Origin of the sequence: Nonomuraea sp. NPDC000554 (genome assembly GCF_040300065.1) — a bacterium.
Lineage (GTDB): Bacteria > Actinomycetota > Actinomycetes > Streptosporangiales > Streptosporangiaceae > Nonomuraea.
Genome location: NZ_JBEPDC010000016.1, coordinates 169258 through 250291, shown reverse-complemented (window position 1 = coordinate 250291; position 81034 = coordinate 169258). Strand labels below are relative to the sequence as shown.

Genomic DNA, 81034 nt, shown 5'->3' with positions numbered 1-81034 from the left:
CCGTCCCCCCCCTACTGGTTGGCCCCCGGGTGCGCCGGCCCCCCCTTGCGGGGGGGGGGTGCGGGTGGCCTGCGGCCACCGGAACCCCCGGCCGTCGCGCGTCCGCGCGGGCCTGTGCCGCGTACGGCCGATAGTCGCCGCTGGTCGGGTGGCCGTTGCCGCGGACTTCTCTGCTGATCGTGGACGGACTCCGTCCAAGCGCGGCGGCGATCGACCGGATCGATCCGCCCTCGCGCACCAGATCAGCGATGGTCAGGCGCTCCTCCTGAGATGAGTACCGAGAACGCGAAGAAGCCTCGGCCACCGACGCACGACTCGCCGGCGGCCGAGGCTTCTTCTTGCGTCCCTGAGGAGATCGAATCTCCCGGATCTCGAATTCCATCGCATTGCCCAAGCTGGGGTGTTGCGACGACCTCTAGAACTTGCGGGCACCGGGTGGGGCCCTCCAGTTCAGACGTTTCGCGGATCTGGTTGTTCGGCGGGGAGATAGATTGTCTGCTGGTTCTTGCGGGCGGTGCGGGCAGCTGGGATGCGGGCGGCGGTGGCGGCAGGGAGTTTGGTGGCCGCCTCTTCCCACGGCCAGAACTGGACGGCATCGAGTTCGTCGGTTTGCAGCCGAATGCGGGAGGGATCGGCGACGGTGCCGCCGTCGAAGATGAAGTTCAGCATCGGGCGCAGCCGGTCACCGGCCGGTGCCACCCAGTCCACCACAAGGAGCGGGCCGAGCCGGACGTCGAGGCCGAGTTCTTCGGCGACCTCTCGGACGGCGCACGTGTGCGGCGGCTCGCTGTCCTCGACCATGCCGCCGGGGACCGCCCAGTAGGGCCGATAGTTGGGTTTGACCAGCATGACACGGTCGGCGTCGTCGGTGAGCAGCATGCACGCCGACACGTGCACGGTCGGCAGGCTCGCATACCACTCGTGCGGCGGCAGGTAAGACTGGCTCATCTCGTCCACGCTACCCCTGCGCAGCGTCGCCACTCGCTTGGCGGGCCTGCGCTGGGAGCTGCTCCAGGAACGTGCTCACCTCAGCGACGGGCCGGTATGGGGCGAGCACGCCCGCCAGCAGGGTGATGCGCGCGGTGACGCGACGGGAGCGGATCCGCCGGGCCAGCTGCAGGGCTTCCAACGCCAGCAGCGCGGCCTGGTCGATGCGGCCCGCGCAGGCGTGCGCGGTCGCGGTCAACGCGGTGTGCAGGGCGCGGGTACGCACGTTGCCGGCGCTGAGGTCGAGAGCCTGCTGGTGGAAGGCCAGCGCCTCGCTGGGACGGTCAAGGTCGAGCAGGGAGCGCATCGCGGTGCCCGCCAGGTGAGCGGGAGTGAAGTAACGGGCCCAGGCCGGGGAGTCGGCGTCGGCTCGATCCAGCGCATGCTGGGCGCGAGCGATCGCCGCCCGGAAGGAATACAAGTCGCCGGCAAGGGCGTGAGCGTTGGCCTCCGTCGTCTTCAGCCGCGCGGCGACCGCCCAGCCTGGGCGGCGGCCGGCACCCTGGACAGCCGCCCGTGCCAGTCGTACGGCCTCGTCGGGCAGACCGAGGAAGATCGCCTGAGTGGCCAGGTTGGCGAGGATGTGCGCTCCGTGCACGCGGTCACCCGCCGCCTTCGACAACCGCAGCGCCTGGATGAAGGCGCGCTCGGCCGCGCCCTGGTCGCCGATGTCGTAGGACATGAAGGCGGCCATGCCGGTCAACTCTGCCGCTGCCGCGAACAGCTCCCGCCCGATCGGGTCGGAGTAGGAGCCGCGTAGCAGCGGCGCCACATCGCGGGTGAGAAAGTCGCCGAGGAACGCCCGCGCATGTCCGCCGCCGTGCTGGCGGTCGAGTGCTTGGAACTGCTCGGCGCAGGAGCGCAACATCTCCACGTCCACGGCATCGACGGCCCGGCCGGCCGAGCGGGCCACGCTGGAATCGGGCGGGTCGAAGTGCCAACGCCACCCAGCCTCGGCAGCCGCGGAGGTCACGAAGGGGGCCGGCGTCCCTGCCGAAGCGCTGCGGCCGAGCCGACGCCACAGCCCGGCTGCCGTGTCGATCGCCGCGGGCAGCGTGGCGGGAAACAGCAGCGCCTCCGCGTCACGGTCAGCCGCCAAGCGGGCGAAGCCGAGGTCGCTGGTACGGACGACACGGCCGAGCCGCTCCGTGAGCAGCTCGGCGATGAGCTCGGGGGCTGGTTGCTCGGGGCAGCGGCCACGCAGCCACCAATACACCGACGCGCCGTCGTACTGGAGCACCAGGCCGTACTGCCGGTCCGCGGCCCGGTTGACCTGGCGGGCGAACGCGGCCAGCGAATGGTGATAGGACGCCTCGGCGAGCAGGATCTCCAGCTCGTGATTGGTGACCGGCCGTGTCATCAGACGCCTTTCGGTGGCCTGGATCCGCTCTCACGGTAGGCGCTGACGGCCTCGCCGTCTCCCAGACACGCAAGAACGCGCAAGCCCGCAGGCCACCCCGCAGCGGCGCGCAGGCCGCTCCATCTGCCCTCCCACGGCGTTGTGCCGCACCGTGAGGCACCGGCAACAGCGCGACCGACACGAGAGGCTCGCCGATGACCCTGCGTACCGATCTGTCCATGCCTCAGATGTTCTCCGGCGGCGCCGGGGACTTCGCCCGCCGCGGTGGGCAGCTAAGAGTGTCCCTCACCCCCAGGTGCCAGCTTGGGTGCTGGTTCTGCCACAACGAAGGGGAGATCCCGCCTCGGATCACCCATCATGACCGGGCCATCCAGCCCCGCCGGCGGGCGATGGACGCCGCCGACTTCCTGACCGCGATCAATGCGATGACGGGCGCGGGTATCCGCCGCGTCTTCTTCACGGGCGGCGAGCCGCTGCTGTCGCCCCTGGCCCGGCCGATCCTGGAAGGGCTTCCCGCCCACCGGGCGAGCGAGTACACCACGACTTTGATCACCAACGGGCTCACGCTCACGAAGGACCTCGACTGGCTGGCCGACACCGCGCTGGACCGGATCAAGGTGTCGCTGCACTACTTCTCCGATGCCTCCATCGTCGCGATAGCCGAGGGCAAGCCGGGCGACATCGTCAAGATCAAAGCAGGTATCGAGGCGGCCATCGAACGCATCCCCGTCGTCGAGCTGAACCTGCTGCTGCAGGAGCAGAACGCCCACGAGGTCATGGACATCATCGCCTACGCCCGCGACCTCGGCACCGGGTTGCAGATCATCGAACTGGTCGACACCGACCACAACCAGGGGCTGGGCGGCGGGAAGATCCCCTCCGCCGACATCAGCGCCCATCTGCGCTCCATCGCCAGCGCCGAAGAAGTCGTCACGTCCGGCACCGGGCAGGGCCGGCGCGTGTTCACCGTCGTCGGCCACAGCGGCGCGATGACCATCGAGGTCATCGACGCCTCCCTCGGCCGCCACCACGTCGGCCAGTGCGGAACCTGCCCTGCCCGGCCCCACTGCATCGAGGGGTTTTGGGCGCTGCGCCTGGACTCGGCAGGCACGCTGGCCCCCTGCCTGCTCCGCACCGACTTGCGCATGGACATCACCAGGTACGCCCACGACCCCGCCGCGCTGCTGGCCGCCGTATCCACGCACCTGGACGCCTTCACGGAAGGGACACTGTCGTGATCATCCCGCCGCGCAACATGGCCCACCGCCCGCTCCCTGCCGCCTACCAGCCAGCCGACACTCCGCGATCCGGGATCTTCCTCGTCCTGGAAGGGATCAGCGGATCCGGCAAATCCACACTCGCCGCCCGACTGGCCGACCGGCTGGACTGCCAGAGCTTCCACACCGTCCCAGCCCCTGTGTCAGATCTGCAGCCGTACATCAACGCCCACGCCCGCGCCTTCCCTCAGCTGGCGTTCTACCTGTCCGGGGCGTTGCACGCCGCCGACCTGGCCCGCCACGCGCTACAGACAGGGCACGCGGTAGCCGACCGATACATCAAGTCCGTTATCGCCAACCACGCCGCCGTCCACGGCCTGGACAACGACACCGTCGCCGCGACCATCGCCCCGTTCACCGAGTACCTGACCCAACCCGACCTGACGGTCTACCTGCACACCGACCTCGACGAGCTCGCCGCCCGGATGACCGCCAAGTCTGACCAGAGCGCCGCCGATCGCGACCTCATCGCCAACCGCGAACTCCTGGAGCGGCTTCAGGACCACTACGACCGCATCGCCCGCGCCGACCCGACCGCCTACCACCTCGTAACCGACTCCCGCACACCGGCAGAGCTCACCGACCACATCGCCAACCTGGTCCATGCGATGTGTGTGCCACAGATGCCTGCCACCCGCGCCTGACGTCGACCAAGGCCGATGTCGGGGGCGTCGCAGCCCGCCCCCGGCATCCTGAAACACACGGTGAGAGGATGAGGATGCGGTAGCGTGACCGCTCCAGACGCAGCGTCACAGCGGGGAGCACGGCCATGGCCGCACCAGCCGACACCTTCCGGCCCCACGTGGGCGTGCACCTGATCCTCATCCACCAGGGCCAAGTGCTGCTACTGCTCCGAGCGAACACCGGCTTCGCCGACGGATCCTGGTCAGTCCCCGGCGGCTGCCTGGACGCCGGCGAATCCTTGCCCGAGGGTGCCGCCCGCGAGGCCCGCGAAGAACTCGGCATCGCCATCGCCCCCGACGACCTGACTTTCGTCCACCTGTGCCACCACGCCGACCCCGACGGCCAGGCCCGCATCGGCGTTTTCTTCACCGCCACCCGCTGGGTCGGGGAGCCCGTCAACGTCGAACCCGGCAAATGCGGGAAGATCGACTGGTTCAACCTCGACGACCTGCCTGACGACGTCGTCACCTACATCCGGACCGGCCTCGACGCCTACCGCCGCAGCCAGACCTTCAGCCTCGACGGCTGGCAGGCAGACCACAGTTCATAGCCCACGGCACAGCCCGCCAGTACAACGCGAAAACGGCACCGCCCGACCCGCGAGGGGAGCCGGGCGGCGCTTCGTCATGCTGGGGCGCGCGTCTACAGGCCGATTCGGCGAGACGACTGTTGGTGGACCGCTCGAACCGGTCCAAGGTTCGGGCGACCTCGCCGATCGTGGCGTCTCCGGGCATGGTCACCCGCGCCGCCCGCGGAGGACCCTCACGCGGCGGGGCGGCACGACAACGTGTCCGAATGTGGACAGGAATTCCCTGTCAACCAGCGGCATGTTTGGAACGTCCCACAGCGTCCCGCCCCAACGTCTCAGGAGCAGCTCTATGGGCTACCCGTCCCAGCCGCACGATCCGTACGGTCAGCAGCAGCCCCAACAGCCGTATGGCTACAGCGGCCCCCAACCGACGCACGGGTACGGGTACCAGCCGCCTGCCAGCCCGCCACCCCCGCCGCCGCGCCGCAACAATGTCGGCCTGATCGTCCTCCTCGCGGTTGGCATCCCCCTGCTGTTGTTAGGAGGATGTGCCGCCGTTGGGCTGGTCCTCATCGACACCAGCAAGGACCGGGTGGTGACCGAGGCGGACACCGACGCGCCGAAGATGGTCATGCCGTCCAAACAGCCAGAGGCGGACCAGCCACCTGCAACGGAACCCGCTCAGCAGCAGCCGCAGGAGCAGCCCAAACAACAGTCATCCACGGCTTCGGTCGGCGGGGCGATCACCCTTCAGGGTAGAGACCCGGGGTTGCAGGTGTCAGTCACGGTGAACCAGCTGGTGAACCCCGCCAATCCTGCTCAGGACTTCCTGAAGCCGAAGACCGGCAACAAGCTCGTCGCGGTGCAGGTGACGCTCGCGAACGTGGGCCAGGCGGTCTACAGCGATGCTCCGACGAACGGCGCTCTGCTGATTGATGGCGAGGGTCAGCAGTATCGTCCGTCGCTCCATGACGTGCGTGAGGGGCAGTCCCTTGACGGCATGGTGACTATCAACATGGGGGATTCCCGCAAGGGAATGATTGTGTTCGAGGTGCCTGAGGGCGCGAAGTCGGCCAAGCTCCAGTTCGCGTTGAACAGCGGATTCGCCAATCAGAAGGGCGAGTGGACGCTCTCGTGACGATCGGCCAGTGAGCCCCGATGTGCCGCCCGTCCGCACCTTCGGCTGCGCGCGGCACGTCAACGAGGCGGAGCGCGGACTCCACGAAGCTCAGCTCGTCTGCCGCAGCCACAAGTTGGCGTAGACGGTGGTCGCCGTGGCTTGGCTGTTTGCCTGGTACCAGCGGAACCGGAACGTACCGGCCGTGCTGGAGACTCTCAGCAGCCCCTTGGGCATGGCGACCGCCCTCACAGAGATGTTCACGACATGGGCGAAGCCGACGTTGGAGATGCCGAGCCCAGTGCGCTCCACGGGACCGACCGAGCTGCCGCCGGTAACGCCGTCCGACGTCCAGCCGGACGTGGCCCCGGACGGTCCGCTCCAGCCCATGTGGAGGTAGCCCGTCGACACGCCCGTGAAGATCAAGAACCCCTCGACGAGATTCATTCGATCCATCTCGCCGGCCAACGAGCCGCAGCCTCGATGTAAGAGATTCTAGACACGATGTCAAAGTCTTGCTACGTTCGCGATGTCAAGAATTCTGTACATCGAAGGGCTGGTCATGACACACGAAGAGAAACGTGCGTGGATCATGCTGGTCGTCTCCGTGGCCGCGTACGCCGCGTACGTGGTCATCGTCGTGAGCCGCGCGGGCGGAGGCCCCCTGCCCGAGGTGCCCTACGCTGCCACCCTGCTGTGGACCGTCGGCGCGGGCATCGTCGCGTCGATCGTGGCCGAGATCGGGATCGCCGTCCTGAACCCGAGGGCGTCCCGCGTCAAGGACGTGCGCGACAGGGAGATCGGGCGGCTCGGCGAGTACACGGGGCAGTCGTTCGTCATCATCGGCGCGGTCGCGGCGATGCTCATGGCGATGGCCGGGTGGGACCGGTTCTGGATCGCCAACGTGATCTACCTCTGCTTCGTCCTGTCGGCGGTCGTCGGCTCGGTCACGAAGATCGTCGCGTACCGCAGGAGCCTGCCGCAGTGGTGAAGCCGACGCGTGTCACGAACCGCATCCGTGCGCTGCGCTTCGCGCACGACGAGATGACGCAGGCCGAGCTCGCCGAGCGCATCGGCGTGACCCGGCAGACCGTCATCGCCATCGAGCAGGGACGGTACTCGCCGTCGCTGGAGATGGCCTTCCGGATCGCCCGGGTGTTCGGCGTTCCGCTCGACGACGTGTTCCAGTATCCCGACCCCTCCGGGGAGACGACATGAAGGCGATCGTTCAGGACGTGTACGGCTCGGCCGACGTGCTCGAGCTGCGGGACGTCGAGCAGCCCTCGGCCGGTGACGACGAGGTGCTCGTCCAGGTGCGTGCCGCCGGCGTGGATCCGGGCGTGTGGGTCCTCATGACCGGCCGGCCGTACCTCATGCGCGCCATGGGGTTCGGCCTGCGCAGGCCCAAGGTGGCGGTGCGCGGCCGTGACGTCGCCGGGGTGGTGGCGGCGGTCGGCGCCCGCGTGACCCGGTTCCGCCCCGGCGACGAGGTGTTCGGCACCTGCGAGAGCGGCTCGTTCGCCGAGTACACGACCGCGCCCCAGCAGCGCCTGGCGCCGAAGCCGGCCGGCCTGTCCTTCGAGCAGGCCGCGGCGGTGCCCGTCTCCGGGATGACGGCGCTGCAGGGCGTCCGCGACAGCGCCCGCGTGCGGCCAGGACAGCAGGTGATGGTCATCGGCGCGGCGGGCGGCGTGGGGTCGTTCGCCGTGCAGCTCGCCAGGGCGTCCGGCGCGAGCGTGACCGGCGTGTGCGGCGCGGCCAAGGCCGACCTGGTGCGCTCCCTCGGCGCCGACGACGTCATCGACTACACCCGTCACGAGATCGACCGCGACGGAGCGCGGTACGACGTCGTCATCGACACCGCCGGGAACCGCCCGCTGTCACTGCTCCGGCGGGCCATGACGGCGCGCGGGACTCTGGTGCTGGTCGGCAGCGGGCACGGCGGGGGTCCGCTGTTCGGCGGCTACGACCGTCAGCTCCGGGCGCCGCTGGTGTCGCCGTTCGTGAGCCAGCGGCTGCGCAGCCTGGCCGTCAGGGAGCGCGCCGAGGACCTCGCGGAACTGGGACGGCTCATCGAGTCCGGCGCCGTGACGCCGGTCCTCGACCGCACGTACGCCCTCACCGACGCGCCCGACGCGATCCGCCACCTCGCCGAGGGCCACGCGGCGGGAAAGATCGTCGTCACCGTGTGAAAGCGAGGGGGAGGTCGTCGCCACCGTGTGGGGGCGCCCCCACCGTGAGGGGCACGCGGTGGCGAAGCGCGCGAGCCGCGCCGTCCTACAGCCAGCCCATGCGCTGGGCCGTACGGATGGCTTCCAGCCGGTTCTGGGCGTTCAGCTTGGTCATCGCGCTCGACAGGTAGTTGCGGACCGTGCCCTCCGTGAGGTGGAGTTCGGCGGCGATCCTGGCCACCGTCGCGCCGTCGCCCGCCAGGCGCAGGGCGTCGCGTTCCCGCTCCGTGAGGGGGCTGTCGCCCGCCGCCATCGCCGCCGCCGCCAGTTCGGCGTCGAGGTAGCGGCCCCCCGCCTGCACCTTGCGGATCGCCATCGCCAGTTCCTCGGCGGAGGCGTCCTTGCCGAGGAAGCCGCTGACGCCGGCGGCCATCGCCCTGCGCAGGTAGCCGGGACGGCCGAGGCTCGTCAGGATGACGATCTTGCACTGGGAGCTGATCTGCTCGGCGGCGCTCAGCCCGTCCATGCCGGGCATCTCGATGTCGAGGACGGCGACGTCCGGGTGGTGCTCGGCCACCGCGGCGAGGACCTCGTCGCCCCTGCCGACCTGCGCCACCACCTCGATGCCCGCCTCCAGGTCGAGCAGGGCGGCGATCGCGCCGCGGATCAGGTGCTCGTCGTCGGCCAGCAGCACACGGGTCGTCATGCCGGCACCTCGGCCTTGAGCAGGTACGCCCCGTCAGGTGTCGGCGCGGCGGAGAGCGTGCCGCCCGCGGCGGTGACGCGCTGCGACAAACCGCCGAGCCCGTTCGGCGCGTGCTCGCCCACCGGACCTCCCACCCCGTCGTTGGACATCTCCAGCACTCCATCCTTGATCGTGATAGTGCAGTGTCCTGCCTTGCTGTGCTTGAGGACGTTGGTCGCGCCCTCGCGCACCACCGTGGCGAGCAGCGTGCGCGTCTCGGCGGGCAGCGAGCCGGTCTCGGCGCGGACGGTGCAGCGCACGTCCGCCGCTTCCAGTACCGCCCGCACGCTGGCGAGCACCTCGTCCAGGTCGAGCGCCCGGTAGTTCTGGACGACGGCGCGCACCTCCCGCAACGACTGCCTGGTCAGGTCGCGCACCTCGAACATCTCCGCCGCGGCCGCCGCCGGGTCGAGCCGCAGCGCGTTCTCGGCGACCGCCGTCCTGGCCGAGATGTCGGCCAGGCTGTGGCCGAGCAGGTCGTTCAGGTCGCGGGCGAAGCGCAGCCGCTCCTCCGAGACGGCCAGCCTGGCCTTGATCTCCTGCCCCTCGTGCGCCTCCTTGGTGACCCGCCAGAGCCACAGGTTGGCGTGCACGGCGCAGACGGCCATCGCCGTGAGCACGGCCTGGATCAGGATCACCGGCCAGGCGACGACGCCGGCCTCGGCGGTGATACGCAGGTTGACGCCCACGACCGACGCGATCGACAGCAGGGTGATCGTGCGCCTGCGGACGAACGGCGCCAGTATCGCCAGCCACACCGGCATCGGCCAGATGATCGGAAAGGCCGCCAGCACGACCGCGATCGCCCCGGAAACGGCCAGGATCGCGGTCGGCCGGGGCCCGTCCCTGACGGCGATCCTGAACGGCCGGGTGGACAGGGCCACGAAGACGAGCAGCAGCGCCGACGCCCCCACCAGCAGCGGCAGCGACAGCCCGGCCTGCCGGCGGAGGTACAGGTCGACGAACCCGATCAGCGGGATCAGGTGGATGATGTCGGTGGAGTAGACGATGAGCCAGCGGACCTTGTCGAGCCTCGAGGCGTGCCTCATGCCGGCACCGCCGCGCGCAGCAGGAACTCCCCGCCGGGGGTGGGCTGCGCGGAGAACGAGCCGCCCGCGGTGACCAGCCGTTCGGACAGGCCGCGCAGCCCGCTGCCGGAGCCGGTCGCCGGCTCGACGACGCCGTCGTTGCGCATCTCCAGCACCCCGCCGTCGATCGTGATCGCGCAGCACGTGGCGGCGCTGTGCTTGAGGACGTTGGTGGCGCCCTCGCGCACCACCCAGGCGAGCAGCGCGCGGGCGCTGGGCGACAGGTCCTCGGCCCTGGCGTCGATCAGGCACCGGGTGCCCGCGGCCTCCAGCGCGGCGCGCACGCCCGCGAGCTCCTGGTCCAGGTCGAGCTCCCGGTAGCCGTCGACGGCGAGCTGGACCTCGGCCAGCGACTCGCCGGCCAGGCGGCGCACCTCGGCCATCTCGGCCGCCGCCCTGCCCGCGTCCTTGGTGGCGAGCTTGGCGGCCAGCTCGCTCTTCAGCGTGATGACGGACAGGCTGTGGCCGAGCAGGTCGTGCAGGTCGCGGGCGAAGCGCAGCCGCTCCTCCGAGACGGCCAGCCTGGCCTTGGCCTCCTGGCCCTCATGAGCTTCCTTGATCGTCCGCCACAGCCAGCGCCACAGCCACATGGCCACGGGCAGCAGGACCGAGCTGATCGTCTGCGAGATCAGCACCAGCTGCCACGGCTGCCCGGTGATCACGGCGACGACGGTGGTGACAGCCCCCGCGGTCACGACGATCGCGAACACCGCCCACCACAGCGGCAGGAACAGGACGACGGTCGACAACCAGAGGGTGGCGACCATCTCCCACGTCCCGCTCGGGCTGACGGGCCCCGGCGGCAGCAGCGCGAGCGCGCCCGCCGCGAACAGCCCGCTGGCGACCAGCTTGACCGTGGGGCGCGGCCGGTTGTCGTAGGCCGCCCGGAGAACGAAGGGGACCAGCGCGGACGAGCCCAGCAGGCAGAGCACGGCGGCGACGGCGTGCGGGACGGAGATCCGCGCGGGAGGGATGAGGGCCGTGACCACCAGCAGGCTCATCACGACCGCCAACAGGCCGATCATGCCGTCCATCCAGTACAGCAGGATCTTCCGCGCGGTCTCGGGACGGGTAGCCAATCACCCTCCCCTCGCCGGCAAAGACCCTGTTGTACGAAAATCCTATAAGTCAATCGGCGGTACGCCACAGAAGACGTTCGACGGCGGGCGGCGGAGCGGGGCCGCGCAGCGACAGCCAGGCGAGTTCGTGACGGTCCGCGTAGGCGACCAGCTCCCGGGCGGCGGACTCACTCAGATCGGACGGTCTCGCCAGCACGGCGGTGAGCGCGAGCCGCTTCCACGCCTCGTCGTCCGTCAGCCCCAGCGCGTGCCCCACCTCGCTCCTCGCGGCCCGCACCGCCTCGCCCAGCCGGTGCAGCCGCCCGGCGGGCGCGCTCCGCGGCTCGATCGGGGCGAGCAGGTTGACGGTGGCCAGGTCCGCGCCGGCCTCACGGGTCAGGCGCAGCATGGCGATGTCGCCGCCCGACAGCCCGGACGGACGCAGCCGCAGCGTGAAGCCCACCCGCAGCCGCCGCTCCCGCTGCAGGACGTGGATCGCCCGCGCCCGGCGCAGCACGGTGGCGGTGTCGGCGCTGTCGCGGACCTCGATCTCCAGGTAGGACGCGTGGAACGTGTCGGCCACCTTCCGGTAGGCGGTGACCAGGGCGCCCGGCCTGGTGCAGGTGGCGGCCGGCTCCCGACCGGCGGGACCGCCGAGGACCGGGCCCACGTCGCCGCCCATGTCGCGCAGCAACTCGATCCCGTCGGCCGTCGAGCCGGGCTTGGCCCAGACTGGCGAGCAGCCGTCGCCTCCCGCGACCAGGTGGCCGAGGGCGTACCAGCGCACGCCCGTGCGGCGCGAGTCGGCGGGCAGGTCGAAGCCGGGGGCGCGGGCGGTGTCGATGAAGCCGACGAACCCCGAGGGGCCGTCGGGCACCACCTGCTGGACGGCGGGGACGGGAGGTCGCACCACCGGCGACGGCGACGGGGGCCGCTCCTGGGTGACACGCGCGGGCAGCAGCGAGATCGCCATCACGGTCGCCCCCGCCAGCGTCAGCGTGGCAAGGAACGAGACAGGAGGCGGGAGCGTGCCTGGCTCCCTCTTCCGGCGCGACATGGGACACCCTCCGTGTTACTCCGGCTACAGAGAGCGCTGGATGGTGAACGTTAGCAAGCGTTCGCGGTGTCGCGGGGGCATTCTCCGGATGACGTCCGTTGTGTGCGGATAATGTGGGCATGAAGTTGCGGATCTTCACCGAGCCCCAGCAGGGATACGCGTACGACGACCTGCTCAGAGCCGCCCAGACCGCGGAGCGGCTGGGCTTCGACGCGTTCTTCCGGTCCGACCATTACCAGCGCATCGGCCCCGGCGACCCGGGGGTGGGCTCGACCGACGCGTGGATCACGCTGGCCGGGCTGGCCAGGGAGACGTCCACCATCAGGCTGGGGACACTGGTGAGCCCCGCCACCTTCCGGCTGCCCGGCCCGCTGGCGATCAGCGTCGCGCAGGTGGACCAGATGAGCGGCGGGCGGGTCGAGCTGGGGCTGGGCACCGGCTGGTTCGACGGCGAGCACGCCGCGTACGGCATCCCGTTCCCGCCGGCCAGGGAGCGCTTCGGCCGGTTCGAGGAGCAGCTCGAGATCGTCAAGGGGCTCTGGACGTCCGAGAAGCCCTACGCGTTCGAGGGGAGCTACTACCGGCTCGTCGACTCGCCCGCGCTGCCCAAGCCGGTGCAGCGGCCGCACCCGCCGATCATCATCGGCGGCTTCGGCGCCAAGCGCACCCCGCGCCTGGCGGCCACCTACGCCGACGAGTACAACGTGCCGTTCCGGACGCCCGCCGAGACCGGCGCGGCCTTCGGCCGGATGCGGGAGGCGTGCGAGGAGACGGGCCGCACGCTCGTGCTGTCGGTGGCGCAGACCGTGTGCGTCGGACGCGACCAGGCCGAGCTCGACCGGCGGGCCGCCGCGATCGGCCAGGACGTGGCGTCCCTGAGGGAGGGCGGGCTGGCGGGGACCCCTGCCGAGGTTCTGGAGAAGATCGGCGAGTTCGCGAAGCTGGGCGCCGAGCGCCTCTACCTGCAGGTGCTGGACCTGTCGGACCTGGAGCACGTGGAGCTGATCGCGGCCGAGGTCCTGCCGCACGTGTGACCCGCCGCGGGGAGCGCCCTCCGCGCTCTCCGCGACCGGCTGACGGGTGATCGGCATAACGGTTGGCGCGGGTTTGGCTGGTTACGTCATGCTGGGAACGTGCTGTTGACGATCTCGACCACCGCCAGGCCCGCCACCGACCTGGGCTTCCTCCTGCACAAGCATCCCGACCGGGTGCAGGAGTTCGGCCAGTCGTTCGGCACGGCCACGGTGTTCTACCCGGAGGCTGGCGAGGACCGCTGCACGGCGGCGCTGCTGCTGGACGTCGACCCGATCGCGCTGGTCAGGTCGCGCGGCAAGGGCTCGCCCGACTTCAGCCTGTCGCAGTACGTCAACGACCGTCCCTACGCGGCCTCGTCACTGCTGGCCGTCGCCCTGGCGGACGTCTTCCGCACCGCGCGGGCGGGACGGTGCAAGGCCCGGCCCGAGCTGCCCGGCACCGCGCTGCCGCTGGAGATCCGGCTGCCCGCGCTGCCCTGCCGCGGCGGGCCCGACCTGGCGCGGCGGCTGTTCGAGCCGCTGGGGTGGGAGGTGTCGGCGCAGACCGTCCCGCTCGACGAGGGGTTCCCCGAGTGGGGCGATTCCCGCTACGTCCGGCTCGCGCTGAGCGGGACCGTCCGGCTGGCCGACGCGCTCAACCACCTGTACGTGCTGCTGCCCGTCCTCGACGACGGCAAGCACTACTGGATCGCCCCCGACGAGGTCGACAAGCTGATCAGGGCGGGGGAGGGGTGGCTCGCCGAGCACCCCGAGCGCGGCCTGATCGCGCGCCGCTACCTCGGCCGCCGCCGTGCGCTCGCCCGCACCGCGCTCTCCAGGCTGGCGGAGCTGGGGGACGAGACCGAGGAGCACCTGGAGCCCGCCCTCGCCGAGGAACCGGCCCCCGGCGAAACCGCCGCGGACGAAGCCCTGGCGGCCGAGTCGCAGGACACCACGTCCACAGCCGCCGAAGCCGGCCCGCAGGAGGTCACCCCCACCGAAGCCGACCCGCAGGAGGCCACCCCTGCCGACGCCGAGATGGGCGGTGCCGCGGCTGTGGCGGAGGCGGCGGGTGGCGCGTCCGAGGGGGTGGTGCCGAAGGCGCTCAACGTGCGCCGGCGGGAGGCCGTGCTGCGGACGCTGGAGGAGCTCGGCGCGACGAGCGTGATCGACCTGGGCTGCGGCCAGGGCGAGCTGGTCGGCGCCCTGCTGGCCAGGCCGAGGTTCGCCAGGGTCGCCGGCGCGGACGTCTCGGCGATGGCCCTCACCATCGCCGCCCGCAAGCTCAAACTCGACCGGATGCCCGACAGCAAGCGCGCCAGGCTCACCCTGTTCCAGGGCGCGCTCACCTACACCGACAAGCGGTTCGCCGGCTACGACGCCGCCGTCCTGATGGAGGTGATCGAGCACGTGGACCCGCCGCGCCTGGCCGCGCTGGAGCGGGTCGTGTTCGGGCACGCCAGGCCGGCCCACGTCGTGGTCACCACGCCGAACGTCGAGTACAACGTCCGCTACGAGTTCCTGACCGGCCTGCGCCACCCCGACCACCGCTTTGAGTGGACCCGCGCCGAGTTCGCCGCCTGGACGTCGCGGGTGGCCGAGCGGTACGGCTACCGCGTCGCCGTCAAGCCCGTGGGCGAGGACGACCCCGAGGTCGGCCCGCCCACCCAGATGGGAGTGTTCACCCGTGATTAGCGTGCCCGAGCTGTCCCTGGTGGTGCTTGTCGGCGTCTCGGGCAGCGGGAAGTCGACGTTCGCCGCCAGGCACTTCAAGCCGTCGCAGGTGATCTCGTCCGACTTCTGCCGCGGGCTGGTCGCCGACGACGAGAACGACCAGTCGGCCACGCCCGCCGCGTTCGACCTGCTGCACCACATCGTCGGCGTGCGGCTGGCCAGGGGCCTGTTCACGGTCGTGGACGCGACGAACGTCCAGTACCCCGCCCGCAAGAGCCTGATCGACCTGGCCAGGAAGCATGACGTGATGGCCGACGCGATCGTCCTCGACGCTCCCGAGGAGGTCGCGATCGAGCGGAACGCCGCCCGTCCCGACCGCGACTTCGGGCCGGGGGTGGTGATCCGCCAGCGCAAGGACCTGCGGCGCTCGCTGGGGAAGATCTCCCGCGACGGGTTCAGGAAGGTCCACGTGCTGCGCGGCCTGGACGAGATCGAGAACGCCACCGTCACCTACGAGAAGTCGTGGAGCGACAAGCGCGAGCTGACCGGCCCGTTCGACGTCATCGGCGACGTCCACGGCTGCCGCTCCGAGCTGGTGTCGCTGCTGGAGCGGCTCGGCTGGGAGGTCACCGCCACCGGCGCGCGGCATCCGGAGGGCCGCACCGCCGTGTTCGTCGGCGACCTGGTCGACCGCGGCCCCGACACGCCGGGCGTGCTGCGCCTGGTCATGGGCATGGTGGAGGCGGGCACGGCGATCTGCGTCGCCGGAAACCACGAGCAGAAGCTGGTCAGGGCGCTCAACGGGCGCAAGGTCACGGTCGCGCACGGCCTGCGGGAGTCGCTGGACCAGCTCGCGGCCGAGCCGCCCGAGTTCACCGAGCGGGCCCGCGCGTTCATGGACGGCCTGCTCAGCCACTACCGCCTCGACGGCGGCGGGCTCGTCGTCGCGCACGCCGGGCTCAAGGAGGCCTACCACGGCCGCGCCTCCGGCAGGGTGCGCGCGTTCGCCCTGTACGGCGACACGACCGGCGAGACCGACGAGTACGGCCTGCCGGTCCGCTACCCGTGGGCGGAGGAGTACCGGGGTCGCGCGATGGTCGTCTACGGGCACACGCCGACGGTCGCGCCCGAGTGGGTCAACAACACGATCTGCCTCGACACGGGCTGCGTCTTCGGCGGCGAGCTGACCGCGCTGCGCTACCCCGAGCGGGAGCTGGTCTCGGTCCCGGCCGAGAAGGTCTGGTACGAGCCGGCCAAGCCGCTCGCCGGGTCCGTCCGCGACCCGGCCATGCTGGACATCAACGACGTCCAGGGCACCCGGCACGTCGAGACCCGTTTCGGGGCGCGCGTCAAGGTGATGGAGGAGAACGCCGCCGCCGCGCTGGAGGTCATGAGCAGGTTCGCGGTGGACCCCCGCTGGCTGGTCTACCTGCCGCCGACCATGGCGCCGCCGGAGACGTCGTCCCTCGACGGCTACCTGGAGCACCCGGACGAGGCGTTCGAGGAGTTCGCCGCCCACGGGGTGGCCGAGGTCGTGTGCGAGGAGAAGCACATGGGCTCGCGGGCCGTTGCCGTCCTCGCCAGGACGCCCGAGGTGGCGGCGGCGCGGTTCGGCGTCACCGACGGCAGCGCGGGCGCGGTCTACACCCGCACCGGCCGCCCGTTCTTCGACGACGTGACGCCGCTGGTGGATGGGCTGCGCACGGCCTGCGAGCCGCTGTGGGACGCGCTCGGCTCCGACTGGGTGGTGCTCGACTGCGAGCTGCTGCCCTGGTCGGCGAAGGCGGGTGAGCTGATCAGGAGCCAGTACGCCAGTGTCGGCGCCGCCGCGCGGGCGGCGCTGCCGGACGCTGTCGCCGCGCTTGAGGCGGCGGCCGGGCGAGGGCTGGATGTGGGCACGATGCTCACCCGCGCCCGGCGCCGCACCGAGAACGCTGCCCTGTTCCGCGACGCGTATGCGCGTTACTGCTGGCCGGTCGACGGCCTGGACGGGATTCGGCTCGCGCCGTTCCAGATCCTGGCCTGCGAAGGACGGGCCACGGCCCTGGAGCCGCACGCCTGGCACCTGTCGACGCTGGCCCTGCTCGACTCGCCCCTCATCGCGCAGACCAGGCACGTGTTCGTCTCCCTGGACTCGCCGCGGTCGCGCGCCGAGGCGGTGGCCTGGTGGGACTCGCTCACGGCCGCCGGAGGGGAGGGCATGGTCGTCAAGCCCGCCGTCCACACGCCGGGCCGGGTCCAGCCGGGCGTCAAGGTCCGCGGCAGGGAGTACCTGCGCATCATCTACGGCCCGGACTACACCGAGTCGCTGGACGTGCTGCGCAGGCGCTTCCTCGGCAAGAAGCGCTCCCTGGCGCTGCGCGAGTACGCGCTGGGGCTGGAAGCGCTGTCCCGGCTGGCCGACGGCGAGGCGGGCTGGCGCGTCCACGAGCCGGTGTTCGCCGTCCTGGCGCTGGAGTCGGAGCCCGTGGACCCGCGCCTGTAGCAGCCGAAGTTCGCCAAGCGCGCCTACCGCGGGGGACCCGGGGTACTTCCCGAGCCAGGGAGGGGGCCCGGATGGCTACTCAACACCACCAGGAGAACCTCGGGCACGTCGTCTTCATCACGGCAGCGGCCGCCATCGGCGGGTTCCTGTTCGGCTACGACAGTTCCGTGATCAACGGCGCGGTGACCGGAATCCAGCGGTACTTCCACGTCGGCCCCGTCGAGATCGGTGTGGTGGTGGCCATCGCGCTGCTCGGCTCCGCGGTCGGCGCGTGGGTGGGAGGCGGGCTGGCCGACCGCTGGGGACGTACCAGGACGATGCAGGCGGCGGCCGTGCTGTTCGCCGTCAGCTCGATCGGGCAGATGCTGCCGTTCGCCCTCTGGGACCTGGCCTTCTGGCGGGTCCTGGCCGGCATCGCGATCGGCATGGCCTCGGTGCTCGGCCCGACCTACATCGCGGAGGTCGCGCCGCCCGCCTACCGGGGCAGGCTCGGGTCGTTCCAGCAGCTCGCGATCGTGCTCGGCATCGCCGCGTCGCAGCTGGTCAACTACGTCCTGGTGCGGCTGGCCCGGGGGGACGTCAACAACGTGGTGTGGGTGGTGCAGGCCTGGCAGTGGATGCTCGGCGCCTGCGTCGTGCCCGCGCTGCTCTACCTGCTGTTCGCCTCGGCCATCCCCGAGTCGCCCAGGTATCTGATCGCGTCCGGACGTCTCGCCGAGGCCCGCGGGGTCCTGGCCGAGGTCGAGGGCGCGGACGTCGACCTGGACGCCAGGGTGGCCGAGATCCATCACGTGCTGAGGACCGAGCGCGTCCCGACGATGAAGGATCTGCGGGGGCCGGCCTTCGGGCTGCTGCCGATCGTCTGGGTCGGCATCACCCTGTCGGTCTTCCAGCAGTTCGTCGGCATCAACGTGATCTTCTACTACTCGTCGGTGCTCTGGCAGTCGGTCGGCGTCACCCAGAGCACCTCGCTGCTGATCAGCTTCTCCAGCTCGGTCATCAACATCATCGGCACCTTCATCGCGATCTCGCTGGTCGACCGGATCGGCCGCAGGCCGCTGCTGCTCATCGGGTCCGCCGGGATGGCGATCTCGCTGGGCACCGCGGCCTGGGCGTTCAGCGCCGCCCGGCGGGTGCTGGGCGTCGTGAGCCTGCCGGAACCGCAGGGGCTGATCGCGCTGGTCGCCGCCAACGTGTTCGTGCTGTTCTTCGCCATGTCCTGGGGCGTGGTCGTCTGGGTGCTGCTGGGCGAGATGTTCCCGAACCGGATCCGTGCCGCCGCCCTGGGCGTCGCCGCGGCCGCCCAGTGGGTCGCCAACTGGGCGATCACCGTGTCGTTCCCCGCCCTGGCGGCGTGGAACCTGCCGTTCACGTACGCCATGTACGCGTTCTTCGCCGTGCTGTCGTTCGTCTTCGTCGCCAGGCGGGTCAGGGAGACCAAGGGCCGCCCGCTGGAGGACATGGGCTAGCTGACGCTGCGTCGTCACGCTGTAGGCGAACCAGGGGGACGCGGGCGCAGGCCGTTGAGGGCGGTCTCCACCACGGTGTCGGCGAACGCGGCCGTGAGCGGGCCCTCCCGGTGCAGCCAGCGGCCGCGCAGCGTCCCCCAGATCAGGTCGATGGCCACGTCGAGGTCCACGTCGGGGGAGAGCTGGCCGGCGCGCTGGGCGCTGCGGAGCCGGCGCTTCTTGAGTTCCTTCACGGGCTCGTCGAGCCGTTCGGCGAAGTCGGCGGCGAGGGCCGGGTCGAGGAGCGTCTCGACGGCGAGCGCGCGCATCGGCTCGCTGTAGCGGGGGTCGTTCAGCTCGGTGACGGTGGCGCGGAGCACCGTCTTCAGGTCGGCTTCGAGGTCGCCGGTGTCGGGCAGCTCGGCGGCCTGTTCGTCGTCCCCTTCCGTGCCGTCCCCTTGGGAGAGCATCAGCAGCGCGTCGAACAGGACCGCGCCCTTGGACGGCCACCAGCGGTAGATCGTCTGCTTGCCCGCCCCCGCCCTGGCGGCGATGCCCTCGATGCTCAGCCGGGCGTATCCGACCTCTCCGGCGAGGTCCAGCGCGGCGGTGAGGATGGCCCGGCGGGTGGCCTGGCTGCGCCGGGCGGCGTCGGGGGCTCTGCGCTGCGTCGTCATGGGGCCAGCATACGACAGAGGTGAGACGAGACGGACCGTCTTGCAATCTCGTTGGAGGTGTGCGTAGAGTGTGGCGAGCCGAGACGGTCCGTCTCGGTTCGTCCGAGCAAAGGAGTAACCCCCATGACCACCGCACCGACCGGCCGAGTTTGGTTCATCACCGGAGCGAGCCGGGGCCTGGGCCGCGCCTTCACCGAAGCCGCGCTCGGCGCCGGCGACCGCGTGGTCGCCGTGGCCCGCACCCTCACCTCCCTGGAGCCGCTCGCCGCGGAGCACGGCGACCGCCTGCTCACCCTGCCCCTCGACGTCACCGACCGCGCGGCCGTCCACGCCACCGTCGAGGAGGCGGTACGGCACTTCGGCCGCCTGGACGTCGTCGTCAACAACGCCGGCTTCCTCGCCATGGGCATGATCGAGGAGTTCACCGAGGCCCAGGCGCGCGCCCAGATGGAGACCAACTTCTTCGGCGCCCTCTGGGTCAGCCAGGCGGTGCTGCCCCACCTGCGCGCCCAGCGATCCGGGCACCTGGTGCAGATCTCCAGCATCGGCGCGCTCGGCGGGTTCCCCCTGACCGGGATGTACAGCGCCAGCAAGTTCGCCCTCGAAGGGATGAGCGAGGCCCTGGCCGCCGAGGCCGCGGCCTTCGGCGTCAAGCTCACCATCGTCGAGCCCGGCGGGTACTGGACCGACCTGTACACCACCGGGCTGACCACCACCGACCCACTCGACGCCTACGCGCCGCTCCGGGCCGACCTGGAGAAGCGCTTCGCCGAGGGGTCCGTGGACAGCATGCCGCACCTGGCCGCGGAGGCGGTCATGAAGCTCGTGGACAGCCCCGAGCCGCCGCTGCGGCTGCTGCTCGGCAGCCTCGTGTACGACCTGGCCTTCGACGTCTCGCGGCAGCGGATGGAGACCTGGGCGGCGTGGGAGGAGACCAGCCGGGCCGCCGAGCAGGCCACCGAGGCGCCCGAGGGGTACGGCTCGTGAGGGCCCGCGCCCCGGTCAGTCCTCGGCGAGGACGACCACCAGGTCGCGAGGGGTGAACGTCACCGGGTCGGACTTGCCGGGATTGAGCACCACCCCGTACGCCGGAGGCGAGCCGGCCTCCGCCTGGAGGCGGTAGCCGATGGCGGTCTCGCCGCGCAGCCTCGCGGAGTGGATCACGGTCGCGAAGCTGACCTCCAAGCCCGGATGGACGTAGTCCGTCGCCGGCTTGAGGTAGATCTCGGACCCTTCGGGGTCGAACAGGCACCGGAACACCTGCCCGAGGTGCGGGTTCTCCGAGAGCTGGGTCATCAGGAGGCTGATCAGCTTGTCGCTGACGACGAAGTCGTCGGCCTTGGTGATCTGCGCCAGCCGGCGGTTGCGGTCGTCGTTCATCTCGCTGACGATCGCGTACCGCTCGCCGGACCGGGACGCCATGTCGCGCAGGTGCAGCAGCGTCACCAGCGTGCGCGAGTCGGCGTGCTGGGGGTCGAGGGCATTGTCGGCCAGGACGATGATGTGGTCGAACGTGCCCACGCCGAGCGACTCCAAGGTGATCCTGTCGGTGGTCTCGCACTCCTTGACGTTCACGGCCAGGTTGCGCAGGCCCACCTTCAGCCGGTCGAGGTGCTCGCCGTCCTCGACGGAGGCGGCGGCCACGTGCACGGCCGAGTTCGGCGACACGTAGTGGTCCAGTTGCCCGACGATCTTCGTGGCGCGGTTGTTCCAGCCGAGGATGAGGGTCCGCTCCGGAGGCGTCGCACGCCGGGCGGGGCGGGTGATCGCGGCCTCCATGACGGGCGGGAAGCTCCGCACGAGCCTGATGGACGAGTCGTCCTCCGCGACCACGATCACGTGGTCGCCCTGCGCGATCTCGGTGTTCATCGGCGGGTTCAGCACCACGGACCCGTCGCCGCGCCGCAGGCCGATGAGCGACGCGGTCTCGTACGCCATCAGCGCCTCGCCGTAGGGGAAGCCGATCAACTTGCGCTCCGGGCGCATGTAGATCTCGTCGCCGCCGAAGTCCAGCAGGTCCGTGCAGACCACGGACAGGCCCGACTGGCGGCAGGACTGCACGACGAGCCGGGAGGCGATGTCGTCCGTGTCGACCACCTGCGCGTAGCTGCCTCCGGCCAGCTCGGCCGCCACCAGGTTGGTCGAGTCGACGACGGAGGCGATGATGGGCGGCCGGCGACGGCGCCAGGTCCGGTTGTTCAGGCCCAGCAGCGTCTTGATGACGTGCGCGTCCGGGTCGTCGTCGGGCGGCGACAGCACGATGATCGAGCGCGCGGTGTCGAGGCTCATGAGGTCGAGGTCGGTCGGCTCGGTCGGGCTGCCGGTGCGGCAGACGATCCGGGTCTTGCCGGTGCCGCCCAGCCGCGCGCGCAGCTCCTCCTCCATCTCCAGCTTGTCCTTGTCGCCGAGGATCGCGACGCAGGACTGCGCCTCGCTCGCGTTGGCCTCGACCAGCTCAGGGATGATCGTGAAGATCTGGTCGGACCAGCCGATGATCGCCGTGTGCCCCGTCTCCACGATCATCGACCGGCCCTTGCGCAGGTCCTGCAGCTTGTTGTCCAGGCCGGTGGTGAGCACACCGACGAGCGAGCTGACGATCAGCAGCCCGCCGATGGTGACGGCGAACCCGAGGATCGTGAAGAGCGGGCTGCCCGCCTCGTTGTCGCCCGCGACGGTGCCGGCGTCCATCGCGCGCATGAGGCTGCCCCACAACGCCTCGCCCCACGTCTTGTCCCCCGGCAGGTCGTCGTGCGCGAGGGTGAAGATGAGCACGCCGAAGACCACGACCAGCACGGCGGACAGCAGCGCGAGCCAGCCGATCAGTGCCGGCGTGCCTTTCGCCATGGTGTTGTCGAACCAGTAACGCAGACGTGCTCGCCGCGTGGCCATGATCTTCCTGCCTCCGTGGATCACTGCATGGGGACGGGCGGCTCCGCCCTCACCCCCATGACGGGCAGAACGCCGTTGGCGTGCCGATCCCTGGGCGGTTCCGTCCGCGAAAGCAGTGGTAGCCGAGTCACCAAAGGGAGCAATGGGGCACGCGGACGCTAACAATAGCGACGATCGCCCCTGTACCCCGGCGAAACCGGGGAAAGTGCCCTCTCTGGGGGAGTTGCTCGGCCTCTGGCGTTACCTCCGGCCGCTGCTCACCGCGTGGTACTGCAGGTCCTGCACGGAGAACTCCTGCTTGACCTCCCACGGCGAGGAGACCGTGACGGACCCCACCGACGCCTTGTTCACCCCGTACGCCAGGGGGAACAGCTGCGCCTGGACTCCGGCCTTGGCAGCGTAGCTCTGCGAGGCGCCGCCGATGGTCGCCTTCACCGTCGCGTCCCGGGTGAGGAAGGAGAGCACCTCGACCTTGTCGCGCGGGGTGCTGGTGGCCGAGCGCGGGGCCATGAACCTGGTCTGCGTCCCCAAGCTCGGCCGGGTGGCGACCTTCTGCGTGCGGTGCGTCAGATAGAGCGTGTCGCGGGTGATCGCCGGCGCCTTGCCGGTCTTCAACCAGGTCAGGTAGTAGGACGAGATGTCCAGGTAGGCGTGGCCGTTGTGCACCGACGGGACGAACTGGGTCCCCTCGGAGAAGTCGTTCCAGGTGGCCAGCTGGATCCAGTCCGCGCCGCCGGAGATGGACTTCGCCCAGGTGAGGCGGAGGTTCTCGGTGTTGTTCGCCTCGTCGTAGATGCTCTGGTTGGGACGCTCGTCCTGGACCGAGACCGGCTGCATCCAGATCTTGTTCAGGCTGTGCGCCTTGGCGATGTTGGACTCGATACCGCTCTGCTGCGCCGGGCTGCGGTTGCCCCAGTTCGAGAAGCCGTAGCTGATCGGCGCGAAGGCCGAGGCGTTGGCGGAGAAGTTCAGGAACACCGGAACCAGGGCGACCGTGATGCCGTACTTGTCCTTCATGATCTTGATGAAGCTCTGCCACCACGCGACCGGCTTGTTCTCCGCCTTGAACGGCGAGATCACCAGCCGCTTGTCGGGCAGGCGGTAGACGGACCTGGAGGCGGCGAGCTCGGCCATCGAGGCGGCCAGCGTGGCGGCGTCGGCCGACAGCGAGGTCATGTCCGGCATCGGCACGATCCTGAAGCCGGGGTCCACCGCCTCCGCGGCCTTGACCAGCACCTTGAGCCGGTCCCAGTTGGCGCTGTTGAGCGACAGCACGTCCACGGTGAAGCCGTCGAGGCCGGCCGCGACGGCGGTCCGCACCTCCGTCTTCATGTCCGCGAGCTGCCAGTCGCCGCTCAGCACGCCCCGCGGCAGCGGGCGGTCTCTCAGCAGGCCGCCGTACGCCGCGTGCTTGCCGCCCTCGCCCGCCGGGTTGAGGTAGTTCTTCGTGTAGTAGTCGTCGGCGCCGGCCTTGTTGTTCAGCGAGACGGGATACGGCGTGAAGTAGTGCGCGAAGACCTTGCGCGACGACGCGCGCAGCGTCGAGGTCGAGGGCAGGTCGAAGGGCAGCGGGCCGGGTGCGGCCGTCTGCGTGTCGTAGCCGACCGTCAGCGTCGGCCCCTCGCCGGCCGTGGCGCGCGAGGAGTGCAGCACGCCCTGGGCGCCCTTCGCGGACGTGATCGCGAAGGAGTACGTGCCGTTGCCGGCGAAGGCGCTCGAGACGTCCAGCTTCACCGTCTCGCCGCTGGTCAGGCCCGTGCGGGTGGCCAGCGGTGAGCCGGTCGCGGGGCGGTTGTCCCAGGTGAGCGCGGCCGCGGTCCAGGTTCCGGTCACGGGCCGGACCTCGATGGTGGTGTCGGTGGTCCTGGCGGGCCGCAGGTTCAGCGTCATCGTGACGTTGGCGGCGTTGGCGGGGAGGTCCTTCACCGTGAAGCGGACGTACGCGAGGCGCTCGGACCCCGCCGCGCCGTCGCACGTGGCCGCGCAGGCGGACAGCCAGGTCTGGGTGTCGTGCGGCTTCGCCGGACTGGCCTGGCTGGCGTAGGTGTCGTCGGTCGCCTCGATGGTGACCGGGCTGGCGGCGGCGGTGTCGCGGACGGTCGCGACGGCGGGGGTGGTCGGCGCGATCGCCCCGCCCGCTCCTACCAGGGTGATCATCGCCAGCGTCATCGCGCGTAAGCGAGTTCGCACAGTGCCTCCAAAGGCAGGTCTATGAAAACAGGGATATTTCCTGACATGTCGCCAGAACGGCGATGATCATAGACAACACCTGCCACAGAGATCCCAGGAATCGCGTTAATGGTGGTCTGTGCGGGGTACAGGCGAGCGCTCCCACCTCGGGCGTGAAGCGCTGGGCGTGTTTCGGCTCGGGGCGAGCTGCCGGGAACGGCCCGCACCAGGGCCAGGCGACCCGATCGCGCAGGCCGCGCCGCCGCGCCTCGCGGAAACAGGGGGGCGGTGGGCGGCGCAGGCACCAGCGGCCCCGGCTCCGACGGGTGCCCGATCACCACGGTTGGCAGGCCGAGGGCGGCCGTCTCGGCCACCCGCGGGTCGGCGAAGCGGAGGTCCAGCGCCGCCTCGGTGCCGGGAACGCGTCGGCAACCCGGCGCTCGGCTCACCAGTGCCGGGAGGCCGCCAGTTCCTGCGCGGGATCGGTGACCACCTGGAGCGTCAGCGCGTACGAGACCGCCCCGGCAGTGGAGGGATCAGGTGCGGCGGTGGTGCGAGTGGCGGTGGATGAACCCGAAGATCATGGCGACGATCCACACCCCGAACAGCACCTTGAAGATCCCGAACCCGCCGAAGATCAGCCCGAGGATCAGGAACACGAACAGGATCGGCAGGAACGGGCCGGGCCCGCGCCGGTGCCGCCACGGGTGACCCGCGTGGGCCCACGCGCGCCGCGCCTGCCTGTGCGCGTGGCGCATCGACTGCATCTGCTGCCGCTGCGCCCGCATCGACTCACGGAAGGCGTCCATGTCGAAGCCCTGCGGCGGGCCCTGCTGGGGGTACGCCTCGTGATACCCGGCCGCGGGGTAGCCGCGCCCCTGCATGGGCAGGTCCCCGGTCACCTGGGCGAGGTCGCGGGCCGTACGGGCGGCCAGCGCCTGGTCCAGGCGCTGGTCCAGCTCCTCGTGGGTCAGGCGTCCCTGCGCGAAGTGCTCGCGCAGGTCGGCCATCGTCTGCTCCCGTTCGGCGTCGCCGATGCGGAGATCGTTGGGGTCCATGGCTGGTTCCTCGCTCTCCCCGAACCGGCCATCCGGTGCGGAGCCGGTCATACGGTCACTCCTCGCCCGGGTCGCCGTCGGCCAGGATCTGGTACAGCTTGCGCCGGGTCTCAACAAGAGTCTTACGCGCTTCGCGGATTTGTGCGTCGCTCCCGGTCTGCAGAATCTGCATCATCGCGAACGCCGACTGCCGGCCGATGTCCCAGAGGTCCGCGGTGTTGTCGTCGATGTCGGGACGCATCTCGTCCCAGGGGGCGCGCACCTCGTCCGCGTGCGCGTCGATGTAGGCGCGGCCCTCGTCGGTGAGATGGAAGGACTTGCGCCCGTCGGTCTCCTCCGAGATGACCAGGCCCTCGTCGGTGAGTTGCTGGAGCGCCGGGTAGACGGCTCCGGGGCTGGGCTTCCAGCCGCCCTCGCTGCGCTCGGCGATCTCCTGGATGATCTGGTAGCCGTTGCGCGGCTGCTCGGACAGCAGCGCCAGGATCGCGGCGCGGACGTCGCCCCGCTTGGCCTTGCGGCCCCTGCCGCCCCAGCCGCGGCCTCCGCCGAACGGCCCGCCACCCCAGGGCCCGCGGCCGAAGTCGAACGGGCCCGGCCCTCTGCGGCCGCGCTGCCTGCCCTCGTGCGGGCCGCCGCGGTGGTCGTGGTGACGATGGTGGTGGCCGGCCTGCTCCCAGGCTTCGGCCACGGTGCGGAACGCCTCGCGGGCGGCTCGCTTGATCTCGCGCGGGTCGGGCCACTGCCCTCCTGCTGCTTGTGCGGAAGTCATGATGGACTCCTTCTTCTAAGACTGTTCTCGATGCTTCAAAGATATATCGATAGTATGTCGTTGGCAAGGTAAAGGAGAGAGTGAGCCAGATCACGAAAAAGTTGCGGAATCCGGGAACAGGATCGGGGAGGGGCTCGTTATCTAGAGCAGACGAGGTCGTTTCGCGTCGGCAGGGCTGGGGGGTGCTGTCGCCGCGGAGACGACCTCGTCTGCGTTTCCCGCCAAATTCCCCGCGGTCAGGCCTCCGGGGGGCGGCCCCAGGTTCCGAGGGTTCGGGACGCCTGGCGGCTCCGGACGGCGGCCGCAGGCTCCCGGGGCGTTCGGGACGGCTGCCTCGGGCGCTCGGACAACTCCCGCCGCACAATCCGGGACCTTCGCCGGTGCGGCCCGCTGGGGCGCCGCCACCGTGCTGCCGGCGGGCAGCGTGCTGCGGCTCGCAGAATTCCTCCTCGAGTCGAGCCCCGCCACCGACGCCGCCACCGACGCCGCCACCGCCACCACCGCCGACCGGGTCGCCTGCTGGGTCACCGCCCCACGCAGGTCGGCCTGTCGGCCGCGGCGAAGGCCCTGACGTCGGCCCGACCGGTGTCCAGGGCCTTCGCCTTCGCCAAGCTCCGCGTGGCAGACAGGGGTCAGGCGATCGTGAAGGCGCGCGAGGCGGGGCCCGGCGGATAGGCAGGCGAGAGGCAGGGCGATCGTGAGGCGTGAGGGGCGGGTGAAGGCCGGGCGATCGTGAGGGGCGGGCGAAGGGCTGGGCGATCGTGAAGGAGGCAGGAGCGGCCGGAGTCCTGGGGGCGTAAAGGGGGGTGGGAGTCGGCGCGCAGGGCGGCGCTTTGCCGTACAGTCCGGATCATGATGGGGCACACGCACGCGATGACGGGGGCCATCGCCTGGCTGGGGCTGGCGCCGGGGCTCGCCGCCTTACCGTTGATCACCGAGTCGAGCCGTTTCATGGAGACCGGCATCATGGTCAACGCGCTCACCCCGGCCGAGTTCATCGCCGGGGCGCTCGTCTGCGCGGGTGCGGCCATGCTGCCCGACCTCGACCATCCGAGCGCGACGATCGCGCACACCTTCGGTCCCGTCACCTGGGCGCTGAGCAAGGCGGTGGCCTGGGTGAGCGGCGGGCACAGGGGCGCCACCCACTCGCTGGTGTTCGCCGCCGCCATGGGGTTCGGCGCGCACTGGCTGGCCAACACCTATCCCATCGGACGCGACATCATGGTCGTCCTGCTCATCGGGCTGGCGTTACGCGCGATCGGCATCGGCATCCCGGGCAACAAGCTGGGCTCGGCGGCGATCAACATCGGGCTGACCGCCGGGCTCTACGCGGTGTTCCTCTCGCTTTCGGTGGGTTACGCCTGGTTAGGGTTGGCCGTGGCGGTCGGCTGCCTGATCCACGTGGTGGGCGACTGCATGACCGAGCGGGGCTGCCCCGTGCTCTGGCCGCTGTCGGTCAAGTTCGTGCTGCCGTGGAAGATCGGCATCAAGACCGGCAAGAAGTTCGAGCAGAAGATCCTGGCCCCCGTGCTCTCCGTCGCCATCGTCGGGCTGCTGTTCTGGCGGCTGGTCCCCGGTTAACTTGATGTCGAGATACTTGGCGGGATATCTTGACGTCGAGACATCCGCTGCAACCTGCGGGGTAAGGGTCACCTAACGTACGGTGCGGTCCCGAGGTGCGGCAGGATTCAACTGAGAATTGTCTATCGAGGAGGCGAATCACCGTGTCCGCGAACAGCTTCGGCAGCCGTGACACGCTACGCGTCGGCGACGCGTCATATGAGATCTTCCGGCTGGATGCCGTCGAGGGCGCAGCTCGCCTCCCGTACAGCCTGAAGATCCTGCTGGAGAACCTCCTCCGTACCGAGGACGGCGCCAACATCACCGCCGACCACATCCGGGCCCTGGGTGAGTGGGACCCGAAGGCGGCGCCGAGCGTGGAGATCCAGTTCACCCCCGCCCGCGTGATCATGCAGGACTTCACCGGTGTCCCGTGCGTGGTCGACCTGGCCACGATGCGCGAGGCCGTCCGCGACCTGGGCGGCGACCCTGCGCGCATCAACCCGCTGGCCCCCGCCGAGATGGTCATCGACCACTCGGTCATCGTCGACTACTTCGGCCACCCCGACGCCTTCCAGCGCAACGTCGAGCGCGAGTACGAGCGCAACCGCGAGCGCTACCAGTTCCTGCGCTGGGGCCAGACCGCCTTCGACGAGTTCAAGGTCGTCCCGCCCGGCACCGGCATCGTCCACCAGGTGAACATCGAGCACCTGGCCCGCGTCGTGATGGTCCGCGACGGCAAGGCCTACCCCGACACCTGCGTCGGCACCGACTCCCACACCACCATGGAGAACGGCATCGGCGTGCTCGGCTGGGGCGTCGGAGGCATCGAGGCCGAGGCCGCGATGCTCGGCCAGCCGATCTCCATGCTGATCCCGCGCGTGGTCGGCTTCAAGTTGAGCGGCAAGCTGCCCGCCGGGGCCACCGCCACCGACCTGGTGCTGACCATCACCGAGATCCTGCGCAAGCACGGCGTGGTCGGCAAGTTCGTCGAGTTCTTCGGTGAGGGCGTCACCTCCGTGCCGCTGGCCGACCGGGCCACGATCGGCAACATGAGCCCCGAGTTCGGCTCCACCTGCGCCATCTTCCCGATCGACGGCCAGACCGTCGACTACCTGCGCCTGACGGGCCGCTCCGAGGAGCAGATCGCGCTCGTCGAGGCGTACGCCAAGGCCCAGGGCCTCTGGCTCGACCCGTCCGCGCCCGAGCCGGTCTTCTCCGAGTACATCGAGCTCGACCTCGGCACCGTGGTCCCGTCCATCGCCGGGCCGAAGCGCCCGCAGGACCGCATCGCGCTGTCGGCGGCCAAGGACACCTGGCGCCGCGACGTGCGCGTCTACGTCTCCGAGGACGACGGCGTCGACGAGGCCAGCGAGGAGAGTTTCCCGGCCTCCGACGCGCCCGCCTCCAACGCCAGGGCCAACGGCGACCGTCCGCACAAGCCGGTGCCGGTCACCCTGGCCGACGGCACGTCCTTCGAGATCGACCACGGCATCGTCTCGATCGCCGCGATCACCTCGTGCACCAACACCTCCAACCCGTACGTCATGCTCGGCGCGGCCCTGCTGGCGCGCAACGCGGTGGAGAAGGGCCTGACCCGCAAGCCGTGGGTGAAGACGTCGCTGGCCCCCGGCTCGCAGGTCGTCACCGGGTACTTCGAGCGCTCCGGCCTCCAGCCGTACCTCGACAAGATCGGCTTCAACCTCGTCGGTTACGGCTGCACCACCTGCATCGGCAACTCCGGGCCGCTGCCCGCCGAGATCTCCGAGGCCGTGCAGGCCAACGACCTCGCGGTCACCGCCGTGCTGTCCGGCAACCGCAACTTCGAGGGCCGGATCAATCCCGACGTCAAGATGAACTACCTGGCGTCCCCGCCGCTCGTGGTGGCGTACGCGCTCGCCGGCACCATGGACCTCGACCTCGACACCGAGCCGCTCGGCGTGGGCGCCGACGGTCAGCCGGTGTTCCTGCGTGACATCTGGCCGTCGCCCGAGGAGGTCGCGGCCGTGGTCAACTCCTCGATCGGGCGCGACATGTTCGAGCGTGACTACGCCGACGTGTTCAAGGGCGACGACCACTGGCGGTCGCTGCCGATCCCGACGGGCGACACCTTCGAGTGGGACCCGGCCTCCACCTACGTCCGCAAGGCCCCGTACTTCGACGGCATGCCGTCGACGCCGGAGCCCGTGTCCGACATCTCCGGCGCCCGCGTGCTGGTCAAGGTCGGCGACTCCGTCACCACCGACCACATCTCGCCCGCCGGGTCCATCAAGGTCGGCACGCCCGCCGCGCAGTACCTGCAGGCCAACGGCGTCGAGGTGAAGGACTTCAACTCGTACGGCTCGCGCCGCGGCAACCACGAGGTGATGATCCGGGGCACGTTCGCCAACATCCGCCTGCGCAACCAGATCGCGCCGGGCACCGAGGGCGGCTACACCCGCGACTTCACCCAGCCCGACGCGCCCGTGTCGTTCATCTACGACGCCTCGGTCAACTACGCCGCGGCGGGCACGCCGCTGGTGGTGCTGGCGGGCAAGGAGTACGGCTCCGGCTCGTCGCGTGACTGGGCGGCCAAGGGCACGGCGCTGCTCGGCGTCCGCGCCGCCATCGCCGAGTCGTACGAGCGCATCCACCGCTCGAACCTGATCGGCATGGGCGTGCTGCCGCTGCAGTTCCCCGACGGGGCCACGGCCGAGTCGCTGGGGCTGACCGGCGAGGAGACGTTCGACATCACCGGGGTCGAAGAGCTCAACAAGGGCGTGATCCCGCAGACGGTGCACGTCAAGGCCGGTGACGTGGAGTTCGACGCGGTCGTCCGCATCGACACGCCCGGCGAGGCCGACTACTACCGGCACGGCGGCATCATGCAGTACGTTCTTCGTTCGCTGCTCGCCAAGAGCTGAGGCCACAGCTTCCCGCGCCGCCGCCAGGCCATCAGCCGCGCGGCGGCGGCGGGGGCCCGGTCGCGTACGCGGCCGGGAGGGCGCGATCCTCACGCGCCGACATCGGGGGACCACCCGAACCACCAGAGAGCCGTCCGGCGGGACATCCACCGCCGGGCGGCTCTCTGCTCTTGACAACCACCTATTTGTTAGTAAGCCTTCCTAACAACTGAACTCCCAGCGTGCCCGGCGCGCCGATCGGGGCGGCTCTGCCTGGCGGAAAGGCAAGAGCCCGTGCGCAGGATCACCCCCCTTCTCGCCGCCCTCGCCCTGCTGATCGCAGGCGCCGTGCCGGCGTCCGCGGACAGCAGCCGGTACGAGGCCGAGAACGCCGCCATCAGCCAGGGCGTGGTCGAGTCCAACCACACCGGCTACTCGGGCGCCGGCTTCGTCAACTACGACAACGTCACCGGCAGCTCGCTCCAGTGGACGGTCAACGCCCCGCGGGCCGGGACCGCCACGCTGGCGCTGCGTTACGCCAACGGGACCACCGTCAACCGTCCGATGGACCTCGCCGTCAACGGCGTGACCACCCACCGCGACTTCGACGGCACCGGCAGCTGGGACACCTGGGCCACCGCCACCCTGACCGTCGCGCTCCAGGCCGGGCCCAACACCGTCAAGGTCACCGCGACCACCGCCAACGGCGGCCCCAACGTCGACTACCTGGACGTGACCGTCACCGAGGCCGGCGACGACTACCAGGCCGAGGACGCGACGCTCAGCCAGGCCGCCGTCGCCACGAACCACACCGGCTACACCGGCACCGGGTTCGTCGACTACGTGAACACGGCGGGCGGCTACGTCGAGTGGAGCGTCCAGAGCCAGGGCGGCCCCGCGGTGCTGGTCTTCAGGTACGCCAACGGCACCACCGGCAACAGGCCACTGGACATCGCGGTCAACGGCGCCGTGATCGCCGCGAACACCGCGTTCCAGCCCACCGCCACCTGGGACACCTGGGCCACCGTCCAGGTGCCCGCCACGCTCGCCGCGGGCGTCAACACGGTCAGAGCCACCGCGACCGGAGCCACCGGCGGCCCCAACCTCGACAGGCTCACCGTCACCGCTCCCGACACCCGGCCGCCCACCGCGCCAGGCAACCCGCGGGTGACCGCGACCACCAGCAGCAGCATCTCGCTGGCCTGGGACGCCTCGACCGACGACACCGGCGTGACCGGCTACCAGGTGCGCGAGGGCGGCACGGTCGTCGCCGGCCCCTCGGGCACCAGCGCGACCGTCGGCGGGCTCGCCGCCGCCAGCAGCCACACGTACACGATCGTCGTCGTCGACGCGGCCGGCAACCTCTCGCCGGCCAGCGCCCAGGTCACCGGCACCGCCCAGCCCGCGCCGACCGGGCCGGGCATGGCGGTCGCGCCGTACAAGTACGGGGGGTGGGGCAGCGCGGGCTCGCCCGCGGGCGTGATGAGCGCGACGGGCGTGAAGTGGTTCACGCTGGCGTTCATCCTCTCGGACGGCACCTGCACCCCCAAGTGGGACGGCACCCGCGCCCTCACCGGCGGCTCCGACGAGGCCACCATCAACGCCATCCGCGCCAACGGCGGCGACGTGATCGTCTCGGTGGGCGGCTGGAGCGGCACCAAGCTGGGTGAGAAGTGCACGTCGGCCTCGGCCCTGGCGGCCGCCTACCAGAAGGTCGTCTCCGCCTACCACCTCAAGGCCCTGGACATCGACATCGAGAACACCGAATGGGCCAGCGCCACGGTCAGGCAGCGGGTCATCGACGCGCTCAAGACCGTCAAGGCCGACAACCCCGGCCTCAAGACCGTCATCACCTTCGGCACCACCCCGACGGGGCCCGACGCGACGGGCGTGGACATGATCAACCGAGGCGCCGCGTCCGGACTGCAGAACGACATCTGGACCATCATGCCGTTCGACTTCGGTGGCCACTCGGGCTCCATGGGCTCGGCCACGGTCAGCGCCATGGAGGGGCTCAAGGCCAAGGTGAAGGCCGCGTACGGGTACAGCGACAGCGTCACGTACGCGCACCTGGGCCTGTCGTCCATGAACGGCAAGACGGATGAGGCGGACGAGACGGTCTCGCTGGCGGACTTCCAGACCATGCTCGGTTACGCGCAGCAGCACCACATCGCCAGGCTCACGTTCTGGGAGCTCAACCGCGACCGCGCGTGCGGCTCGGGCGGGGACCTCAACGCGTGCAGCGGCGTCTCCCAGCAGCCGTACGACTACACCAGGATCATCGCCCAGTACACCGGCTGACCTTCTTCCGTGAGCCCGCCCTGACCCGAGGTCTGTCTTGGTGTCAGGGCGGGCTTGTTTTCGGTGCCGGGACACTTTTCCGACATTCTTCTCATCGGGGCGATATTTCGGAGAAGTCCTCCCAGGTTCGATGGTTAACGCTTTTTCACCGGTCCTTTCCCCTGCTGGGAACTTCATCCCGGCGTGGCACCGTGGGGAGGCTTGCGGCAAGTGTAAGCATCTATACCGTCGGGCTGGATCGTCCAATGGACCATTTCGGCCGATGGGTCAGCCGCGGCTGAGGGCCGCATTCCGAAAGGAATGGTACGTCGATGTTCACGTCCAGTCCCCGAAAGAACGCCGCGCACCCGCGCGCGCACCGGTCGGTCAAGGGGCTGGCGAGACTGGGCATGGCCGGGGCTCTGTCCATGGCCGCCGCCGTCACCGTGGCCGCGCCGGCCCTCGCCGCTCCGCTCGACGACGATCCCAGCGCCAGAACCAACAGCACCAGGGACCACCACAACAACAACAGCAGCAGCACCACCACCAGTAACTACAACAACGACCACGACCAGGAACTGCACGCGCCGCCCGGGCAGGGCCTCAGCCGCTGCGGACCGACGACCTTCTTCAGGGTCCAGTTCCTCAAGCCGAGGAACTTCTTCGTGCCCCGCACCCGCTACATCGACGGCCCCGGTGGCGAGATGGCGGCGCACGTCACGCGGGAACACGAGATCCGGGCGTTCACCGAACTCGAAAGAGAGAAGCAGAACGAGCTCACCATCAAGGATCTGGTCCGCCATCTGCGCAAGCAGGTGACTCCCCACCTCGAACTGCGGCACATGGTCTTCACGGGGCACGACTACACGCGAAAGATCAGCGATGGAATGTACGGCAATATGTGGTTCCGCGTTTTCGGCTACCGCGTCGGCTGGTCGCAGTGGTCGCAGCTCGGCAGCTGCCGCATAGTCAGAGTCACCAGCGGAATATCCAGCGTTCCCGCGCGCATAGAAGGCTGGAGATACTGGGAGACCAAGCACCCGATGTTCAGAGGGCGCATTCTCTCCAAGAAGTGACGGGCGAAGCCGAGCTCCTTCCGCCGGGCCGTCTACGAGGCACCTTCTGCTCTCGTGGCCATTCCGACTCGACGATCGTCGAAACACGTCGAGCGTCACGCGCGGAGACGGCTTGATCGAGGAGAGGTCGGGGCGGAACGGTCAGCGGGTGCTCGTTCTGTAGCGGTGGACGGCCAGCGGGGCGAAGACGACGATGATGGCGGCCGACCAGACGAGACTGGTCGTGATCGGGTGCTGGAGGGGCCAGGCCGTCGAGTGTGACGTCGGGTTGCCGAAGAGCTCGCGGGCCGCGGCGACCGTGGCGCTCATCGGGTTCCAGTCGGCGATCGGCTTGAGCCAGGCGGGCAGGCCCTCGGTGGGGACGAACGTGTTGGCCAGGAAGGTCATCGGGAAGAGCCAGCCGAAGGTGGCCGCGTCCGCCTGGGAGCCGCTCTTGACGAACAGGCCGATGTAGGTGCCGACCCAGATCATGGCGAAGCCGAACAGCGCCAGCAGGCCGAACGCGGCGGCCGTCCGGGCGGGCGCGCCGTGCGCGCGCCAGCCGGCGAGCAGCACGGCCGCCGCCACCATGGACGCCAGCGACAGCAGGTGCATCGACAGGTCGGCGACGCTGCGGCCGATGAGGACGGCGCCGCGGGCGATCGGCTGGGCGCGGAACCTGTCGATGATGCCGCGTTCCATGTCCTCCCCGACCGCAGTGGCCGCGGCCGTTGCCGTCATCGCCATGACCTGCATGAAGATGCCCGGCATGAGGAAGTCACGGTAGTCGCCCCCGTCAGGGAGGGTGATCGCGCTGCCGAAGACATAGCCAAACAGCACGGTCATGATGATGGGGAACACCAGGAACCCGGCGATCTCCCCGGGTTGGGCCTTGAGACGGGAGTAGGTGCGCCCGGCGATCGTGAGAGAGTCGGAGATCGTCCACCTGAGGCGCCCGGCGAACGTCGCCGGCGGCGCGGGCAGCGTGAAGGAGGTCATGTCCGGGCACCTCTCGCGGTGGTGAGCTGGAGGAAGACGTCGTCCAGGGTGGGCTGGCGGAGGGCGAGGTCCTCGACGGCGATTCCGGCCGAGTCGAGGGCGCTCGCGATGCGCATGAGCGACTGCGCGCCCTGCTCCACCGCGACCGTGACCCTCCGCTCGGCCGTGACCGGCTCCCGCGCCCCGGGGACGGCCCGGCGCACCAGGCCCAGGCCGGCGGCCACGTCGGCGGGCTCGCGGAAGACGATCTGGATGCGGTCGCCGCCGACCCGCTTCTTCAGCTCGGCCGGTGTGCCCGCGGCGGCCACGCGGCCGTCGTCGAGCACCACGACCTGGTCGGCGAGATGGTCGGCCTCGTCCAGGTTCTGGGTGGTGAGCAGCAGTGTCGTGCCGTCCGCGACGAGGCCCCGGAGCAGGTTCCACAGGTCGAGGCGGCTGCGCGGGTCGAGGCCGGTGGTGGGTTCGTCCATGAACAGGACGGGCGGGGAGACGATCAGGCTGGCGGCCAGGTCGAGGCGGCGGCGCATGCCGCCCGAGTACGTCCTGACCGGGCGGTTCGCGGCGTCAGCCAGGCCGAAGCGCTCCAGCAGTTCGGCGGCCCTGCGCTTGGCGGTGGCCCTGGGCAGGTGGTAGAGGCGGCCGAACAGCTCCAGGTTGCGCCGGCCGGTCAGCAACTCGTCCACGGCCGCGTGCTGGCCTGCCAGGCCGATGCGGAAGCGGAGGAGGGTGGCGTCGCGGGTCACGTCCAGGCCCGCGACCTCGGCCCGGCCCTCGTCCGGGCGGAGCAGCGTGGTCAGGATGCGGACGGCGGTGGTCTTGCCTGCCCCGTTCGGGCCGAGCAGCCCGCAGACGGTGCCCGCGGGCACGGTGAGGTCGATGCCCTTGAGCGCCTCCTTGGCCGCGTAGCGCTTCCGCAGCCCTTGCGCGTAGATCATGAGGGCTCCTTAACGGCGTTAAATCTAACAGCGTTAAGGATGTCTTGAACGTTGTTAAGCTGTCAACTGTGGCACTGGAAAGAGGCACGATCGTCGCGGCGGCGCTCCGGCTCCTCGACGAGGTGGGGCTCGACGGCCTCACCCTCCGGCGGCTCGCGACGGACCTCGGCGTGCAGGCTCCGGCCCTGTACTGGCACTTCAAGAACAAGCAGGAACTGCTCGACGCGATGGCGGCGGCGATGTCCTCCGCGCATCCCAGGCGACGCCCGCTGGACGACCCGGCCCGGTGGCGCGAGTGGATCGCCGACTACGCCCGCGGCGAGCGGGCGATGCTCAACTCGCACCGCGACGGCGCCAGACTGGCGGCCGGCACCAAGCCAACCGACGAGATGTTCGGGCTGGTCGAGCTGGCGGTGGAGGCGCTGGAACGGGCCGGGTTCGCGGCGGCGGACGCGTTCAGCGGGCTGTTCGCGGTGACCAACTTCGTGGCGGGGTTCACGCTGGAGGAACAGGCGGAGCGGACGCGTCCCGACACCGACGACCACCCCGACCTGGTCGCCTTCCAGGCGAGGTACCCGCGCATGATGGCCTGGCTGATCGAGACGGGTGACCCGCAGGGCGACGACTCCTTCGAGGCGTCCCTGGCCCTGATCCTCGACGGCATGAGCCAACGCCTCGCCGGAGCCGGAACCTAGACGAGGCGGGGCAGCCAGGCCGTCGGGGGGTCAGGCGACGCGGGCGCGTGGTGCCGTCCAGGTGTCGCAGGCCGACGGGGAGACGGCCTGGTAGCCGCGCTTCAGCCAGTACACCCGGTTGGCTCCCGTGCCGTGGCTGCGGTAGTCGTCGTCGTCGCCGCTGGCCCGGGTGGCCTCCACGAGGGCGTTCCAGTCGCCGGCCGTCCGGGAGAGTGAGTGCCGGACGCCGCCCAGGAAGACGCCCGACAGGCAGTCGGCCTGGAGTTCGTAGCGGCGGCCCAGTTCCGCCTGGTGAGCGCGGTCGGCGCGGATGCGCGACTCGTAGTGGCGTCTGATGCCGGTCAGGCTCTGCAGGTGGTGGCCGTACTCGTGGGCGGCCACCTTCAGGGGGTACAGGTCGGTCCGGTTCTCGATCCAGTCGCCGGTGAGGGGGAAGACGAGCGTGCCGCGGTCGGTGCAGTAGAAGGCGGCGGCGTCGGTGGGCCACGGGACGCCGCACACCGTCCGTTCCGGGGCCTCGTAGAAGCGGACCTCCGGCTTGCGGAAGGCCAGCCCATTCCGGGCGAAGTGGGCAGACCATGATTTATCCAGGCATTTCAGCATTGCGGTGAGGTACTCCCGCGTCCTCGGGATGCCGCCGTACGAGAGGGACGGCTCCGGACACGGGGTGGCGGCCAGCTTCCCGGTCCCGGCGAACGGGCCCTTGCCCGCGGCGGCCTCAGCTGCCCCGGATGCCTGAGTGGCGAGGCCGACGGCGGCCAGCAGAGCTACCACCGCGCGTCCGGCAGCCCGCCTGGCGCCGCCGGCAAGAGGACGGCGGCCGAAGGGGTGTCGCGTGCGGGGTTCGCCGGTGTCGGGCTGGTGGAGGGGGTGGCTCGTGAGGGGTGGGTGAGCTGGGTGCTGTGTGGACGTGCCGTCGGTGGAGTGGGCGGGGGGTGCCGGAGGTGCGGCGGACTGCAAGGTGAGGCGCACGATCTCGGAGCTTAGAGCAGTGCGGCCCGTCGGAGTCTGGCACGATGAGAGCGCCACCCGGCGAAGTGCTGGTTCGCTGGGTGGCTCCTCTCCGGCCTGCGCGTCGTTCCAGGCGTGCTGCTCCGCCCGCGGGCGGTTTCCCGGCGTGCGCTTCCTGAGGGCGGCGGCCCGGACTACGCGCACGTCGCGAGCCGGGCGTTCGTGCCCGCGCCCTGCCCCCCGGACGAGAGCGGCGTGTTCCCTGAGCTCACCGTGGCCGTCAGCGCGCGACATCGTTTCGGTGCCGCACCTGAGGGGGGCGTGTGTGGGCGCTGCGCAGCCAGGTTTGCGGAGAGTGATGATGGTTGACTCTTCCCCATGAGTCATGCGGAGTTGATCCTGGTTGTTGGCGGTTTAGCGGTATTTGTCGGGGCGGTCGTCCAGGGCAGTGTGGGGTTCGGGCTGGGGTTGGTGGCCGCTCCGGTGCTCACGTTGCTCGACCATGGTGTGATGCCCGGGGCGATCCAGGTGGTCAATCTGACGTTGCCGCTGTTCACGCTGGCCGTGGAGTGGCGGCGGGTCGACTGGCGCGGGCTGGGGTTCGCGGTGCTCGGCAGGCTGCCCGGAAGCGCCATCGGGGCGTTGATCGTGGTCTCTGTGTCGACCCAGGTCCTGGGCGTGTTCGTGGGAGTCATGGTGCTGGTGGCCGTGGGGCTCACGACGTGGGCGGTCAGCCTCCCCCGCAACGGGCTGACGGTCACCTCGGCCGGGTTCGTCTCCGGAATCACCGGCACCTCCACCGGCATCGGCGGTCCGCCCATCGCGCTGGTCTACCAGAGTGCGAAGGGGCCGCAGATCCGGGCCACGCTGGCGATGTTCTTCTTCCTGAGCGCCGGGCAGTCGCTGATCATCCTGGCGCTGGTCGACAAGCTGCCGGTCGGCGCCCTCACCACAGGGGCGACGCTCGTCGTGCCGATGATCGCCGGGTTCCTGGTGTCGGGGCCGCTGCGGCGGTATCTGGACGGCGGCAGGGTCCGGGTGGCGGTCCTGGCGGTGGCCGCTCTGTCGGCGATGACCCTGATCGTCCAGAGCCTGGCCGCCTGAGGCCCCTGCTCGTCACATCTTCTAGGAGCCGTCAGGGTCCAGGAGTGGTCGCACAGGTTGACCGGACGTTTCTGGATTGTTACCGGGAACAACAAACTACCCCTTCGACGCCTCTTCACAAGCTGTCCGTGGCGGAATACGTTGCCGCACACAACATTCATTCGGGGCTCCTCCGGAGAAAGGACCCTGCACCATGCGCAAGGGGATCCTCAGCCTGACCGTCACGGCCGCCGCGCTGACCCTCGGTCTCACCGCCTGTGGGGGCGGCGGCGGCCAGGGTGGCACCACCACCGCACAGAACTCGCAGAAGCCGGGGAAGGTCGGCGTCATCCTGCCCGACAGCAAGTCCTCGGCCCGCTGGGAGACGGCGGACCGCAAGTACCTGGAAGAGGCGTTCAAGGCGGCTGGAGTCGCCTACGACATCCAGAACGCGCAGAACGACAAGACCGCCTTCCAGACCATCGCCGACCAGATGATGACCAACGGCGCGACCGTCCTGATGATCGTGAACCTCGACAGCGGCACCGGCAAGACGGTGATCGACAAGGCCAGGTCGCAGGGCGTGGCGACCATCGACTACGACCGGCTGACGCTGGGCGGCGGCGCCGCCTACTACGTCAGCTTCGACAACACGAAGGTCGGCACCCTGCAGGGCGAGGGCCTGTCCAAGTGCCTGGCCGACAAGAAGGTGAGCAAGCCGATCGTGGCCTACCTCAACGGCTCGCCCACCGACAACAACGCCACCCTGTTCAAGGCGGGCTACGACGGCGTGCTCAAGCCGAAGTTCGACTCGGGCGAGTACGTCAAGGGCCCCGACCAGGCCGTCCCCGAGTGGGACAACACGCAGGCGGGCACGCTCTTCGAGCAGATGCTCACCAGCCAGCCGAAGATCGCCGGGGTGCTCGCCGCCAACGACGGGCTCGGCAACGCCGCCATCACCGTGCTGAAGAAGAACAACCTCAACGGCAAGGTGCCGGTCACCGGCCAGGACGCCACCGTCCAGGGGCTGCAGAACATCCTCGCGGGCGACCAGTGCATGACCGTGTACAAGGCGGTCAAGAAGGAGGCCGACGCCGGGGCCAAGCTCGCCGTCGCGCTGGCCAAGGGCGAGAAGCCGACGGCGAGCGGCAGCGTCAAGGACCCGCAGACCGGCCAGGACGTGCCGTCCGAGCTGCTCGAACCGCAGGCCATCACCCTGGACAACGTCAAGGACGTCGTGGCCGACGGCTACGTCACCAAGCAGGAGCTGTGCACGGGCGACTTCGCCGCCAAGTGCACGGAGGCCGGAATCCAGTAGAAGCGGCACAGGGTACGGTCGCCGCCCGGGCGCGGGCGGCCGTACCCCTCCTAGAGGGAGCCTCATGACCCCCCTGCTTGAAGCGCGCGGGATCGACAAGAGCTTCGGTCCCGTCCAGGTCCTGCACAACGTGTCCTTCTCCGCCTACGCCGGAGAGGTCGCCGCGCTGGTCGGCGACAACGGCGCGGGCAAGTCGACGCTGGTCAAGTGCATCGGCGGCAGCTATCCGATCGACGCGGGCGAGATCCTCTTCGACGGGCGCCCCGTCCAGGTGAACACCCCGCGCGACGCGGGCGAGCTGGGCATCGAGATCGTCTACCAGGATCTCGCGCTCTGCGACAACCTCGACATCGTCCAGAACATGTTCCTCGGCAGGGAGCGCCGCAGCGGGCTCGTCCTGGACGAGGACACCATGGAGGAGCTGGCCGAGAAGACGCTCAACGGCCTGTCGGTGCGCACCGTGAAGTCCATCAGGCAGCAGGTCTCCAGCCTGTCGGGCGGCCAGCGGCAGACCGTCGCCATCGCCAAGGCCGTCCTGTGGAACAGCAAGGTCGTCATCCTCGACGAGCCGACCGCGGCGCTGGGTGTCGCCCAGACGGCGCAGGTGCTGGAGCTGGTGCGCAGGCTCGCCGACACGGGGCTCGCGGTCGTGCTCATCTCGCACAACATGAACGACGTGTTCGCCGTCTCCGACCGGATCGCGGCGCTCTACCTCGGCAGGATGGCCGCCCAGGTCAGGACCGCCGACGTGACGCACGCCCAGGTGGTCGAGCTGATCACCTCCGGCCGCAGCGGTGACCTCGGACTCAGGAACGGGGTCACCCCATGAGCAAAGTGAAGGAACTGCCCGGCGAGGCGCTCGTCACGGCCGTCAGGTCGCCGTCGATCGCCAACAGCTCCCGCGCCTACGTGGAGCGGGTGCGCGGCGGCGACATGGGGGCGCTCCCGGCCGTGCTCGGCCTGGTCGTCCTCTGTACGGCCTTCGCCGTCGCCCGTCCGACCTTCCTCACCGCGATCAACTTCGCCAACCTGTTCACCCAGGGCGCCGCGGTCACCGTGATCGCGATGGGCCTGGTGTTCGTGCTGCTGCTCGGCGAGATCGACCTGTCGGCGGGGTTCACCAGCGGCGTGTGCGCCGCGGTCCTGGCGGTGACGCTGACCGACATGGGGCTGCCGTGGTACGTCTCGGTGGCGGCGGCGATCCTCAGCGGCGTGGTCATCGGGACGGTCCTCGGCACGCTGGTGGCCAAGGTGGGCATCCCGTCGTTCGTGGTGACGCTCGCCGCGTTCCTCGCCTTCCAGGGCCTCGCCCTGGTGCTGGTGGACGAGGGCACGAACATCTCCATCAACGACCCCGTCATCAGGGCGGTCGCGCAGAAGAACCTGCCGCCCGCGCTGGGCTGGGCGCTGTACGCGGTCTGCGTCGCGGGCTACGCCGGGCTCCAGCTCACGCGGGCGCGCAGGCGGGCCAGGCGGGGGCTGGTCTCGGAGCCGCTCTCGCTGATCGCCGCCAGGGTCGGCGCGCTCGCGGTCATCGCCGGCCTCGCGGTGTACGTCCTCAACCTGGAGCGCAGCTTCAACCCGCAGCTCACGTCGCTCACGGGCGTGCCCATCGTGGTGCCGGTGATCCTCGGGCTGCTGCTGGCGTGGACGTTCGTGCTCCGCCGCACCGCGTTCGGACGGCACATCTACGCGGTCGGCGGCAGCGCGGAGGCGGCCCGCCGGGCCGGCATCGCCGTGGACAGGATCAAGATCAGCGCGTTCGTGATCTGCTCCTCGATGGCGGCCGTCGGCGGCGTCATCGCCGCGTCCAGGGCCAGCTCGGTGGACCCGAACACGGGCGGCAGCTCGGTGCTGCTGTACGCGGTCGGCGCGGCCGTGATCGGCGGCACGAGCCTGTTCGGCGGCAAGGGGCGGGTCCTGGACGCCGTGCTCGGCGGCGCGGTCATCGCGGTCATCGACAACGGCATGGGCCTGATGCAGTACGGTGCGAGCGTCAAGTACCTGGTCACCGGGTTCGTCCTACTGCTCGCCGCGGGTGTCGACGCCCTGGCGCGCAAACGGGCGGCTGCCGCTGGTCTAAGGTGATCAGCGACTTCCAGCCGTCCAAGGAACCACAGACGATGCGTGCCGGCCCCTCCCAGGAGGACATCAGGCGCCACAACCTCGGCGCGCTGCTGCGCCATGTCCACCTGAGCGGGCCGATCTCGCGCGCCGAGCTGACCGCGCGGATGGGCCTGAACCGCAGCACGATCATGGCTCTGACCTCCGACCTCACCGCCGCCGGGCTGGTGAGGGAGGAGCTGCCGCGCGAGACGGGCCGCGCCGGGCGGCCGTCGCTGGTGGTGCGTCCCGAGTCGGCGCGGGTGTACGTGTTCGCCTTCGACGTCGGGCCCGACCGGATCGCGGTGGCGCGCGTCGGCCTGGGCGGGGTGATCCTCGACCGCAGGGTGGCAGCCCGCCGCCGCGGCCCGTTCGAGCTGGACGAGCTGGCCGGCACACTGTCCGGGTTCGCCAGGCAGATGCGGCGCAGGACCAGGGCCGACACGGTCTGCGTCGGCGTGGCGGCGGCGGTGTCGGGAGGCGTGCGCAAGGGCGACGGCGTGATCAGGTTCGGCCCGAACCTGCTGGCCGAGGAGGTGCCGTTCGGCGAGGAGCTGGGCCGCAGGCTGGGCCTCGGGCTGCCGGTCAGCGTGGGCAACGACGCCAACCTGGCGGCGCTGGCCGAGCACAGCAGGGGTGTCGGCGCGGGCGTCCGCGACCTCGTCTACCTGCACGGGGACGTCGGCATCGGCGGCGGCATCATCGCGGGCGGCCAGCTGCTCGGCGGGCACGAGGGGTACGGCGGCGAGGTCGGGCACATGGTCGTCAACCCGGGCGGGCGCGCCTGTGGCTGCGGCTCGCGCGGCTGCCTGGAGGCCGAGGTGGGGGAGCGGGCGCTGCTGGAGTCGGCGGGCCGGCTGGTGGGGGAGCAGTACGGGCGCGACGCGGTCCGCGCGGTCGTCGACGCCGCCGACAGGGGCGACATCGTGGCGCAGGAGGCGCTGAGCCGGGTGGGCTACTGGCTCGGGCTGGGTGTGTCGAACCTGGTCAACATCTTCAACCCGGAGATGGTGATCTTCGGGGGGGTGCTGCGGGAGGTCTACCTCGGCTCGGCGGCCCAGGTGCGCAGCCAGCTCGCGCTGAACGCGATGGCGCCGCAGCGGGAGCGGCTGCGGCTGCGCACCTCGGCCCTGGCCGACGACGCGACCCTCGTCGGCGCCGCCGAGCTGGCCTTCTCCAACGTCCTGGCCGACCCTCTGGAGGTCCTGGCGAGGGCCGGCGGATAGGAGCTACGAGACGTCGGCCCTGGCGGCGGTCCAGGTGTTGCAGGAGCGGGCCGAGCCGCGGCTGTAGCCGCGGTCCTGCCAGTAGGCGAGGTTGGCCGGCTTGCCGTGGATCCTGCTCTCGCCGGCTCTGCTGACGGCGTCCACCCACTGCTCCCAGGTGATCCCGGGGTCGATCGAGTCCAGCGTGGCGCTGTAGAAGACGCCGGCGAAGCACTCGGCCTGCATCTCCAGGCGGTGGCTGAGGGCCGTGCGGGCGCTGCCCGAGGCGCGCCAGTACAGCACGTTCTGCGCGTCCAGCATGCCGGTGAGCTGCTGTACGTGGTGCCCCCACTCGTGCGCGACGGAGTGCGCGATGTTCATCCTGAACGGGTCCTGCAGGTCCCGCTTCATGATCCGGATCGCGATCGTGCGCTGCGCCGGGCAGTACTGCGCGCCGTTGCTGGTGATCTTCCCGCACACCGAGCCGCTGCCGGTCGTGATGGCGATCTTCGGCGGGCTGTAGCGCATGCCCGCCGCCCGGAACCTGGTGGCCCAGAAGCGGTTGGCGCAGGCGGCCATCGCCTGGTGGAAGGCCTTGAGCGAGGCTGCGCTGCCCTCGCGGATCGCGGGGATCGCGCACGACAGCGCCGACGCGGTTCCCGAGCGGTAGATCTTGTTCTTGGTGAGCACGGACGGGAACGCGGACGGGAGCGCGGCGGGCGCGGCCGTGGTGGACACCGTCTCCGCATGGGCGGTGCCGGACAACGCCAGACCCGCCACCATGCACACAGACGCCGCGATAAGGGGGATACGCACGATCGCGGATCTTAGACCACCGCATGCGGCGGCGTTAGCCCAATTTTGCGGTAGCTCGTCCGGAATGCAGCGCGGCCCGCGCCGAGACCGGCGCGGGCCGCATGGGCGTGCAGGTGTGGAGCTGGACGTCAGGAGACCGCGCCGGGCGAGGCCGTCCAGGTGTTGCAGGCACCGGGCGAACCGGAGTTGAAGCCGCGGTTCATCCACGCCGCCTGGGTCGGGCCGCGACCGTGGTCGTTCTGCGGCCAGCCCTTGGCGCCGTTCTTGCGGAACCAGTCGACGGTGTAGTCCCACTCACCCGAGTCGACCGGCAGGGTGTTCCTGACCGTGTTCATGAAGACCGAGGAGAAGCACTCGGCCTGCAGCTCGGACCGGCGGGACAGCTGGAGCTGGCCGGACTTGCCCGCGCTGTTCCTGGCGGCCCAGTAGTAGTTCCAGATGCCGGACTGGGACTGGACGTGGTGACCGTACTCGTGCGCCATCAGGCGGGTGATGCCCAGGGCGAACGGGTTACGCAGCTGCGTCCGGGTGATCAGCATGTACATCGTGCGGTCGGTGGAGCAGTAGATGCCGTCGGCACCGGCGCTCCACGGGCCGCAGGGGGTGCGGACCTTATGGGTGATGATGCGGAGCCTCGGCTTGCTGAACGACAGCCCGGCCTTGCGGAACTGGGAGCTCCAGGACCGGTTCAGGCAGTCGGTGACGCGCGTCAGGAAGCGCTTGTAGGCGGTTGTGCTGCCCTTCGGAAGACTACCGGGCGAGCAGTTGGAACTGGCGAGCCGTCCGGTCCGGTACAGCGGGTTGGCAGTCGCGGCGGCCTTGCCACGCGGCGGCGCCGCCTGCTGCTGGGCCTGCTGGACCTGCTGGACTGGTTGTGCTTCAGCCGACGCCGTGCCCACGCCCGCCAGGGCGACAACCACCCCGGCGGCCATAAGTGACGTTAGCTTCTTCATGGGGAGAGCGTTCATAGTGGGAAAAGACTAGGTCAAGATCGGACAAATGTGGGTGCATTTGACTCGATGGAGTCAGCGTGGCGTCCGCGAACTAGACTCGACGCGTCGGCGAACAAGAGCAGAGGGGAACGGGATCCGTGAGCGGGTTGCTGGGCTCAGTCAAGGGACCGCACGACGTCAAACGGCTCGCAGCGGAGGAGCTACCGCAGCTGGCGGAGGAGATCCGTGACCTGCTCGTCGACGCCTGCTCCAGGTTCGGCGGCCACCTCGGCCCGAACCTGGGTGTGGTGGAACTCACAATCGCCCTGCACCGCGTCTTCGACTCCCCGGCCGACCCCGTCGTCTGGGACACCGGCCACCAGGCGTACGTGCACAAACTCCTGACGGGCCGGGCCACCGGCTTCGAGGCGCTCAAGCAGGAGGGCGGCCTGTCCGGCTATCCCAGCCAGGCCGAGTCCGAGCACGACTTCGTCGAGAACTCGCACGCCTCCACCGCCCTGTCCTACGCCGACGGCCTGGCCAAGGCGTTCAAGCTGCGCGGCGAGCGCGACCGCACGGTGGTCGCGGTGATCGGCGACGGCGCGCTGACCGGCGGCATGGCCTGGGAGGCGCTCAACAACATCGCCGCCGTCAAGGACCTTCCGGTCGTCATCGTCGTCAACGACAACGGCCGCTCCTACTCGCCCACGATCGGCGGCCTCGCCTCCCATCTGTCCAAACTGCGGGTCAACCGCCGCTACGAGGACGTCCTGGAGTACGTCAAGGAGAAGCTCGGCAACGTGCCGGTGCTCTACGACGCGCTGCACGGCATCAAGAAGGGCGTCAAGGACGCCATCGCCCCGCAGGTCATGTTCGAGGACCTCGGCCTGAAGTACGTCGGCCCCATCGACGGCCACGACGAGGAGGCCATGGAGGCGGCGCTGCGCAAGGCCCGCGACTTCCGCGGCCCGGTCATCGTGCACGCGCTCACCCAGAAGGGCCGCGGCTACTCCCCGGCGGAGAACCACGACGAGGACCAGTTCCACGGCCCCGGCCCGTTCGACAAGATCACCGGCCAGGAGAAGCCCAAGGGCCGCATCTGGACCAACGTGTTCAGCGAGGAACTGGTCAGGCTCGGCAAGGAGCGCGAGGACCTCGTGGCGATCACCGCCGCCATGCTCCACCCGACCGGCCTGGCCGCCTTCGCCGAGGCCTACCCCGACCGCATCTACGACGTCGGCATCGCCGAGCAGCACGCGCTGACGAGTGCCGCGGGCCTGGCGCTCGGCGGCATGCACCCGGTCGTCGCCGTCTACGCGACCTTCCTCAACCGCGCCTTCGACCAGCTCCTCATGGACGTCGCGCTGCACCGGCTGCCCGTCACCGTGGTGCTCGACCGCGCGGGCGTCACCGGCGACGACGGCGCCAGCCACAACGGCATGTGGGACCTGTCGATCCTGCAGGTGATCCCCGGCCTGCGGATCGCTGTGCCGCGCGACGGCGACCGGCTGACGGAGCTGCTGAACGAGGCCGTGGCCGTCTCCGACGCCCCGACCGTGCTGCGCTTCCCCAAGGGCCCGGTCGCCGAGCCCCTGGACGCGGTCGGCAAGCTGGGCGAGATGGACGTGCTCAGGGCGGGCGACCCCGACGTGCTGCTCGTCGGCGTGGGCCCGATGGCGCAGGTCTGCATGGACGCCGCCGTCCTGCTCGACGCGCAGGGCATCTCGGCGACCGTGGTCGACCCGCGCTGGGTCAAGCCGCTCGACGAGGCGCTCGCGCTGGCGGCGAGCGCGCACAAGCTGGTCGCGGTCGTCGAGGACAACGGCCGGGTCGGCGGCGTCGGCGACGCGGTGGCCCGCCTGCTGCGCGACCACGACGTGGACGTCCCGGTACGCACCTACGGCATCCCGCAGCGCTTCCTCGACCACGCCAAGCGCGCCGCGATCCTCGGCCAGATCGGACTGACCGGCCAGGACCTCGCCCGCGAGATCACCGAGGCGGTCGCCAAGCGCAGCACCTCCGTCGAGAACCAGCCGGTACGCCGCTGAAACAGGCATGATCACGGTCGGTGAGGGCAGATCACCGACCGTGGATATCTTTCGCACCAAGAGCGTCGAGCAGTCGATCCGCGACACGGAGGCGCCCGAGCACCGGCTGCGAAAGCGCCTGACCGCCGTCGACCTGACGGTCTTCGGCATCGGCGTCATCGTCGGCACCGGCATCTTCGTGCTGACGGGGCAGGTGGCCAAGCAGACCGCGGGCCCGGCCGTGGCGCTCTCCTTCGTCGTCGCGGGCGTGGTCTGCGGGCTGGCCGCGCTCTGCTACGCGGAGTTCGCCTCGACGATCCCGGTGGCCGGGTCGGCGTACACCTTCTCGTTCGCCACGCTGGGCGAGTTCCCCGCGTGGGTGATCGGCTGGGACCTGATGCTGGAGATGGCCCTGGCCGCGGCGGTGGTCGCGGTCGGCTGGTCCGGCTACTTCGCGTCCCTGATGAACTCGATCGGCGTCCACCTGCCCGACGCGATCGCGGGCGAGAACCCTGTGGTGAACGCGCCCGCCATGATCATCGTACTGATCCTCACCGTGATCCTGGTGGCGGGGATCAAGCTGTCGTCGCGGGTCAACCTGGTCATCGTGACCATCAAGGTGGCGGTGATCCTGCTGGTCATCGTGGCCGGGTTGTTCTTCGTCAAGGCCGCCAACTACTCGCCGTTCATCCCGCCGGCGCAGGCGACGCCCGCGGTGGCGGGGTTGAAGGCGCCGCTGATCCAGGTGCTGTTCGGCGTCACCCCCGTGGCGTACGGCGTGATCGGCGTCTTCTCGGCGGCGGCGGTCGTGTTCTTCGCCTTCATCGGGTTCGACGTCGTGGCCACAGCCGCGGAGGAGACCATCAACCCGCAGCGGGACCTGCCGCGCGGCATCATCGGCTCGCTCGCCATCTGCACGGTGCTGTACGTCGCGGTCTCGCTGGTCGTGGTGGGCATGCAGCGCTACGACCAGCTCAGCATCAAGGCGCCGCTGGCCGACGCGTTCACCGCGGTCGGCCAGCACTGGGCGGCCGCGCTGATCAGCATCGGCGCGATCGCGGGCCTGACCACCGTGGTGATGATCCTGATGCTGGGGCAGACCCGGGTGCTGTTCGCGATGTGCCGCGACGGGCTGCTGCCGCGCCCGATGGCGAAGGTGCATCCCCGCTTCGGCACGCCCGCCCGCCTCACGGTGATCATCGGAGTGGTGTCGGCGCTGCTGGCGGGGTTCATCTCGCTGAGCGAGTTGGCCGAGCTGGTGAACATCGGCACGCTGTTCGCGTTCGTGGTGGTCTCGGCCGGTGTGATCATCCTCCGCCGCACGCGGCCCGACCTGCCGCGCGCCTTCCGCACGCCGTTCGTGCCGGTGCTGCCGATCCTGTCGGTGCTGGCCTGCCTCTACCTGATGCTGAACCTGCCCATCGAGACGTGGCTGCGGTTCCTGATCTGGATGATCGTCGGCTCGGTGCTGTACTTCGCGTACGGGTACGGCCATAGCCGCGCGGCCAGGACCGACAGCTCGGCCACCTGAGCGGGGAAGAAGGCGCCGGCGGGACGTCCGGCGCCTTCCACGGTCAGGCGGGCAGCGAGGCCACGCCCGGCGGCAGGAACCGCGGGTCGGAAAGGCCGGCCCTGTCGAGATACGGGGTGATCCCGCCCAGGTGGAACGGCCAGCCCGCGCCGAGGATCATGCACAGGTCGATGTCCTGCGCGGCGGCGACCACGCCCTCGTCCAGCATGAGCCTGACCTCCTCCGCCAGCGCCTCCAGCACCCGCAGCCGCACCTCGGCGGCCGTCGAGGGCGACGTGCCGCCCGCGAAGAGCGCCACCGCCTCCGGGTCGAGCGAGAAGTCCGGACGGTAGACCCCCGGCTTGCCGGACGCGACCAGCTTGGCCATGTTCTCCGACACGCCGAACCGGCCGGGGAACGCCTCGTGCAGCGTCTCGGCCACGTGCAGGCCGACCGCCGGGCCGACGAGCTGCAGCAGCGCGAACGGCGTCATCGGCAGCCCGAGGTCGTCCAGGGAGTGCTCGGCCACCTCCAGCGGCGTGCCCTCGTCCACGGCGGCCACGACCTCGCCCATGAAGCGGGTCAGCAGCCGGTTCACCACGAACGCCGGAGCGTCCTTGACCAGCACCGACGACTTCTTCAGCGACCTGCCGACCGAGAAGGCCGTGGCCAGCGTGGCGTCGTCGGTCGAGGCGCCCTTGACGATCTCCAGCAGCGGCATCACGGCCACCGGGTTGAAGAAGTGGAAGCCCACCAGCCGCTCGGGACGCTCCAGCTCGGCGCCCATCTCCGTCAGCGACAGCGACGAGGTGTTGGTGGCCAGCACGCACTCGGCCGACACGACCGCCTCGACCTCGCGGAACACCTGCTTCTTGACGGCCAGGTCCTCGAAGACGGCCTCGATCACGAAGTCGGCGTCGGCGAAGGCGTCCTTGGTGAGCGAGCCCGTGACCAGCGCCTTGAGCCGGTTCGCCTGGTCGGCCGAGACCCGGCCCTTGGCCAGCAGCTTGTCGACCTCCGCGTGGACGTAACCGACGCCCTTGTCGAGCCTGGCCTGGTCGAGGTCGGTCAGCACGACCGGCACCTCCAGGCGGCGGGCGAACAGCAGCGCCATCTGCGAGGCCATCAGGCCCGCGCCGACCACGCCGACCTTGGTGACCTTGCGGGCCAGTTCCTTGCCAGGCGCTCCGGCCGGCCGCTTGGCCCGCCGCTGCACCAGGTCGAAGGAGTAGAGCCCGGCCCGCAGCTCGTCGCTCATCAGCAGGTCGGCCAGGGCCTCGTCCTCGGCCGCGAAGCCGTCGTCGCGCGAGGCCGTGCGGGCCTGGGAGATCAGGTCGAGCGCCCGGTACGGCGCGGGGGAGGCGCCGTGCAGCTTCAGGTCCACCAGGAAGCGCGCGTCGCCGACCGCCTTGTCCCAGTCGTCGCCGTCGTGCGAGGCCCGCTCGACGGTGACGTCCTCCTTCAGGACCCGCGACGCCCAGCGCAGCGACTCCTCCAGGAAGTCGGCCGGCTCGAACATCGCGTCGGCGACGCCCAGCTCGAACGCCTGCGGCCCCTTGATCATGCGGTTCTGCGACAGCGGGTTCTCGATCACCAGCTTGATCGCGTCAGCCGGGCCGATCAGGCGGGGGAGGAGCTGCGTGCCGCCCCACCCGGGCACCAGGCCGAGGAAGCACTCCGGCAGCGCGACGGCCGGCACCCCGGAGGAGATCGTCCGGTACGTGCAGTGCAGCGCGATCTCCAGCCCGCCGCCCATCGCCGCGCCGTTCACGAACGCGAACGACGGGATCGGCAGCTCGCCCAGCCGCCGGAACACGTGGTGCCCCAGCGCGCCGATCGCCAGCGCCTCCTCGCGCGTCGCCAGGGTGGCCGCCCCCTTGAGGTCGGCGCCGACGGCGAAGATGAACGGCTTGCCGGTGACGCCCACGGCCACCAGGTCGGTGCGCGCGGCGATCTCGGAGATCGCGCCGTTCAGCGCGAACAGGCCGCGCGGGCCGAACGTGTTGGGCTTGGTGTGGTCGAAGCCGTTGTCGAGGGTGATCAGGGCCATCGTGCCCGCCCCGCCGGGCAGCTCCACGTCGCGTACCAGGGCCTTGGTGACGACTTCGTCCGTGTCGCGCTCGGCGAGCAGCGAGCGCCAGCTGTCGAGTTCCACGAGGTTGCTCATGCCAGGTTCTCCCAGATCACGGTGCCGCCCATGCCCATGCCGACGCACATGGTGGTGATGCCGTAGCGCACGTCGGGGCGCTCGCCGAACTGCCTGGCCAGCTGCGTCATCAGCCGCACCCCCGAGGAGGCCAGCGGATGGCCGAACGCGATCGCGCCCCCGTAGGCGTTCACGCGCGGGTCGTCGTCGGCGAGGCCGAAGTGCTCCAGGAAGGCCAGCACCTGGACGGCGAAGGCCTCGTTGATCTCGAACAGGCCGATGTCGGAGATCGACAGCCCGGCCAGCCGCAGCGCCCGCTCCGTGGACGGGATCGGCCCCACGCCCATCACCTCGGGGTCCACGCCCGCGAACGCGTACGACACCAGCCGCATCTTGGGCCGCAGGCCCAGCTCCTCGGCGGCGGGAGCGGCGGCCACGATGCAGCCCGTGGCGCCGTCGTTGATGCCGGAGGAGTTGCCCGCCGTGACGTGCCCGTGCGGGCGGAACGGGGTCTTCAGCCCGCTCAGCGCCTCCATGGTGGTGCCCGGGCGGGGAGCCTCGTCCTCGACCGCCAGGCCCCAGCCCTTCTCGGCCGTCCTGATCGCGGTGGACACCAGGTCCGCCTGGATCTTGCCGTCGGCGTACGCCTTGGCGACCTTCTCCTGCGACAGCACCGCGTACGCGTCCGCGCGCTCCTTGGTGATCGTCGGGTAGCGGTCGTGCAGGTTCTCCGCCGTCATGCCCATGACGAGCGCGCTCGGGTCGACCAGCCGCTCAGAAAGGAAGCGCGGGTTCGGGTCGACGCCCTCGCCCATCGGGTGGCGTCCCATGTGTTCGACGCCGCCGGCGATCGCCACGTCGTACGCGCCGAACGCGATGCCGCCCGCGACCGTGGTGACCGCGGTCATCGCGCCCGCGCACATGCGGTCGATGGCGTAGCCGGGCACGGTCTTGGGCAGCCCGGCCAGCACGGCGGCCGAGCGGCCGATGGTCAGGCCCTGGTCGCCGATCTGGGTGGTCGCGGCGATCGCGACCTCGTCCACACGCTCGGGCGGCAGGTCCGGGTTGCGCCGGATCAGCTCGCGGATGACGCGGACGACCAGGTCGTCGGCGCGGGTCTCCGCGTACAGCCCTTTCGGTCCCGAGCGGCCGAAAGGCGTGCGCACGCCGTCGACGAACACGACGTCACGAGAGGAAGGCACGGAATCGCTCCTCGTTCTGGATGGGGTTCCCCGCCTATGCTACTCGTCAGTAACCAGCGTGCAGACGAGGACGGCGGCCAGCAGCGCGTAGAGCACCGCGGTCGCCGGCGTCCAGAGGTGGGCGCGGGCTCCGACCAGGGCGGCGACAGCCATGGTCGCGCCCGTCCAGAGCGCCGCGCCCTTCCGGGGAGGCGCGCCGCGACCGGGATCCCACGGATCGCCAGGTGATCCCCCCGGCCGCGCGAGCATCCCCAGTAGTGCGTCACGTGCCCACCAGAGGGCGAAGCACACCCCGGCCACCAGGCTCGCCGGCGCGAGCGCCTGGGCGGCCGCGCCCAGGACGTCGGCCAGGGCCTGCTGGCCCGACTCGCGGACCAGGCCCGGTTGTCAGAGGGGCGGTCAAGGGCGGGACGGTGGCGTGACCGGGGGGCCTTACCCGATCGAGGGGGCGCTGAAACGGTTGACAGGCCATGTGATGGAAGAAAAGTGAGGTGTTGGAGTGAAATTTCCGGACAAAAGGTGGTCGAATCTGTTATGAAAGGTCACGGTCCGCATTCGTACTAGAGAGGTCCACCGTGGCGCGCGACGAGAACGACAGGCCGTATGAGGATGCGCAGGGGAGGCCGTTAAACCCGGAGATGACCGGCGACGTGTTGTCGCCCCGTTGGAGTACGGACGACACCGATGAGCAGCCGGCCATCGTGGTGTCGGGCAACGAGACCTACATCCTGCCGCCCGACACGGGCGTCCCCGAGAAGTACGTCCCGCAGGAGGCGGGCGGCCCGCAGTACACCGAGGGCGAGGCGTACTCCGCGCGTGCCGGCAGCCCCGACCTTCTGGACGCCGACCCCTTGGACGCCGACAAGTCCCGCGCGGACGTCGGCGCCGTCCGCCCGGACGCTGACCTGTACCGCTCGGACGCCGACCCCTACCGCTCGGACGCCGACACCTTCCGGACCGACGGCGACCCCCTTCGCGCGGACGTCGACGGCTACCGCTCGGACTCCGGCGCCTTCCGCACTGACGGCGAGGCCTACCGTTCGGACTCCGGCGCCTTCCGCACCGACGGCGACGCCTACCGTTCGGACTCCTTCCACTCGGATGACGACTCCTTCCGCTCGGACTCCGGCGCCTTCCGGACCGACGGCGACGCCGCCCGCGACAACCGGTTCGCCGACAGCGACGACCCCGCCTACCTGCCGCTCGACAAGGGCTACGAGGCCCACGATGACGACCAGGACGCCCCCCGGCGCGGCTTCCTGGGCTCCGGCTGGTCCGACCCCGACGGCGACCGGGTCGAGCAGGGGGACAAGGAGGTCCGCCGCCGGACCAAGCTCCTCGTCGTGGCCGCCGCCGCGGTCGTGGTGCTGGGCGCGGGCGCGGGCTGGATACTGACCAGCACGTCCTCGGACGACCTGTGCTCGGGCGGCCACTGCGCCAGCGTCGGGCAGGTCGGCACGCCGGAGAAGTCCGCGACTCCGGAGGAGACCGAGCAGACCGAGGAGCCCCCGGCCGATCCCACGGAGTCGGACACGCCGGAGCCCGAGATCTCGCAGACCAAGGCGCCGGTCCCAACGGCGACCAGGGTCCGTCCGACCCGCGAGCCGTCCGCGCGCCCGACGCCCACCCGCACCAGCGTCACGTCGGCGAGGCCGACCCACCGGCCCACGTCCGAGGCGAAGACGTCGATCAAGGACAGTTCGGACGACACCACCGTGCGGCAGCAGCAGCGCGAGACCGAGCAGCCGAAGCCCGAGCAGCAGGAGACCACCCAGCCGCCGGCGACGCAGCAGCCGGCTCCGACCCCGACCCAGAGCCAGAAGGGTCTGTTTGATTACCTGTTCCCCTGGGCCTGAGACATGTAAGGATGCGGACCCAGGTGCCGGTCTGGCACACTGGGAAACCGCTTTCCAGGAGGTCTCGTGGTCACGCTTGAAGACGTCGCCAGGCAGGCGGGCGTCTCGCTCGCGACCGCCTCGCGCGTGCTCAACGGCAGCACCCGCCAGGTGGGCGCGGAGTTGCGGGCCCGTGTCGAACGGGCCGCCGACGAACTGGGCTACCGCGCCAACATCGCGGCCCAGACACTGGCCCGCGGGGCGAGCAACGTCATCGGCCTGGTCGTCCACGACCTGACCGACCCGTACTTCGCCGCGCTGGCCGACGGGACGATGCGCGCGGCCGCGGGCGAGGGCCTGCTCGTCATGGTGGGCACCACGCACCGCGACCCTGAGCAGGAGATCGCCTACGTGGCGACGCTGCACGCGCAGCGGGTGCGCGCCGTGCTGCTCGCGGGCTCGCGCGTCGCCGACCCCGAGGTCACCGGGCGGCTCCGCCAGGAGATCGCCCGCTACCTCGACAGCGGCGGCCGGGTCGCCTGCGTGGGACAGGACCTGCTCGGCGTCGACACGGTCGCGCCCGCCAACCGCGCGGGCGCGGCGGCGCTGGCCCGCGCGCTCGCCGAGCTCGGCCACACGCGCTTCGCCGTACTGGCCGGGCCGCCGCAGCTGATGACCGCCGCCGACCGGTGCGCCGGTTTCGTCGAGGCGCTGGACGAGCTGGGGCTGCCGGAGCCGCGCGTCGTCCACGGCGCGTTCGACCGCGACGGCGGCTACGCGGCGGCGAGCCAGACCGGCGACGCGACCTGCGTGTTCGCGGTCAACGACGTGATGGCGGTGGGCGCGCTCGCCGCGTACAGGGAGCGGGGCGTCCGGGTGCCGCAGGACGTCTCGGTGGCCGGGTTCGACGACATCGCCACGCTCCGCGACCAGGTGCCCGGTCTGACGACGGTGCGGCTGCCGCTGAAGGACATGGGCGCGCGGGCGCTGGAGCTGGCGCTGACGGCGGAGGAGGCGGCCGTGGTGGAACAGGTGACGGGCGAGGTGGTCCTGCGCGAGAGCGTGCGGGACGTGCGGGAGGCGCGATGAGGCTGGCGGTCAGCACGCTCGGGATGCCGGGCGAGGGGCTCGACAGGGCGATCGAGGTGGCCACCGTGAACGGGTGCCAGGGGCTGGAACTGCGCCTGCACCCCGACACCGGTGTGCACAGCGGGCTCACGGGAGAAGAGCGCCGGTCGGTGCGCGACCGCGTCGAACGGGCGGGCCTGGAGATATCGGCGCTCGCCGGATACGTCAGGGTGTGCGAGCCGGGGCCGGACGAGCCGGTCGTCCAGGCGCTGCTCGCCGACCTGACCCTCGCCGCCGACCTCGGGGCTCCGGGCGTGCGGGTGTTCCCGCGCGGCGAGGACCCAGCCGTCGGCGCGCGCCGGCTCAAGGCCGTCTCGGGGACGGCCCGCGAGCTGGGCGTGCGCGCGCTCGTCGAGACGCACGACCTCATGGCCACCGGCGCGGCCGTGGCCAGGCTGCTCGACGAGGCCGCCAGCCCCGACACCACCGGCGCGATCTGGGACCTGCTGCACCCGTGGCGCAACGGCGAGGCCCCCGCCGACACGCTCGCCGCGCTCGGCTCCCACCTCGCCTACGTCCAGGTCAAGGACGCGGTCTCGGCTGAGAACACGACGCCGGTGCCGATGTGGACAGGGTCGGTGCCTCTGGACGAAGCTGGGGACCTGCTGCACGGGGCGGGCTACGACGGGTGGGTGTCGCTGGAGTGGGAGCGCACCTGGTACCCCCAGGTCGCCCCGGTCGAGGAGATCCTTCCGGGGGCGTCCGCCTGGGTGCGGCGCTTCGCTCCCTAGTCCTGGAAGGAAGTCCCCGTGTTCAACCCCGTGCGTGACAAGGTGCTCGTCGTGGGCATGGACGGCCTGCGGTTCGACCGCGTCACCGCTGTGGCCCCGCCCGTCCTGGGCGGGCTGATGTCGTCCGGCGCGTACGGGACGAGCAGGCTGCCGTACGGCGAGGCCGCCGCGCCGCGTACCGAGTCTCCGGGGCAGGTCGTCCCGGAGGAGGGCGCGACGCCGGATGAGCGGCGGGAGGGCCTCCGGCTGATCAGGTCGCGCACCGACTCCGGGCCCGGATGGTCGTCGATCGCGACCGGGGTGTGGCCCGACAAGCACGGCGTGGTCGACAACGGCTTCGCCGGCCAGCGGTTCGCCGCGTATCCGGACTTCCTGACCCGCGCCAAGGCGACCCGGCCCGAGCTCGACACCGCCGCGTTCTTCTCCTGGGCCGCGCTCGACGAGCACGGCGCGTTCAGCGCCGCCATCGACACCCGCCTGGTGCTCGACGGGTACGCGCTCACCTTCGCGGGCGCCGACAAGCAGGTCGCCGACGCCGCCGAGCGCCACCTCGCGCAGGCCGATCCCGACCTCGTCTTCGTCTACCTGGGCGACACCGACGAGGTCGCGCACGAACTCGGCCCGCTCTGCCAGGAGTACGCCGACGCGCTGCACCTCCAGGACACCTACCTCGGCCGGCTGCTCGACGCCGTCCGCCGGCGCTCGTCCTTCGCCGGGGAGCGGTGGACGGTGCTGGTCACCACCGACCACGGGCACGTGGACGAGGGTGGGCACGGGGGCGTGTCCGACGAGGAGCGCACGGTCTTCGTGATCGCCGGCCGCCTGGGCGAGGACCTCGGCGGCGCCCCGCTCGGCGAGCCGAGGCTGGTGGACGTGGGGCCGACCGCCCTCGCCCAGTTCGGCATCGAGCCGGACCCGTCGTGGGGTCTCGACGGCGTCCCGCTCCGGTTCTGACACTCCCCGATCCCGACGTCTTCTTTGCAGACCAGTTCTGTGCTGGCGTCCTGCGGTCTGGGAGCGGCTCTGTGGATGTGTGCAGGTCCGGATGAATGTCGGCCTCCGGCCGCCATTCATCGCCTGTTGAATTTTTTTCCGGAAGGGGCGACACTCGTGGCGGGACGATGAACGCCGGGAGCGCACCTGATGAAGACGGCACTGTGGTTCACCGAGATCGACGCGGCCATGCTCGCCGAGGTCGGCGGCAAGGCGGCCAACCTGGGCGAGCTGACCAGGGCGCGGCTGCCCGTCCCGCCGGGCTGGGTGCTGACCACGGAGGCGTACCGCCAGGTCGCCGAGGCCGCGGCGCTGGACGAGGTGATCGCGGCCGGTCACGACCTGGCGGCGGCGGCCAGGGCACGACTGCTGGAGACCCCGGTGCCGCAGGCCGTGGCGGAGGCGATCCTGGAGGCGTACCGGGGGCTCGGCGACGGGCTCGGTGAGAGCGTGCCGGTGGCGGTCCGCTCGTCGGCGACGGCCGAGGACCTGCCCTTCGCCAGCTTCGCCGGTCAGCAGGACACCTACCTCAACGTGGTCGGCGAGCAGGCGCTGCTCGACGCGGTGCGCCGCTGCTGGGCCTCGCTGTGGACCGACCGCGCCGTCGCCTACCGCGACTCCAACGGCATCGACCACGCCTCGGTGCGGCTGGCGGTGGTGGTGCAGGTCATGGTGGACGCGCGGGTCGCCGGAGTGATGTTCACCGCCAACCCGGTGACGGGCAGGCGGCGCGAGTCGGTCATCGACGCCAACCCCGGGCTCGGCGAGGCCGTGGTCTCGGGCGCGGTCAACCCCGACCGTTTCGTCGTGGACTCGGCGACGGGCGACATCCTCGACCGTCACGCGGGCGACAAGCGCCTGACGATCCGCTCGCTGCCCGGCGGCGGCACCGAACGCGTCGAGGCCGCCCACGACGGCCTCTGCCTGACGGACGACCAGGTCCGGGCCCTGTCGGCGCTCGGCGTCCGCGTCGAGGAGCACTACGGCGCTCCGCAGGACACCGAGTGGGCGATCGACGAGGGCGGCACGCTCTGGCTCACCCAGGCCCGGCCGATCACCACCCTCTACCCGCTGCCCCAGACACGACGTGAGGGCCTGCGCGTCTACTTGTCGATCAACGTCGCCCAGGGCGTCATGGGGCCGTTCACCCCGATGGGCCTGTCGGCCTTCAAGCTGATCAGCGCGGGCGGCGCCGGCCTGTTCGGCTACGCCCCCCAGAACCCGCACGACGGCGCCCCCTTCCTCGCCGAGTCGGGCCGGCGGCTGTGGTTCGACATCACCACCGCGATACGCAGCCGCGCGGGCAGGGCCGTCCTCCCCAGGATGCTCACCCTCGGCGAGGCGCGCGCCGCGGCCGTGGTGGAGCGGCTCGTCCAGGACCCGAGGCTGTCGGTCGTCCACGCCTCGCGCCGCCCGTTCGCGCGCGGCCTGGCGCGCTTCGCCCGCCGCGTGCACGCGCCCGCCCGGGTCCTACAGGCGCTGACCAGGCCGGGCCGGGCGCTCGGTCACACCAGGCGGCTGGGCGCGGAGCTCGACAGGCGGCTGCGCGTCCCCGCCGGAGCCGGCCCGGACGAGCGCCTGGACCACGCGGAGCGCATGCTCAGGGGCACCTTCCCGGTGATCGTCTCGATCATGCCGATCGTGATCACCGGTTACGGGCTGTTCGCGCTGGCGTCCAGGCTGTCCGGCGTGCCGATCGGCGAGATGCAGGACGTGCTGCGCAGCGTCCCCAACAACCCGACCACCGAGATGGACCTGGAGCTGTGGGCCCTGGCCACCCGCGTCGAGCCCGAGCCCTTCCGCGAGCACCCGGTCGGCGAGCTGGTGCGCCTCTACCGCGACGGGCGGCTCCCGCCGAAGGCGCAGAAGGGCGTCGCGCGCTTCCTGGAGCGGTACGGGCACCGCGGCGTCGCCGAGATCGACCTGGGCGTGCCGCGCTGGTCCGACGAGCCCGCGCACATCTTCGGCGTCCTGGCCAACTACCTGCGCATGGAGGACGCGGGTGAGCTGGCCCCCGACGCCCTCTTCGCCAAAGGCGCGGCGGCGGCCGAGTCGGCGGCGGCGCGCGTCGTGGCCGCCGCCCGCCGCAGGGGGGCCGCGCGGGCCGCCGTGACCCGCTTCGCGCTCCGCCGCACCAGGGCGTACGCCGGGCTGCGCGAACTGCCCAAGTTCTACCTGGTGAAGACGCTCGCGGCGGTGCGCGAGAGCATGCTGGCCGTCGGCGCGCACCTGGCCGGGCTCGGCGTGCTCGACTCCGCCCAGGACGTCTTCTACCTGAACCTCATCGAGGCGCGGTCCGCCCTGGCGGGGGGTGACCTGCGCGACCTGGTGCGCGAGCGGCGGGCGGCCCACGAGCAGGAGGCGCGCCGCAGGCACGTCCCCAGGGTCATGCTCTCCGACGGCACCGAGCCGGAGGCGCTGGCAGTCACGGCAGCGGAGGAGGGCGCGCTGTCCGGCACCGCGGCCTCGGCGGGCACGGTGACGGGCCCGGCCAGGGTGGTGCTCGACCCGGTGGGGGCGCACCTGGAGCCGGGGGAGATCCTGGTCTGCCCGTCCACCGACCCCGGCTGGACGCCGCTGTTCCTCACGGCCGGTGGGCTGGTGATGGAGATGGGCGGCGCGATGTCGCACGGCGCGGTGGTGGCGCGCGAGTACGGCATCCCCGCCGTGGTCGGCGTGCCCGACGCCACCCACCGCATCAGCACGGGCCAGCGGATCACCGTGAACGGCGCGGCGGGCACCGTGACGATCACCGAAGAGCCACCGGCCACGACCTGACCGGCCACAGGCGGACCACGGCGAGTCGGCCCGCGGAGCCACCGGCGAACCGGGCCCAGCCCGTGGAGCCGACGGCTGCCCCTGGGGGAGACCGGGCCTCAGCCCGCCATGTCCACCTCGATGACCGTCGGGCCGTCGGTGTCGAGGGCGCGTTTGACGGCTCCGGGCAGGCCGGTCAGGTCGGTCAGGCGCTCGCCCCGGCCGCCGAACGCCCGGCCCAGGGCGGCGAAGTCGACGCCGTCGATGTCCACCGCCACCGGCGCGATGTCGCGGCCCTGCATCTCCTCGCGGATCTCCGCGTAGCCGTGGTTGTTCATCACGATGACCGGCAGGGACAGCCCCAGCTCGGCCGCCACCGCCAGCTCCTGGACGCTGAACAGGGTCCCGCCGTCGCCCGCCAGCGCGATCACCGTCCGGGACGGGCAGGCCAGCTTGGCCCCGATGGCCGCGGGGACGGCGTACCCGAGCGTGGCGTACCCGGTCGGGTAGACGAACCGCCGGGGGGCGTCCATCGGCCAGAACGGGACCGTCCCCATGTAGGACACCTGCGCGCTGTCGCCCGCCACGATCGTGTCAGCGGGCAGGCAGCCGCGCAGGACGTCCTGCACCGGCCGCCAGAGGGCGCCGAGCGACATCGCCGCCTCCTCCGCCGCCTCCCGCAGCCGGGCGGCGCGGCCCAGCCCGTCGGTGCCGGTGGAACCGGCCAGCATGTCGGCGAGCAGAGTGAGGACCGTCTCGGCGTCGCCGTGGACGGGGATGTCCGCAGGGACGTTCTTGTGCAGCTGCCGCAGGTCCACGTCCACCCGGATCACGGTGCCGTGCGGGCGGAGGCGCTCGCCCCACAGGTCCGAGTCGGCCAGTTCGCTGCCCGCGACCAGCAGCACGTCGGCCGCGTCGATCGCCTCCCGCACGGGAGTGAGGGCGACGCTCGCCCCGAGCGAGAGCGGGTGGCTCTCCGGGACGACGCCCTTGCCGCTGACGCTGGTGACCACGGGCGCGCCGAGCAGCTCCGCCAGCCGTGCGGCGGCGGCGCCCGCGTTCACGGCGCCGCCGCCGAGGACGATCAGCGGCGTGGTGGCGCCGCGCAGCGCCTCGGCGGCGGCCGACAGCACGCCGGCGGGGGGTCGCAGCGCGGCGGGCGTCAGCGGGCCGGGAGCCCGCCCGTCCCAGCCGGACTCCAGCACGTCCAGCGGCAGCTCCAGGTGCACCGGACGGGGACGCTCCACCCGCCAGCGGGCGAACGTCTCGTGGATGACGGCGACGGCCTGCGCGGCGGAGGACACGCGGACGCTGCGGTCGTAGAGGGCGTCCATGGCGGCCCGCTGGTCCTTGACCTCGTGCAGCCAGCCGATGTCGGCCCGCTCCTGCCCGAGCGGCGCGGCGGGGGAGATGACCAGCAGCGGGACCGAGTCGGCGTACGCGGTGGCGGCCGCGGTGGCGATGTTGGTCAGGCCTGGCCCGCTCGTGGTGACGCAGACGCCGGGACGCCCGCTCACCCTGGCGTAGGCGTCGGCCGCGTAGCCGCCGCCCTGCTCGTGCCTGGGGGCGATGTGACGGATGCCCGATCCCGTCAGGTGACGGTAGAGCTCCAGGTTGTGGGTGCCGGGGATGCCGAAGACGGTGTCGACGCCGTTGTCGCGCAGCGCGGATACCACGGCAGCCGCGCCGGTCAATGATGATTCGGTCGCCATAGTACGGCCGAGCTTACGTTTCGCCCGTTACCTTTGTCTACGTGGACTTGGATCGCACCGACCTGGAGATCGTCCGCCACTTGCAGGCGGACGGACGGCTGACCTTCGAGACGATCGCCCAGCGCGTGGGCCTCTCGCGCCCCGCGACCCGCACCCGGGCACAGCGCCTGCTGTCGTCGGGCGCGGTGCGGATCGTCGCGATCGTCCATCCGGCCGTCAAGGGCTTGACCGCCATCGCGCACGCGTCCGTCACCGTGGACGGCCCCGCCCGGCCGGTGGCGCAGGCCGTCGCCGAGCTGGCGGAGGCGCCGTTCGTCACGCTGACGGTCGGCGCGCACGCGCTCGTCGCGGAGGTCCGCGCGACGGACTTCGACGCGCTGGCCGCCTCGATCGAGCGGCTGCGCGGCCTGCCGGGGGTGCGCGGCGTCGACACGCTGGTCTACACCCGGGTGCTCAAGGACTCGACCGCCCTCACAGGCCCCCCGGCCGACCTGCAGCTGGACGAGCTCGACCACCGGATCCTGGAGGAGTTGCAGGCCGACGGCCGGATCCCGTTCGCCGAGCTGGGCGAGCGGGTGAGCCTGTCGCCGGGCGCGGCCAGGGTGCGGGCGCTGCGGCTGCTCGACGCGGGGGTGGCCAGGGTGGTGGCGCTGGTGCGCCCGGAGGTGCTGGGCATGGGGCAGTTGAGCGGGTTCGCGCTGAGCGTCGAAGGGGACGCGGCCGCGCTGGTGGAGCGGCTGTCGTCCTGGGGGCGCGTGTCGTACCTGGCGGCCTGCATGGGCCGTGCCGACCTGGTGGGAACGGTGGCGGCCGAGTCGCTGGCGGACGTGATCGCGGTACTGGAGGAACTGCGCGGGATGAAGGGCGTCCGCGCCCTGTCGTCGTGGGTCCACGCGGAACTCGTGAAGGAACGCTACTGACGATTCGTTTGTCATACGCTTACTTGACAAACGACTTATCTGTTACGCATGCTCTCCGCAATCGAATCGCATTCATGCTGATCGCGAAGGGGAGAGGTGCGCATGAAGACCCTGCTGGTCGCCGGAGCCACGGTGATCACGCCGGACGGGCCCGCGGAGGCGCTCGCCGTACGAGGCGAGCGCATCGAGCACGCGGGCACCGTGGCGGACTGCCGCGCCGTGCTCGGCCGGGTGGACGAGGAGGTCGCCCTCGACGGCGGCGTCGTCCACCCCGGATTCGTGGACGCGCACTGCCACCCCGTCATGTACGGCCAGGCCCTGGCCTGGGTCGACTGCCGGCCCGAGGTCGCCCCCGACATCGACAGCCTCGTCGCGCTGCTCGGCGAGGCGGCCAGGCGGCTGCCCCCCGGCACGCCGGTGCGCGGCTTCGGCTACGAGCACCGCCGCCTCGCCGAGCGGCGCCACCCGACCGCCCGCGACCTCGACCGCGTCGCCGACGACCGCGAGGTCTACCTGATGAACGCCTCCGGGCACGGCGGCGTCGTCAACACCCACGCGCTGCGGCAGTACGGCATCACCGCGGGCCTGCCCGACCCCGAGGGCGGCAGGATCGTCCGCTTCGAGAGCGGCGAACCCAACGGCGAACTGTGGGACGCCGCCTGCGACCTGCTCACCGGCCCCGACGGCGTCAAGATCAGCAACCATGGCCCCAACTTCCACCTGGACGAGCCCGCCGACGTCATGACCGGCCACGTCCGCCGGGCCCAGGAGATGTTCCTCGCGGCGGGCGTGACCAGCATCGGCGACGCCCAGGTGTCGCGCCGCGAGCTGGAGACCTACCTGCGGGCGCGCGACAACGGCACGCTCAGGCTGCGGGTCTCGGCCTACCTCACCTCCGCGCTGCTCGACACCGCCGCCGACCTCGGCCTGGCCGGAGAGCTCGGCGACGACCGGCTGCGCGTCGCGGGCGTCAAGTTCTACGCCGACGGCACGCTCGGCGGTTGGACCGCCTACTTCCCCGACGGCTACGCCTCCGACTGCTGCCACCACGGCCAGCTCTACCACGCGCCCGAGGAGTACATCGACCTCCTCGGCCGAGCCCACCGCCTCGGCCTGCAGACCGCCACCCACGCCCAGTCGCCGTACGCGATCGGCATGGTCCTCGACGCCGTCGAGAAGGCGGGACCCCCGTCCGGCAGGCGGCACCGGATCGAGCACTGCGGCCTGCCCACCGACGAGCAGATCACCCGGATGGCCGGGCTCGGCGTGATCCCCGTCATGCAGCCCCAGCACCATTTGCGCACCGGCGACGGCACCATCACCGCCGTCGGCGAGCTCGGCCACCGCTACAACCCCGCCGGGCTGTGCGCCCGCGCCGGAGTGCCGGTGGTCTTCAGCTCCGACGCGCCCGTCGCCGAGCCGAACCCGCTGGAGGCGGTCGCCGCGGCCGCCACCCGCACGACCGTCCTCGGCACCGTCCTCGGCGACGAGTCGCTGCGGCTGCCCGTCGCCGACGGGCTGCGCGCCCACACGACCGCGGCGGCCGGCGCGCTGCGCCGCGAGCACGCCGTCGGCTCGCTGGAGCCCGGCAAGCTCGCCGACTTCACCGTCCTGGACCGCGCCCCGAGCACGGCCTCGCCCGCCGAGCTGGCCTCGATCCGCGTCAAGCAGACCTGGATCGGCGCCCGGCCGGCCTGGACCGCCTGACCCCTTCGTTCCCCGGAAGGACCCCCCGATGTCCAACAAGAGCAGGTCGGCGCTGGCCGCGCTGGTCGGCACCTCGATCGAGTGGTACGACTTCTACGCCTTCGCCACCGCCGCCGCCATCGTCTTCAACCAGGTCTTCTTCCCGTCCGACCTGTCGCCGTTCGTCAAGTCGGTCGCCTCGTTCGGCACGTTCGCGGTCGGCTTCCTGCTCAGACCCATCGGCGGGATCATCTTCGGCCACATCGGCGACCGGATCGGCCGCAAGAACACCCTGGTCACCACGCTGCTGATGATGGGCGTCGCGTCGTTCGCGATCGGCCTGCTGCCCACCTACGCGCAGATCGGGGCCTGGGCGCCGCTGCTGCTCGTGCTGCTGCGCCTGGTGCAGGGCATCGCGCTCGGCGGCGAGTGGGGCGGCGCCGTGCTCGTCGCCGTGGAGAACGCCCCTGAGGGGCGCCGCGCCTTCTTCGGCTCGTTCGCCCAGCTCGGCTCGTCGGTTGGGGCGCTGCTGTCCACGGGGGCGTTCAGCGTGATGACGTCCTTCGGCGACGAGGCGTTCGCGTCGTGGGGCTGGCGGGTGCCGTTCCTGCTGTCGGCGGTGCTCGTCGTCATCGGCCTGGTGATCAGGCTGAAGCTGGAGGAGTCACCGGCGATGCGGCAGGTGCGTGCCGAGCGTGCCGTCTCCGACCAGCCGCCCGTGCGCGAGGTGCTGCGCGACTCCTGGCGCACCGTGCTGCTCGGCGTGTTCGCGCTGGCCACCGCCACCGGCGGGTACTACATCACGACCACGTTCCTGCTGACCTACGGGACCGGCCAGCACCACCTGTCGGAGTCGATGCTGCTCAACGGCCTGTCGCTGGCCGCCCTGGTGGAACTGCTGGCCACGCCCGTGCTGTCGTTCTACGCCGACAAGGTCGGGCCGCGCCGCATGGTCATCGCCGGGCTCGTCGGGGTGATCGTCCTGTCGGTGCCGCAGTTCCTCGTCCTCGGGACGGGCAGCGTCGCGCTCATCTACCTCGCTCTGCTGGTCATGCGGTTCGCGATGTCCGCCCTGTACGGGCCCATCGCGTCCGTGCTCGCCGAGGGCTTCACCGCCCGGGTGCGCTACACCGGCATCTCGCTGTCGTACCAGCTCTGCACGATGATCTTCGGTGGTCTCTCGCCGATCGCCGCCGCCGCCCTCGCGGCGTGGGCGGGCGGCGGCTTCTGGCCGGTGGCCGCGCTGCTGATGGCGATCTCGGCGATCGGCGTCGTCTGCACGGCCCGGCTGCGGCCTCACGAGGAGCCGGTCACGACCCCGGCGTAGCGGGCCTTCATGGTGGCGACCACCTCGTCGGGGTCGGCGGCCCAGATGTCGGCGTTGAAGATCTCCACCTCGATGTCGCCGTCGTATCCGGCCTCGGCGACGGCCCGGGTGATCGGCCCGAAGTCGATCACCCCGTCGCCCATCATGCCCCGGCCGAGCAGCACGTCCGCCGGTAGCGGGTGCAGGTAGTCGCACACCTGGTAGGACGCGATCCGGCGGCCGGCCCTGGCGATGTCGTCGAACAGCCGCGGATCCCACCACACGTGGAAGGTGTCGACCACCACCCCGACCTGCTCCTCCGGGTACGGCAGACAGAGATCGAGGGCCTGCCCGAGCGTGGACAGCACCGCCCGGTCCGGACAGTAGACGGGGTGCAGCGGCTCCAGCGCCAGCCGCACACCCCGCTCACCGGCGTACGGCGCGAGCACGCTCACGGCCTCGGCCACCCGCTCCCGCGCCCCCGCGAGGTCGCGTGAGGACCCTGCGGTGAGCCCTTCGCCCGGCCGCACGCCCGGCAGGCCGCCGACCACCATGACCAGGCAGGCGGCGCCCAGCTCGGCCGCCTCGTCGACGGCGCGCCGGTTGTCGTCGAGCGCGGCCGGCTCGCCCGAGGTCAGGAAGCCGCCCCTGCACAGGGACGACACCCGCAGCCCCGCGTCGCGCACCAGCTTGACGCTCCGCGCGAGCCCCTGCTCCGCGACCTTCTCCCGCCACAGGCCGATGGCCTCCAGGCCGTGCCTGGCGCACCCGTCGACGGCCTCCGCCAGCGACCAGCGCCTGGTCGTCCACTGGTTCAGCGAGAGACTCAAAGCCCGTTCACCGCCAGCAGCGACGTCATCCGGCGCACGGCCAGTTCCTGGTCGGCCAGCAGTCCCGCCTGGTCGGCCAGCCTGAACACCTCGGCCAGGTGCCGCAGCGAGCGGGCCGACTGGGCGCCGTTCACCATGGCGAAGGCGTCCTGGTGGCCGTTGAGCCAGGCCAGGAAGACGATGCCGGTCTTGTAGTGGAAGGTGGGCGTCTCGAAGATCTTCCGGGACAGCGGGACGGTCGGGGAGAAGATCTCATCGTAAAGTGCGAAATTTCGGGCGGCTTCGGCCGGGTCCTCCGCCTGCTCCGCCGCGTCCAGGGCCTGCAGGGCCGCCGCGGCCGCCGGGGCGATCGCGTCGAAGATGCCGAGCAGCGCGTGCGAGCCCGACCTGATCAGCGACGGGTAGTTGAAGTCGTCGCCGGTGTAGAGCCTGACGCCCTCGGGCAGCGCGGCACGCAGCCGCACCTCGTGCTCCTCGTCCAGGAGCGACACCTTCACCCCGTCCACCATCGCGGCGTGGGCGTGGATCAGCTCCAGGAACGACTCGGTGGCGGTCGTCACGTCCGGCGAGCCCCAGTATCCGGCGAGCTGCGGGTCGAACATCTCACCCAGCCAGTGCAGGATCACCGGCCGCTGGGCCAGCCCGAACAGCTTGCCGTACACCTGCTGGTAGTCCTGGGGCCCGCTCGCCACCCGCGCGAGCTGCCGCGACGCCATGATGATCACCCCGGCGCCCGCCGACTGGACGGTCTCCAGCTGCTCGGCGTAGGCGGCCGTGATCGTGTGCAGGTCGGCCGCGTCAGGCGCGTGGTCGGTGCCCGCGCCGCAGGCCACCAGGGTCGCGGGGTCGCCGAAGGAGCGTGCCTCGGCGGCGCTCTGCCGGATCAGCTCGCGGGTGGCCGCCCAGTCCAGGCCCATGTTGCGCTGCGCGGTGTCCATCGCGTCGGCGACGCGCAGGCCGTGCGACCACAGATGGCGGCGGAAGCGCAGCGTGGCGTCCCAGTCGAGGGCGGCGGGGGAGCCGGGCGTGTTGTCGGCGAGCGGGTCGGCCACCACGTGCGCGGCGGCGTAGACGACCCGGCTCGCGGCAGGACGCTCCACGACCGGCCAGGTCACCGGCTCGCGCAGGGTGTACGCGCCGCCGGGCAGGTCGATCATCACAGCTGCGGCACCTCGATCCGGCGCCCCTCGGCGGACGAGCGCAGCCCCAGCTCGGCGAGCTGAACTCCGCGCGCGCCCGAGGCGAAGTCGTTGGGGAAGGGCGCGTCCTCCAGCACGTGCCGGATGAACCGCTCCCACTGGATCTTGAATCCGTTGTCGAAGTCGGCGTTGTCGGGAACCTCCTGCCAGCCGTCACGGAAGCGGGCGGTCGCCGGCAGGTCGGGGTTCCAGACCGGCTTGGGCGTGGTGGCGCGGTGCTGGACACGGCAGTTGCGCAGGCCCGCCACGGCGCTGCCCTCGGTGCCGTCCACCTGGAACTCCACCAGCTCGTCGCGGTTGACGCGGACCGTCCAGGAGGAGTTGATCTGCGCGACGATCCCGCCCGCCAGCTCGAAGATCCCGTAGGCGGCGTCGTCGGCGGTGGCCTGGTAGCGCCTGCCCTGCTCGTCGACCCGCTCGGGGACGTGTGTCACGGCCTTGGCGTACACCGACTCGACCCGTCCGAACAGGTTCTCCATCACGTAGTGCCAGTGCGGGAACATGTCGAGCACGATGCCGCCGCCGTCCTCGGCCCGGTAGTTCCACGAGGGGCGCTGCGCCTCCTGCCAGTCGCCCTCGAACACCCAGTACCCGAACTCGCCGCGCACCGACAGGATCTGGCCGAAGAAGCCGCTGTCGATCAGCCGCTTCAGCTTGAGGAGGCCGGGCAGGAACAGCTTGTCCTGGACCACGCCGTTCTTGACGCCCTTGGCCGCCGCCGCCTCGGCCAGCGCGACCGCCTCCTGGACCGACTCGGCCGTCGGCTTCTCGGCGTAGATGTGCTTGCCCGCGTCGATCGCCTTGAGCACGGACTTCACCCGGGCGGAGGTCACCTGGGCGTCGAAGTAGATCAGGTTGGCCTCGTCGGCGAGGGCGGCGTCGAGCTCGGTGGTGTGGTCGGCGATGCCGTGCGTGGCGGCGATGGCGGCGAGCTTGTCGGCGCTCCTGCCCACCAGGACCGGCCGCAGGGTGACGCGGGTGCCGTCGGAGAGCGTGACGCCGCCCTGCTCGTTGATCGCCAGGACGGACCGGACCAGGTGCTGGCGGTAGCCCATCCGTCCGGTGACGCCGTTCATGACGACGCCGATGGTGCGCACGCTCATGGGAATCCTTTCGGGGAAAGCGCTTTCCCGAACGGTACGGCTGAGCCGCCGGAGGCGTCAAGTGCCTGCCGTACCTAGAGCTGGTCCTTGGTCTCCAGCCTGGCCAGCGCCGTGGTGAGGGGGCGGACGGTCAGCGAGAGCTGCCATTCGCGCGCGCCCAGCTTGCGCAGCCGGTCGGTCACCCGCTCGTCGGTGATCTCCTCCGGCGGCTCCCAGGTGAGCCTGCGCACCGCGTCGGGCTGCAGCAGGTTCTCCGTGGGCATCCGGTGCTCCTCGGCCAGCGCGGCCACGACCGCGCGGGCGGCGGCCAGCCGCTTGGCGGCCGCCGGATCGCGGTCGGCCCAGCGGTTGGCCGGAGGCGGCCCGTCGCCGGGCGTGCTGGGCTGCGGCAGCTCCGTGTCGGACAGCCCGCGCGCCCTGGCCACCGCGGCCAGCCACTCGCCCATGTGCCTGCGCGCGCTGCGCCCGGTGAACGCGGTGATCTCGGTGAGCGCCTTCTTGGTGCGCGGCACCTCCAGCGCGGCGGCGACGATCGCCGAGTCGGGCAGCACCCGGCCGGGCGCGAGGTCGCTCTCGCGGGCGATGCGGTCGCGCATCGTCCACAGCTCGCGGACGATCGCCAGCGCCCGCACGTTGCGTACCTTGTGGATGCCGGACGTGCGCCGCCACGGATCGGACCTCGGCATCGCGGGCGGTGTGTTCAGCACGGCCGCGAACTCCTCCAGCGCCCAGCCCAGCTTGCCGCTCTCGGCCAGCTCCGCGTGGAGCACGTCGCGCAGCTCGACCAGCACCTCCACGTCGAGCGCCGCGTAGCGCAGCCAGTCTTCGGGCAGCGGCCTGGTGGACCAGTCGGCGGCCGAGTGCCCCTTCTCCAGCCGGAGCCCGAGCACGGTCTCGACCATCGTGCCGAGCCCCACCCGCTCGTAGCCGAGCAGCCTGCCGGCCAGCTCGGTGTCGAACAGGGCCCGCGGCCTGAACCCGAGCTCGAGCAGGCACGGCAGATCCTGGGACGCGGCGTGCAGGACGATCTCGGCCTCGGCCACGGCCGCGTCGAGCGCGGACAGGTCGGGGCAGGCGATCGGGTCGATCAGCGCGCTGCCCGCGCCCGCGCGGCGCAGCTGCACCAGATAGGCGCGGTTGCCGTAGCGATAGCCCGAGGCCCGCTCGGCGTCGACGGCCACGGGCCCCGAGCCCGCGGCGAACGCCTCGACGGCGGCCGCCAGCGCCCGGGCGTCGGCGATGACGGGTGGGATGCCCTCGCGCGGCTCGAGCAGCGGGACGACGGTTCGTTCTTCTGTCATGAGTTCACCGCCCTCATGACCTGAGTGCTGTTCTGACGGGTGCCCTCACTTGGTTCGGTCACTCTCCGGATCTTCACGTCGGCGTGGCATCGCGGCCACGTCGGGCGGGAGCGGGGGAATCCCCGCCGCCAGGCACATGAGATCGCACCAGGCGGCGACGTGGCCGGAGAGGTCCTCCTGGGTCGGCGACCAGGACGCGCGCAGCTCCAGTTCGGTGGTGACCGGGTCATCGGCCTTGTTGCCGAACCCCTCGGACACGGCTCTAGTCACGGTACCGCCGGCGGCGGAGTAGTCGGCCTGATGGGCGTCGAGCGCCTCGGTCAGCCAGCTCCACGCGACGGGCCCGAGCAGCGGGTCGGAGGTGATCTCCGGCTCCATGTCGGCCCTGACGTAGGCCACCAGCCGGAACGGACCCTCCCAGCCGCGCTGGCCGTCGGGGTCGTAGAGGAGGATCAGCCTGCCGACGGCGAGTTCGTCGTCGTCGCGGTAGACCGACGCGCCGATGGCGGCCGAGTAGGGGGCCAGCCGCTGCGGCGCTGGGAGGTCCTCGAGCTCGATCTCCGGCCTGACCTCGGCCAGTCGCAGGCTCTCGGCCGCACGTCTGAACGCGGCGGGCGCCGGTGGCTGGTCACCGAGTGTCATAGCCGAAGCGTAGGTCGAAGTAGGACGGAAGGGGACCACGGGGGTGCTCATCGTTCGTGATCAAGCCGCTGCCATAACCAGCGGAGCGACCGGGCGAGTGGACGGGACGAGACCGAAAAGGAGGGCGTGACCGCAGTCGGGACAGGCCCGCTCGGGGGATGCTCCCGGTCGGTACCCGTCGAAGCACTGCTCGAACAGCCGCTCACCAGCGCAGGAAGCGCAGTGGTGACTGCGGCGCTCAGGGGAACTCCACAACGCGGTCATCGCACCGAGGCCTTTCTTCGGGTCGTGGCTTCGACGTTGGCACGAGCGGCTGACATTTCCGCGCAACGCGCTCGGCGTGTCCCGAAAGTGGATGCTGAATCGATGCCGCGCGGTGGCTTGGCGAACATTTGGTCCAGTCGAGACCGGCTTTCTGGTCGTCCATGGGGTGTGTTCGACCCGTGTGCGCCGCCGATGCCGAGCCGACCGGTAAACATCCATCGGACTATCTGATCATGATTTGGAGCGTCCAATGCATATTTTTCCGACACCTCGCACCGGTGCCGGGGCCGGTGGCCGGTCATGGGACCCTTGGAAGGTGAATCTCGCCGAGTCAGCGTTCCTTCGCGCGTGCCACCGCCGGCCCGTCCCCCACACCCCCGTGTGGTTCATGCGGCAGGCCGGGCGGTCGCTGCCCGAATACCTCAAGGTGCGCGAAGGCGTGCCGATGCTCACCGCGTGCGCGACGCCCGACCTGATCGTCGAGATCACCATGCAGCCGGTGCGCCGCTACGGCGTCGACGCCGCCATCTTCTTCAGCGACATCGTGGTGCCGCTCAAGGCCATCGGCGTCGACCTCGACATCAAGCCGGGCGTCGGCCCGGTCGTCGCCGACCCGATCCGCGACTCCAAGGGCCTCGACGTGCTGCGCCCGCTCGAGCCCGGCGACGTGCCGTACGTCACCGAGGCCATCGAGGCGCTGGTCGGCGAGCTCGGCGGCACCCCGCTGATCGGCTTCGCGGGCGCGCCGTTCACGCTCGGCTCGTACCTGATCGAGGGCGGGCCGTCCAAGAACCACGACCGCACCAAGGCCATGATGTACGGCGAGCCGCAGCTGTGGCACGCCCTCATGGAGCGGCTGTCGGGCATCGTGCTGGAACACCTGCGCCTCCAGATCAGGGCGGGCGCCTCGGCCGTCCAGCTCTTCGACTCCTGGGTGGGCGCGGTCGCACCCGACGACTACCGCGAGTTCGTCCTGCCGCACACCCGGCGGATCTTCGACGGGCTGGCCGACCTCGACGTGCCGCGCATCCACTTCGGCGTCGGCACCGGCGAGCTGCTCGGCGTCCTCGGCGAGGCGGGAGCCGACGTGGTCGGCGTCGACTGGCGGGTGCCGCTCGACGAGGCCGCCCGGCGGGTCGGCCCCGGCAAGGCGCTGCAGGGCAACCTCGACCCGGCCATCCTGCTCGCCCCGTGGGAGGTCGTCGAGCGCAGGGCCCGCGACGTGCTGCGCAGGGGGCGGGCCGCCGAGGGGTACGTGTTCAACCTCGGGCACGGCGTGCTGCCCTCGACCGACCCCGACCAGCTCAAGCGGCTCACCGACCTGGTTCACGAGGCCTGAGGCCCCACCGGCTCCACCCGCTCCACGGCGGCCGGCCTGCGCGCCCTGCTCCGCCGTACCAGGAAGACGGCGAGCAGGACCACGGGCACGGCCGCCACCAGCCACGGCAGCAGCACGCCGAGCACGGTGAGCACCACCTTCGTGAACGACACCAGCGCCTTCCAGCCCGACGCCAGGCCGCCGAGGAAGCCCGCCGGCTCCTCCGAGGGCGTCTCGACGACCGCGACGGGGCCGACCACCGTCAACGTCAGCGTGGCCATGCCGGTCTGCGCCCTGAGCTCCTTCTGCTGGGCCTGCAGCGACTCCAGGTCGGCCTCGCGGCCGGCGATCTCCCGCTCGACCTGCAGCACCTGGCCGATCGTGTCGGCCTTCTTCATCAGCGTGCGCAGCGAGTCGAGCGCCTGCTGGGCCGACTTGAGCCGGCTCTCGACGTCGGCCACCTGCATGGTGACGTCCTGGGTGCCCTGGCTGACCGACAGCCGCTTGCCCAGGTCCTTGCCGAGACTGGCGAGCACGTCCGGGTAGCGGGCGGGCGGGATCTTGAACTCCAGTGTGGCGGACGCCTCGCTGTCCTCGGCCGAGCTGGACTTCTCGCTCGACAGGTAGCCGCCGGCCGCGGTCACGATCTGCTTGGCCCGCTCCGTGGCCGGCACGACCTCCTTGGCCCGCACCGTCATGCTCGCCACGTAGATGACCTGCCGGTCCTGCTGCGTCACCTTGACGTCCGAGGTGATGTTCTTGCCGGACTCGGGCACCGGCGCCTTCGCCTGCCTCTCCACCGACTGGTCGCGGGCCACCGCGGACTCGGGCGCCACCGCGGGCGCGCCCGCCGAGGACGACTGGACCTTGGCGCCTCCTCCGCAGCCGGACGCGAACAGGAGCGTGCACGCCGCCGAGACGGCGACGCCGTACGTCAATCTGCTCATGCCCCTACGACGGATCCAGGATCGCCCTGGTTTGATGGCAGGCATCACGGTAAGGTCACATGCCCCGAACAGGTCATCACGGCCCTCAGGCGGTACCGTCAGGAGGCGTGGAAGGCAATCGGGCGCATGTGGTCATCATCGGGGGCGGCATCTCGGGCCTGGCCGCCGCGTGGTTCCTCCAGCAGGGCGGCGGCGAGCGGGTCAAGGTGACCGTGCTCGAGGCCGCCCCCCGCATCGGGGGCAAGCTGCTGGCGTCGGAGGTCGCCGGGGTCGACGTCGACGCGGGCGCCGAGGCCATGCTGGCCAGGCGGCCCGAGGGCAAGGACCTCGCCAAGGCGGTCGGCCTCGCCGGCGACCTGGTCGACCCCGGCACCACGCAGGCGGCGGTCTACTCCAGGGGCGCGCTGCGGCCGATGCCGAAAGCGCAGGTCATGGGGGTGCCGTCCGACCTGACCGAGCTGGCGAAGTCCGGCATCGTGTCGCCCGGCGGGCTGGTGCGGGTGCCGCTCGACCAGATCCTGCCGGCCACGCTCGTCCGCACCGACGTGTCCGTGGCCGCCTACATCAGGGCCAGGATGGGCGGCGAGGTGCTCGACCGGCTGGTCGAGCCGCTGCTCGGCGGCGTCTACGCGGGCCGCTCCGACAGGCTGTCGCTGGAGGCGACCATGCCCAGGGTGGCCGCCGCCGCCCGCTCGGAGCGCTCCCTGCTGACGGCGGCCAGGGAGATCGTCTCGGAGACGCCCAAGGCGGCGGGCCCGGTCTTCACCTCGCTGCGCGGCGGGCTCGGCAGCCTGCCCGAGGCGGTCGCCAAGGCGTCAGGGGCCGACGTGCGGACCGGCGTCACCGTCCGCGAGCTGCACCGCACCGAGGGCGGCTGGCGGCTCGTCACCGGCCCCGTGCCCAGGCCCGAGGTGATCGACGCCGACGCGGTGATCGTCGCCACGCCGGGGCCCGCCTCCACCAGGCTGCTCAAGGCCGAGGTGCCCAAGGCCGCGAGCGAGCTGGCCAGGATCGAGTACGCCAGCATGGCCATCGTCACGCTCGCCTACCCGCTCAGCGCCTTCCCCGAGCCGCCCGCCATCAGCGGGTACCTGGTGCCGCCCGTCGAGGGGCGGCCGATCAAGGGGGTCACGTTCAGCTCGGTCAAGTGGCCGCACCTGTCGGGCGACCTGCTGCTGGTGCGCTGCTCCATCGGACGCGTCGGCGAGGAGCACCTGCTCCAGCGCGACGACACCGAACTGGTCTCGCTGGCCACCGCCGAGATGGCCGACGTGCAGGGAGCCCACGGGCTGCCGGTCGACACCCGCGTCTCGCGGTGGGGCGGGGGGCTGCCCCAGTACAACGTGGGCCACCTCGACCGGATCGCCAGGGTGCGCGCCGCGGTCGCCGTCGAACCGGGCCTGGCCGTGTGCGGGGCCGCCTACGACGGGCTCGGCATCCCCGCGTGCGTCTCCACCGCGCGCACGGCCGCCGCCCGGATACTGGACCACCTGTCGCTGCGAGGACAATAGAGGCATGACAGAGGGCGCTTCGCGGCTCAAGGCCCGCGATCTGAACCAGGTGATCCGCTACACGATGTGGTCGGTCTTCAAGGCGACCACGCCGCTCCCAGGCGACCGCGAGAACATCGGCCAGGAGCTGGAGGAACTGCTGGAGCAGGCGGCGGGCAAGGACGTCGTCACCCGCGGCCTCTACGACGTGGCCGGGTTCCGCGCCGACGCCGACTACATGTTCTGGTGGCACGCGCCCACCTCCGACGACCTCCAGGACGTCTACTCCCGCTTCCGCCGCACCGCCCTCGGCCGCCACAGCGAGCCCGTTTGGTCGGCCATGGCGCTGCACCGGCCCGCCGAGTTCAACAAGTCGCACATCCCGGCGTTCCTCGCCGAGGAGGAGCCGCGGGCGTACGTGAGCGTCTACCCGTTCGTCCGCTCGCTCGAGTGGTACCTCCTCGACGACGCCGAGCGGCGGGCGATGCTGGCCGAGCACGGCAAGATGGCCCGCGACTACCCCGACGTCCGCGCCAACACCGTGGCCTGCTTCGCACTCAACGACTACGAGTGGATGCTGGCCTTCGAGGCCGACGAACTGCACCGGATCGTCGACCTGATGCGCCACCTGCGCGGGGCGAAGGCGCGCGAGCACACCCGGGTCGAGATCCCCTTCTACACCGGCGCCCGCAAGCCGGTTCAGGAACTGCTGGCCGCGCTGCCCTAGCGACGCGCCGCCCGGTACCGCGGGTGTACGTGGCGGTTCCCGAGACGCCCGCTGCGGCCCTCGGCGATGCGCCCGCGGTGGCCGCTCTCCTGCCGGGGCGCCCAGGCCCGCACGGCCCGCACGGCCCTCATGGCCCTCACGGTGGCGTCGCGTTCGTGGCGGTCGCCCGCCCCGGCCGTCTGCGGCGCGGGGTGCGACTCGTGCGCCCTGGGGGGCAGGGCGTTCGCGGACGGGACCCGAGTTGGGGATCTGGCTGACGTCGTCAAACCCGTTTGTGACAATCAGCGGAGAACCCTGTGCTCTGGCCGGTGTGGCACGTTCCATGGAGGTGCAGATGAAGCCGTTCGCGAGGGCCCGAGGGCGGCGGGTGCCGCGACAGCGCGACCGACACCGTGACCGTGACCGTGACCGTGACCGAGACCGAGACCGAGACCGTGGCTCCGGCGGGAAGCGGGCTCCACGGCATCGCGGGCGGCGCAGGAAGCCGGTTGGGCGGCGTCCGGCGCTGACCGTGACGGCGACCGTGGCCGGCGTGCTGGCCGTCGTGGGCGGCGTCGCCGTGCTGCGCGCGTCCGACCAGGGGGCGGTGTCCGCCGGACGTGCGAGTCAGACCGTCCGAACCGGTGCCGCCTTCGACGCGCCCGCCGGCGACCTCGCCGGAGCGCCGCCCGCCTCCGGAGGCTCCGCGGCCGCGCGGGCGCCCCAGGCCCAGGCGAGTTCCGAAGGGACGCGGGCCCCGGCAGGCGGTCCAGCCGCGCAGGCTCAGGGGAGCTCCCCGGCTGAGGCGACGTCCGGGGTGGGCCGTCCGGCCGCGCAGGCTCAGGGGAGTTCTCCGGCTGAGGCGACGTCCGGGGTCGCGCAGGCCGAGACCGGCGAGGTCGCGCGGGTGGGCGGTGACGCCGACTCCGGCAAGGAGGGCAGCGGGCCGTCGGTGCACACCGACCAGAAGGCGGCCGAGTACTTCAAGACCCACTGGGGCGATGACCAGGCGGCCAAGCGCCTCAAGGACATCCGCACCGTAGGCGGATATTTGCGCATCTACACAGATCTGCCGGAGTCTGCGCACAACTCGTCCCAGGCCATCGCCCTGTGCAAGCGCGGCCTGGAGTACCTGAAGGAGAGCGGAGTGGCCAGCCCGGTGGTGTTCGTCCAGGCCAAGTACGGCGAGAACGGCAACCCGGTGCTCGCCAACATCCTCGGCCCCTCGGACACCAGCTGCCGGGTCACCCACCCGGAACCGGGCTAGAGCACCCTGACCCTGGTCTTGTTGCACACGTCGCATCGCTGGGTCACGACGCGCCCAATTGCCTCGATCGTCACCCACCGATGACGAAGATGGACAAGGCTCACAACAAGCCCCTACCCGCGCCGCATCGCCAGTACGCGCTGTCGCTACTCGATCACTGCTTGGGTTCGAGTCTCAAGGAGACCGAGTTGATGCAGTATCGGTCGTCAGTGGGGGTGGCGTAGCCCTCGCCGTGGAAGACGTGCCCCAGGTGCGAGTCGCATCGTGCGCACCGCACCTCCGTCCGCACCATCCCGTGGCTGCGGTCCTCGATCAGCCGCACGGCGTCGGACTCGGACGGCTCGAAGAAGCTCGGCCACCCGCAGTGCGACTCGAACTTCGTGTCGGACCTGAACAGCTCGGCCCCGCACGCCCGGCACGAGTACACGCCCTCCGCCTTGGTGTCGACGTACTCCCCGGTGAACGGACGTTCCGTGCCCGCCTCCCGCAGCACGTGGAACTCCTCCGGAGAGAGCTGCACCCGCCATTCGGCGTCGGTCTTGACCACCTTGTCCATGCGTCCAGAGTACGAGATGCGGCAAAAAGAGATCTCCGCAGGGTGAAGCATCCATCTTGGGGTGATTCTGCGTCTTTGTAGGCAAGGGGGTGTCATCGCCTCCTGCCAAAGGGGTGAGACCACTCGCCTGATCGCCAGAGCGGCACAGCCCACGCCCGTGCTGGCGCCGTCGGCGATCGCCAGGCCGGCCGGGTGGCGCGCCAGCGCCCGGAGCGGCGACGGTGTGCGGGTGGTCTTTGAGACCCGCCCTGTTGAGCGCCCGGTCCCGCCACCGTGGCAGCTCCGGGGCGGGTCCGCCCCGACGTCGTTGATTTCTGTGCTCGGTTCTGTCGCAGGCGACGGGTAAGTTCTGGGGCATGGCTTCGCCGTACATTGAGCTCCAGGTGGGCGAGAGGACCGTCAAGGTCACCAACCCTGACAAGGTCTACTTTCCAGCGATCGGCGCCACCAAGCGCGAACTGGTCGAGTACTACGTGAGCGTTGGCGACGGCGCGCTGCGCGCGCTCAAAGACCGTCCGACCAACCTCAAACGCCACCCCGACGGGGTGCAGACCGAGGCGATCTACCAGAAGCGGATGCCGCCCAAGCACCCCGACTGGCTGCAGACCGTGACCGTCACCTTTCCCAGCCGGCGCAAGGCCGACTCGCTGCGGGTCACCGAGGTGGCGGCCATCGCGTACTGCGCCAACCTGGGCACGATCGACTTCCACCCGTGGCAGGTGCGCGCGTCCGACGTCGAACACCCCGACGAGCTGCGCATCGACATCGACCCGCAGCCCGGCATCGGGTTCGACGCGGCGCGGCAGGCGGCGTTCCTGGCCCGCGAGGTCCTCGGCGAGCTCGGCATCACCGGCTTCGTGAAGACGTCGGGCAACAGGGGCGTGCACATCGCCGTGCGCATCGAGCCGCGCTGGGATTTCATCCAGGTGCGGCACGCGGGCATCGCGCTCGCCAGAGAGGTGGAGAGCCGCGCGCCCGACCTCGTGACCACCGCCTGGTGGAAGGAGGAGCGGGGGGAGCGGGTCTTCATCGACTACAACCAGAACGCCCGCGACCGGACCGTGGTCAGCGCCTACTCGATCAGGGCCCAGCCGCACGCCCCCGTCTCCACCCCGATCACCTGGGACGAACTCGCCGACGTCGACCCGTCCGACTTCGACATCCGTACGGTGCCCGCCAGGTTCGCGAAACTCGGCGACGTGCACGCCGCCATCGACGACCGGGCGTTCTCGATCGAGGCCCTGCTCGACTGGTACGACAAGGACGACCGCGGCGACCTCCCGTACCCGCCCAACTACCCGAAGATGCCTGGCGAGCCGATGCGCGTTCAACCGAGTAAGGCCAGGGCTGTGACAGGGGAGAACAAGTCAAGCTGAGCCGACGATACGGGAGCCCGGCACTTCGAGGTGGGCTATGAGGCGAGCAGGTCGACGTGGAAGCCGACGAGGCCAGGGACGGGTGCCGGGCCAGGAGGCGCGTCGTACCGTGACAGTCTTTCTGGCCCGAGCAGGTCGACGATGACTGCGGCGACTGCCTAGGGATGTGCGCGGCTCCACGGTCGCCGACGTACGGCGAGAAGCGAGCCCAGGGAAAATGGCGCAAGCTGATCCGGATGGAGGGTAGACTTACTCATGCGACGCGGGATGGAGCAGTTCGGTAGCTCGTCGGGCTCATAACCCGAAGGTCGGGGGTTCAAATCCCCCTCCCGCCACGAAGAGCCGTTCTTGAGACGGCTGGACTGAAGTTGACGGGATCCCGTCTGATCTTGATGATCGGGCGGGATCTTGTCGTTTCAGGGCTTTTCGAGCGGCGTTCGTGCGAGTTCGGGGCTCGTGGAGCGGGTGTCTGGGAAGGCTCGGGTGGTGTCAGGCCGCTGGCAGAGCGCGGAGAACACGCTGCTGGGCATGGCGAAGCCCGCAACTGGCGGGCTGCGGTGATCTCCGTGGACTCAAGCCGGGCAGGTAGCCGCGGCCTTTGCCCACCTCACCAGGGTGAGTGCGAACGCGGTGACGTCTGTTGCGGCAGCTTCCGCCTGCGGGGTGTGTTCGAGATCGTCAACGTCCCAGGCGACGGCGAGCGGGCGCCCCTTGTTGCCTGTTCCCCGAGGGCTTCATCCTCTGACGTGCCGCAGGCCGCGCCGCTCCCCGCCGGGAGAGCGGGCGGATCCGCGCGCAACCGCACGGCCCGGCGGGCGGTAGGTTCCGCCCGCCATCTCCGAACGCGGTGGCGGACGAGCCCGCGTGCCGCCTTCAGTTACGGCAACGGCAAAAAGGGCGGCGTGACCTGCCCAAAACTTTGCAAATCGGACGGCACTCTGGGACGTCCATCTCGCCTACCTTGGTGTTCCACCTGCGTGTTAGGACGTTAACGGTCTGGTCTCGGCGCTTGACCCGGCCCTGAGGGCGTCGGTGAGATGTCACACATCACTTATGTGAGGAGAGTCTCATGCGCAAGACGCACGTCGTCTCCCTGGCCGCGACCGCAATGATGCTGGCGGGTTGTGGACAGGGCCTCCTTGGCGATGGGGGCGGTGCCCAGCAGGATGCCAAGGGCCCCATCCGCCTGGGCATGCTCGTCCCGCAGTCAGGCAGCGAGGCCGCGATCGGCCCCTATATGACCAACGCGGCCCAGCTGGCCATCGACGAGATCAACGCCAAGGGCGGCGTCCTTGGCCGGCAGCTTCAGCTCAAGGCCGCCGACGACGCCTGCGACGCCCAGACGGCCGTCGCAGCCGCCAACAAGGTGGTCACCGAGGGCGTCGAGGTGTCCATCGGCGGATACTGCTCTGGCGCCACGCTGCCCACGCTGCCTGTGTTCGGCAAGGCGAACATTCCGATGATCATCCCCGCGGCCAACTCGCAGGAACTGGTCGACCAGAAGCTCAAGCACGTCTTCCTGATCAACGGCACCGGCACCCAGCAGGCCGAGTCGGCCAGCAAGTGGATCGCCAAGCAGGGCGCCACCAAGGTCGCGCTCATGCACGACAACACCAGCTACTCCAAGGACATCGCGGTCCGCACCCAGCCGATGCTGGGCGACAAGGCTGTCATCACCGAGGCCGTCACGCCCAAGGAGAGCGACTACAGCGCCAACATCCACAACGTCCTGGAGAAGAAGCCCGACTTCGTCTACTGGACGGGCTACTTCCAGGAGGGCGGCCTGATCATCAGGCAGCTGCGCCAGGCGGGGTACAAGGGCTCGATCATGGTTGGCGACGGCTCGGTCTCCGCAAAGCTCGGTGAGATCGCAGGCCCCGAGGTCGAGGGCGTCTTCGCCACCATGACGCCGATCCCCGACACGCTGCCCAACGCCAAGGGCTGGATCGACTCCTACACCAAGAAGTTCGGCTCGGCTCCCGGCCCGTACTCCAACCAGGCCTACGATGCCGTGCGGCTGGCCGCCGAGGCGATCACCAAGGCGGGTTCCACCGACGGCGCCAAGGTCATCTCGGCTCTGGAGGGGATCAACGGCTTCACGATGTTCTCCGGCCCGCTGAAGTTCACCCCCGAGCACACGCTTTCCACCGGAGGTTTCCAGATCCTGGTGTGGAAGGGTGGCAAGTTCGCCCTGCAGGACGCCCTGTCATGACCCAGCTTGTCTGGAACGGCCTGTTCGTCGGCTCGTTTTACGCTCTGGTGGCGCTGGGCTACAGCATGGTCTACGGCATCATCAAGCTGCTCAACTTCGCTCACGGCGATCTCTACATGCTTGGCGCCTTCAGCGGCTTCGCCGTCCTGTCCGCGTTGGGCGGGGTCTCCACCGCGATGACGCTGCCGGTGCTGCTGGCCGTGCTGCTGCTGACCATGGTGAGCACCGGCCTGGCGGGCGTGGCCCTGGAGCGAGTGGCCTACCGCCCGCTGCGCGGCGCGCCCCGCCTGTCGCTGCTTATCACGGCCGTCGGCGCGTCCTTCGCCATCGAGTACGGCATGCGCATCGTCGCCGGCCCAGACCCCCAGGTCTACCCCGTACGGCTCAGCGGCACCGCGCTCGAGGTGTTCGGCGCCTCGCTCACCCTGCAGCAGCTCGTGCTCATCGGCGTCGCCGTCGTCCTCATGGTCGGACTCAATCTCCTGGTTACCAAGACCCGCGAGGGCAGGGCCATGCGGGCGATCGCCCTCGACCCGCGCACCAGCTCGCTGATGGGCATCGACGTCAACGCCGTCATCTCCAGGACCTTCTTCATCGGCTCCGCGCTGGCGGGCGCCGCGGGCGTGATGGCCGGCGCCTACTACGGGAAGATCGACTTCCTGATGGGCTTCCTCATCGGGCTGAAGGCCTTCACCGCGGCGGTCATCGGCGGCATCGGCAACATCTCCGGCACCATGCTCGGCGGCCTTGTGCTCGGCCTGCTGGAGTCGTTCGGCACCTACTGGCTCGGCGGCGAGTGGC

Annotated in this window: 66 protein-coding genes, 1 tRNA gene and 1 pseudogene (1 of these 68 cut by a window edge); 40 read left to right on the top strand and 28 right to left on the bottom strand. The window is 71.0% G+C overall.

Annotated features, from left to right (window positions below):
- Positions 1-160: 160 nt before the first annotated feature.
- The 3 genes and pseudogenes from ABT294_RS50875 to ABT294_RS28985 form a co-directional block, all read right to left on the bottom strand.
- Positions 161-382, bottom strand: a pseudogene (locus ABT294_RS50875) (helix-turn-helix domain-containing protein); the annotation flags it as partial.
- Positions 383-450: 68 nt separating this feature from the next.
- Entirely contained in the window at positions 451-948 is a 498-nt protein-coding gene (locus tag ABT294_RS28990) for an NUDIX domain-containing protein (protein ID WP_350809458.1), read from the bottom strand.
- Positions 949-958: 10 nt separating this feature from the next.
- The gene (locus ABT294_RS28985) at positions 959-2347 is read right to left on the bottom strand and encodes an NsdA family TPR-like regulatory protein (RefSeq protein ID WP_350809447.1); all 1389 of its coding nucleotides are present in this window, start codon (positions 2345-2347) and stop codon (positions 959-961) included.
- A gap of 194 nt (positions 2348-2541) precedes the next feature.
- Here ABT294_RS28985 and ABT294_RS28980 point away from each other — a divergent pair, with 194 nt between their 5' ends.
- From ABT294_RS28980 to ABT294_RS28965, 4 genes are all read left to right on the top strand, one after another.
- Positions 2542-3585: a radical SAM protein gene (locus ABT294_RS28980; protein ID WP_350809446.1), complete on the top strand. Its 1044-nt coding sequence runs from the start codon at positions 2542-2544 to the stop codon at positions 3583-3585.
- Positions 3582-4268 carry a dTMP kinase gene (locus ABT294_RS28975; RefSeq protein WP_350809445.1) on the top strand — a complete coding sequence of 229 codons (687 nt, stop codon included), beginning with the start codon at positions 3582-3584 and terminating at the stop codon, positions 4266-4268. The genes ABT294_RS28980 and ABT294_RS28975 overlap by 4 nt, the downstream gene beginning before the upstream one ends.
- Positions 4269-4393: 125 nt before the next feature.
- A complete protein-coding gene (locus tag ABT294_RS28970) occupies positions 4394-4858 on the top strand; it encodes an NUDIX hydrolase (RefSeq protein ID WP_350809444.1) in 465 nt (154 codons plus the stop codon).
- A 328-nt stretch (positions 4859-5186) separates the two neighbouring features.
- Positions 5187-5975: a DUF4352 domain-containing protein gene (locus ABT294_RS28965; protein WP_350809443.1), complete on the top strand. Its 789-nt coding sequence runs from the start codon at positions 5187-5189 to the stop codon at positions 5973-5975.
- A 90-nt stretch (positions 5976-6065) separates the two neighbouring features.
- On the opposite strand, the gene ABT294_RS28960 is transcribed toward ABT294_RS28965, so the two are convergent.
- The gene (locus ABT294_RS28960) at positions 6066-6401 is read right to left on the bottom strand and encodes a hypothetical protein (RefSeq protein ID WP_350809442.1); all 336 of its coding nucleotides are present in this window, start codon (positions 6399-6401) and stop codon (positions 6066-6068) included.
- Between the two features lie 115 nt (positions 6402-6516).
- On the opposite strand from ABT294_RS28960, the gene ABT294_RS28955 reads away from it, so the two are divergent.
- From ABT294_RS28955 to ABT294_RS28945, 3 genes are read left to right on the top strand one after another with little or no spacing between them, the layout of a single operon-like run.
- The gene (locus ABT294_RS28955; RefSeq protein WP_350809441.1) at positions 6517-6945 is read left to right on the top strand and encodes a hypothetical protein; all 429 of its coding nucleotides are present in this window, start codon (positions 6517-6519) and stop codon (positions 6943-6945) included.
- Entirely contained in the window at positions 6939-7172 is a 234-nt protein-coding gene (locus ABT294_RS28950) for a helix-turn-helix transcriptional regulator (RefSeq protein WP_350809440.1), read from the top strand. Before ABT294_RS28955 ends, ABT294_RS28950 begins: the two co-directional genes overlap by 7 nt.
- On the top strand, positions 7169-8146 hold the full coding sequence (locus ABT294_RS28945; protein WP_350809439.1) for an NAD(P)-dependent alcohol dehydrogenase: 978 nt from the start codon (positions 7169-7171) through the stop codon (positions 8144-8146). The genes ABT294_RS28950 and ABT294_RS28945 overlap by 4 nt, the downstream gene beginning before the upstream one ends.
- 85 nt (positions 8147-8231) lie before the next feature.
- Here the strand turns inward: ABT294_RS28945 and ABT294_RS28940 are convergent, their stop codons facing one another.
- The 4 genes from ABT294_RS28940 to ABT294_RS28925 are packed head-to-tail and all read right to left on the bottom strand — an operon-like array spanning position 8232 to position 12073.
- Positions 8232-8831 carry a response regulator transcription factor gene (locus tag ABT294_RS28940; RefSeq protein WP_350809438.1) on the bottom strand — a complete coding sequence of 200 codons (600 nt, stop codon included), beginning with the start codon at positions 8829-8831 and terminating at the stop codon, positions 8232-8234.
- The gene (locus ABT294_RS28935) at positions 8828-9919 is read right to left on the bottom strand and encodes a sensor histidine kinase (protein WP_350809437.1); all 1092 of its coding nucleotides are present in this window, start codon (positions 9917-9919) and stop codon (positions 8828-8830) included. Before ABT294_RS28935 ends, ABT294_RS28940 begins: the two co-directional genes overlap by 4 nt.
- Positions 9916-11037 carry a sensor histidine kinase gene (locus ABT294_RS28930; protein WP_350809436.1) on the bottom strand — a complete coding sequence of 374 codons (1122 nt, stop codon included), beginning with the start codon at positions 11035-11037 and terminating at the stop codon, positions 9916-9918. The genes ABT294_RS28935 and ABT294_RS28930 overlap by 4 nt, the downstream gene beginning before the upstream one ends.
- Positions 11038-11086: 49 nt before the next feature.
- Positions 11087-12073, bottom strand: coding sequence for a glycoside hydrolase family 18 protein (locus ABT294_RS28925; protein ID WP_350809435.1), 987 nt, complete (start codon positions 12071-12073; stop codon positions 11087-11089).
- A gap of 119 nt (positions 12074-12192) precedes the next feature.
- Between ABT294_RS28925 and ABT294_RS28920 the strand changes: the two genes are divergently transcribed.
- The 4 genes from ABT294_RS28920 to ABT294_RS28905 all read left to right on the top strand — a co-directional run bounded on the left by ABT294_RS28920 (position 12193) and on the right by ABT294_RS28905 (position 18714).
- Positions 12193-13107, top strand: a complete 915-nt coding sequence (locus ABT294_RS28920) for an LLM class F420-dependent oxidoreductase (RefSeq protein ID WP_350809434.1) — start codon at positions 12193-12195, stop codon at positions 13105-13107.
- 99 nt (positions 13108-13206) lie between these two features.
- Positions 13207-14781 (top strand): 3' terminal RNA ribose 2'-O-methyltransferase Hen1, encoded by a 1575-nt coding sequence (locus ABT294_RS28915; RefSeq protein WP_350809433.1) that lies wholly within the window; start codon positions 13207-13209, stop codon positions 14779-14781.
- Positions 14774-17245: a polynucleotide kinase-phosphatase gene (locus ABT294_RS28910; protein WP_350809432.1), complete on the top strand. Its 2472-nt coding sequence runs from the start codon at positions 14774-14776 to the stop codon at positions 17243-17245. The genes ABT294_RS28915 and ABT294_RS28910 overlap by 8 nt, the downstream gene beginning before the upstream one ends.
- A 71-nt stretch (positions 17246-17316) precedes the next feature.
- The gene (locus tag ABT294_RS28905; RefSeq protein WP_350809431.1) at positions 17317-18714 is read left to right on the top strand and encodes a sugar porter family MFS transporter; all 1398 of its coding nucleotides are present in this window, start codon (positions 17317-17319) and stop codon (positions 18712-18714) included.
- Between the two features lie 14 nt (positions 18715-18728).
- On the opposite strand, the gene ABT294_RS28900 is transcribed toward ABT294_RS28905, so the two are convergent.
- Positions 18729-19370, bottom strand: coding sequence for a TetR/AcrR family transcriptional regulator (locus ABT294_RS28900; RefSeq protein WP_350809430.1), 642 nt, complete (start codon positions 19368-19370; stop codon positions 18729-18731).
- A gap of 123 nt (positions 19371-19493) precedes the next feature.
- Here ABT294_RS28900 and ABT294_RS28895 point away from each other — a divergent pair, with 123 nt between their 5' ends.
- A complete protein-coding gene (locus ABT294_RS28895; RefSeq protein WP_350809429.1) occupies positions 19494-20357 on the top strand; it encodes an SDR family oxidoreductase in 864 nt (287 codons plus the stop codon).
- A gap of 15 nt (positions 20358-20372) precedes the next feature.
- Here the strand turns inward: ABT294_RS28895 and ABT294_RS28890 are convergent, their stop codons facing one another.
- The 4 genes from ABT294_RS28890 to ABT294_RS28875 form a co-directional block, all read right to left on the bottom strand.
- A complete protein-coding gene (locus ABT294_RS28890; RefSeq protein ID WP_350809428.1) occupies positions 20373-22259 on the bottom strand; it encodes a CASTOR/POLLUX-related putative ion channel in 1887 nt (628 codons plus the stop codon).
- 240 nt (positions 22260-22499) lie between these two features.
- Complete coding sequence (locus ABT294_RS28885; RefSeq protein ID WP_350809427.1) at positions 22500-24449, bottom strand: glycoside hydrolase family 71 protein; 1950 nt, start codon at positions 24447-24449, stop codon at positions 22500-22502.
- A gap of 515 nt (positions 24450-24964) precedes the next feature.
- Positions 24965-25486, bottom strand: coding sequence for a DUF1707 SHOCT-like domain-containing protein (locus tag ABT294_RS28880; RefSeq protein ID WP_350809426.1), 522 nt, complete (start codon positions 25484-25486; stop codon positions 24965-24967).
- Positions 25487-25541: 55 nt separating this feature from the next.
- Positions 25542-26255, bottom strand: a complete 714-nt coding sequence (locus ABT294_RS28875) for a PadR family transcriptional regulator (protein WP_350809425.1) — start codon at positions 26253-26255, stop codon at positions 25542-25544.
- Between the two features lie 852 nt (positions 26256-27107).
- Between ABT294_RS28875 and ABT294_RS28870 the strand changes: the two genes are divergently transcribed.
- The 4 genes from ABT294_RS28870 (at position 27108) to ABT294_RS28855 (ending at position 34053) form a co-directional block, all read left to right on the top strand.
- Positions 27108-27836: a metal-dependent hydrolase gene (locus tag ABT294_RS28870; protein ID WP_350809424.1), complete on the top strand. Its 729-nt coding sequence runs from the start codon at positions 27108-27110 to the stop codon at positions 27834-27836.
- Positions 27837-27979: 143 nt separating this feature from the next.
- On the top strand, positions 27980-30718 hold the full coding sequence (acnA, locus tag ABT294_RS28865) for an aconitate hydratase AcnA (protein ID WP_350809423.1): 2739 nt from the start codon (positions 27980-27982) through the stop codon (positions 30716-30718).
- Between the two features lie 273 nt (positions 30719-30991).
- The gene (locus ABT294_RS28860) at positions 30992-32998 is read left to right on the top strand and encodes a carbohydrate-binding protein (RefSeq protein WP_350809422.1); all 2007 of its coding nucleotides are present in this window, start codon (positions 30992-30994) and stop codon (positions 32996-32998) included.
- A gap of 311 nt (positions 32999-33309) precedes the next feature.
- The gene (locus ABT294_RS28855; protein WP_350809421.1) at positions 33310-34053 is read left to right on the top strand and encodes a hypothetical protein; all 744 of its coding nucleotides are present in this window, start codon (positions 33310-33312) and stop codon (positions 34051-34053) included.
- Positions 34054-34194: 141 nt separating this feature from the next.
- Here ABT294_RS28855 and ABT294_RS28850 read toward each other — a convergent pair whose 3' ends face one another.
- Together ABT294_RS28850 and ABT294_RS28845 are read right to left on the bottom strand one after the other, a co-directional pair.
- Positions 34195-35031: an ABC transporter permease gene (locus ABT294_RS28850; RefSeq protein ID WP_350809420.1), complete on the bottom strand. Its 837-nt coding sequence runs from the start codon at positions 35029-35031 to the stop codon at positions 34195-34197.
- Complete coding sequence (locus ABT294_RS28845) at positions 35028-35966, bottom strand: ATP-binding cassette domain-containing protein (protein ID WP_350809419.1); 939 nt, start codon at positions 35964-35966, stop codon at positions 35028-35030. The genes ABT294_RS28850 and ABT294_RS28845 overlap by 4 nt, the downstream gene beginning before the upstream one ends.
- A gap of 68 nt (positions 35967-36034) precedes the next feature.
- On the opposite strand from ABT294_RS28845, the gene ABT294_RS28840 reads away from it, so the two are divergent.
- A complete protein-coding gene (locus ABT294_RS28840; RefSeq protein ID WP_350809418.1) occupies positions 36035-36661 on the top strand; it encodes a TetR/AcrR family transcriptional regulator C-terminal domain-containing protein in 627 nt (208 codons plus the stop codon).
- A gap of 30 nt (positions 36662-36691) precedes the next feature.
- Here the strand turns inward: ABT294_RS28840 and ABT294_RS28835 are convergent, their stop codons facing one another.
- On the bottom strand, positions 36692-37435 hold the full coding sequence (locus tag ABT294_RS28835) for a neutral zinc metallopeptidase (protein ID WP_350809417.1): 744 nt from the start codon (positions 37433-37435) through the stop codon (positions 36692-36694).
- A 555-nt stretch (positions 37436-37990) separates the two neighbouring features.
- Between ABT294_RS28835 and ABT294_RS28830 the strand changes: the two genes are divergently transcribed.
- The 5 genes from ABT294_RS28830 (at position 37991) to ABT294_RS28810 (ending at position 43342) form a co-directional block, all read left to right on the top strand.
- Positions 37991-38716, top strand: a complete 726-nt coding sequence (locus ABT294_RS28830; protein WP_350809416.1) for a sulfite exporter TauE/SafE family protein — start codon at positions 37991-37993, stop codon at positions 38714-38716.
- A gap of 193 nt (positions 38717-38909) precedes the next feature.
- Complete coding sequence (locus tag ABT294_RS28825; protein WP_350809415.1) at positions 38910-40013, top strand: sugar ABC transporter substrate-binding protein; 1104 nt, start codon at positions 38910-38912, stop codon at positions 40011-40013.
- 64 nt (positions 40014-40077) lie between these two features.
- A complete protein-coding gene (locus tag ABT294_RS28820) occupies positions 40078-40842 on the top strand; it encodes an ATP-binding cassette domain-containing protein (RefSeq protein WP_350809414.1) in 765 nt (254 codons plus the stop codon).
- The gene (locus ABT294_RS28815; protein ID WP_350809413.1) at positions 40839-42101 is read left to right on the top strand and encodes a sugar ABC transporter permease; all 1263 of its coding nucleotides are present in this window, start codon (positions 40839-40841) and stop codon (positions 42099-42101) included. Before ABT294_RS28820 ends, ABT294_RS28815 begins: the two co-directional genes overlap by 4 nt.
- A gap of 35 nt (positions 42102-42136) precedes the next feature.
- Positions 42137-43342, top strand: a complete 1206-nt coding sequence (locus ABT294_RS28810) for an ROK family transcriptional regulator (protein WP_350809412.1) — start codon at positions 42137-42139, stop codon at positions 43340-43342.
- 3 nt (positions 43343-43345) lie between these two features.
- Here the strand turns inward: ABT294_RS28810 and ABT294_RS28805 are convergent, their stop codons facing one another.
- Together ABT294_RS28805 and ABT294_RS28800 are read right to left on the bottom strand one after the other, a co-directional pair.
- Positions 43346-44137 (bottom strand): neutral zinc metallopeptidase, encoded by a 792-nt coding sequence (locus ABT294_RS28805; protein ID WP_350809411.1) that lies wholly within the window; start codon positions 44135-44137, stop codon positions 43346-43348.
- 128 nt (positions 44138-44265) lie between these two features.
- Positions 44266-45090 (bottom strand): neutral zinc metallopeptidase, encoded by an 825-nt coding sequence (locus ABT294_RS28800; RefSeq protein ID WP_350809410.1) that lies wholly within the window; start codon positions 45088-45090, stop codon positions 44266-44268.
- A 146-nt stretch (positions 45091-45236) separates the two neighbouring features.
- On the opposite strand from ABT294_RS28800, the gene dxs reads away from it, so the two are divergent.
- Complete coding sequence (gene dxs / locus ABT294_RS28795; protein ID WP_350809457.1) at positions 45237-47117, top strand: 1-deoxy-D-xylulose-5-phosphate synthase; 1881 nt, start codon at positions 45237-45239, stop codon at positions 47115-47117.
- A 40-nt stretch (positions 47118-47157) separates the two neighbouring features.
- Entirely contained in the window at positions 47158-48627 is a 1470-nt protein-coding gene (locus ABT294_RS28790) for an amino acid permease (RefSeq protein ID WP_350809409.1), read from the top strand.
- Between the two features lie 43 nt (positions 48628-48670).
- Here ABT294_RS28790 and ABT294_RS28785 read toward each other — a convergent pair whose 3' ends face one another.
- Together ABT294_RS28785 and ABT294_RS28780 are read right to left on the bottom strand one after the other, a co-directional pair.
- Positions 48671-50773 (bottom strand): 3-hydroxyacyl-CoA dehydrogenase NAD-binding domain-containing protein, encoded by a 2103-nt coding sequence (locus ABT294_RS28785; RefSeq protein WP_350809408.1) that lies wholly within the window; start codon positions 50771-50773, stop codon positions 48671-48673.
- Entirely contained in the window at positions 50770-51933 is a 1164-nt protein-coding gene (locus ABT294_RS28780) for a thiolase family protein (RefSeq protein ID WP_502912151.1), read from the bottom strand. The genes ABT294_RS28785 and ABT294_RS28780 overlap by 4 nt, the downstream gene beginning before the upstream one ends.
- A gap of 671 nt (positions 51934-52604) precedes the next feature.
- On the opposite strand from ABT294_RS28780, the gene ABT294_RS28775 reads away from it, so the two are divergent.
- The 5 genes from ABT294_RS28775 to ABT294_RS28755 all read left to right on the top strand — a co-directional run bounded on the left by ABT294_RS28775 (position 52605) and on the right by ABT294_RS28755 (position 59419).
- Complete coding sequence (locus ABT294_RS28775; RefSeq protein WP_350809406.1) at positions 52605-53810, top strand: hypothetical protein; 1206 nt, start codon at positions 52605-52607, stop codon at positions 53808-53810.
- 66 nt (positions 53811-53876) lie between these two features.
- Positions 53877-54878 (top strand): LacI family DNA-binding transcriptional regulator, encoded by a 1002-nt coding sequence (locus ABT294_RS28770; RefSeq protein ID WP_350809405.1) that lies wholly within the window; start codon positions 53877-53879, stop codon positions 54876-54878.
- A complete protein-coding gene (locus ABT294_RS28765; RefSeq protein WP_350809404.1) occupies positions 54875-55648 on the top strand; it encodes a sugar phosphate isomerase/epimerase family protein in 774 nt (257 codons plus the stop codon). Before ABT294_RS28770 ends, ABT294_RS28765 begins: the two co-directional genes overlap by 4 nt.
- Positions 55649-55666: 18 nt before the next feature.
- Complete coding sequence (locus ABT294_RS28760) at positions 55667-56602, top strand: alkaline phosphatase family protein (protein WP_350809403.1); 936 nt, start codon at positions 55667-55669, stop codon at positions 56600-56602.
- A gap of 189 nt (positions 56603-56791) precedes the next feature.
- On the top strand, positions 56792-59419 hold the full coding sequence (locus tag ABT294_RS28755; protein ID WP_350809402.1) for a PEP/pyruvate-binding domain-containing protein: 2628 nt from the start codon (positions 56792-56794) through the stop codon (positions 59417-59419).
- 98 nt (positions 59420-59517) lie between these two features.
- On the opposite strand, the gene ABT294_RS28750 is transcribed toward ABT294_RS28755, so the two are convergent.
- Positions 59518-61110 carry a 5-guanidino-2-oxopentanoate decarboxylase gene (locus tag ABT294_RS28750; RefSeq protein ID WP_350809401.1) on the bottom strand — a complete coding sequence of 531 codons (1593 nt, stop codon included), beginning with the start codon at positions 61108-61110 and terminating at the stop codon, positions 59518-59520.
- A gap of 41 nt (positions 61111-61151) precedes the next feature.
- On the opposite strand from ABT294_RS28750, the gene ABT294_RS28745 reads away from it, so the two are divergent.
- The 3 genes from ABT294_RS28745 to ABT294_RS28735 all read left to right on the top strand — a co-directional run bounded on the left by ABT294_RS28745 (position 61152) and on the right by ABT294_RS28735 (position 65043).
- Positions 61152-62030 (top strand): Lrp/AsnC family transcriptional regulator, encoded by an 879-nt coding sequence (locus ABT294_RS28745; RefSeq protein WP_350809400.1) that lies wholly within the window; start codon positions 61152-61154, stop codon positions 62028-62030.
- Positions 62031-62132: 102 nt separating this feature from the next.
- Positions 62133-63737: an amidohydrolase gene (locus ABT294_RS28740; protein WP_350809399.1), complete on the top strand. Its 1605-nt coding sequence runs from the start codon at positions 62133-62135 to the stop codon at positions 63735-63737.
- 28 nt (positions 63738-63765) lie between these two features.
- Positions 63766-65043: an MFS transporter gene (locus ABT294_RS28735; RefSeq protein WP_350809398.1), complete on the top strand. Its 1278-nt coding sequence runs from the start codon at positions 63766-63768 to the stop codon at positions 65041-65043.
- Here the strand turns inward: ABT294_RS28735 and ABT294_RS28730 are convergent.
- From ABT294_RS28730 to ABT294_RS28710, 5 genes are all read right to left on the bottom strand, one after another.
- Positions 65013-65852 (bottom strand): sugar phosphate isomerase/epimerase family protein, encoded by an 840-nt coding sequence (locus ABT294_RS28730; protein ID WP_350809397.1) that lies wholly within the window; start codon positions 65850-65852, stop codon positions 65013-65015. The two genes, ABT294_RS28735 and ABT294_RS28730, sit on opposite strands and share 31 nt — an antisense overlap.
- On the bottom strand, positions 65849-67012 hold the full coding sequence (locus tag ABT294_RS28725; protein WP_350809396.1) for a dihydrodipicolinate synthase family protein: 1164 nt from the start codon (positions 67010-67012) through the stop codon (positions 65849-65851). Before ABT294_RS28725 ends, ABT294_RS28730 begins: the two co-directional genes overlap by 4 nt.
- Entirely contained in the window at positions 67009-68154 is a 1146-nt protein-coding gene (locus tag ABT294_RS28720) for a Gfo/Idh/MocA family protein (RefSeq protein ID WP_350809395.1), read from the bottom strand. Before ABT294_RS28720 ends, ABT294_RS28725 begins: the two co-directional genes overlap by 4 nt.
- Before the next feature lie 74 nt (positions 68155-68228).
- Positions 68229-69455 carry an HRDC domain-containing protein gene (locus ABT294_RS28715; RefSeq protein ID WP_350809394.1) on the bottom strand — a complete coding sequence of 409 codons (1227 nt, stop codon included), beginning with the start codon at positions 69453-69455 and terminating at the stop codon, positions 68229-68231.
- A gap of 45 nt (positions 69456-69500) precedes the next feature.
- Entirely contained in the window at positions 69501-70097 is a 597-nt protein-coding gene (locus tag ABT294_RS28710) for a DUF3000 domain-containing protein (RefSeq protein WP_350809393.1), read from the bottom strand.
- 643 nt (positions 70098-70740) lie between these two features.
- On the opposite strand from ABT294_RS28710, the gene hemE reads away from it, so the two are divergent.
- Positions 70741-71700, top strand: coding sequence for a uroporphyrinogen decarboxylase (hemE, locus tag ABT294_RS28705; RefSeq protein WP_350809456.1), 960 nt, complete (start codon positions 70741-70743; stop codon positions 71698-71700).
- Here hemE and ABT294_RS28700 read toward each other — a convergent pair.
- Positions 71688-72626, bottom strand: coding sequence for a DUF4349 domain-containing protein (locus tag ABT294_RS28700; protein ID WP_350809392.1), 939 nt, complete (start codon positions 72624-72626; stop codon positions 71688-71690). The genes hemE and ABT294_RS28700 overlap by 13 nt on opposite strands.
- A gap of 107 nt (positions 72627-72733) precedes the next feature.
- On the opposite strand from ABT294_RS28700, the gene hemG reads away from it, so the two are divergent.
- The 3 genes from hemG to ABT294_RS28685 all read left to right on the top strand — a co-directional run bounded on the left by hemG (position 72734) and on the right by ABT294_RS28685 (position 76089).
- Positions 72734-74137 (top strand): protoporphyrinogen oxidase, encoded by a 1404-nt coding sequence (hemG, locus tag ABT294_RS28695; RefSeq protein WP_350809391.1) that lies wholly within the window; start codon positions 72734-72736, stop codon positions 74135-74137.
- Between the two features lie 4 nt (positions 74138-74141).
- A complete protein-coding gene (gene hemQ, locus ABT294_RS28690; protein WP_350809390.1) occupies positions 74142-74843 on the top strand; it encodes a hydrogen peroxide-dependent heme synthase in 702 nt (233 codons plus the stop codon).
- A gap of 511 nt (positions 74844-75354) precedes the next feature.
- Positions 75355-76089, top strand: coding sequence for a hypothetical protein (locus tag ABT294_RS28685; protein ID WP_350809389.1), 735 nt, complete (start codon positions 75355-75357; stop codon positions 76087-76089).
- A gap of 154 nt (positions 76090-76243) precedes the next feature.
- Here ABT294_RS28685 and msrB read toward each other — a convergent pair whose 3' ends face one another.
- Entirely contained in the window at positions 76244-76645 is a 402-nt protein-coding gene (gene msrB / locus ABT294_RS28680) for a peptide-methionine (R)-S-oxide reductase MsrB (RefSeq protein WP_350809388.1), read from the bottom strand.
- 356 nt (positions 76646-77001) lie between these two features.
- Here msrB and ligD point away from each other — a divergent pair, with 356 nt between their 5' ends.
- From ligD to ABT294_RS28660, 4 genes are all read left to right on the top strand, one after another.
- Complete coding sequence (ligD, locus tag ABT294_RS28675; RefSeq protein ID WP_350809387.1) at positions 77002-78021, top strand: non-homologous end-joining DNA ligase; 1020 nt, start codon at positions 77002-77004, stop codon at positions 78019-78021.
- Between the two features lie 261 nt (positions 78022-78282).
- Positions 78283-78356, top strand: a tRNA-Met gene (locus ABT294_RS28670).
- Positions 78357-79090: 734 nt separating this feature from the next.
- Positions 79091-80233, top strand: a complete 1143-nt coding sequence (locus ABT294_RS28665; RefSeq protein ID WP_350809386.1) for a branched-chain amino acid ABC transporter substrate-binding protein — start codon at positions 79091-79093, stop codon at positions 80231-80233.
- A protein-coding gene (locus ABT294_RS28660; RefSeq protein ID WP_350809385.1) for a branched-chain amino acid ABC transporter permease crosses the window boundary here: on the top strand, positions 80230-81034 show its 5' portion. 89 nt of this gene lie beyond the right edge of the window; the window shows 805 of its 894 coding nt (coding positions 1-805); its start codon is at positions 80230-80232; its stop codon lies off the right edge, out of view. The genes ABT294_RS28665 and ABT294_RS28660 overlap by 4 nt, the downstream gene beginning before the upstream one ends.

Coding starts and splice junctions, on each gene's coding strand:
- ABT294_RS28825 (WP_350809415.1), top strand. CDS start 38,910: ATGCGCAAGGGGATCCTCAGCCTGACCGTCACGGCCGCCGCGCTGACC.
- ABT294_RS28890 (WP_350809428.1), bottom strand. CDS start 22,259: ATGGCCACGCGGCGAGCACGTCTGCGTTACTGGTTCGACAACACCATG.
- ABT294_RS28960 (WP_350809442.1), bottom strand. CDS start 6,401: ATGAATCTCGTCGAGGGGTTCTTGATCTTCACGGGCGTGTCGACGGGC.
- ABT294_RS28905 (WP_350809431.1), top strand. CDS start 17,317: ATGGCTACTCAACACCACCAGGAGAACCTCGGGCACGTCGTCTTCATC.
- ABT294_RS28740 (WP_350809399.1), top strand. CDS start 62,133: ATGAAGACCCTGCTGGTCGCCGGAGCCACGGTGATCACGCCGGACGGG.
- ABT294_RS28820 (WP_350809414.1), top strand. CDS start 40,078: ATGACCCCCCTGCTTGAAGCGCGCGGGATCGACAAGAGCTTCGGTCCC.
- ABT294_RS28920 (WP_350809434.1), top strand. CDS start 12,193: ATGAAGTTGCGGATCTTCACCGAGCCCCAGCAGGGATACGCGTACGAC.
- ABT294_RS28750 (WP_350809401.1), bottom strand. CDS start 61,110: ATGGCGACCGAATCATCATTGACCGGCGCGGCTGCCGTGGTATCCGCG.
- ABT294_RS28810 (WP_350809412.1), top strand. CDS start 42,137: ATGCGTGCCGGCCCCTCCCAGGAGGACATCAGGCGCCACAACCTCGGC.
- ABT294_RS28735 (WP_350809398.1), top strand. CDS start 63,766: ATGTCCAACAAGAGCAGGTCGGCGCTGGCCGCGCTGGTCGGCACCTCG.
- ABT294_RS28710 (WP_350809393.1), bottom strand. CDS start 70,097: ATGACACTCGGTGACCAGCCACCGGCGCCCGCCGCGTTCAGACGTGCG.
- ABT294_RS28880 (WP_350809426.1), bottom strand. CDS start 25,486: ATGGACCCCAACGATCTCCGCATCGGCGACGCCGAACGGGAGCAGACG.
- ABT294_RS28720 (WP_350809395.1), bottom strand. CDS start 68,154: ATGAGCGTGCGCACCATCGGCGTCGTCATGAACGGCGTCACCGGACGG.
- ABT294_RS28895 (WP_350809429.1), top strand. CDS start 19,494: ATGACCACCGCACCGACCGGCCGAGTTTGGTTCATCACCGGAGCGAGC.
- ABT294_RS28955 (WP_350809441.1), top strand. CDS start 6,517: ATGACACACGAAGAGAAACGTGCGTGGATCATGCTGGTCGTCTCCGTG.
- ABT294_RS28830 (WP_350809416.1), top strand. CDS start 37,991: ATGAGTCATGCGGAGTTGATCCTGGTTGTTGGCGGTTTAGCGGTATTT.
- ABT294_RS28870 (WP_350809424.1), top strand. CDS start 27,108: ATGATGGGGCACACGCACGCGATGACGGGGGCCATCGCCTGGCTGGGG.
- ABT294_RS28990 (WP_350809458.1), bottom strand. CDS start 948: ATGAGCCAGTCTTACCTGCCGCCGCACGAGTGGTATGCGAGCCTGCCG.
- ligD (WP_350809387.1), top strand. CDS start 77,002: ATGGCTTCGCCGTACATTGAGCTCCAGGTGGGCGAGAGGACCGTCAAG.
- ABT294_RS28855 (WP_350809421.1), top strand. CDS start 33,310: ATGTTCACGTCCAGTCCCCGAAAGAACGCCGCGCACCCGCGCGCGCAC.
- msrB (WP_350809388.1), bottom strand. CDS start 76,645: ATGGACAAGGTGGTCAAGACCGACGCCGAATGGCGGGTGCAGCTCTCT.
- ABT294_RS28665 (WP_350809386.1), top strand. CDS start 79,091: ATGCGCAAGACGCACGTCGTCTCCCTGGCCGCGACCGCAATGATGCTG.
- ABT294_RS28715 (WP_350809394.1), bottom strand. CDS start 69,455: ATGACAGAAGAACGAACCGTCGTCCCGCTGCTCGAGCCGCGCGAGGGC.
- ABT294_RS28900 (WP_350809430.1), bottom strand. CDS start 19,370: ATGACGACGCAGCGCAGAGCCCCCGACGCCGCCCGGCGCAGCCAGGCC.
- ABT294_RS28700 (WP_350809392.1), bottom strand. CDS start 72,626: ATGAGCAGATTGACGTACGGCGTCGCCGTCTCGGCGGCGTGCACGCTC.
- ABT294_RS28940 (WP_350809438.1), bottom strand. CDS start 8,831: ATGACGACCCGTGTGCTGCTGGCCGACGACGAGCACCTGATCCGCGGC.
- ABT294_RS28755 (WP_350809402.1), top strand. CDS start 56,792: ATGAAGACGGCACTGTGGTTCACCGAGATCGACGCGGCCATGCTCGCC.
- ABT294_RS28800 (WP_350809410.1), bottom strand. CDS start 45,090: ATGAAGAAGCTAACGTCACTTATGGCCGCCGGGGTGGTTGTCGCCCTG.
- ABT294_RS28785 (WP_350809408.1), bottom strand. CDS start 50,773: ATGAGCAACCTCGTGGAACTCGACAGCTGGCGCTCGCTGCTCGCCGAG.
- ABT294_RS28965 (WP_350809443.1), top strand. CDS start 5,187: ATGGGCTACCCGTCCCAGCCGCACGATCCGTACGGTCAGCAGCAGCCC.
- hemQ (WP_350809390.1), top strand. CDS start 74,142: ATGACAGAGGGCGCTTCGCGGCTCAAGGCCCGCGATCTGAACCAGGTG.
- ABT294_RS28970 (WP_350809444.1), top strand. CDS start 4,394: ATGGCCGCACCAGCCGACACCTTCCGGCCCCACGTGGGCGTGCACCTG.
- ABT294_RS28945 (WP_350809439.1), top strand. CDS start 7,169: ATGAAGGCGATCGTTCAGGACGTGTACGGCTCGGCCGACGTGCTCGAG.
- ABT294_RS28845 (WP_350809419.1), bottom strand. CDS start 35,966: ATGATCTACGCGCAAGGGCTGCGGAAGCGCTACGCGGCCAAGGAGGCG.
- ABT294_RS28815 (WP_350809413.1), top strand. CDS start 40,839: ATGAGCAAAGTGAAGGAACTGCCCGGCGAGGCGCTCGTCACGGCCGTC.
- ABT294_RS28925 (WP_350809435.1), bottom strand. CDS start 12,073: ATGTCGCGCCGGAAGAGGGAGCCAGGCACGCTCCCGCCTCCTGTCTCG.
- ABT294_RS28875 (WP_350809425.1), bottom strand. CDS start 26,255: ATGACTTCCGCACAAGCAGCAGGAGGGCAGTGGCCCGACCCGCGCGAG.
- ABT294_RS28985 (WP_350809447.1), bottom strand. CDS start 2,347: ATGACACGGCCGGTCACCAATCACGAGCTGGAGATCCTGCTCGCCGAG.
- ABT294_RS28935 (WP_350809437.1), bottom strand. CDS start 9,919: ATGAGGCACGCCTCGAGGCTCGACAAGGTCCGCTGGCTCATCGTCTAC.
- ABT294_RS28980 (WP_350809446.1), top strand. CDS start 2,542: ATGACCCTGCGTACCGATCTGTCCATGCCTCAGATGTTCTCCGGCGGC.
- ABT294_RS28850 (WP_350809420.1), bottom strand. CDS start 35,031: ATGACCTCCTTCACGCTGCCCGCGCCGCCGGCGACGTTCGCCGGGCGC.
- ABT294_RS28765 (WP_350809404.1), top strand. CDS start 54,875: ATGAGGCTGGCGGTCAGCACGCTCGGGATGCCGGGCGAGGGGCTCGAC.